The sequence below is a fragment of the Streptomyces sp. NPDC004111 genome, from assembly GCF_042874215.1.
Taxonomy (GTDB): domain Bacteria; phylum Actinomycetota; class Actinomycetes; order Streptomycetales; family Streptomycetaceae; genus Streptomyces.
In genome coordinates, this window is sequence record NZ_JBIAMU010000013.1 from 1 (window position 1) to 114,393 (window position 114,393).

Annotated in this window: 101 protein-coding genes and 1 pseudogene (1 of these 102 only partly in view); 63 read left to right on the forward strand and 39 right to left on the reverse strand. The window is 72.2% G+C overall.

The genetic code is table 11. The features are described 5' to 3' along the window. Positions 1–260: 260 nt before the first annotated feature. Both ACFYVL_RS24530 and ACFYVL_RS24535 read right to left on the reverse strand, forming a co-directional pair. Positions 261–803, reverse strand: coding sequence for a hypothetical protein (locus tag ACFYVL_RS24530; RefSeq protein WP_389248251.1), 543 nt, complete (start codon positions 801–803; stop codon positions 261–263). Between the two features lie 61 nt (positions 804–864). Further along, on the reverse strand, positions 865–2,661 hold the full coding sequence (locus ACFYVL_RS24535; RefSeq protein ID WP_389248253.1) for a S8 family peptidase: 1,797 nt from the start codon (positions 2,659–2,661) through the stop codon (positions 865–867). A gap of 379 nt (positions 2,662–3,040) precedes the next feature. Between ACFYVL_RS24535 and ACFYVL_RS24540 the strand changes: the two genes are divergently transcribed. Beyond that, positions 3,041–4,021, forward strand: coding sequence for an SMP-30/gluconolactonase/LRE family protein (locus ACFYVL_RS24540; protein WP_389248255.1), 981 nt, complete (start codon positions 3,041–3,043; stop codon positions 4,019–4,021). Between the two features lie 40 nt (positions 4,022–4,061). On the opposite strand, the gene ACFYVL_RS24545 is transcribed toward ACFYVL_RS24540, so the two are convergent. The 6 genes from ACFYVL_RS24545 to ACFYVL_RS24570 all read right to left on the reverse strand — a co-directional run bounded on the left by ACFYVL_RS24545 (position 4,062) and on the right by ACFYVL_RS24570 (position 11,095). Further along, entirely contained in the window at positions 4,062–5,093 is a 1,032-nt protein-coding gene (locus ACFYVL_RS24545; RefSeq protein ID WP_389248257.1) for a PAC2 family protein, read from the reverse strand. Between the two features lie 171 nt (positions 5,094–5,264). Beyond that, positions 5,265–5,936, reverse strand: a complete 672-nt coding sequence (locus tag ACFYVL_RS24550; protein ID WP_389248259.1) for a FadR/GntR family transcriptional regulator — start codon at positions 5,934–5,936, stop codon at positions 5,265–5,267. Positions 5,937–6,105: 169 nt separating this feature from the next. Further along, positions 6,106–7,716 carry an FAD-dependent oxidoreductase gene (locus ACFYVL_RS24555; protein WP_389248261.1) on the reverse strand — a complete coding sequence of 537 codons (1,611 nt, stop codon included), beginning with the start codon at positions 7,714–7,716 and terminating at the stop codon, positions 6,106–6,108. Between the two features lie 5 nt (positions 7,717–7,721). After that, entirely contained in the window at positions 7,722–9,248 is a 1,527-nt protein-coding gene (glpK, locus tag ACFYVL_RS24560; protein WP_389248263.1) for a glycerol kinase GlpK, read from the reverse strand. A gap of 49 nt (positions 9,249–9,297) precedes the next feature. Continuing rightward, positions 9,298–10,104 (reverse strand): MIP/aquaporin family protein, encoded by an 807-nt coding sequence (locus tag ACFYVL_RS24565; RefSeq protein WP_389248265.1) that lies wholly within the window; start codon positions 10,102–10,104, stop codon positions 9,298–9,300. A gap of 226 nt (positions 10,105–10,330) precedes the next feature. Continuing rightward, positions 10,331–11,095 (reverse strand): IclR family transcriptional regulator, encoded by a 765-nt coding sequence (locus tag ACFYVL_RS24570; RefSeq protein WP_389248267.1) that lies wholly within the window; start codon positions 11,093–11,095, stop codon positions 10,331–10,333. A gap of 364 nt (positions 11,096–11,459) precedes the next feature. On the opposite strand from ACFYVL_RS24570, the gene metH reads away from it, so the two are divergent. The 3 genes from metH to ACFYVL_RS24585 all read left to right on the forward strand — a co-directional run bounded on the left by metH (position 11,460) and on the right by ACFYVL_RS24585 (position 17,901). Further along, the gene (gene metH / locus ACFYVL_RS24575; protein WP_389248269.1) at positions 11,460–14,972 is read left to right on the forward strand and encodes a methionine synthase; all 3,513 of its coding nucleotides are present in this window, start codon (positions 11,460–11,462) and stop codon (positions 14,970–14,972) included. A 163-nt stretch (positions 14,973–15,135) separates the two neighbouring features. Then, a complete protein-coding gene (locus ACFYVL_RS24580) occupies positions 15,136–15,837 on the forward strand; it encodes an HAD family hydrolase (RefSeq protein WP_389248271.1) in 702 nt (233 codons plus the stop codon). A 462-nt stretch (positions 15,838–16,299) separates the two neighbouring features. Beyond that, positions 16,300–17,901 (forward strand): ABC transporter substrate-binding protein, encoded by a 1,602-nt coding sequence (locus ACFYVL_RS24585; protein WP_389248272.1) that lies wholly within the window; start codon positions 16,300–16,302, stop codon positions 17,899–17,901. Between the two features lie 108 nt (positions 17,902–18,009). Here the strand turns inward: ACFYVL_RS24585 and ACFYVL_RS24590 are convergent, their stop codons facing one another. Beyond that, positions 18,010–18,681 (reverse strand): response regulator, encoded by a 672-nt coding sequence (locus ACFYVL_RS24590; RefSeq protein WP_384358208.1) that lies wholly within the window; start codon positions 18,679–18,681, stop codon positions 18,010–18,012. Positions 18,682–18,754: 73 nt separating this feature from the next. Then, positions 18,755–19,609, reverse strand: a complete 855-nt coding sequence (locus ACFYVL_RS24595) for a RecB family exonuclease (RefSeq protein WP_389248274.1) — start codon at positions 19,607–19,609, stop codon at positions 18,755–18,757. A gap of 136 nt (positions 19,610–19,745) precedes the next feature. Between ACFYVL_RS24595 and ACFYVL_RS24600 the strand changes: the two genes are divergently transcribed. The 3 genes from ACFYVL_RS24600 (at position 19,746) to ACFYVL_RS24610 (ending at position 23,330) form a co-directional block, all read left to right on the forward strand. After that, entirely contained in the window at positions 19,746–21,425 is a 1,680-nt protein-coding gene (locus tag ACFYVL_RS24600; protein WP_389248276.1) for a site-2 protease family protein, read from the forward strand. Positions 21,426–21,516: 91 nt separating this feature from the next. Further along, on the forward strand, positions 21,517–22,422 hold the full coding sequence (locus tag ACFYVL_RS24605) for a tRNA (adenine-N1)-methyltransferase (RefSeq protein WP_389248278.1): 906 nt from the start codon (positions 21,517–21,519) through the stop codon (positions 22,420–22,422). Between the two features lie 338 nt (positions 22,423–22,760). Next, positions 22,761–23,330 (forward strand): hypothetical protein, encoded by a 570-nt coding sequence (locus ACFYVL_RS24610; protein ID WP_389248280.1) that lies wholly within the window; start codon positions 22,761–22,763, stop codon positions 23,328–23,330. 34 nt (positions 23,331–23,364) lie between these two features. Here ACFYVL_RS24610 and ACFYVL_RS24615 read toward each other — a convergent pair whose 3' ends face one another. Beyond that, positions 23,365–23,685 (reverse strand): ferredoxin, encoded by a 321-nt coding sequence (locus ACFYVL_RS24615; RefSeq protein WP_389248282.1) that lies wholly within the window; start codon positions 23,683–23,685, stop codon positions 23,365–23,367. Between the two features lie 243 nt (positions 23,686–23,928). Between ACFYVL_RS24615 and arc the strand changes: the two genes are divergently transcribed. The 6 genes from arc to prcA all read left to right on the forward strand — a co-directional run bounded on the left by arc (position 23,929) and on the right by prcA (position 30,056). Beyond that, positions 23,929–25,695: a proteasome ATPase gene (gene arc, locus ACFYVL_RS24620; protein WP_389248284.1), complete on the forward strand. Its 1,767-nt coding sequence runs from the start codon at positions 23,929–23,931 to the stop codon at positions 25,693–25,695. A gap of 265 nt (positions 25,696–25,960) precedes the next feature. Continuing rightward, entirely contained in the window at positions 25,961–27,472 is a 1,512-nt protein-coding gene (dop, locus tag ACFYVL_RS24625) for a depupylase/deamidase Dop (RefSeq protein ID WP_389248286.1), read from the forward strand. Between the two features lie 126 nt (positions 27,473–27,598). Continuing rightward, positions 27,599–27,817, forward strand: a complete 219-nt coding sequence (locus ACFYVL_RS24630; protein ID WP_384358192.1) for a ubiquitin-like protein Pup — start codon at positions 27,599–27,601, stop codon at positions 27,815–27,817. Positions 27,818–27,822: 5 nt separating this feature from the next. Next, positions 27,823–28,428: an endonuclease VII domain-containing protein gene (locus ACFYVL_RS24635; protein WP_389248288.1), complete on the forward strand. Its 606-nt coding sequence runs from the start codon at positions 27,823–27,825 to the stop codon at positions 28,426–28,428. Next, positions 28,380–29,225: a proteasome subunit beta gene (gene prcB, locus ACFYVL_RS24640; protein WP_389248290.1), complete on the forward strand. Its 846-nt coding sequence runs from the start codon at positions 28,380–28,382 to the stop codon at positions 29,223–29,225. The genes ACFYVL_RS24635 and prcB overlap by 49 nt, the downstream gene beginning before the upstream one ends. Positions 29,226–29,306: 81 nt before the next feature. Further along, positions 29,307–30,056 carry a proteasome subunit alpha gene (gene prcA, locus ACFYVL_RS24645; RefSeq protein ID WP_389248292.1) on the forward strand — a complete coding sequence of 250 codons (750 nt, stop codon included), beginning with the start codon at positions 29,307–29,309 and terminating at the stop codon, positions 30,054–30,056. Between the two features lie 60 nt (positions 30,057–30,116). On the opposite strand, the gene ACFYVL_RS24650 is transcribed toward prcA, so the two are convergent. Beyond that, positions 30,117–31,187: a LacI family DNA-binding transcriptional regulator gene (locus tag ACFYVL_RS24650; RefSeq protein WP_389248294.1), complete on the reverse strand. Its 1,071-nt coding sequence runs from the start codon at positions 31,185–31,187 to the stop codon at positions 30,117–30,119. A gap of 162 nt (positions 31,188–31,349) precedes the next feature. On the opposite strand from ACFYVL_RS24650, the gene ACFYVL_RS24655 reads away from it, so the two are divergent. From ACFYVL_RS24655 to ACFYVL_RS24705, 11 genes are all read left to right on the forward strand, one after another. Beyond that, complete coding sequence (locus ACFYVL_RS24655; RefSeq protein WP_389248296.1) at positions 31,350–32,618, forward strand: MFS transporter; 1,269 nt, start codon at positions 31,350–31,352, stop codon at positions 32,616–32,618. Positions 32,619–32,627: 9 nt separating this feature from the next. Then, positions 32,628–33,989, forward strand: coding sequence for a Pup--protein ligase (gene pafA, locus ACFYVL_RS24660; RefSeq protein WP_389248298.1), 1,362 nt, complete (start codon positions 32,628–32,630; stop codon positions 33,987–33,989). A 156-nt stretch (positions 33,990–34,145) separates the two neighbouring features. Beyond that, positions 34,146–35,162: an FKBP-type peptidyl-prolyl cis-trans isomerase gene (locus ACFYVL_RS24665; protein WP_389248300.1), complete on the forward strand. Its 1,017-nt coding sequence runs from the start codon at positions 34,146–34,148 to the stop codon at positions 35,160–35,162. 52 nt (positions 35,163–35,214) lie between these two features. Next, positions 35,215–35,589, forward strand: coding sequence for an FKBP-type peptidyl-prolyl cis-trans isomerase (locus ACFYVL_RS24670; RefSeq protein ID WP_389248302.1), 375 nt, complete (start codon positions 35,215–35,217; stop codon positions 35,587–35,589). A 151-nt stretch (positions 35,590–35,740) separates the two neighbouring features. Then, positions 35,741–36,700: a helix-turn-helix transcriptional regulator gene (locus ACFYVL_RS24675; protein WP_389248304.1), complete on the forward strand. Its 960-nt coding sequence runs from the start codon at positions 35,741–35,743 to the stop codon at positions 36,698–36,700. Between the two features lie 14 nt (positions 36,701–36,714). Beyond that, the gene (locus ACFYVL_RS24680) at positions 36,715–37,695 is read left to right on the forward strand and encodes a helix-turn-helix transcriptional regulator (RefSeq protein WP_389248306.1); all 981 of its coding nucleotides are present in this window, start codon (positions 36,715–36,717) and stop codon (positions 37,693–37,695) included. 103 nt (positions 37,696–37,798) lie between these two features. Then, a complete protein-coding gene (locus tag ACFYVL_RS24685) occupies positions 37,799–38,053 on the forward strand; it encodes a hypothetical protein (RefSeq protein WP_389248308.1) in 255 nt (84 codons plus the stop codon). A 47-nt stretch (positions 38,054–38,100) separates the two neighbouring features. Next, a complete protein-coding gene (locus tag ACFYVL_RS24690) occupies positions 38,101–38,298 on the forward strand; it encodes a hypothetical protein (RefSeq protein WP_389248310.1) in 198 nt (65 codons plus the stop codon). A 222-nt stretch (positions 38,299–38,520) separates the two neighbouring features. Next, positions 38,521–38,802 carry a Sec-independent protein translocase subunit TatA gene (gene tatA / locus ACFYVL_RS24695; protein WP_389248311.1) on the forward strand — a complete coding sequence of 94 codons (282 nt, stop codon included), beginning with the start codon at positions 38,521–38,523 and terminating at the stop codon, positions 38,800–38,802. A gap of 106 nt (positions 38,803–38,908) precedes the next feature. Continuing rightward, a complete protein-coding gene (gene tatC, locus ACFYVL_RS24700; RefSeq protein WP_389248723.1) occupies positions 38,909–39,802 on the forward strand; it encodes a twin-arginine translocase subunit TatC in 894 nt (297 codons plus the stop codon). Between the two features lie 235 nt (positions 39,803–40,037). Next, positions 40,038–42,857 carry a DEAD/DEAH box helicase gene (locus tag ACFYVL_RS24705; RefSeq protein ID WP_389248313.1) on the forward strand — a complete coding sequence of 940 codons (2,820 nt, stop codon included), beginning with the start codon at positions 40,038–40,040 and terminating at the stop codon, positions 42,855–42,857. Between the two features lie 251 nt (positions 42,858–43,108). Here the strand turns inward: ACFYVL_RS24705 and ACFYVL_RS24710 are convergent, their stop codons facing one another. The 3 genes from ACFYVL_RS24710 to ACFYVL_RS24720 form a co-directional block, all read right to left on the reverse strand. Further along, positions 43,109–43,921, reverse strand: a complete 813-nt coding sequence (locus tag ACFYVL_RS24710) for a pseudouridine synthase (protein WP_389248725.1) — start codon at positions 43,919–43,921, stop codon at positions 43,109–43,111. Positions 43,922–44,434: 513 nt separating this feature from the next. Continuing rightward, positions 44,435–45,100: a fasciclin domain-containing protein gene (locus ACFYVL_RS24715; RefSeq protein WP_389248315.1), complete on the reverse strand. Its 666-nt coding sequence runs from the start codon at positions 45,098–45,100 to the stop codon at positions 44,435–44,437. 75 nt (positions 45,101–45,175) lie between these two features. Beyond that, positions 45,176–47,044 carry a molybdopterin-dependent oxidoreductase gene (locus ACFYVL_RS24720; protein WP_389248317.1) on the reverse strand — a complete coding sequence of 623 codons (1,869 nt, stop codon included), beginning with the start codon at positions 47,042–47,044 and terminating at the stop codon, positions 45,176–45,178. A 131-nt stretch (positions 47,045–47,175) separates the two neighbouring features. On the opposite strand from ACFYVL_RS24720, the gene ACFYVL_RS24725 reads away from it, so the two are divergent. Genes ACFYVL_RS24725 through ACFYVL_RS24740 form a run of 4 tightly spaced genes read left to right on the forward strand, consistent with a single transcriptional unit; the run spans position 47,176 to position 51,483 of the window. Next, entirely contained in the window at positions 47,176–48,513 is a 1,338-nt protein-coding gene (locus tag ACFYVL_RS24725) for an NAD(P)/FAD-dependent oxidoreductase (protein ID WP_389248319.1), read from the forward strand. A 23-nt stretch (positions 48,514–48,536) separates the two neighbouring features. After that, on the forward strand, positions 48,537–49,331 hold the full coding sequence (locus ACFYVL_RS24730) for a DUF1365 domain-containing protein (protein ID WP_389248727.1): 795 nt from the start codon (positions 48,537–48,539) through the stop codon (positions 49,329–49,331). Further along, entirely contained in the window at positions 49,328–50,647 is a 1,320-nt protein-coding gene (locus tag ACFYVL_RS24735; RefSeq protein WP_389248321.1) for a class I SAM-dependent methyltransferase, read from the forward strand. Before ACFYVL_RS24730 ends, ACFYVL_RS24735 begins: the two co-directional genes overlap by 4 nt. After that, positions 50,644–51,483 (forward strand): DUF1295 domain-containing protein, encoded by an 840-nt coding sequence (locus ACFYVL_RS24740; protein WP_389248323.1) that lies wholly within the window; start codon positions 50,644–50,646, stop codon positions 51,481–51,483. The genes ACFYVL_RS24735 and ACFYVL_RS24740 overlap by 4 nt, the downstream gene beginning before the upstream one ends. Here the strand turns inward: ACFYVL_RS24740 and ACFYVL_RS24745 are convergent. Both ACFYVL_RS24745 and ACFYVL_RS24750 read right to left on the reverse strand, forming a co-directional pair. Beyond that, positions 51,466–52,626, reverse strand: coding sequence for a sensor histidine kinase (locus tag ACFYVL_RS24745; RefSeq protein WP_389248325.1), 1,161 nt, complete (start codon positions 52,624–52,626; stop codon positions 51,466–51,468). The genes ACFYVL_RS24740 and ACFYVL_RS24745 overlap by 18 nt on opposite strands. Then, a complete protein-coding gene (locus ACFYVL_RS24750) occupies positions 52,623–53,300 on the reverse strand; it encodes a response regulator transcription factor (protein WP_389248327.1) in 678 nt (225 codons plus the stop codon). Before ACFYVL_RS24750 ends, ACFYVL_RS24745 begins: the two co-directional genes overlap by 4 nt. 248 nt (positions 53,301–53,548) lie before the next feature. Between ACFYVL_RS24750 and ACFYVL_RS24755 the strand changes: the two genes are divergently transcribed. Next, positions 53,549–54,190: a M15 family metallopeptidase gene (locus tag ACFYVL_RS24755; protein ID WP_389248329.1), complete on the forward strand. Its 642-nt coding sequence runs from the start codon at positions 53,549–53,551 to the stop codon at positions 54,188–54,190. Continuing rightward, positions 54,187–55,479 carry an endonuclease/exonuclease/phosphatase family protein gene (locus ACFYVL_RS24760; RefSeq protein WP_389248331.1) on the forward strand — a complete coding sequence of 431 codons (1,293 nt, stop codon included), beginning with the start codon at positions 54,187–54,189 and terminating at the stop codon, positions 55,477–55,479. Before ACFYVL_RS24755 ends, ACFYVL_RS24760 begins: the two co-directional genes overlap by 4 nt. Before the next feature lie 54 nt (positions 55,480–55,533). Here ACFYVL_RS24760 and ACFYVL_RS24765 read toward each other — a convergent pair whose 3' ends face one another. The 5 genes from ACFYVL_RS24765 to ACFYVL_RS24785 form a co-directional block, all read right to left on the reverse strand. Beyond that, on the reverse strand, positions 55,534–56,934 hold the full coding sequence (locus ACFYVL_RS24765) for a cryptochrome/photolyase family protein (protein WP_389248333.1): 1,401 nt from the start codon (positions 56,932–56,934) through the stop codon (positions 55,534–55,536). Beyond that, a complete protein-coding gene (locus ACFYVL_RS24770; protein WP_389248335.1) occupies positions 56,931–57,689 on the reverse strand; it encodes an anti-sigma factor domain-containing protein in 759 nt (252 codons plus the stop codon). The genes ACFYVL_RS24765 and ACFYVL_RS24770 overlap by 4 nt, the downstream gene beginning before the upstream one ends. After that, positions 57,686–58,270, reverse strand: a complete 585-nt coding sequence (locus tag ACFYVL_RS24775) for a sigma-70 family RNA polymerase sigma factor (protein ID WP_389248337.1) — start codon at positions 58,268–58,270, stop codon at positions 57,686–57,688. Before ACFYVL_RS24775 ends, ACFYVL_RS24770 begins: the two co-directional genes overlap by 4 nt. Positions 58,271–58,347: 77 nt before the next feature. Next, positions 58,348–58,839: an ABA4-like family protein gene (locus ACFYVL_RS24780; RefSeq protein ID WP_389248339.1), complete on the reverse strand. Its 492-nt coding sequence runs from the start codon at positions 58,837–58,839 to the stop codon at positions 58,348–58,350. After that, entirely contained in the window at positions 58,836–59,798 is a 963-nt protein-coding gene (locus tag ACFYVL_RS24785) for a hypothetical protein (RefSeq protein ID WP_389248341.1), read from the reverse strand. The genes ACFYVL_RS24780 and ACFYVL_RS24785 overlap by 4 nt, the downstream gene beginning before the upstream one ends. A gap of 144 nt (positions 59,799–59,942) precedes the next feature. Here ACFYVL_RS24785 and ACFYVL_RS24790 point away from each other — a divergent pair, with 144 nt between their 5' ends. Next, the gene (locus tag ACFYVL_RS24790; protein ID WP_389248343.1) at positions 59,943–60,572 is read left to right on the forward strand and encodes a MerR family transcriptional regulator; all 630 of its coding nucleotides are present in this window, start codon (positions 59,943–59,945) and stop codon (positions 60,570–60,572) included. A 272-nt stretch (positions 60,573–60,844) separates the two neighbouring features. On the opposite strand, the gene ACFYVL_RS24795 is transcribed toward ACFYVL_RS24790, so the two are convergent. Together ACFYVL_RS24795 and ACFYVL_RS24800 are read right to left on the reverse strand one after the other, a co-directional pair. Continuing rightward, positions 60,845–61,690 carry a siderophore-interacting protein gene (locus ACFYVL_RS24795; RefSeq protein ID WP_389248345.1) on the reverse strand — a complete coding sequence of 282 codons (846 nt, stop codon included), beginning with the start codon at positions 61,688–61,690 and terminating at the stop codon, positions 60,845–60,847. A 53-nt stretch (positions 61,691–61,743) separates the two neighbouring features. Further along, positions 61,744–62,649 carry a 5'-3' exonuclease H3TH domain-containing protein gene (locus tag ACFYVL_RS24800; RefSeq protein ID WP_389248729.1) on the reverse strand — a complete coding sequence of 302 codons (906 nt, stop codon included), beginning with the start codon at positions 62,647–62,649 and terminating at the stop codon, positions 61,744–61,746. A 302-nt stretch (positions 62,650–62,951) separates the two neighbouring features. Between ACFYVL_RS24800 and ACFYVL_RS24805 the strand changes: the two genes are divergently transcribed. The 4 genes from ACFYVL_RS24805 to ACFYVL_RS24820 all read left to right on the forward strand — a co-directional run bounded on the left by ACFYVL_RS24805 (position 62,952) and on the right by ACFYVL_RS24820 (position 68,349). Then, positions 62,952–64,103: a glycine betaine/L-proline ABC transporter ATP-binding protein gene (locus ACFYVL_RS24805; RefSeq protein ID WP_389248731.1), complete on the forward strand. Its 1,152-nt coding sequence runs from the start codon at positions 62,952–62,954 to the stop codon at positions 64,101–64,103. Continuing rightward, the gene (locus ACFYVL_RS24810) at positions 64,096–66,723 is read left to right on the forward strand and encodes an ABC transporter permease/substrate binding protein (protein ID WP_389248347.1); all 2,628 of its coding nucleotides are present in this window, start codon (positions 64,096–64,098) and stop codon (positions 66,721–66,723) included. The genes ACFYVL_RS24805 and ACFYVL_RS24810 overlap by 8 nt, the downstream gene beginning before the upstream one ends. A 183-nt stretch (positions 66,724–66,906) precedes the next feature. After that, a complete protein-coding gene (locus ACFYVL_RS24815; RefSeq protein WP_389248349.1) occupies positions 66,907–67,629 on the forward strand; it encodes a hypothetical protein in 723 nt (240 codons plus the stop codon). A gap of 132 nt (positions 67,630–67,761) precedes the next feature. Beyond that, on the forward strand, positions 67,762–68,349 hold the full coding sequence (locus ACFYVL_RS24820) for a helix-turn-helix domain-containing protein (protein ID WP_389248351.1): 588 nt from the start codon (positions 67,762–67,764) through the stop codon (positions 68,347–68,349). Between the two features lie 64 nt (positions 68,350–68,413). Here the strand turns inward: ACFYVL_RS24820 and ACFYVL_RS24825 are convergent, their stop codons facing one another. Beyond that, entirely contained in the window at positions 68,414–69,556 is a 1,143-nt protein-coding gene (locus ACFYVL_RS24825) for a TDT family transporter (protein WP_389248353.1), read from the reverse strand. A 70-nt stretch (positions 69,557–69,626) separates the two neighbouring features. Here ACFYVL_RS24825 and ACFYVL_RS24830 point away from each other — a divergent pair, with 70 nt between their 5' ends. Further along, a complete protein-coding gene (locus tag ACFYVL_RS24830) occupies positions 69,627–70,574 on the forward strand; it encodes a LysR family transcriptional regulator (protein WP_389248355.1) in 948 nt (315 codons plus the stop codon). A gap of 149 nt (positions 70,575–70,723) precedes the next feature. Here the strand turns inward: ACFYVL_RS24830 and ACFYVL_RS24835 are convergent, their stop codons facing one another. The 4 genes from ACFYVL_RS24835 to ACFYVL_RS24850 form a co-directional block, all read right to left on the reverse strand. Further along, positions 70,724–72,277, reverse strand: coding sequence for a beta-N-acetylhexosaminidase (locus tag ACFYVL_RS24835; RefSeq protein WP_389248357.1), 1,554 nt, complete (start codon positions 72,275–72,277; stop codon positions 70,724–70,726). Between the two features lie 131 nt (positions 72,278–72,408). Beyond that, the gene (locus ACFYVL_RS24840) at positions 72,409–73,326 is read right to left on the reverse strand and encodes a carbohydrate ABC transporter permease (protein ID WP_389248359.1); all 918 of its coding nucleotides are present in this window, start codon (positions 73,324–73,326) and stop codon (positions 72,409–72,411) included. Then, positions 73,323–74,255, reverse strand: coding sequence for a carbohydrate ABC transporter permease (locus ACFYVL_RS24845; RefSeq protein WP_389248361.1), 933 nt, complete (start codon positions 74,253–74,255; stop codon positions 73,323–73,325). The genes ACFYVL_RS24840 and ACFYVL_RS24845 overlap by 4 nt, the downstream gene beginning before the upstream one ends. Then, on the reverse strand, positions 74,252–75,499 hold the full coding sequence (locus ACFYVL_RS24850; protein ID WP_389248733.1) for an extracellular solute-binding protein: 1,248 nt from the start codon (positions 75,497–75,499) through the stop codon (positions 74,252–74,254). Before ACFYVL_RS24850 ends, ACFYVL_RS24845 begins: the two co-directional genes overlap by 4 nt. A gap of 282 nt (positions 75,500–75,781) precedes the next feature. Here ACFYVL_RS24850 and ACFYVL_RS24855 point away from each other — a divergent pair, with 282 nt between their 5' ends. After that, a complete protein-coding gene (locus ACFYVL_RS24855; protein ID WP_389248735.1) occupies positions 75,782–76,633 on the forward strand; it encodes a GntR family transcriptional regulator in 852 nt (283 codons plus the stop codon). Positions 76,634–76,693: 60 nt separating this feature from the next. Next, complete coding sequence (locus ACFYVL_RS24860) at positions 76,694–77,170, forward strand: hypothetical protein (RefSeq protein ID WP_389248363.1); 477 nt, start codon at positions 76,694–76,696, stop codon at positions 77,168–77,170. 102 nt (positions 77,171–77,272) lie between these two features. Here the strand turns inward: ACFYVL_RS24860 and ACFYVL_RS24865 are convergent, their stop codons facing one another. Beyond that, complete coding sequence (locus ACFYVL_RS24865; RefSeq protein ID WP_389248365.1) at positions 77,273–78,736, reverse strand: SDR family oxidoreductase; 1,464 nt, start codon at positions 78,734–78,736, stop codon at positions 77,273–77,275. Positions 78,737–78,875: 139 nt separating this feature from the next. Here ACFYVL_RS24865 and ACFYVL_RS24870 point away from each other — a divergent pair, with 139 nt between their 5' ends. Beyond that, complete coding sequence (locus tag ACFYVL_RS24870) at positions 78,876–79,847, forward strand: phosphotransferase family protein (RefSeq protein WP_389248367.1); 972 nt, start codon at positions 78,876–78,878, stop codon at positions 79,845–79,847. Positions 79,848–79,980: 133 nt separating this feature from the next. Continuing rightward, the gene (locus ACFYVL_RS24875) at positions 79,981–80,637 is read left to right on the forward strand and encodes a hypothetical protein (protein ID WP_389248369.1); all 657 of its coding nucleotides are present in this window, start codon (positions 79,981–79,983) and stop codon (positions 80,635–80,637) included. Positions 80,638–80,686: 49 nt separating this feature from the next. Here the strand turns inward: ACFYVL_RS24875 and ACFYVL_RS24880 are convergent, their stop codons facing one another. The 3 genes from ACFYVL_RS24880 to ACFYVL_RS24890 all read right to left on the reverse strand — a co-directional run bounded on the left by ACFYVL_RS24880 (position 80,687) and on the right by ACFYVL_RS24890 (position 84,019). Further along, positions 80,687–81,415: a gamma-glutamyl-gamma-aminobutyrate hydrolase family protein gene (locus ACFYVL_RS24880; protein WP_389248371.1), complete on the reverse strand. Its 729-nt coding sequence runs from the start codon at positions 81,413–81,415 to the stop codon at positions 80,687–80,689. A 47-nt stretch (positions 81,416–81,462) separates the two neighbouring features. Beyond that, a complete protein-coding gene (gene eat / locus ACFYVL_RS24885; protein ID WP_389248372.1) occupies positions 81,463–82,926 on the reverse strand; it encodes an ethanolamine permease in 1,464 nt (487 codons plus the stop codon). 346 nt (positions 82,927–83,272) lie between these two features. Continuing rightward, entirely contained in the window at positions 83,273–84,019 is a 747-nt protein-coding gene (locus ACFYVL_RS24890; RefSeq protein WP_389248374.1) for a FadR/GntR family transcriptional regulator, read from the reverse strand. A gap of 74 nt (positions 84,020–84,093) precedes the next feature. On the opposite strand from ACFYVL_RS24890, the gene ACFYVL_RS24895 reads away from it, so the two are divergent. From ACFYVL_RS24895 to ACFYVL_RS24910, 4 genes are all read left to right on the forward strand, one after another. After that, complete coding sequence (locus ACFYVL_RS24895; RefSeq protein ID WP_389248376.1) at positions 84,094–85,458, forward strand: glutamine synthetase family protein; 1,365 nt, start codon at positions 84,094–84,096, stop codon at positions 85,456–85,458. 15 nt (positions 85,459–85,473) lie between these two features. After that, on the forward strand, positions 85,474–86,829 hold the full coding sequence (locus ACFYVL_RS24900; protein ID WP_389248378.1) for an aldehyde dehydrogenase family protein: 1,356 nt from the start codon (positions 85,474–85,476) through the stop codon (positions 86,827–86,829). Between the two features lie 8 nt (positions 86,830–86,837). Further along, complete coding sequence (locus tag ACFYVL_RS24905) at positions 86,838–87,626, forward strand: 3-oxoacyl-ACP reductase (protein ID WP_389248380.1); 789 nt, start codon at positions 86,838–86,840, stop codon at positions 87,624–87,626. A 66-nt stretch (positions 87,627–87,692) separates the two neighbouring features. Beyond that, positions 87,693–88,667 carry a DUF2510 domain-containing protein gene (locus ACFYVL_RS24910; protein WP_389248381.1) on the forward strand — a complete coding sequence of 325 codons (975 nt, stop codon included), beginning with the start codon at positions 87,693–87,695 and terminating at the stop codon, positions 88,665–88,667. Between the two features lie 78 nt (positions 88,668–88,745). Here the strand turns inward: ACFYVL_RS24910 and ACFYVL_RS24915 are convergent, their stop codons facing one another. Further along, positions 88,746–89,972, reverse strand: coding sequence for an amino acid deaminase/aldolase (locus tag ACFYVL_RS24915; protein ID WP_389248383.1), 1,227 nt, complete (start codon positions 89,970–89,972; stop codon positions 88,746–88,748). A 613-nt stretch (positions 89,973–90,585) separates the two neighbouring features. Here ACFYVL_RS24915 and ACFYVL_RS24920 point away from each other — a divergent pair. From ACFYVL_RS24920 to ACFYVL_RS24935, 4 genes are all read left to right on the forward strand, one after another. Further along, positions 90,586–91,659, forward strand: a complete 1,074-nt coding sequence (locus tag ACFYVL_RS24920; protein WP_389248385.1) for a hypothetical protein — start codon at positions 90,586–90,588, stop codon at positions 91,657–91,659. Continuing rightward, positions 91,656–92,948, forward strand: coding sequence for a type VII secretion-associated serine protease mycosin (gene mycP / locus ACFYVL_RS24925; RefSeq protein ID WP_389248387.1), 1,293 nt, complete (start codon positions 91,656–91,658; stop codon positions 92,946–92,948). The genes ACFYVL_RS24920 and mycP overlap by 4 nt, the downstream gene beginning before the upstream one ends. 223 nt (positions 92,949–93,171) lie before the next feature. Continuing rightward, a complete protein-coding gene (locus tag ACFYVL_RS24930) occupies positions 93,172–93,909 on the forward strand; it encodes an SseB family protein (protein WP_389248389.1) in 738 nt (245 codons plus the stop codon). Positions 93,910–94,000: 91 nt separating this feature from the next. Continuing rightward, positions 94,001–94,714, forward strand: coding sequence for an MIP family channel protein (locus ACFYVL_RS24935; RefSeq protein WP_389248391.1), 714 nt, complete (start codon positions 94,001–94,003; stop codon positions 94,712–94,714). Between the two features lie 179 nt (positions 94,715–94,893). Here ACFYVL_RS24935 and ACFYVL_RS24940 read toward each other — a convergent pair whose 3' ends face one another. Beyond that, positions 94,894–95,295, reverse strand: coding sequence for a DUF1844 domain-containing protein (locus ACFYVL_RS24940; protein ID WP_389248393.1), 402 nt, complete (start codon positions 95,293–95,295; stop codon positions 94,894–94,896). Positions 95,296–95,696: 401 nt separating this feature from the next. Here ACFYVL_RS24940 and infC point away from each other — a divergent pair, with 401 nt between their 5' ends. The 10 genes from infC to ACFYVL_RS24990 all read left to right on the forward strand — a co-directional run bounded on the left by infC (position 95,697) and on the right by ACFYVL_RS24990 (position 106,784). After that, on the forward strand, positions 95,697–96,353 hold the full coding sequence (infC, locus tag ACFYVL_RS24945; RefSeq protein WP_389248737.1) for a translation initiation factor IF-3: 657 nt from the start codon (positions 95,697–95,699) through the stop codon (positions 96,351–96,353). Positions 96,354–96,486: 133 nt separating this feature from the next. After that, entirely contained in the window at positions 96,487–96,681 is a 195-nt protein-coding gene (gene rpmI, locus ACFYVL_RS24950; RefSeq protein ID WP_040254989.1) for a 50S ribosomal protein L35, read from the forward strand. Positions 96,682–96,787: 106 nt separating this feature from the next. Beyond that, positions 96,788–97,174: a 50S ribosomal protein L20 gene (gene rplT / locus ACFYVL_RS24955; protein ID WP_189827453.1), complete on the forward strand. Its 387-nt coding sequence runs from the start codon at positions 96,788–96,790 to the stop codon at positions 97,172–97,174. 134 nt (positions 97,175–97,308) lie between these two features. Further along, complete coding sequence (locus ACFYVL_RS24960; protein ID WP_389248396.1) at positions 97,309–98,148, forward strand: TrmH family RNA methyltransferase; 840 nt, start codon at positions 97,309–97,311, stop codon at positions 98,146–98,148. Positions 98,149–98,232: 84 nt separating this feature from the next. Continuing rightward, complete coding sequence (locus ACFYVL_RS24965; protein WP_389248398.1) at positions 98,233–99,321, forward strand: ATP-binding protein; 1,089 nt, start codon at positions 98,233–98,235, stop codon at positions 99,319–99,321. A 172-nt stretch (positions 99,322–99,493) separates the two neighbouring features. Beyond that, positions 99,494–100,624 (forward strand): phenylalanine--tRNA ligase subunit alpha, encoded by a 1,131-nt coding sequence (gene pheS, locus ACFYVL_RS24970; protein ID WP_389248400.1) that lies wholly within the window; start codon positions 99,494–99,496, stop codon positions 100,622–100,624. Then, positions 100,624–103,152 (forward strand): phenylalanine--tRNA ligase subunit beta, encoded by a 2,529-nt coding sequence (gene pheT / locus ACFYVL_RS24975; protein ID WP_389248402.1) that lies wholly within the window; start codon positions 100,624–100,626, stop codon positions 103,150–103,152. Before pheS ends, pheT begins: the two co-directional genes overlap by 1 nt. A gap of 211 nt (positions 103,153–103,363) precedes the next feature. Continuing rightward, a complete protein-coding gene (locus ACFYVL_RS24980; RefSeq protein WP_389248404.1) occupies positions 103,364–104,467 on the forward strand; it encodes a PP2C family protein-serine/threonine phosphatase in 1,104 nt (367 codons plus the stop codon). A gap of 310 nt (positions 104,468–104,777) precedes the next feature. Beyond that, positions 104,778–106,133, forward strand: coding sequence for a transcriptional regulator (locus ACFYVL_RS24985; protein ID WP_389248406.1), 1,356 nt, complete (start codon positions 104,778–104,780; stop codon positions 106,131–106,133). A 120-nt stretch (positions 106,134–106,253) separates the two neighbouring features. Next, positions 106,254–106,784 carry an NUDIX hydrolase gene (locus tag ACFYVL_RS24990; RefSeq protein ID WP_389248408.1) on the forward strand — a complete coding sequence of 177 codons (531 nt, stop codon included), beginning with the start codon at positions 106,254–106,256 and terminating at the stop codon, positions 106,782–106,784. On the opposite strand, the gene ACFYVL_RS24995 is transcribed toward ACFYVL_RS24990, so the two are convergent. Together ACFYVL_RS24995 and ACFYVL_RS25000 are read right to left on the reverse strand one after the other, a co-directional pair. Then, a complete protein-coding gene (locus ACFYVL_RS24995; protein WP_389248410.1) occupies positions 106,781–107,038 on the reverse strand; it encodes a hypothetical protein in 258 nt (85 codons plus the stop codon). The genes ACFYVL_RS24990 and ACFYVL_RS24995 overlap by 4 nt on opposite strands. A 237-nt stretch (positions 107,039–107,275) precedes the next feature. Then, entirely contained in the window at positions 107,276–108,136 is an 861-nt protein-coding gene (locus ACFYVL_RS25000) for a 3-hydroxybutyryl-CoA dehydrogenase (RefSeq protein ID WP_389248412.1), read from the reverse strand. A 220-nt stretch (positions 108,137–108,356) separates the two neighbouring features. On the opposite strand from ACFYVL_RS25000, the gene ACFYVL_RS25005 reads away from it, so the two are divergent. Together ACFYVL_RS25005 and ACFYVL_RS25010 are read left to right on the forward strand one after the other, a co-directional pair. Then, positions 108,357–109,556, forward strand: coding sequence for a glycoside hydrolase family 10 protein (locus ACFYVL_RS25005; RefSeq protein ID WP_389248739.1), 1,200 nt, complete (start codon positions 108,357–108,359; stop codon positions 109,554–109,556). A 68-nt stretch (positions 109,557–109,624) separates the two neighbouring features. Beyond that, complete coding sequence (locus ACFYVL_RS25010) at positions 109,625–110,044, forward strand: barstar family protein (protein ID WP_389248414.1); 420 nt, start codon at positions 109,625–109,627, stop codon at positions 110,042–110,044. A 15-nt stretch (positions 110,045–110,059) separates the two neighbouring features. Here the strand turns inward: ACFYVL_RS25010 and ACFYVL_RS25015 are convergent, their stop codons facing one another. Next, positions 110,060–110,557 (reverse strand): GNAT family N-acetyltransferase, encoded by a 498-nt coding sequence (locus tag ACFYVL_RS25015; protein ID WP_389248416.1) that lies wholly within the window; start codon positions 110,555–110,557, stop codon positions 110,060–110,062. 70 nt (positions 110,558–110,627) lie between these two features. On the opposite strand from ACFYVL_RS25015, the pseudogene ACFYVL_RS25020 reads away from it, so the two are divergent. Both ACFYVL_RS25020 and ACFYVL_RS25025 read left to right on the forward strand, forming a co-directional pair. Continuing rightward, positions 110,628–110,797: pseudogene (locus ACFYVL_RS25020) on the forward strand (EamA family transporter); the annotation flags it as partial. A gap of 95 nt (positions 110,798–110,892) precedes the next feature. Next, a complete protein-coding gene (locus ACFYVL_RS25025) occupies positions 110,893–111,084 on the forward strand; it encodes a DUF1918 domain-containing protein (RefSeq protein ID WP_389248418.1) in 192 nt (63 codons plus the stop codon). A gap of 63 nt (positions 111,085–111,147) precedes the next feature. Here ACFYVL_RS25025 and ACFYVL_RS25030 read toward each other — a convergent pair whose 3' ends face one another. After that, on the reverse strand, positions 111,148–112,644 hold the full coding sequence (locus ACFYVL_RS25030) for a glycosyltransferase family 39 protein (RefSeq protein ID WP_389248741.1): 1,497 nt from the start codon (positions 112,642–112,644) through the stop codon (positions 111,148–111,150). Between the two features lie 263 nt (positions 112,645–112,907). Here ACFYVL_RS25030 and ACFYVL_RS25035 point away from each other — a divergent pair, with 263 nt between their 5' ends. Continuing rightward, positions 112,908–114,393 carry the 5' portion of a GNAT family N-acetyltransferase gene (locus ACFYVL_RS25035; protein ID WP_389248420.1) on the forward strand. It continues 698 nt past the right edge of the window, so only the first 1,486 of its 2,184 coding nucleotides appear in the window; its start codon is at positions 112,908–112,910; the stop codon falls past the right edge of the window.

The window sequence follows — 114,393 nt, forward strand, 5'->3', positions numbered from 1 at the left end:
CCGACCCGACCAGCCCTGCGCTCCCCACCGACCCATCAACCGCCCCGGCCCACCCGACCGGCCCGGCGCTCGCCACCGACCCATCGACCGACCCCCCCCCCCCCGCCCCCCCCCCCCCCCCCCCCCCCCCCCCCCCCGGGGGGGGGGGGGGGGGGGGGGGGCCCCCCCCCCCCCCCCCCCCCCCGCCGGTACTCGGTGCGGGAACCGTCACCGAGGTGCTGGGGAACACCTCCGTGCGGTCACTCCGCCACTGCCGCCGTCTACTTGGTGACGACGATCGCCCTCAGGATGGTCGGCGTCGCGTCGTCGTAGAAGCCGATGACGCGGTGCCCGAACCCGAACGCCCGCTGCACCTCGTCGTGCACGATCTGGCTCGGGTTGACCAGCTGCCGCCAGCCGTTGTCGACCAGCAGGTACAGGATCGGGGGCTGGCCGGGGAGCGGCTGGACGACGTCCCAGTACTGCGTGGCCGTGTTGCTGCGCAGGACCTGCGTCTCCACACCCTGCTGCCCGAACTGCTGCTGCTGGCCCTGGCCGAGCTGCTGGAGCAGCTGCTGGTAGGGCTGCTGCTGGCCGAGTTGCTGGAGCTGCTGCTGCATGTGCTGCGGAATCTGCTGCTGGCCGCTCTGCCCGTAGCCCTGCTGGCCCTGGCCCTGCATGCCGAACTGCGGCGGCGGCGGGGCGGTGGAGTCCGAGCCCTGGTGCGAGATGCCCTGCTGCCCGAAGCCTTGCTGCCCGAAGCCTTGCTGCTGGCCGAAGCTCTGGCCGTAACCCTGGCCCTGCATCTGCGGGGTGGTGCTCATGCTGTGCCACCTTCCGTTCGTTGCGTTGTTCGCTGTCGAGGTGCGGGAGGACTCCCGTACCTCAGGCGGTGACGACGAGACCGACGATCTCCTCGTCCGAGAACCACACACGTACGTCCGGCCGGCCCCCCGCGAAGGCGGCGTACACCGCCTGGCGGATGTCGGGGGCCGGGTCGTTCAGGTTGCGCCAAGCGCCCGCCACGAACAGCCGCAGCCGCGGCGGGAGTTCACGGGGGTACGGGATCAGCTCGTCCCAGTACCGTTCGGCCTGACCGGTGCTCACCGCCGACGGCAGCAGCCGGGTGACCGCGGACTTGATGTCGGGCCGGTTGCCGATGCGCTGCGAGGACGGCCGGCCCGGCGCGTCCTGCTGCGGGGAGCCGCTGGCGCGCAGCACCTCGCGAGCCCGCTGCGGACTCATCGGGCCGAGCCCCGCCGCCTTCAGGATGCCCTGGAGCGAGGCGAGCGCACCGACCACCACCGGCGCCGCCGACGACGTACCGGCGAAGGTGTCGGTGTACCAGGCGATCTCCTCGGCGCCGCCCTGGAGGTCGCCGGGGCGGTCCCAGGAGCCGCCGGTGGTGGTGGCCTCGCGGCCCCAGCCCTGGGCGTCGATACGTGCCCCGTAGTTGGAGAACGCGAGCCGCGAGCGGTCCGGACCGTGATCGCGGCCGTGCGTCCCGGGCGGGGGAGCGCCCGCTCCCACCAGGACTGCGCCGGAGGTCCCGTGCGACGGGTTGAAGGGGTTGCGCCACTGCTCGGGGAACTCGTCCGGCCTGCGCTCGTACAGCGCGTCGTCCAGGCTCTCCGCGCCGTTCCCGGCGGGCTCGACGACGACCACGCCCCGGGAGACCGCCCAGCGGATCGCCGCCAGGTCGTCCGGCCACCATTCGAGCGCGATGTAGCCGCGCTGGTCGTCGCGCTCCGCGAAGTCGAACCGCGGTCCGGGGCGGTGCAGTTCGATCAGCAGCAGGTCGCCGGGGGAGAGCCGGGCCGCCGCCGCCTGGACGGTCGCCGCCGTGCCGAGCCCGCGGAAGGACGCCGCGGCGGTGGTGGCCTGCGGGGCGATGCCGGTGATGCCGCGCTCGTTGCGGTCGCCGCCGATGATGCCGAGGACGGCGGTGCCGTGGTTGCGCCAGGACAGGTCCTGCACCGGGGTGCCGATGACGACACCGGCCAGCTTGTCCGCCAGGTCCTCGTGCCCCAGCTGCCAGGCGCCCTCGATGTCGATGACGGTCACGCCCTCGCCGGAACCGCCCGGCCTGGTCCACGCCCAGTACGCGTCGATGCCCTCCGGGGCGGGTGCCAGGTAGCCCTGCCGGCCGGTGAAGTCCGGGGTGGCGGGGGCGCCCTCCTTGAGCCGCTTGCCCTCCTCGCCGGGCTGGTGGCCGAACCGCGCGGACTGCCCCTGCGGGTATCCCGCCTGCGGGAAGGAGCCCTGCGGGTAGGGGGACTGCTGTGCCGGGTAGGTGGCCGGGACCGCACCGGGTTTCACGTACGCCGTCTCGATGCCGGGCAGTGCCGCCAGCCGGGCGGTCAGTTCGCGGGCCCGGTCCTCGCCGCCGCGCACCCGGTAGTAGAGCGCCAGCTCCTCGTCCTCGTGGGTCGCGCTCCCGTGCCGCTCCTCGTGCCCGAACAGCGGCTCCAGGGCGAGCTGTTCGTCACTGAGGAACATGTTCAGGGCCGACACGTCGGAGCCCGCCGCCGAGCGGACTCCCTCCGCGCCCGCCCGGAGTCGGGCCTCGCCGCTGGCCACGACGATCAGTTCGGGTTCGGCGCCCCGGTAGGTGAATCCCGCTCCGCCCGGTCCTGGGCCCGTGTTGCCCGGTCCCTCTCCGGGATGTACCTGCTCGGTCATCGCTTCCACCGCTCCCCTCGGGTGCCGTGCGCTGCGTGCCTGTCCGGTGTGCTGGGTCCGCCCGGTCCGCCGGGTCGCCGGTCGCCGCCGGCCGCTCGGCGGCGACCGGCTCCGTGCGGGACCTCGGGAGCCCACATTGCTCCGGCTCCGGCGATCCGTCCACCCGAAACACGCCAACTGCGTTTGAACAAAAGCGGAATGGGGAAGCCCGGCCATTCCGGCGTGAAACAGATGTCACGTACCATTCCGGCCATTTCCCGGAACTCCCCTGCGGCACGAGGGGGACCTGTGATGAGGTGTGCGCGTTCACAGGTTCGATATCGGACGCACAAGGCACCGAAAACGGATTCGGAAGACGCACTCGTCGGAAGGACGTTCCGTGAGCGATTCCCTGGCACGCCGAAGACTTCTCACCGCGGGCGCCGTACTGGGCGGCACCGCGCTCCTCTCCTCCCTGAGCACCCAGGCCGCCCGCGCCGACGCCCCGGCCGACGGGGGCCGGTGGCCCACCCGCTTCCCGCTCCCCGACGGCTTCCAGCCGGAGGGCATCGCCATCGGCGACCGCCCCTTCGCCTACTTCGGCTCGCTCGCCGACGGGACGGTGCACCGGGTGAGCCTGGCCACCGGCCGGGGCACGACCGTCGTACGGGGCCTGGGCGGTTCCACCGTCGGCCTCAAGACCGACCGTGCGGACCGGCTCTTCCTCGCGGGCGGCCAGTCGCGGCAGATCCGGGTCGCCGACCCCCGCACCGGACGCCACCTGGCCGTCTACGACCTCCCCGGCGCGGTGATGGTCAACGACGTGGTGCTGCGCCCCGGCGCCGCGTGGTTCACCGACTCCTACCGGCCCGTGCTGTACGCCGTGCCGCTCGGCCGGCACGGCCGACTGCCGGGCAGCGCGAGCGAACTCGTCGAACTCCCGCTGACGGGCGACTGGGCGCAGGGGAGCGACTTCACCGCCAACGGCATCGAGCGGACCCCGGACGGGCGGGCGCTGATCGTCGCGAACGTCTTCGCCGGGGGCGGCTCACTGATGCGGGTGGACCCGCGCACCGGCGTCGCCCGGCGCATCGACGTCGGACCGGCCCGGTTCCCGAACGCGGACGGACTGCTGCTGTGCGGACGGCTGCTGTACGTGGTCCAGCAGGTGCAGAACGCCATCGACGTGGTCCGGCTGAACGACAGCGGCACGCACGGCACGGCCGTCGCCCGCATCACCGACCCGCGCTTCCGCATCCCCACCACGGCGGCGTCCTGGCGCGACCGGCTCTACCTGCCCAACGCCCGCTTCGACGTCGAACCGACGCCCACCACGACGTACGACGCGGTGGCCGTCGCGCAGTACCGCCCGGCCCGCTGACCGGACGGCACCCGTGCCTCCGGGTGCGGGTGCCCCGGGGCTACTCGCCGCCCTCGGCCGCCGGCCCGCCGTCGTTGCCCTCGTCCCCCTCGGGGGCCGAGGAGCCCTCGTCCGTGCCCGCCGCCCGCGGCTTCTTCGGCGGGCGCGCCTGACGGCCGCCTGAGGTGTCGCGCAGGTAGGCCTCGCCCCCGTCCGTGGCATGGCTGGGACCGCCCTCGCCCGGACCGGCCGCGGGGTCCCGGCGGCGCAGATACCGCTCGAACTCCCTGGCGATGGCCTCGCCGGACGCCTCGGGCAGGTCCGCGGTGTCCCGCGCCTCCTCCAACGACTGGACGTACTCGGCCACTTCGCTGTCCTCGGCGGCCAGCTGGTCCACGCCCACCTGCCACGCCCGCGCGTCCTCCGGCAGCTCCCCGAGCGGAATGCGCAGCCCGAGCAGGTCCTCCAGCCGGTTCAGCAGGGCGAGCGTCGCCTTCGGGTTGGGCGGCTGCGACACGTAGTGGGGGACCGCCGCCCACAGGCTCACCGCCGGGACCCCCGCGTGCGTGCACGCCTCCTGGAGGATGCCGACGATGCCCGTGGGACCCTCGTACCGGGTCTCCTCCAGGTCCATCGTGCGCGCCAGGTCCGGGTCGGAGGTGACCCCGCTGACCGGGACCGGCCGGGTGTGCGGGGTGTCGCCGAGCAGCGCGCCCAGGATCACCACCATCTCCACACCCAGCTCGTGCGCGAAGCCCAGGATCTCGTTGCAGAACGAGCGCCACCGCATGGACGGCTCGATACCGCGCACCAGCACCAGGTCGCGCGGCTTCTCGCCGCCGGTGCGGATCACCGAGAGCCGGGTCGTCGGCCAGGTGACCTTGCGGACGCCGTTCTCCAGGAAGACGGTCGGCCGGTTGACCTGGAAGTCGTAGTAGTCCTCGGCGTCGAGCGCCGCGAACACCTCGCCCTTCCACTCCCGGTCCAGATGCGAGACCGCGGCCGAGGCGGCGTCACCGGCGTCGTTCCAGCCTTCGAACGCGGCCACCATGACCGGGTCGACCAGCTCGGGAACCCCGTCGAGCTCGATCACCCAGCGCCTCCTTCTTCCGACTTCATCGGGTGTTCCCCCCTGTCCAGGGACCCACCTTACGCATGCGGGAAGCGTGCCCTCAGGGCACTGAATCAATCGAAATCGGCCGGATCGGAGAGATCCGATCTTCGTCCGCCGGAATACCCCGGCCTCACCCGGCCGCGGACCCCGCTACAGCGTGGAGCGCAGCCACTGCTCCACGCTCGCGATGTGCACCGTCGCCCACGACCTGGCCGCCTCCGCGTCCCGGTCGCGCAGCGCCGCCAGGATCGCCCGGTGCTCGCGCAGGGTGCGGCCGACCGCGTCCTCCTGGGTCAGGCCCCGCCAGATCCGGGCCCGGGTGGTGGGCCCGGAGAGTCCGTCGAGGAGCGAGCAGAGCACCGAGTTCCCCGACCCCTGCACGATCGCGCGGTGGAACTCCAGATCGGCCTCGACCAGCTCCTCCATCGAGGGCTCCGCGCCCAGCGCCTCCAACTGGGCGTCCAGCGCGTCCAGTTCCTCCTCGGTCAGCCGCTCGCAGGCCATCGCCGTGGCGGCGGGCTCCAGGATTCTGCGGACCGTGAGGAACTCCAGCACCGTGTCGTCGCGGTGGAAGTCCACGACGAAGTTCATCGCCTCCAGCAGCAGCTGCGGGTCCAGACTGGTCACGTACGTGCCGTCGCCCTGCCGCACGTCCAGGATCCGGATCAGCGACAGCGCCCGCACCGCCTCGCGCAGCGAGTTGCGCGACAGGCCCAGCTCGGCCGCCAGTTCGCTCTCCTTGGGCAGCCGGTCGCCGGGACGCAGCGCACCCGAGACGATCATCGCCTTGATGCGTTCGATGGCTTCGTCGGTGACGGCCATGGACGACCTCCTGCTCCCCGCCCGGCACCGCCGCCAGACATCCGACCTATCCTCGCACGCCGAAGGGCGGACCCCGAACGGGGTCCGCCCTTCACTGTAAGCCTCTGACCTGCCCCGATCGACGCGGGGCGGGCCTGCCGGGCACCCGGGCCCGGCAGGGGGGGGGCGGTCAGTTCTCCCGCGCGAGCACCCGCTCGACCTTGGCCCGTACGTCGTCCGTGGCCAGGCCCCGGATCGTCAGGGTGGTGCGGCGGCGCAGCACGTCGTCCGCGGTCTCGGCCCACTCGTTGTCCCGGGCGTAGACGACCTGCGCCATGATCTCCGGGGCGTCCGGGTGGATGCGCTCGGCCAGCGCCGGGTCCTCGCTCGCCAGCCGGGCGATGTCGAAGGACAGCGACCCGTAGTGCGTGGCGAGGTGCCGGGCGGTCTCCGGCGACATCCGCGGGCCGGGGGTACCGCCGTCCACCAGCAGCCGGTGGGCCACCGCGTTCGGGTTCGAGATGCCGGGCAGCGGCAGCTTCTTGGGCAGGTGCGAGATCGGCTCCATGTCCTCGCCCAGCGGGTGGCCGGGGAGGGCGGCGAGCTTGTTCATCACCGTGCGGCCGATGTGGCGGAAAGTCGTCCACTTGCCGCCGGCCACCGACAGCATGCCGCCGCGGCCCTCGGTGACGACGGTCTCGCGCTTGGCCTTGGAGGTGTCGCCGGGACCGCCCGGCAGCACCCGCAGACCCGCGAAGGAGTACGTGATCAGGTCCCGCGACAGCTGCTGGTCGCGGATGGAGAACGCGGCCTCGTCGAGGATCTGGGTGATGTCCTTCTCGTTGACCGCCACGTCGCCCGGGTCGCCCTCGTACTCCTCGTCGGTGGTGCCCAGCAGGAGCTGGTCCTCCCACGGCAGCGCGAAGGTGATCCGGTACTTGTCGATCGGGGTGGCCAGCGCGGCCTTCCACGGGGCGGTCCGCTTCAGGACCAGGTGGGCGCCCTTCGAAAGACGTATGGAGGGAGCCGAGTTGGGGTCCTCCAGCTTGCGCAGGTGGTCCACCCAGGGGCCGGTGGCGTTCAGCACCAGGCGGGCGTCCACCCCGAACTCGGTGCCGTCCGTGCGGTCCTTCAGCTCCGCGCCGGTGACCCGGCCGTGCGTGAAGCGCAGCCCGGTGACCTCGGCGTGGTTGAGCACGGTGGCGCCCGCCTCGACGGCCGCGCGGACCGTCATCAGCGCCATCCGCGAGTCGTTCATCTGGTCGTCGCCGTAGACCGCGACGGCCTTCAGGTTGTCCGTGCGCAGCTCCGGCACGTCCCGCGCCGCACGCGACGGCGAGATGACGTGTCCCACTCCGTCGCCGAAGGCGGACAGCGCGGAGTAGGCGAAGACGCCCGCTCCGAGCTTGGCCGCACCGTGCGGACCGCCCTTGTAGACGGGGAGGTAGAAGGTCAGCGGGTTGGACAGGTGCGGGGCGACGTCCCGCGAGACCGCCCGCCGCTCGAAGTGGTTCTCCGCGACCAGCTTGACCGCACCGGTCTGGAGGTAGCGGAGCCCGCCGTGGAGCAGCTTCGAGGAGGCGGACGAGGTGGCGCCGGCGAAGTCACCGGCGTCCACCAGGGCCACCCGCAGTCCGGACTGCGCGGCGTGCCAGGCGGTGGAGATGCCCAGGATGCCGCCGCCGATCACCAGGAGGTCGTACGTCGCCTTGGAAAGCCGTTCCCGGGTCTCGGCGCGGCTCGCGGTCGAACCGTCGGCCGGGCGCGTCCCGGGGGCCGGGACGCTCTGCAGGGTGGTCATGTCGATTACTCCTCGTCCTCGATCCAGCCCATGGTCCGCTCGACGGCCTTGAGCCAGCTCTTGTACTCACGGTCCCGCGTGTCCGCGTCCATGCGGGGGGTCCACTCGGCGGCCCTGCGCCAGTTGGCGCGCAGCTCGTCCGTGCTGGACCAGAAGCCGACCGCGAGGCCGGCCGCGTAGGCAGCACCGAGACAGGTGGTCTCGGCGACCATCGGACGGACGACGGGGGCGTCCAGGAAGTCCGACAGCGTCTGCATCAGCAAGTTGTTGGAGGTCATGCCGCCGTCGACCTTGAGGGCCGCCAGCTCGACGCCGGAGTCCTTGGTCATGGCGTCGGTGATCTCACGGGTCTGCCAGGCCGTCGCCTCCAGCACGGCACGGGCGATGTGCGCCCGGGTCACGTACCGGGTGAGACCGGCGATCACACCGCGGGCGTCGGAGCGCCAGTACGGGGCGAAGAGACCGGAGAACGCGGGCACGATGTACGCGCCGCCGTTGTCCTCGACGCTGGAGGCCAGCGTCTCGATCTCGGCCGCCGTCTTGATCATGCCCATCTGGTCGCGCATCCACTGGACGAGCGAGCCGGTGACGGCGATCGACCCCTCCAGCGCGTACACCGGCTTCTGGTCGCCGATCTGGTAGCCGACGGTGGTCAGCAGGCCGTTGTAGGAGTTGACGGGCTCGTCACCGGTGTTCATGAGCATGAACGTGCCGGTGCCGTACGTCGACTTCGCCTCGCCCTCGGAGAAGCAGGTCTGGCCGAACAGGGCCGCCTGCTGGTCGCCGAGCGCGGACGCCACCGGCACTCCGGCCAGCACGCCCTCGGCGGCCGTGCCGTAGACCTCGGCGGAGGACCTGATCTCCGGGAGGACGGCGGCCGGGATGTCCATGGAGTGCAGGATCTTCTCGTCCCACGCCATGGTGTGCAGGTTCATCAGCATGGTGCGCGAGGCGTTGGTGACGTCGGTGACGTGCACGCCGCCGTTCGTACCGCCGGTCAGGTTCCAGATGACCCAGGAGTCCATGGTGCCGAAGAGGATCTCGCCCCGCTCGGCGCGCTCGCGCAGGCCCTCGACGTTGTCGAGCAGCCAGCGGATCTTGGGGCCGGCGAAGTAGCTGGCCAGCGGGAGGCCGGTCTCGCGGCGGAAGCGGTCCTGGCCGACGTTGCGGCCGAGCTCCTTGCACAGGGCGTCGGTGCGGGTGTCCTGCCAGACGATGGCGTTGTGGACGGGCTCACCGGTCGCCTTGTCCCACAGCATCGTGGTCTCGCGCTGGTTGGTGATGCCGATCGCCTTGACGTCGGCGGCGGAGATGCCCGCCTTGACGACCGCCCCGGCGACGACCTCCTGGACGTTCTCCCAGATCTCGGTCGCGTTGTGCTCGACCCAGCCCGGCTTCGGGAAGATCTGCTCGTGCTCCTTCTGGTCGACCGAGACGATCCGGCCGTCCTTGTCGAAGACGATGCAGCGGCTGGAGGTGGTGCCCTGGTCGATGGCCGCGATGAACGGGCCGGTGGTGTGTGCGTCGGTCACGGTGTGCTCCTCGAAGTCTTGTCTCGTACGGCTCTGTCGCGTGCGGGGCTCAGGCGAAGGCGAGCTGGTAGATGCCACCCGCCAGCGCGCCGCCGATCAGCGGTCCGACGACGGGGATCCAGGCGTAGCCCCAGTCGGAACCGCCCTTGTTGGGCAGCGGGAGCAGAGCATGCACGATGCGCGGGCCGAGGTCACGGACCGGGTTGATGGCGTAGCCGGTGGGGCCGCCGAGGGACAGACCGATGCCGACGACGACGAACGCGGTGATCATCGCGCCCATCACACCGGGACCCTTGGGGTCGGTGGGCAGCACGCCGCCGATGGTCGACTGGGTCAGGATGGCCAGGACCAGCACGGTGGTCGCGATGACCTCGGTGAGCACGTTCTGCGCGGCGTTGCGGATCTCGGGGCCGGTGGAGAAGATCCCGAGGACCGGACCGGCCTTCGGAGCGGTCTTCTGGTCGACCATGCCGTCCTCGGCCGGCTGCGCCGCGATGATCTCCGGGTCCGTGAGGTGGGCCCGGAACTGGCCCGCGTACGTCGCCCAGACCAGCAGCGCGCCGATCATGGCGCCGAGGATCTGACCGGCGAAGTAGACCGGGACGTCGCCCCAGGCGGTGCCGCCCTTTATCGCCAGACCGACGGTGACGGCCGGGTTCAGGTGGGCGCCGGAGAGCCCGCCGGAGATGTACGCGCCGGTCAGTACGGCGAAGCCCCACCCGAAGGTGATGGCGACCCAGCCGGCGTTGAACGCCTTCGAGCGCTTGAGCGTGACGGCCGCGCAGACGCCGCCGCCCAGCAGGATGAGCACGGCGGTACCGATGGTCTCGCCGGTGAAGATGTCGAGGCTGGACACCCGCGACTCCTTTGTCCTTCGTCCAGGTTCAGAACCCTCGATGAGGGCCCCAGCCGGTCCTGGCGTTGTCACACTCTAACCCGTATTGCCGGTAAGTGTTCGACAATGCCGACCGGTGAACGGCAGTTTTCACCCCTGTTACCAGTGAGTCAAGGGTTCTGTGATCTGCGTTGCACCCGGATCCTCCGCACGCCCGGGGCGGGCGCGGACCGGACCGGGGGCCGGTTCAGAAACGTCCGGCGCCCAGATCCCGCGACACCGACCGCGCGCAGTCCCGTACCGCCGCGACCAGTTCGGGCTTCAACTCGCCACCCGGGCAGACCCGTTCGACCGCACCCGTCACACCGACCGCGCCCACCGGCATCCGCCGGCGGTCGTGAATGGGGGCGGCGATCGACGCCACGCCCTCCCAGGTCTCCTCCACGTCGGCCGCCCAGCCGCGCGCCCTGGTGAGATCGAGCACCCCCTCGAACGCCGTCTCCGTGGTCACGGTGCGCGCAGTGAACTGCTCCCGGTCGCCCTCGACCGCCTCGGTGTGCGCCACCGGGTCGTACGCCGAGAGCACCTTGCCCAGCGCGGTGCTGTGCAGCGGCTGCATCGCCCCCACCTCCAGCACCTGCCGGCTGTCGTCCGGACGGAAGACGTGGTGCACGATCAGTACGCCCTGCTGGTGCAGCACCCCCAGATAGACGCTCTCGCCGCTGGAGCGCGCCAGGTCGTCGGTCCACACCAGGGCGCGGGCGCGGAGCTCGTGCACATCCAGATAGCTGTTGCCCAGCCGCAGCAGCTCGGCGCCCAGCTGGTAGCGGCCGGACGCGGGGTCCTGCTCCACGAAGCCCTCGTGCTGGAGGGTGCGCAGAATGCCGTGCGCGGTCCCCTTGGCCAGGCCGAGGGCCGCGGCCACCTCCGACAGGCCGAGCCGCCGCTCACCGCCCGCGAGCAGCCGCAGCATGGCTGCCGCCCGTTCCAGCGACTGGATGTTGCGAGCCATCGCCCGATCACCTCCACTGGTCCACTGGTTCGACGAAAATCCGGGTGCCACCACCCGGCTGACACCAGATGTTCGGCAATGCTGAACAGTATCGGCCGATGCCGACCCGTGTCACAGCGCACTCGGCCCCCACGGGCCGGATCGCGCCACCGCCCGCACACGGGGGCCACCTCCACCCGTACGGCGCGAACCACCCCGCCCGTACGGCGGGACCGCCCCCGCACGTACCGGACATCTGTGTGCCATCTGTCCGCCGTGCGATACACATGCACACTCCCGGGACCCGCCCCGCTACCCTGACCGGGTGCGCCTGCCGCCGGGCAGGCGCAAAGCCGACAGCCGTCGCAACCCTGGGAGCACATCCATGGCCTCGCTGCCGAACTCCACGCCCGACGCCCGCACCCGAGCCGAAGCCCTCCGCGAGGCACTCGCCACCCGCGTCGTGGTCGCCGACGGAGCGATGGGCACGATGCTCCAGGCCCAGGACCCCACCCTCGAAGACTTCCAGGACCTCGAAGGCTGCAACGAGATCCTCAACATCACGCGCCCGGACATCGTCCGCAACGTGCACAAGGAGTACTTCGCGGTCGGCGTGGACTGCGTGGAGACCAACACCTTCGGCGCCAACCACTCCGCCGCCAACGAGTACGAGATCGCCGACCGCATCGTCGAGCTCTCCGAGGCGGGCGCGCGGATCGCCCGCGAGGTCGCCGACGAGTTCGCCGCCACCGACGGCCGCCAGCGCTGGGTGCTCGGCTCCATCGGCCCCGGCACCAAGCTGCCCTCCCTCGGCCACACCACCTACGACGTCCTGCGCGACGGCTACCAGCAGAACGCCGAGGGCCTGCTGGCCGGCGGCGCCGACGCCCTGATCGTGGAGACCACGCAGGACCTCCTGCAGACCAAGTCCTCCCTCATCGGCGCCCGCCGCGCCATGGACGCCCTCGGCGTCAGCGTCCCGCTGATCTGCTCCCTGGCCTTCGAGACCACCGGCGTCATGCTGCTCGGCTCCGAGATCGGCGCGGCCCTCACCGCCCTGGAACCCCTCGGCATCGACCTCATCGGCCTCAACTGCTCCACCGGGCCGGACGAGATGAGCGAGCACCTGCGCTACCTCGCCCGCCACTCGCGCACCCCGCTGATGTGCATGCCCAACGCCGGTCTGCCCGTACTCACCAAGGACGGCGCCCACTTCCCGCTCGGCCCCGACGGACTGGCCGACTCGCAGGAGAACTTCGTCAACGACTACGGCCTCTCGCTGATCGGCGGCTGCTGCGGCACCACCCCCGGCCACCTGCGCGCCGTCGTCGAGCGCGCCCAGGGCCTGACCCCCGCCGTCCGCGACCCGCGCCCCGAGCCCGGCGCCGCCTCGCTCTACCAGACGATGCCCTTCCGGCAGGACACCTCGTACCTCGCCATCGGCGAGCGCACCAACGCCAACGGGTCGAAGAAGTTCCGCGAGGCGATGCTGGAGGCCCGCTGGGACGACTGCGTGGAGATGGCCCGCGACCAGATCCGCGAGGGCGCCCACATGCTCGACCTCTGCGTCGACTACGTGGGCCGCGACGGCGTCGCCGACATGAAGGAACTGGCCGGCCGCTTCGCCACCGCCTCCACCCTCCCCATCGTGCTGGACTCCACCGAACTCCCCGTCCTCAAGGCCGGGCTGGAGATGCTCGGCGGGCGCGCGGTCATCAACTCGGTCAACTACGAGGACGGCGACGGCCCCGAGTCCCGGTTCCAGCAGGTCACCAAACTGGCCGTCGAGCACGGCGCGGCACTCATCGCGCTCACCATCGACGAGGAGGGCCAGGCCCGCACCGTCGAGCACAAGGTCGCCATCGCCGAACGGCTCATCACCGACCTCACCACCAACTGGGGGGTGCGCGAGTCGGACATCCTCATCGACGTCCTCACCTTCACCATCTGCACCGGCCAGGAGGAGTCCCGCGGCGACGGCATCGCCACCATCGGCGCCATCCGCGAACTCAAGAAGCGCCACCCCGACGTACAGACCACGCTCGGCCTGTCCAACATCTCCTTCGGCCTCAACCCGGCCGCCCGCGTCGTCCTCAACTCCGTCTTCCTCGACGAGTGCGTCAAGGCCGGCCTGGACTCCGCCATCGTGCACGCCTCCAAGATCCTGCCCATCGCCCGGCTGGACGAGGAGCAGGTGAAGGCCGCGCTCGACCTCGTCTACGACCGCCGCTCCGAGGGCTACGACCCGCTCCAGAAGCTCATGGCGCTCTTCGAGGGCGTCAACATGAAGTCGATGAAGGCGGGCCGCGCCGAGGAACTGATGGCCCTCCCGCTCGACGAGCGCCTCCAGCGCCGCATCATCGACGGCGAGAAGAACGGCCTGGAGGCCGACCTCGACGAGGCGCTCCAGGACACCCCCGCGCTCGACATCGTCAACAACACCCTGCTCGAAGGCATGAAGGTGGTCGGCGAGCTGTTCGGCTCGGGCCAGATGCAGCTGCCGTTCGTGCTCCAGTCCGCCGAGGTCATGAAGACCGCGGTGGCCTACCTGGAGCCGCACATGGAGAAGTCGGACGCCGACGGCAAGGGCACCATCGTGCTCGCCACCGTCCGCGGCGACGTCCACGACATCGGCAAGAACCTCGTCGACATCATCCTTTCCAACAACGGCTACAACGTCGTCAACCTCGGCATCAAGCAGCCCGTCTCCGCGATCCTGGAGGCCGCCGAGGAGCACCGGGCCGACGTGATCGGCATGTCCGGTCTGCTGGTGAAGTCCACGGTGATCATGAAGGAGAACCTGGAGGAGCTGAACCAGCGCAAGATGGCCGCCGACTTCCCGGTGATCCTCGGCGGTGCCGCGCTGACCAGGGCGTACGTGGAGCAGGACCTGCACGAGATCTACGAGGGCGAGGTGCGCTACGCCCGCGACGCGTTCGAGGGCCTGCGCCTGATGGACGCCCTCATCGGAGTCAAGCGGGGCGTCCCCGGCGCCAAGCTGCCCGAGCTCAAGCAGCGCCGCGTGCCCAAGCGGGAGAACGTCGCCGTCCTGGAGGTGGAGGAGCCCGAGGGCTCGGTGCGCTCCGACACCGCCACCGACAACCCGGTGCCCACCCCGCCGTTCTGGGGCACCCGGGTCGTCAAGGGCATCCAGCTCAAGGAGTACGCCTCCTGGCTCGACGAGGGCGCCCTGTTCAAGGGGCAGTGGGGCCTGAAGGAAGCCCGCAAGGGCGGCCCCTCCTACGAGGAGCTGGTGGAGACCGAGGGCCGTCCGCACCTGCGCGGCTGGCTCGACAAGCTGCACACCGAGGGCCTGCTGGAGGCGGCCGTGGTGCACGGCTACTTCCCCTGCGTCTCCAAGGGCGACGACCTGATCCTGCTCAACGAGGACGGCTCCGAGCGCACCCGCTTCTCCTTCCCCCGCCAGCGCCGCGGCCGTCGCCTGTGCCTGGCGGACTTCTTCCGGCCCGAGGAGTCCGGCGAGGTCGACGTGGTCGGTCTCCAGGTCGTCACGGTCGGCTCGAAGATCGGCGAGGAGACCGCGAAGCTCTTCGAGGCCAACGCCTACCGCGACTACCTCGAACTGCACGGCCTCTCCGTCCAGCTCGCCGAGGCCCTGGCCGAGTACTGGCACGCCCGGGTCCGCTCCGAACTGGGCTTCGCCGGCGAGGACCCCGCCGACGTCGAGGACATGTTCGCCCTCAAATACCGCGGCGCCCGCTTCTCCCTCGGCTACGGCGCCTGCCCCAACCTGGAGGACCGCGCCAAGATCGCCGAACTCCTGGAGCCCGAGCGGATCGGCGTCCACCTCTCCGAGGAGTTCCAGCTCCACCCGGAGCAGTCCACCGACGCGATCGTCATCCACCACCCGGAGGCGAAGTACTTCAACGCGCGCTGACCCCGGCGCGCCGGACAGCGGCAGCGGGTTCACCTGCCCGCCGGAAATAAGAGAACGCGCGTTCACGGGGCCGGACGTACACTGGTCGGCCCAGTGCAGGCCGGTTGCCCTCCCCGCCGGGGAGGGCAACCGGCCTTCTCGTCCCCTCAGGAGGTGTGCCCGGATGACAAGCACGGTCCCCGCGCCCCGTACGTTTACCGCCGAAGGCTCCGCACTCCAGGCCGTCTTCCTCGACATGGACGGCACGCTCGTCGACACCGAGGGCTTCTGGTGGGAGGCCGAGCGGGAGGTGTTCGCCGATCTCGGTCACCGGCTCGACGAATCCTGGCGCGAAGTGGTCGTCGGCGGACCCATGACCCGCAGCGCCGGCTTCCTCATCGAGTCCACCGGGGCCGACATCACCGTCCCCGAGCTGACCGTCCTGCTCAACGACCGCTTCGAGGAGCGCATCGGCCGCGGCGTACCGCTGATGGCGGGCGCCCAGCGGCTACTGGCCGAGCTGCGGACGTACGACATTCCGATGGCCCTCGTCTCGGCCTCGCACCGGCGCATCATCGACCGCGTCCTCGACTCCTTCGGGCCCGACACCTTCCACTTCACCGTCGCGGGCGACGAGGTCGCACGCACCAAGCCGCACCCCGACCCCTATCTGCAGGCGGCACGCAGGTTCGGCGCCGACCCCGTCAGATGCGCGGTGATCGAGGACACGGCGACCGGAGTGGCCGCGGCGGAGGCGGCGGGCTGCCGGGTGGTGGCCGTACCGTCCGTGGCGCCGATCGCCCCCGCCGAGGGCAGGGTGGTCGTCGGATCGCTCGAAGAAGTCGATCTCGCATTTCTCCGGAACCTCATCACGGGAATGCACTGAGCCGAACACCCTCCGTGGTTTCACAGGAATGCACTGAAACGAACACCCTGCGTGGCTTTCCGAAAGGGAGGAAACGCAGGGCATCGGGCCGTGCGTAATGCGTGAGATCTATAGGGGGAATTTACTGCTCCGTAAATGTATTCAATGAGTGAGCTTGGTCACGAGTTGGCCCCGTCGCACCGGCCCCCAGGGGCAAGATCGCTGGTCGACGGGGCTTTTCCGGTGACCTTGTGTCCGGATTGATGAAGGCCTGTACGAAAGATTCCCCTCAACGGAGCGCCGGTCCTCGTGGAGGGTGCGGTCGGACACCCACACGAATTCCCACTAATCTCAACGCGAGAACTTCGCCGGACCCCTCTGCGGTTCGGTAACCGGCCCGATCTGCTCATCCCCAACTGGCGGATAACGGCGAAGTGTTCGCACAAGGCTGCACGCAGCGCCGGTTGAGGGAGAACGTCCAGGATGAACCGCAAGACATGGGTGCTGCCCGCAGCCGTCTGTCTGCTCGCACCGGTCCTCGCCGCATGCGGCGGAGAAGCCGACAGTGGGGACGGGGCCGGCAAGCCCATCGTCGTGGGCACCACGGACCAGTTCGTCGCCAACGAGGCGGTCCCCGCGCCCTTCGACCCGGCGGCCTCCTACGACGTCGGCGGCTGGAACGTCCTGCGACAGGGCCTGCAGACCCTGCTGCGCGTCCCGCGCGGCGGCGGCACCCCGGTGCCCGAGGCCGCCGAGGAGTGCGGCTTCACCGACACCGAGAACACCAGCTACCGCTGCAAGCTCCGCAGCGGCCTGAAGTTCTCCGACGGCAAGGCCCTCAACGCCACCGACGTGAAGTTCTCCATCGACCGCGTGCTGAAGATCAAGGACGAGAACGGCCCCGTCGGTCTCCTCTCCAACATCGACACCGTCGAGGCCAAGGGCGACAGCGAGGTGGTCTTCCACCTCAAGTCCCCGGACGCCACCTTCCCGTACAAGCTCGCCACGCCCCCCGCGTCCATCGTGGACGACGCGACCTACGCCCCGGACAAGGTGCGCGCCGGCTTCGAGCTGAGCGGCTCCGGCCCGTACACCGTGCACGTCGAGGCCAAGGGCAAGACCGTCACCAAGGCGGTGTTCACCAAGAACCCGCACTACAAGGGCGACATCAAGCTCCAGAACGACAAGGTCGAGCTCCGCTCCTTCGCCGACTCCGAAGCCATGGAGAAGGCCCTGCGCAGCGGCGAGATCGACATGGCCTCGCGCACCATGGCCCCCAAGCAGGTCATCAACCTCGCCACCAAGCGGGACCCGGAGGTCAAGCTCGTCGAGCTGCCCGGCCTGGAGATCCGCTACCTGGGCTTCGACACCTCCGACCCCGTCGTGAAGAACAAGGCCGTACGCCAGGCCATCGCCGCCGTCGTCGACCGCACCAAGCTCACCAACGAGGTCTACGGCTCCACCGCCGAACCGCTGTACTCGCTCGTCCCCACGACGATCACCGGCCACAAGAACTCGTTCTTCAACAAGTACCCGATGCCCAACCCGACGAAGGCCAAGAACCTCCTGCGCGGCGCCGGCATCACCAGCAAGCTCAAGCTGACGTTCAACTACACCACCGACCACTACGGCTCGGTCACCAAGCAGGAGTTCGAGGCGCTGCAGAAGCAGCTCAACGACTCGGGCCTGTTCGACATCACCCTCAAGGGCACGCCGTGGAGCGAGTTCTCCGGCAAGCAGAAGTCCGGCAAGTACGCCGTCTACGGCATGGGCTGGTTCCCCGACTTCACCGACGGTGACAACTACGTCTCGCCGTTCCTCGACAAGGACAACTTCCTCAACAGCCCGTACGCGAACGAGCAGATCCGCGGCACCCTCATCCCGCAGTCGCGGCGCGAGGCCCAGCGGGGCGCGGCCGTCCCGATCTTCGAGAAGATCCAGGACATCGTCGCCGACGACGTGCCCATGCTCCCGCTCTGGCAGGGCAAGCAGTACCTGGCCGCCCGCAACGACATCACCGGCACCGAATGGGCCGTCAACTTCGCAGCCGACCTCCAGCTGTGGGAGCTCGGCCGCGGCGTCTGATCCCACCGACGCCCGCACCACGTGAAAGAGGGCCCCGCCGGATCGTCCGGCGGGGCCCTCCCCGTGTGTCCCGGTGCGTACCCGCCTTCGCCGGTACGCACTTCCGTACTACTGGGCGCCGGGCCGCACCAGACCGCTCTCGTACGCGTAGACCGCGGCCTGCACCCGGTCGCGCAGCCCCAGCTTCGTCAGCACATGACCCACGTGCGTCTTCACCGTGGTCTCGCTCACGAACAGGTCCGCGGCGATCTCCGCGTTCGACAGACCGCGCGCCACCAGCTTCAGCACCTCCACCTCACGCTCGGTCAGTGTGTGCAGGGTGTCCGGCACCTCGTCCTCACCGGACGGCAGGTGATCCGCGTACTTGTCCAGCAGGCGGCGCGTGATGCTCGGGGCGAGCATCGCCTCGCCCGCCGCCACCACCCGGATCGCCTGCACCAGCTCGTGCGCGGGCGCGTCCTTCAGCAGGAAGCCGCTGGCCCCCGCACGAAGCGCCTCCACCACGTACTCATCCAGATCGAACGTGGTCAGCACCAGCACCTTCGCCGGACCGTCCCGCCCGGGACCCGTGATCTGCCGGGTCGCCTCGACACCGTCCATCCGCGGCATCCGGATGTCCATCAACACCACATCGGGCTGCAACGCCCGCACCTGATCGAGCGCCTGCAGACCGTCCCCGGCCTCACCGACGACCGCGAGGTCCTGCTCGGCCTCCAGGATCATCCGGAACCCGGTGCGCAGCAGCGGCTGGTCGTCCACCAGCAGGACGCGGATAGCCACGTGAACTCCTCTTCCCTAGACCCGCCCCATTCTGCCCTGCTCCCTCGCACCGGCCGCCCCCCACCCGCGACAGCTACTCCGCCGACTCCCGCGGCCGGATCTGCAGCGGATACACCGGGGGAGTGCCCCCGAACTCCGGACAGACCGCGCGGTGGTCGCACCACCCGCACAGCTTCGTCGGCCGGGGCCGCCACTCGCCCGTCTCGGTGGCCTCCCTGATCGCGTCCCACAGCGCGTGCAGCTTCCGCTCCATCCGCTCCAGGTCCGCCTCGTTCGGGTCGTAGGTCATCACGTCACCACTGCCCAGGTACACCAGCTGAAGCCTGCGCGGCACGATCCGCTTCCACCGCCAGATCACCAGCGCGTAGAACTTCATCTGGAACAGCGCACCCTCCGCGTACTCCGGACGCGGCGCCTTCCCCGTCTTGTAGTCGACGATCCGCACCTCGCCCGTCGGCGCCACGTCCACCCGGTCGATCACCCCGCGCAGCCGCAGCCCCGACTCCAGCTCCGTCTCCACGAACAGCTCCCGGTCGGCCGGCTCCAGCCGCGTCGGGTCCTCCAGCGAGAACCACTTCTCGACCAGGTCCTCCGCCTGCCCCAGCCACCGCGTCAACCGCTCGCCCCCGGCGTCCTCCGCGAACAGCTCCGACAGCTCCGGCTTCGACTCCAGCAGCCGGTCCCACTGCCCCGGCACCATCGCCCGCGCCCTCGGCACCGTCCGCTCCACCGCCGGATCGTCGAACAGCCGCTCCAGCACGGCATGCACCAGCGTCCCCCGGGTAGCCGCCTCACTCGGCTTCTCCGGCAGCTTGTCGATCACCCGGAACCGGTACAGCAGCGGACACTGCATGAAGTCGCTCGCCCTGGAGGGTGACAGCCCCGTGGGCCTCCCGGCCCCGTCCGCCGTACCGGTACTCGTATTCATGACTCAGACCCTACGGCCCACCACTGACAACGCCCCCCTACCATCGACGGCAGACCCTCCCGCACTGCATGATCAGGGCATTGCCCCGCACAACGGCATCAGGGCGACACCGGCGTGACGACATCGAAGGGACCCCGTGGACGAGAGCGACGAGCGCGGCGCCAACGGCAGCAAAGGCGACGGCGAACGCCCCCGGTCCGGCACGGAGCGCACGGGCGGTACGGAGACCACGCAGAACACGGGCACGACGCGGCACCCCCAACCCGCCGGGAACCCCGCACCCACCGGTGACGCCCGCCTAACGGACAGCACGGCACCCACGGAGGACCCGAAGCCGGTGGAGCAGCCCGCGCAGACGCCTGCCCCGAAGCAGCCGGACACCGCCCGGCCCCAGGAGAGCACCGGCCCGCAGGAGCCCGCACGGGCGGCGCAACCCGACAACCCGGCGCGGCCCCCCGAGCCCGTGCAGACCGCGGAGGCCCCCCGGGCGGCGCAGGTCCCCGAGCCGGACGAGACCGCGAAATCGGCCGAGAACCCCAAGGACGCCGAGACCCCGCGGCCCGCCGAGACCGAGACCCCGCGGCCCGCCAGGGCGGCCAGTGCCGCGAGTGCCGCGAGCGGGGAGGGTTCCGGCGGTGACCCGGCCCACGAGCAGCGTGCCGCCGGGGCCGGCGGGGGGCTGCTGATGGGGCGCCCCTTCGGCGTGCCCGTGTACGTCGCCCCCAGCTGGTTCCTCGTCGCCGCCCTCATCACCTGGGTCTTCGGCGGACAGCTCGACCTCGTCCTGCCCGAGCTCGGCGCCGCCCGCTACCTCGTCTCGCTCTTCTTCGCCGTCGCCTTCTACGCCTCCGTACTCGTCCACGAACTCGCCCACACGGTCGCCGCCCTCCGCTTCAAGCTCCCCGTCCGCCGCATCCAGCTCCAGTTCTTCGGCGGCGTCTCCGAGATCGAGAAGGAGACCGAGACCCCCGGCCGCGAGTTCGTCCTCGCGTTCGTCGGCCCGCTGCTCTCCCTCGCCCTCGGCGGCCTCTTCTACCTCGCCATGGACCTGGTCGAGGCGGGCACCGTCCCCGGCGTCCTGCTGGCCGGCCTGATGATCTCCAACCTCATCGTGGCCGCCTTCAACCTGCTCCCCGGTCTGCCCCTGGACGGCGGACGGATGCTCCGCGCGGTCATCTGGAAGATCACCGGCGACCCCATGACCGGCACCGTCGCCGCCGCCTGGGCCGGCCGCGCGCTCGCCGTCGCCGTCCTCATCGGACTGCCCCTGCTCACCCACACCGGCGCCCTCGGCAACGCCACCGAGGACATCACCGGCATGGACACCGTGCTGGACGCCCTCCTCGCCGCGATCCTCGCCGCCATCATCTGGACCGGCGCGGGAAACAGCCTCCGGATGGCCCGGCTGCGCCAGCACCTCCCCGACCTGCGCGCCCGCACCCTCACCCGGCGCGCGGTCCCCGTGGAGTCCGCCACCCCGCTCTCCGAGGCGCTGCGCCGCGCCAACGAGGCCGGCGCCCGCGCCCTCGTGGTCGTCGACGGCCTCGGCAACCCCACCGCCGTCGTCCGCGAGGCCGCCATCGTGAACGTCCCCGAGCACCGCCGCCCCTGGGTCGCGGTCAGCGGCCTCGCCGCGGACATCACCGACGGCATGCGCATCCCCGCCGAACTCGCCGGCGAAGCCCTCCTCGACCGGCTGCGCGCCGCCCCCGCCACCGAGTACCTGGTCGTGGAGGAGAGCGGCGAGATCTACGGCGTCCTGTCCACCGCCGACGTCGAGCGCGCCTTCGTCAAGGCGATGGCCCGCCCCCAGTAGCGGCCCCCGCCCGGCGGCGGGCCGCCCCGCACCGCTCCCGCCGCCCCGGGCCGCGGCGTACGAGCAGTCAAACAGCCGGTAGTCTGGTCACATGTCCGAACCGACCGGTGCCGCCCGCCGACGCGGGCCCTTCAAGGTCGGGGACCAGGTCCAGCTGACTGACCCCAAGGGCCGCCACTACACGTTCACGCTCGAAGCCGGGAAGCAGTTCCACACCCACAAGGGTGCCTTCTCGCACGACGAGCTGATCGGGGCGTCCGAGGGCAGTGTTGTCCGTACCACGGGGAACGTCGCCTACCTGGCGCTCCGCCCCCTGCTCCCCGACTACGTCCTGTCCATGCCCCGCGGCGCAGCCGTGGTCTACCCCAAGGACGCGGGGCAGATCCTGGCCTTCGCCGACATCTTCGCCGGCGCGCGCGTCGTCGAGGCGGGCGTGGGCTCCGGAGCGCTCAGCGCCTTCCTGCTGCGCGCCATCGGCGACCACGGGATGCTGCACTCCTACGAGCGCCGCGAGGACTTCGCCGAGATCGCCAAGGGCAACGTCGAGCGCTACTTCGGCGGTCCGCACCCCGCGTGGACCCTCACCGTCGGCGACCTCCAGGACAACCTGTCCGACACCGAGGTCGACCGCGTCGTACTCGACATGCTCGCCCCCTGGGAGACCCTGGAGGCCGTCTCCAAGGCACTGGTCCCCGGCGGCATCATGTGCGCGTACGTCGCCACCACCACGCAGCTCGCCAGGACCGTCGAGTCCATCCGCGAGATCGGCTGCTTCGCCGAGCCCCAGCCGTGGGAGTCGATGGTCCGCAACTGGCACGTCGAGGGCCTGGCCGTCCGCCCGGACCACCGCATGATCGGCCACACCGGCTTCCTGGTCACCGCCCGTCGCCTCGCCGACGGCGTGGAGCCCCCGATGCGCCGCCGCCGTCCCTCCAAGGGAGCCTACGGCGAGGACTACGAGGGCCCCAACAAGGAGCGCGGCGGCAGCCAGGGCTGAGCCCCGGCCGCACCGCCCCAACAGACCGGCGCCGCCGTCCAGTTCCCGGACCGACACGAGAACTGGACGGCGGCGCCTTCACACAGGCCCCGCCCGGCCGATGCCCCCGCCCGGCCGAGCCCTGGCCGTGCCACGTCCCGCCCGGCCGATGCCCCCGCCGGTCCCGCCCGCGTCCCGCCCGTCCGTGCTCCCGTACGAAGCCGCCGTGCACCCGTACGAAGTCTTTGCCCGGTGCCGCCCACCCCGGCGTTCCGCCCCGCCACCGACGTATGGCACGATGCTGGACACCCTCCCGTCGCCGGTGTCCCTCCCGGCACATCCCACAGGAGACACCCCGCGTGCAGACCCCCGCGCTCCCGGCCCCCGCACACACCCGGCCCCGCGCGCTGCACTGGCTGGTCACCGCGACCGCCACGGCAGCCGTCGTGGCGGGCGCCGCCCTCCTCCAGCCCGCCGCGGCCACCGCCTCCCAGACGCCCCCGGCCGCGCAGTCCGCCCCCGGCCCGGCACGGGCGCTGCCCGCCCCGGACGCGAAGGCCGCCGCGTACCCGCTGAAATGCCGCAGCGGCAAGACCGTCCTGCTGAGGCAGGCCGGCGGCGACCTCGACGGCGACCACAACCCGGAAACCGTGGCCGCGGTGCGCTGCGACTCCGGGATCGGCACCCCGCCGAGCGCCGTCTACGTCCTGACCGGAGCCAACCGCGTCGTCGCCACCCTCGTGGAGGCGAGCGAGGAGCAGAACGTCACGGAGCTGGCCGTCACCGACGGCAGCGTCACCGCCACCCTCCTCGGCTACTCCTCCGACGCGGTGGCCCGCTGCTGCCCGGACAAGACCCAGAAGGTCAAATGGCAGTGGCGGAACGGGAAGTTCACCCGCTCCGCCACCACCGAGGCCCGCAGCGTCTGACACCGCCCGCCCCGCACGCCTCACACCACCGGACCTACTCGGCGTCCGGCCCGTACACCTCGACCCTGTCCGAAACCCGACGTACGTGAATGCAGTCGCCGGGGCACTCCTTCGCGGAGTCCACCACGTCCTGCAACAGCGGCAGCGGCACCGGCGTGGTGGCCCCGGGGGCCTGCAGCAGCTCGTCGTCGCCGCTCTTCACGTACGCCAGCCCGTCGATGTCGAGCTCGAAGACCTCCGGCGCGTACTGCGCGCAGATCCCGTCGCCGGTGCAGAGGTCCTGGTCGATCCACACCTCAAGGGGATCGCCGCCCTGCGCGCCCTCTGCGGTGGGAGCCTTCTCCTGCACGGTCATATCTCCTGCCGTTCCCTGCGCGGTATGCACCAATTGAAGCCAGCCCTGACGGGTGTTGAACACTTCGACGATACAACCGCCCGCTTTCCGATGTTGCTGGGTGGGTATCCCCCCTCTGTGAGGGAGTACGCAAGGGTGAAGATCAGACACTCCTCGATCGTCTTTGTGATCTAGGGGTTTCAACCAACACCTACCCAGGTAGGGTCAGGAAGCGTCCAGCTCCCCTTGGAGGAGGTGAGGACCGTGGCAGCCCACGACGACGACATCAACCGCGGCATCCGGCCCGCGCGAGGGTCCGAGGACCCCGCCGGACAGGTTGCCTATCTAGAGCAGGAAATCGCCGTCCTGCGACGCAAGCTCGCCGACTCTCCGCGTCACACGAGGATTCTCGAAGAGCGGATCGTCGAGCTGCAGACCAACCTGGCAGGCGTGTCCGCACAGAACGAGCGGCTCGCCAACACGCTCCGCGAGGCCCGCGACCAGATCGTGGCCCTCAAGGAAGAAGTGGACCGGCTCGCACAGCCGCCGGCCGGCTTCGGCGTGTTCCTGGAGGCCAATGAGGACGGCACGGCCGACATCTTCACCGGAGGACGGAAACTCCGGGTCAATGTCAGCCCCAGCGTCGAGCTCGAAGAGCTCAGGCGCGGCCAGGAAGTCATGCTCAACGAAGCGCTCAACGTGGTCGAGGCCATGGAGTTCGAGCGCGCCGGGGACATCGTCACCCTCAAGGAGATCCTTGAGGACGGCGAGCGGGCCCTGGTGGTCGGGCACACCGACGAGGAACGGGTGGTCAGGCTCGCCGAGCCGCTGCTGGACATCACCATCCGCCCCGGCGACGCCCTGCTGCTGGAACCCAGGTCCGGTTACGTCTACGAAGTCATTCCGAAGAGCGAGGTCGAGGAGCTCGTCCTCGAAGAGGTGCCGGACGTCGACTACGACAAGATCGGCGGTCTGGGCGACCAGATCGAGCTGATCCGCGACGCGGTCGAACTGCCCTACCTCTACCCCGACCTCTTCAAGGAGCACGAACTGCGGCCACCGAAGGGCATCCTGCTCTACGGCCCGCCCGGCTGCGGCAAGACGCTCATCGCCAAGGCCGTCGCCAACTCCCTTGCCAAGAAGGTCGCCGAGGTCACCGGGCAGCCCCAGGGGAAGTCCTACTTCCTCAACATCAAGGGACCCGAGCTCCTCAACAAGTACGTCGGCGAGACCGAGCGCCACATCCGCCTGGTCTTCCAGCGTGCGCGGGAGAAGGCGAGCGAGGGCACCCCCGTCATCGTCTTCTTCGACGAAATGGAATCGCTCTTCCGCACCCGCGGATCCGGTGTCAGCTCGGACGTGGAGAACACCATCGTCCCGCAGCTGCTCGCCGAGATCGACGGCGTGGAGGGCCTGGAGAACGTCATCGTCATCGGCGCCTCCAACCGCGAGGACATGATCGACCCCGCGATCCTGCGCCCCGGCCGGCTCGACGTGAAGATCAAGATCGAGCGTCCGGACGCGGAGGCCGCGAAGGACATCTTCGCGAAGTACCTCACGTCCAGGCTGCCGCTGCACTCGGACGACCTCGCCGAGCACTCCGGCTCCAAGGACGTCGCCGCCCACGCCATGATCCAGTCGGTCGTGGAACAGATGTACGCGGAATCCGAGGAGAACCGCTTCCTGGAAGTCACGTACGCCAACGGCGACAAGGAAGTCCTGTACTTCAAGGACTTCAACTCCGGCGCGATGATCCAGAACATCGTCGACCGGGCGAAGAAGATGGCCATCAAGGCATTCCTCGACCACAACCAGAAGGGTCTGAGGGTCGCACACCTCCTCCAGGCCTGCGTGGACGAGTTCAAGGAGAACGAGGACCTGCCGAACACCACCAACCCGGACGACTGGGCCCGTATCTCCGGCAAGAAGGGCGAGCGGATCGTATTCATCCGCACGCTCGTCACCGGAAAGCAGGGCGCGGACACCGGACGCTCCATCGACACGGTGGCGAACACGGGTCAGTACCTGTAAAGCGCAGCCCGGCTGCGGATACCCCGCTGGGTATCCGCAGCCGGTCCGTTTCCGCAAGATCTTCCGGCCATTCCGGCGGGACTTCAGCACACAACAGAGCAATGACGGAATTGATCTCCCCACCAGCGCAAAGGCGTTCTAGGCTCTTCCGTACCGCCACCGCCGGGTCGCACAGTGCGGGGACGGGCACCGCACACGCACCCCAGAACCAGCGGTACTTGAGCGCCGCCCCAGGACGGGGGCGCCGCCGGGCAAGGAGGGCCGCATGACCGTACGGCGAGTAATGGGCATCGAGACGGAATACGGAATCTCCGTCCCCGGCCACCCCAACGCCAATGCCATGCTCACCTCGTCCCAGATCGTCAACGCCTACGCGGCGGCGATGCACCGGGCGCGACGCGCCCGCTGGGACTTCGAGGAAGAGAACCCGCTGCGGGACGCCCGAGGCTTCGACCTCGCCCGCGAAGCCGCCGACTCCAGCCAGCTCACCGACGAGGACATCGGCCTGGCCAACGTCATCCTCACCAACGGCGCACGGCTGTACGTCGACCACGCGCACCCCGAGTACAGCTCGCCCGAGATCACCAATCCCCGGGACGCCGTCCTGTGGGACAAGGCCGGCGAGCGCATCATGGCCGAGGCCGCCGAGCGCGCCGCCCAGCTCCCCGGCGCCCAGCCGATCCTGCTCTACAAGAACAACACCGACAACAAGGGCGCCTCCTACGGCACGCACGAGAACTACCTGATGAAGCGGGAGACCCCCTTCTCGGACATCGTGCGCCACCTCACCCCGTTCTTCGTCTCCCGCCAGGTCTTCGCCGGCGCGGGCCGCGTCGGCATCGGCCAGGACGGCCACGAACACGGCTTCCAGATCAGCCAGCGCGCCGACTACTTCGAGGTCGAGGTCGGCCTGGAGACCACCCTCAAGCGGCCCATCATCAACACCCGGGACGAACCGCACTCCGACGCGGAGAAGTACCGCCGGCTGCACGTGATCATCGGTGACGCCAACCTCTCCGAGATCTCGACCTACCTCAAGCTCGGCACCACCGCGCTCGTGCTCTCCATGATCGAGGACGGCTTCATCAACGTCGACCTCGCCGTGGACCAGCCGGTGCGCACCCTGCACCAGGTCTCCCACGACCCGGACCTCCAGCACCTGGTCACGCTGCGCAGCGGTCGGTCACTGACCGCGGTGCAGCTCCAGATGGAGTACTTCGAGCTCGCCAGGAAGTACGTCGAGGAGCGGTACGGGGCGGACGCCGACGACCAGACCAAGGACGTGCTCAGCCGCTGGGAGGACGTGCTCAACCGGCTGGAGAACGACCCGATGAGCCTGTCCGGGGAACTGGACTGGATCGCCAAGCGGGAGCTCCTGGAGGGCTACCGGCGGCGCGACGGGCTCGACTGGGACGCGGCCAGGCTCCACCTGGTCGACCTCCAGTACGCCGACGTGCGGCCCGACAAGGGGCTCTACAACCGCCTGGCGGCCCGCGGCAGGATGAAGCGGCTGCTGGACGAGAGCGCGGTGGAGCGGGCCGAGAACAAGCCCCCGGAGGACACCCGGGCGTACTTCCGCGGGCGCTGTCTGGAGCAGTACGCGGACGACGTCGCGGCGGCCTCCTGGGACTCCGTGATCTTCGACCTGCCGGGCCGGGACTCGCTCCAGCGGGTGCCGACCCTGGAGCCGCTGCGGGGCACCAGGAACCACGTCAAGGAGCTGCTGGACCGCTGCCGCACGGCGGACGAGCTGGTCCGGGTGCTCTCGGGCGGCTGAAAGGTGCGCCCGGTGGGAATCATCCCAGTGGTTCCTGCGGCTTCACTAAGTACGGGGCAAATGTCAGCCCTCACTTATAGGGTCTGATCAAGGACCAAGGACATCGAACCGAGCGGGGTGAGGTAGATGGCGACCAAGGACACCGGCGGCGGCCAGCAGAAGGCGACGCGTTCCACCGAGGAGACCGAGGAACAGACGCAGGACGCGCAGGCTTCTGAGGACCTCAAGGAGCGACAGGAAAAGCTGTCGGACGACGTGGACTCGGTGCTGGACGAAATTGACGACGTACTAGAGGAAAATGCCGAGGAGTTCGTGCGCTCATTCGTGCAAAAAGGCGGACAGTAGCCTAAATGTCCGAATCGGTGGAGGGGAAAGTCTGCTCCGGTTGTAAAAGGGAATTGCCTCTTGGCTCCTTTGCATTCGATCGGAATCGAGCAGACGGCCTTCAGGTGCGGTGCCGGGAGTGCGTGGCGGAGTACGGGGCCACGTACTACCGGCGCCGACAGGAGGCGCTGGGGAAAAGCGTCCGGGAAAAGGTCGAAGTGCCTTCCGGGCACAAGCTCTGCCGGTCCTGCGGGGAAATCAAGCCGCAAAGTGAATGGCACCGAAACTCAAGTGCGTCCGACGGTCTTTCCACGCGCTGCAAGGCGTGCCGCGCCGTTCAAGGCAGGGCGGGGCACCTGAAGCGCAAGTACGGCATCACCGAAGCCGAGCGGGACGACATGGTCGCCTCTCAGGCGGGCGTCTGCACGATCTGCCTGAAGGCTCCAGCGGTACATGTGGATCACTGCCACGAGACGGGTAGGGTCCGAGGCGTACTGTGCTTCAACTGCAATGCGGCCCTCGGGCTGTTGGGAGATGACCCCGACGCCTTGCGTCGGGCCATCGCATACCTGGAGGGAAACGCGTGGAAGCCAACACTCGTAGCACCGGGCGTCTACCAGCTGCCTTCCTGACGCCGGGCTCCTCGTCGTTCATGGACTTTCTCGGCGAGCACTCGCCCGAGCTGCTCCCCGGCAACCGGGTGCTGCCGCCCGTGCAGGGCGTCGTGGAGGCACCGCACGGGACGACCATCGTGGCCGCGTCGTTCCCCGGCGGCGTCGTGCTCGCCGGTGACCGGCGAGCGACCATGGGGAACATGATCGCGCAGCGCGACATCGAGAAGGTGTTCCCCGCCGACGAGTACTCGGCGGTGGGCATCGCGGGTACGGCCGGCCTGGCCGTGGAGATGGTGAAGCTCTTCCAGCTGGAGCTGGAGCACTTCGAGAAGGTGGAAGGCGCCCAGCTGTCGCTGGAGGGCAAGGCGAACCGGCTCTCGACCATGATCCGGTCCAATCTGGGCATGGCCATGCAGGGCCTGGCGGTCGTGCCGCTGTTCGCGGGGTACGACCTCGACCGCGAGAAGGGCCGGATCTTCTCGTACGACGTCACCGGCGGGCGCTCCGAGGAACTCGGGTACGCGGCGACCGGATCGGGCTCGGTGTTCGCCCGCGGCTCGATGAAGAAGCTGTACCGGACGGACCTGTCCGAGCAGGAGACCACGACGCTGGTCATCCAGGCGCTGTACGACGCCGCCGACGACGACTCGGCGACCGGCGGTCCCGATGTGGCGCGGCGGATCTATCCGATCGTCACCGTGATCACGGAGGACGGTTTCCGGCGGCTGACGGACGAGGAGTCCGCCGAGCTGGCCCGCGCGATTCTGGAGAAGCGGCTGGAGCAGCCCGACGGGCCGCGTGCCTCGCTCCTCTGAGCGGGCCGCCGAGCGACTTCTGTGACCGTCATGTCGGTCTCTTCGATGTTTTTGCCTCTGACAGAAAGGGACGGATAGCCGGTGTCGACGCCGTTCTATGTCTCACCCCAGCAGGCCATGGCCGACCGGGCGGAATACGCGCGGAAGGGCATCGCCCGTGGACGCAGCCTCGTGGTGCTGCAGTTTGCCGACGGCATTGTCTTCGTCGGCGAGAACCCGTCCCGCGCGCTGCACAAGTTCAGCGAAATCTACGACCGGATCGGCTTCGCCGCCGCCGGCAAGTACAACGAGTACGAGAATCTGCGGATCGGTGGCGTCAGGTACGCCGATATGCGCGGATACACCTATGACCGTGACGACGTGACGGCGCGCGGGCTGGCGAATGTGTACGCGCAGACGCTCGGCTCGATCTTCTCCAGCAACGCGGAGAAGCCGTACGAGGTCGAGCTGGTGGTCGCGGAGGTCGGTGCCGAGCGGGAGGGCGACCAGATCTACCGGCTGCCGCACGACGGGTCGATCGTGGACGAGCACGGGTCCGTCGCGGTCGGCGGCAACGCGGAGCAGATCAGCGGTTACCTGGACCAGCGGCACCGCGACGACATGAGTCTGGCGGAGGCGCTGAAGCTGGCCGTGCAGGCGCTGTCGCGGGACACCAACGGTACGGAGCGGGAGATTCCGGCGGAGCGGCTGGAAGTGGCCGTGCTGGACCGTACGAGGCCGCAGCAGCGGAAGTTCAAGCGGATCGTGGGGCGGCAGCTGACGCGGCTGCTGGAGGCCGACGGTGACGCCTCGGCGCCCACCGAGGTGCCTTCGGACACCGAGGAGGAGTAGCCCCGGTTCTCCGCCCGGGTGGCCCCGGACCGCGTGTGCGGTCCGGGGCCACCGGTGTGTTCAGGGTGCGGGGGCGGTGGAGCCGCGGACGACGAGTTCCACGGGCAGGTCGCCGGACTCCGGGGCGCGGCCGTCGAGGACGGCGAGGAGGGCGGCCATGCCGCGCCGGCCGACCTGTTCGGCGGGGAGGCGGACCGTGGTCAGTTCGGGTTCGACGGCGCTGGCGAGGGCGAGGTCGTCGAAGCCGGTCACGGAGACGTCCTCGGGCACGCCGAGGCCCAGTCGGCGCAGGGCCTTGCAGGCGCCCGCGGCGAGGATGTCGTCGTCGCAGATCAGCGCGGTGGGGCGGGTGGTGGCCCCGGCGAGGGCCTGTTCGGTGGCGGCGCGGGCGCTGTGCACGTCCAGCCGGGAGCGGACGGTGCGCAGGGTGGTTCCGGGGACGCTCCGCAGGGCGGTGGCCAGGGTGCGGGCGCGTACGTCGAAGGTCCAGGAGTCCACCGCGGAGGCGAGGTGGACGAAGCGGCGGTGGCCGAGGGCCAGGAGGTGGTCCGTGACCTGGTGGATGCCGTCGGCGATGTCGAGGTTGACGTGGGCCGCGGCGGCTTTCGGTGTGCCGTCGTCGTCGCTTCCGGTGTGCCCGCCGCTCTCGGTGGGGTCGCTGTCGAGCATGACGAGGGGGAGTCCGGCGGCGCGCAGGGCGCCGAGGGCGCCGGTGGCCATGGAGGAGGCGATGACGCCGTCGAGCGCGGTGCGTGCGGAGGCGAAGGGGTCGCGGGCGGGGCCGACGCCGTCGGGCGAGGGGTAGAGGACGACGCCGAAGCCGTGCTCGGCGGCGGTCTCGGCGGCTCCGGTGTAGACGCGGGCGAAGAACTCGTTGGTGAGGGCGGGGACCACGAGGAGCGCGGTGCGGGTGCGGCCCAGGCGCAGGGTGCGGGCCGCGAGGTTGGGGCGGTAGCCGAGGTCGCGGGCGGTGTCGCGGACGAGGCCGGCGGTGCGCTCGGAGACCCGGCCGCGCCACTTGTCGCCGAGCACCAGGGAGACGGTGGCCTGCGAGACGCCGGCCGCCCTGGCGACGTCCCGGCTGGTGGGCGCGGGGCGGGCCGGGGGAGAGGAGGGGGCGGGGGTGGTCACCGGGGGCTCCGTGGGTGGGCGGGTGCGGGGCGGCTCTCGGTCCGGCCGGCGGTGCGGGCGGGATGGACCTGTGGGCTGGGGTCATGGTACGTATGACGGCGGTAGTTATACGTAAAACCTCGGGTCGCGGGAGTGCCGCCGGGGGAGAAGGGCGGGACGAAGATGGCCGCGGGATACGCCGAACTGCTCGGGACGCGGCACGCCGCGCGCCTGTTGGCCGGGACCCTGGTGGGGCGGCTGCCCAACGCGACCGCACCGATCGCGATCATGCTCTTCACCCGCGCCGAGGGCGGCAGCTACACCCTGGGCGGGGCGCTCGCCGCGGTCTACGGGGTGGCCAACGCGGTCGGGCAGCCGCTGCTCGGGCGCGCGGTGGACCTGCACGGGCAGCCGAAGGTGCAGCTGCCCGCGGCGGTGCTCTCCGCGCTCGGCATGCTCGTGCTGTGCCTGACCGGGATCGACCCGCCGGTCCTCGCCTACGCGGCGGTGGCCGTCGCGGGTCTGTTCACGCCGCCGCTGGAGGGCGGGCTGCGGGCGCTGTGGCCGAGCGTGCTGGGGGACGGGGACAAGGTGCACCGGGCGTACGCGATGGACGCGGTGGCCCAGGAGATCATGTTCACGGTCGGCCCGCTGCTGGTGACGCTGCTCGTCTCGCTGTGGTCGCCGGCCGCGGCCCTGCTGGTCATCAACGCGATCGGGGTGCTGGGCGCGCTGTCGGTGGTGGCCTCGAAGCCGTCGCGGGCCTGGCGGTCGGCGCCGCGCGAGGCGCACTGGCTGGGGGCGCTGCGCTCGCCGGGGCTGCTGGCGCTGCTCGGGTCGTTCTTCTTCGTCGGCACGGCGCTCGGTTCGATCACCGTGGCGGGGGTGGCGTACGGCGACGACCACGGCAGGACCTGGGTGTACGGGGTGCTGATGGCGGCGCTCGGGCTGGGCGCGCTGGTGGGCGGTCTGGCGTACGGGGCGCGGCAGTGGGCGGGGGCTCCGGAGCCGCGGCTGCTGGTGATCGTGGCGCTGCTGGCGGCGGGCTATCTGCCGCTGATGCTGACGCCGGGGATCGTGGCGATGGCGGTCCTGTCGGGGGTCGCGGGCGTGTTCCTGGCGCCGGCCCTGGCGTGCGCGTTCATCGTGGTGGACCGGCACGCGCCGCGCGGAACGGTGACGGAGGCGTTCTCCTGGCTGGTGACGACGTTCGGTGTCGGCTCGGCGGTGGGTACGGGCGTGGCGGGGCCCGCGGTGGAACTGGGCGGCACCCCGGCGAGTTTCGCGGTGGCGGCGGTCGGCGGCGTACTGGCGCTGCTCGTTCTGCTGGCGACGCGCCGGGTGCTGACGGTTCCTCCGGTTGCCGAGGTCGGCGTAAACATTGCCGGGGCTTTTGAAAATGATCGAATCGGTGGCGTCGAACCCGGTTTCAGCTCAGGCCATCAGGCGTAATGTTCAGTCATGGACCGCCGCATTTTCGGGCTGGAGAACGAGTACGGCGTCACGTGCACGTTCAGGGGACAGCGCCGACTGTCTCCTGACGAAGTGGCGCGCTACCTCTTCCGCCGTGTTGTCTCATGGGGCCGCAGCAGCAACGTCTTCCTGCGGAACGGCGCCCGCCTGTACCTGGACGTGGGATCGCATCCGGAATACGCAACTCCCGAGTGCGACAACCTGACCGAGCTGGTCACCCACGACAAGGCGGGCGAGCGCATTCTCGAAGGCCTGCTCGTCGACGCCGAACGCCGCCTGCACGAGGAGGGAATCGCGGGCGACGTCTATCTGTTCAAGAACAACACCGATTCCGCCGGGAACTCCTACGGCTGTCACGAGAATTACCTGGTGGCGCGGCACGGAGAGTTCTCCCGTCTCGCGGACATCCTCATTCCGTTCCTGGTGACGCGTCAGCTGATCTGCGGGGCGGGCAAGGTGCTGCAGACGCCGCGCGGTGCGGTGTACTGCGTGAGCCAGCGTGCCGAGCACATCTGGGAGGGCGTCAGTTCCGCGACGACCCGCTCCCGGCCGATCATCAACACCCGTGACGAACCGCACGCGGACGCGGAGCGCTACCGCCGTCTGCACGTGATCGTCGGCGACTCGAACATGTCGGAAACGACGATGCTGCTGAAGGTCGGTGCCACCGATCTGGTGCTGCGCATGATCGAGGCGGGCACGGTGATGCGGGACCTGACACTGGAGAACCCGATCCGGGCGATCCGTGAGGTCAGCCACGACACCACCGGTCAGCGCAAGGTGCGGCTCGCCAGCGGCCGGGAGGCGTCGGCCCTGGAGGTGCAGCGCGAGTACTACGAGAAGGCGGTGGACTTCGTCGACCGCCGCGGCATCCGCACCGGCACCGTGGCGCAGGTGCTGGAGCTGTGGGGCCGCACCCTCGACGCGATCGAGGCGGAGGACCTGGACCGGATCGGCACCGAGATCGACTGGGTCATGAAGTACAAGCTGATCGAGCGGTACCGGGAAAAGCACAACATGACGATGTCGCACCCGCGGGTCGCGCAGATAGACCTCGCGTACCACGACATCCACCGGCGCCGCGGGCTGTACTACCTGCTGGAGCGCAAGGGGCAGGCCGCCCGGATCTGCAACGACCTGAAGATCTTCGAGGGCAAGTCGGTGCCGCCGCAGACGACCCGGGCGCGGCTGCGCGGCGACTTCATCCGGCGGGCGCAGGAGCAGCGCCGGGACTTCACCGTCGACTGGGTGCACCTGAAGCTGAACGACCAGGCGCAGCGCACGGTGCTGTGCAAGGACCCGTTCCGGTCGGTGGACGACCGGGTGGAGAAGCTGATCGCCGGGATGTAGCCGGCCGCCAGGAACGGCAGCCGGGAGCACCTGCCCGCCGGGGCCCCGCGGACATCCGTCCGCGGGGCCCTTCGCATGCCCTCCGACGTACCGGGGGTACGGGGCCGTAGAGTGGCGGCCACTGACCACCAGTCCCCCCAACCCCCGAGGACACTCGTGCGACGCCGACTTGCAGCCTTGTTGATCGTTCCGGCCCTGGCGCTCACCGCCTGCGGGGGCGGTGAGTCCAAGGAACCGACGGACGAGAAGAGTTCGTCCTCGTCTCCCGACAAGGCGGCGCAGCAGCCGGAGGCGCCCAAGCCGGTCAAGTCCGCGGACCCGATGCCCACCGTCAAGGGCGAGGTGATGAAGCAGCCCCAGCTGACCATCCCCAAGGGTGAGCCGAGCGGCAAGTTCGTCGTGAACACCGTCAAGGAGGGCGACGGCGCCGAGGTCAAGAAGGGCGACCTCGTGATGGCCGGCTACGAGGCACGGATCTGGAAGGGCAGCCAGTCGCTGGGCGGCTCCTACGGTGACAAGGCCGCGCCGCCGCAGATGATCGCGGCGGGTTCCCCGGCCGTCATCCCGGCGTTCTCGCAGGGTGTGCTGGGTCAGAAGGTCGGCAGCCGGGTGCTGGTCGTGGCGCCGCCTGCCGCGGCCTGGGGCCCGCAGGGCAAGCCGGAGATGAAGGTCGGCCCGAAGGACAACCTGGTCTTCGTCCTCGACATCCAGAAGGTGGTCCCCAAGAAGGCGGAGGGGAAGCAGAAGGAGACCGCCGCCGACATGCCGAAGATCCAGGCGGACAAGGAGGAGGCCGCCACGATCACGATTCCGAAGAACGACCCGCCGAAGAAGCTGGTCTCGGAGACGCTGATCGAGGGTGACGGCGCGGAGGTCAAGAAGGGTCAGACCGTGTACATGCAGTACAGCGGTGCGGCCTGGAAGCTGAACCAGGGCAAGCCGAAGGCGGAGCTCTTCGACACCAGCTGGAAGACCGGTGCGCCGTTCGTCACGCCGATCGGTGCGGGCGCGGTCATCCAGGGCTGGGACCAGGGTCTGATCGGCAAGAAGGTCGGCAGCCGGGTCATGCTGGTGATCCCGCCGGAGATGGCGTACGGCGACAAGGAGCAGGGGCCGACCCTGCCTGCCAAGTCCACGCTGGTCTTCGTCGTGGACATCCTCGCGGCAGTGTAAGACTGTCCGGGTTGTCCCGAGAGTCACACATGCACGAAGCAGGAGCACAGCAGTGAGCATCGAGAAGCCCGAGATCGACTTCCCCGAGGGCGACATCCCCACGGACCTGGAGATCCAGGACCTCTGGGAGGGCGACGGCGCCGAGGCCAAGGCCGGCGACTACGTCAAGGTCCACTACGTCGGCGTGGCCTTCTCCACCGGTGAGGAGTTCGACGCCTCCTGGAACCGCGGCACTCCGCTGGAGTTCCAGCTCGGCGCCGGTCAGGTCATCAAGGGCTGGGACCAGGGCGTCCAGGGCATGAAGGTCGGCGGTCGCCGCCGGCTGACGATCCCGGCGCGCCTGGGCTACGGCGACCGCGGCGCGGGCGGCGGTGTCATCGCTCCGGGCGAGGCGCTGATCTTCGTCTGCGACCTGATTTCCGTCTGAGTGCACGGACGGTCGCACGACGTGCGCTGAAGAGGGCCCCTGCCGGACCGGCAGGGGCCCTCGGCTTTTGCCGCGACACCCCGGGGCGGTACGGTCGACGGTCGTAGCGCCGGGACGGTTCGTGGCGCACTTGACTTCAGAGAGGGCGTCGATGGCGATTGCCAAGGCCGAGCGTTTGATGAACCTGGCGCTGTGCCTGCTGGGGACCCGGCGCCCGCTCAGCAAGCGCGAACTCAAGGAGTCGATCGAGGCCTACCTGGAGGCGGGCAACGAGGAGTCCTTCAACCGGATGTTCGAGCGCGACAAGGACGACCTGCGCGAACTCGGCCTGGTCATCGAGACGGTGGAGAACCTGGACGGTGACACCGGGTACCTGGCCCGCCGTGACAGCAACCGGCTGCCCGCCATCACCCTCGACGCGGAGGAGGCCGCCGCGCTCGGTCTGGCCGCGAAGGTCTGGCAGCAGGCCCGGCTCGCGGGAGCGGCCAGCGGCGCACTGCAGAAGCTGCGCGCCGCCGGAATGCCCGAAGCCGACGATCCGTACGACGGACCGCAGCACAGTGCTCTGGAGCCGCGGATTCCGGTGCACGAGGCGGCCTTCGAGCCGCTGATGCTGGCCTGCCGGGACCGCCGCCCCGTCGTCTTCGACTACCGCAAGGCCACCGCGGCCCGCCCCGAGACCCGGCAGGTCGAGCCGTGGACCCTGGAGTGCTGGCGCGGCCACTGGTACCTGGCGGGCTGGGACCGGGACCGGGAGGCCGAGCGGGTGTTCCGGCTCTCGCGGATCACCGGCAAGGTGCGCTCCCGCGCGGGCGCGTTCCGCGCGCAGGTGCCCGACGTGGTGACCGTGCGGGAGACCGTGGAGAGCTGGGCGGGGGAGACCGCGACCCGCAGCGCGCTGATCAAGCTGCGCGCGGGGGCGGGCTATCCGCTGCGCGCACGGGCCGGCGCGGTGCGTGAACTGGGCGACGGCTGGGACGAGCTGGCGATTCCGTACGGGCACGGGCTGGACGCCTGGCTGGTGGAGTTCGGCCCGGACGTGGTGGTGCTGGAGCCCGCGGACCTGCGGGCGGACGTCGTGGACCGGCTGCGCGCCGTGGCCAAGGGCTGAGGGGCGGGGCTGACATGGCGACCAACGCGATCGACCAGACACGGCGGATGCTGTCGCTGGTGACGTATCTGCGGGAACGGCCCGGGGCGCACATCGAGGACGTGGCGCGGGCCTTCGGGATCACCCAGGACGAGCTGATCTCGGACCTGGACGTGCTGCCGATGTGCGGGACCAGCTTCCGGGGCGGCGACCTGCTCGACATCGACACCGACGGCGAGCGGATCTGGTGGCACAACCCGGACGACGTGGCGGCGCCGCTGCGGCTGGCCGCCGACGAGGCGACCGCGCTGCTGGTGGCCGCGCGCGCGGTGGCCACCCTGCCGGGGCTGCGCGAGGGCGACCGGCAGGCACTGCTGCGGGCCACCGCGAAGCTGGAGGCGGCGGCCGGCGAGGTCGCCGGGGCCAGCTCCCGGCTCTCGGTGACCTTCGAGTCCGAGGGCGGCGTCTTCGCCGACGTCGACCGGGCGATCTCGGAGCGGCGGCGGCTGTGGCTGCGCTACTACTCGCCCGCCCGCGACGAGCTGACCGAGCGCGAGGTGGACCCGATCCGGCTGTTCGCCGTCGGGCACACCTACATGGAGGCGTGGTGCCGGCTCTCGGAGGACCGCCGCACCTTCCGGCTCGACCGGGTCGCCGAGATCAAACTGCTCGACGAGCCGTCCGCGGCTCCGGAGATCGAGCTGCGGGACCTCTCCGAGGGGCTGGTGCAGCCCGCGGCGGAGGACCCCGAGGTGGTCGTCGAGGTGGGGCCCGGCGGGCGGTGGGTCGCCGAGTACTACCCGCACGACAGCGCCGAGGAGCTGCCCGACGGCGGTCTGCGGGTGACGCTGCGCACCCCCGACCCGGCGTCGCTGCGGCGGCTCGCGCTGCGGCTGGGCCGGGACGGGCGGATCGTGTCCCCGGCCGGCCTCGCGGACAGCGCGCGGACGGCGGCCCGGGACGCGCTGGCGGCGTACGAGTCGGCGGACGCACGAGGTCCGGGCGGACTCGCCTGAGGAACGGACGCAGCCGCGGTACGGATCCGGACCGGCCGCACCGCAGAAACGGTCCGGTCCCGCCGCAGAACCAACAGAGCAACACAAGAGGAGAGCTGGAGACATGTCCGTGATGTCTGGTGTGGTCGCTCCGGTGGGAGCGGTCCTCTTCAAGGCAGGCTGCCCCGACTGCCGTGCCCGGTTCGAGCTGGACGCGCAGGAGCTGCGGCTGGCGATCGGCGGCAGCCGCCGTACCACCTTCTACTCCTTCACCTGCCCGGCCTGCGGGTCCTCCGTGCGCAAGCCGGCGGGCGAGCGGATCGTGGAGCTCCTGACCGGCGGCGGCGTCCGGACGCTGCGCCTCCACACCGCGCTCTGAGCTCGCCGCCGTCCCACGTCCGCCCTTTAAACGTCTAGGCTCTGCCCATGTTCTGGCCCATGCTCGCCATCGCCCTCGGATTCCTCGGACTCGCCGTGCTCGGAGTCCTCGCGATCAGGGTCTTCGCCGAGGTGCGGCGGCTCGGCCACCAGGTCGAACGCAGCTCGCGGCAGATCAACAGGGCGGCCCAGGAGCTGGAGCGTTCCGCCGAGAGCCTGGCGCGTACCGGCGAGGCATTGCGTTAGCCGGGCGGTGCCGGTACAGGTCTCCACCACTGCTCACCCGGGCGGTACGCTCGGTTAACGCGGCCCCAGAACGAGGCGACGGGTCGCTACCCGGGCGACGCACGGGCATTGCCCCGCGTTTACCCCCTCGGGTTACGATCGCTGGCAGCGCGGCGACCGGACAGATGTCCGGCCGGTCGAGTGCCAGACCCCCCTGTCGCCTCGGTGAAGAAGGTAAACAGCATGAATCTCGGTGCCCCCGAAATCATCCTCATCGTCCTGGTCGTCATCCTGCTCTTCGGTGCGAAGAAGCTGCCCGACATGGCCCGCTCGCTGGGCAAGTCGGCCCGCATCCTCAAGAGCGAGGCCAAGGCCATGAAGAAGGACGACGCTCCCGAGCAGGCCCCGGCGCAGGCGGACACCCAGCACCACCAGACCGCCGAAGCCCCCCGCACCATCAAGGCCGCGCCCGGCGACGTGACCAGCTCGCGCCCGGTGTCCGAGCCCACCGACACCCAGCGCTGACCCAGGTCCGCCGCAGGCACCGCAACCGGTGACCCCCTGCCGCACGAGATGAGGACGTGGGTTGCTCAAGTCTGCCCGCAAGACGGAGAAGGACCCCGAGGGCCGGATGCCCCTCGTGGAACACCTGCGTGAGCTCCGCAACCGGCTCGCCAAGGGTGTGCTCGCCATTGTGGTGGTCACCATCGTGGCTCTCTACTTCAGCCAGGACCTGCTCGGCTTCATCACCGAACCGGTGCCCAAGTGCGCCAAGGACGTGACGAGCGACGGCGGCAACTGCGCCATCGTCTCCTTCAACTCGCTGATGGCACCGATCAGCGTGACGATCCAGTTGAGCCTCACCGTCGGGCTCGTGGCATCCAGCCCGGTCTGGCTCTACCAGCTCTGGGCCTTCATCGCGCCGGGTCTGCACAAGAACGAGAAGAAGTACACGTACGCCTTCGTCGGCGCTGCCGTGCCGCTGTTCGCGGGCGGCGCCTACCTCGCGTACCTGATCCTGCCGGTCAGCGTGAAGGTGCTCATCAGCTTCACGCCCTCCGGCTCCGCGAACATCCTCTCGCTCGGCGACGTCCTCGACTTCACGCTGCGCATGGTGCTCGTCTTCGGCATCAGCTTCGAGCTGCCGCTGATCCTGATCATGCTGAACATGACCGGTGTCCTCTCCGGCAAGCGCATGGTCAAGTGGTGGCGCGGCGTCATCATGGGCGTCTTCGTGTTCGGCGCGGTGATCACGCCGACGACCGACCCCATCGGCATGCTGGCCCTGGCCGGGCCGATCGCCGTCCTGTACTTCATCGCGGTCGGCTTCTCGCTGCTGAACGACAAGCGGCGGGCGCGCAAGGACCCCGACGCGGAGCTGGACCCGGACGAGGCGTCCCACCTGGATCTGACGCCCGAGCCGCTGGAGCACGTGGTCGAGCCCGTCACCGCCGGCCGCACCCCGCTGCCCGAGCAGGCCGACGGCGGCCGCAAGCAGCTCAACGGGTACGACGACATCACCTGAGCCCGAGCCCGCCGGGGCGCCCGAGGCACCGACGTGCCCGGCCCCGGGACACGGCGCAGGCTGCCGCGGCGGGATACGCCGCCACCCCCGGTCCCACAGGGTCCCCCCGGAGCACTCCGGGGGGACCCTGCGCATGTCCGGCAGGCCGCGCCGCGCGTCGATCCGGGCGGGGCCTTCCAAGGGGCGATAAAGATCGGGCTGAGTGTCAGGGGTGGCGGGTAGGCTCGAAGACAAGATGACAGAGGACCTCTCACCAGCCGAGCGATACGCCGCCTCCCGGATCCGCGCCGCCGAGGAGGCCACCGCGCTCCACCCCTTCCGCGCCATGTACGACTTCGACCTGGACCCCTTCCAGATCGAGGCCTGCGAGGCGCTGGAGGCGGGCAAGGGCGTACTGGTCGCGGCACCCACCGGCTCGGGCAAGACGATCGTCGGCGAATTCGCCGTGCACCTCGCCCTCACCCAGGGCGGCAAGTGCTTCTACACCACGCCCATCAAGGCGCTGTCCAACCAGAAGTACCAGGACCTCGCCAAGCGCTACGGCGCCGACAAGGTCGGGCTGCTCACCGGGGACAACAGCGTCAACTCGGACGCGCCCGTGGTCGTGATGACCACCGAGGTGCTGCGCAACATGCTCTACGCGGGCTCGCAGTCCCTGCTCGGGCTCGCCTACGTGGTCATGGACGAGGTGCACTACCTCTCCGACCGCTTCCGGGGCGCCGTGTGGGAAGAAGTGATCATTCACCTTCCCGAGTCGGTGACCCTGGTGTCGCTGTCGGCGACCGTCTCCAACGCGGAGGAGTTCGGCGACTGGCTCGACACCGTGCGCGGGGACACCGAGGTGATCGTCTCCGAGCACCGGCCCGTGCCGCTGTGGCAGCACGTCCTGGCCGGCCGGAAGATGTACGACCTCTTCGAGGAGTCCGACGACGGCCGCGGCGGGCGCCGCGAGGTCAACCCCGACCTGCTGCGCATGGCCCGGATGGAGAACCAGCGGACGTACAACCCGCGGGACCGGCGGCGCGGCAAGATGGTCCGCGAGGCCGACCGGGAGCGCGAGCGCAGATCGCGGACCCGGATCTGGACGCCCAGCCGCGCCGAGGTGATCGAACGCCTCGACTCCGCGGGGCTGCTGCCCGCGATCACCTTCATCTTCAGCCGGGCCGGCTGCGAGGCCGCCGTGCAGCAGTGCCTGTACGCGGGGCTGCGGCTCAACGACGAGGACGCGCGCCAGCAGGTGCGCGAGCTGGTGGAGGAGCGGACCGCCTCCATCCCCGGCGAGGACCTGCACGTCCTCGGGTACTACGAGTGGCTCGAAGGACTGGAGCGGGGCATCGCCGCGCACCACGCCGGCATGCTGCCGACCTTCAAGGAGGTCGTCGAGGAACTGTTCGTACGGGGCCTGGTGAAGGCGGTCTTCGCGACGGAGACCCTCGCGCTCGGCATCAACATGCCCGCACGGTCGGTGGTGCTGGAGAAGCTCGTCAAGTGGAACGGCGAGCAGCACGCCGACATCACCCCCGGCGAGTACACCCAGCTCACCGGGCGGGCCGGGCGGCGCGGCATCGACGTCGAGGGACACGCGGCGGTGCTGTGGCAGCGCGGTATGGACCCGGGCGCGCTGGCGGGGCTCGCGGGGACGCGGACGTATCCGCTGCGCTCCAGCTTCAGGCCGTCGTACAACATGGCGGTCAACCTGGTCCAGCAGTTCGGGCGGCACCGCTCCAGGGAGCTGCTGGAGACGTCGTTCGCACAGTTCCAGGCGGACAAGTCGGTCGTCGGGATCTCCAAGCAGGTCCAGAAGAACGAGGAGGGCCTGGAGGGCTACAAGCAGGGCATGACCTGCCACCTCGGCGACTTCGAGGAGTACGCGGCGATGCGCCGCGACCTCAAGGACCGGGAGACCGAGCTGGCCAAGCAGGGCGCCAACCAGCGGCGCGCGGCGGCGGCCGACTCGCTGGAGAAGCTCAAGGTCGGCGACGTCATCCACGTCCCGACGGGGAAGTTCGCGGGGCTGGCGCTGGTGCTGGACCCGGGGGTCGCTGCAGGCCGGAGCAACGGACACCGCGGCTTCGAGCACCACGACGGTCCGCGCCCGCTGGTGCTGACCGCCGAGCGGCAGGTCAAGCGGCTGGCGCAGATCGACTTCCCGGTGCCGGTCGAGGCGCTGGAGCGGATGCGCATCCCGAAGTCCTTCAACCCGCGCTCGCCGCAGTCCCGGCGCGACCTGGCCTCCCAGCTGCGCTCCAAGGCGGGGCACATCGTGCCCGAGCGGAAGCGCAAGGGGCGGGCCGCGGCGGCCGACGACCGGGAGATCGCCCGGCTGCGCACCGAGCTGCGCGCGCACCCCTGCCACGGGTGCGACGAGCGCGAGGACCACGCCAGGTGGGCGGAGCGGTACTACCGGCTGCGGCGCGACACCCGGCAGCTGGAAAACCGCATCGAGGGGCGGACGAACACCATCGCCCGCACCTTCGACCGGATCTACGCGCTGCTCACCGAGCTGGACTATCTGCGCGGTGACGAGGCGACGGAGCACGGCAAGCGGCTGGCCAGGCTGTACGGCGAGCTGGACCTGCTGGCGTCGGAGTGCCTGCGCGACCGGGTGTGGGAAGGGCTGAGCCCGGCCGAACTGGCCGCGTGCGTCTCGGCGTTGGTGTACGAGGCGCGGCAGTCGGACGACGCGGTGGCGCCGAAGGTGCCGGGCGGGGCGGCGAAGACGGCGCTCGGCGAGATGGTCCGCATCTGGGGCCGGCTCGACGCGCTGGAGGAGGACCACAAGATCAACCAGGCGGAGGGGGTCGGCCAGCGCGAGCCCGATCTCGGCTTCGCCTGGGCGGTGTACATGTGGGCCTCGGGCAAGGGGCTCGACGAGGTGCTGCGGGAGGCGGAGATGCCTGCCGGGGACTTCGTGCGCTGGTGCAAGCAGGTGATCGACGTGCTGGGGCAGGTGGCCGCGGCGGCTCCCCGGGAGGGGAGCACGGTGGGGAAGAACGCGCGGAAGGCGGTGGACGCGGTGCTGCGGGGGGTGGTGGCCTACAGCTCGGTGGGCTGAGGGGGCCGTTCGGCGGGGGTGTGGTGAGGGAGTGGGCCCTCGTGGGACTTTGGTCCGGCGAGGGCCCTTTGGTGTGGGGGCGTGGGGTGGGGGTGCGGGTGCGGGCGCGGGGTGCGGGGGTGTCCGGGGGTGGGTTGTGCGGCTCCGCCGGGGGCCGCCCCCTTGCCCGCCCGTTCCGCCCCCTTGGGCGGCCCCGTCGCCCAAGGGGGCGGGGCGGGGCGGGCGGGCAAGGGGGCGGGGTGGGGCGGGGGTTAGGGGAGGGTGCGGTGGGTGGTGAAGTGGTGGGGGGTGTGGGTGAAGGGATCGGTGAAGCTGAGGGTGCGGGCGAGGAGTTGGAGGGGACGGGAGAAGTCGTCCGGGGGCGGGTCCGTCAGGTGCGGGAAGTAGGGGTCGCCGAGGATCGGGATGCCGAGGGCGTTCATGTGGACCCGGAGCTGGTGGGTGCGGCCCGTGTGCGGGGTGAGGCGGTAGCGGCCCACGTTGCCCTCGTGCGAGACGAGTTCGATGCGGCTCTCGCTGTTGGGTTCGCCGGGGATCTCGCGGGCGGCGACGATGCCGGGGGCCTTCTCGATGCGGCTGCGGACCGTGCGGGGGAGCGTCAGTGAGGGGTCGTACGGGGCCAGCGCCTCGTACTCCTTGTGCACCTGACGGTCGCGGAAGAGCGTCTGGTACGCGCCGCGGGACTCCGGGCGTACGACGAACAGGACCAGCCCCGCCGTCAGCCGGTCCAGCCGGTGCGCCGGGCTGAGCTCGGGCAGGTCCAGCTCGCGGCGCAGACGTGCGAGCGCCGTCTCGGTGACGTGCCTGCCGCGGGGGGTGGTGGCCAGGAAGTGCGGCTTGTCGGCGACGAGGATGTGCGCGTCGCGGTACAGCACGGGCAGCGGGAACGGAACAGGCGGCTCCGCAGGGAGGTCCCGGTGGAACCAGATTTCCAGGCCCGGGGTACAGGGCGCGTCGGGGGCGAGGGACGTGCCGTCGGCCACGACGAAGGCGCCCTCCCGGAACATCCGGTCGATGACGCCGGGCCCGGCGGCGGCCAGGCGGCCGAGGAGATACCCGCGCACGGTGGAGTCGGGGCACCCGGCGGGTCCGTACGCGGCGTCCGGCGCGGAGTCCGACGCGGAGTTCGCCCCGGCGTCCCGCCCGTGCGGCGTGTGCCCGTCGTCCGGTGCGGAGTTCCGTCTGCGGGGTCCGTGCGCGGCGTCCGGCCCCGTGTCTTGTCCGCGCGGTCCGTGCCCGTCGTGCGGTGCGGTGTTCCGTCTGCGGGGTCCGTGCGCGGCGTCCGGCCCCGTGTCTTGTCCGCGCGGTCCGTGCCCGTCGTGCGGTGCGGCGTCCGGCCCGCAGGGCCCGTGCTCGGCGTCCTGCCCGCGCGGTCCGTGCCCGTCGTTCCGGAGGGTGTTCGGAGCGGCGTGCGGGATCTTCAGGTGTACGGGGTCGATGCCCAGGCGCTGGGGCAGGGGAGCGGGTGTGGCGGGGCGGCGGCGGGGTCTGCGGGTCATGGTGCGTCAAGGGTACGGAGGGGCGGGCAGGGGTCGGCCCCGCCGGTTGTGGGGCGGCGGGGCCGGGTCGGGACGCGGTCAGCTCTTCGGCATGAGGACCGTGTCGACGATGTAGACGGTGGCGTTGGCCGTGGGGACGTTGCCGCAGACCACCTTCGACGAGCCGTTGACCTTGTACGACTCGCCGGAGCCCGCCGTCGTCAGCGTGGACTTCTGCAGGGTCGGGTAGGTGCCGCTCTCCAGCTGCTTCGGGGTCAGCTTCTGGCCCACCACGTGGTACGTGAGGACGTTGGTGAGCTTGGCCTTGTCGGCGAGCAGCGCGTCCAGGTCGGCCTTCGGGACCTTGGCGAAGGCCTCGTTGGTCGGGGCGAACACCGTGATGTTCTTCGCGTTGTTGAGCGTGTCGACCAGCCCCGCCTTCTTCACGGCGGTGACCAGCGTGGACAGGGCGGGGTTGTGCGACGCGGCGGTGGCCACGGGGTCCTTGGCCATGCCGTCGAAGCTGCCCGCGCCCTCCTTCGGGACTCCGGCACAGGCCGGGCCGAACGGGCCGCTCATCGGGTCCTCACCGCTCGGCGAAGAGCCCATGCTCGCCTGCTGGGTCGGCGTGGAGTCGGCCTTCGCGGCCGAATCCTTGTCCTTGCCCCCGTCCGAGCAAGCGGTCAGCGCCAGCGGGAGCAACGCCGCGGCGGAGACGGCAAGGGCGGCACGGCGGGCGACGGAGCGAGTGCGGGTGGTGCTCATGACGTTCTCCTAGATCGGGGGTGTACGTGGTGGATCGTTGCGGTGGTTTTCGGGGGCCGGGTCGCACCGGTGGTCTCAGGGCACGCTGACCACCACCGAATGAAGGCCGGTCGCGCCGTCCGGCACGGTGCCGACCCGGCGTTCGGTCTGGGGGACGCCCGTGCGGTCCGTCGCGCGGACTTCGAGCGTGTGGCTGCCGGGGGTGGCCCGCCACGGCCAGGACCACTGCCGCCAGGTGTCGCGGCTGGTCTCGGCGGCGAGCCGCGCCTCCTGCCACGGGCCGCCGTCGACCCGTACCTCGACGCGGGCGATGCCCCGGTGCTGCGCCCAGGCCACCCCGGCGACCGGTACCGTGCCGGCCCGGGGTGAGGCGAACGGGCGCGGGGTGTCGATCCGCGACTGCGTCTTGACCGGTGCCTCGCGGGCCCAGTTCCGGCGCACCCAGTACGCGTCGAAGTCGTCGAATGAGGTCAGTTCGAGGTCCCGCAGCCACTTGCACGCCGATACGTAGCCGTACAGGCCGGGGACCACCATGCGGACCGGGAAGCCGTGGTCGAAGGGGAGCGGTTCGCCGTTCATGCCGAGGGCGAGGAGGGCGTCGCGGCCGTCCATGACGGTCTCGACGGGGGAGCCGAGCGTCATGCCGTCGGTGGACGTCGCCACCAGCTGGTCGGCGGGCCCGCCGCGCGAGGGCGGCCGTACCCCGGCCTCGCGCAGCAGGTCGGCCAGCCGGACGCCGATCCAGCGGGCGTTGCCGACGTAGGGGCCGCCGATCTCGTTGGAGACGCAGGTGAGGGTGATGTCCCGCTCGACCAGGGGCCGCGCGAGCAGGTCGTCGTAGCTGAAGGTCAGGGGCTCGCGCACACCACGGCCGTGCAGGGTGAGCCGCCAGCGGGAGGCGTCGACACGGGGGACCACCAGTGCGGTGTCGACCCGGTAGAAGTCGCCGTTGGGCGTGGTCAGGGGGCCGAGGCCGGGCACCCGCAGTTCGGCGCCGGCAGGTACGGGGCGGGCGCGGTCGGCCGGGGCGGGCAGGGCGATGCGGGCCCGTGCCGCCGACGAGCCGGCCTGCCGCCCGGAGTTCAGGAACCGCCCGAGGAGGCCCGCACCGGCCGACAGGGTGACGGCCCCGGACGCGGCGAGGACGAAGGCCCGCCGGTCGAACCTGTGCACGGAGGCCCCTTCGGCAGGGCTCCCGGCGTCGTCGGCGGCGGCGGAGCTCTCCGTCTCCGGCGCCCGGCCAGCGGCGCCGGGCGCACCCCCGTCGGCCGCCCGGCCGCTCTCCTCCTCGGCAACCGGGTGGGCCGCCCGGGACCCCGCAGTGGTCTGCGGGGGCCCACCCGGGGAGGGAGACCGGGAGCCCTCCGACGTGCCCCCGGTCTCCCCCGTGCCGGCCGGAACGGACGGGGACACCGCAGACCCCGCGGGGAGATTCGCTCCGGCCTCGGGCGCCGCCGCTGTCCTCCCCGCCCCGGGGGACGGGCGCGCGCCCAGCTTCGAGGTGAGCAGGAGGAGCACCGCGGCCCCGGCCAGACCTCCCAGCAGGGAGGGCAGCGTGTCCGCGAGGCGTCCGTCCGGGCGCTCCAGGGCCGCCCAGGCGCCGAGCGCGCCGAAGGCGAGGACCAGGAGGGCGCCGGTGCGGCGGCGCCGGGTGGCCAGCAGGCCGGTCGCCACGGCGAACAGTGCCAGCAAGGCCAGGATCCCGAGCTGGAGGACCAGCTTGTCCGCGGTGCCGAAGGTGCGGACGGCGAAGTCCTTCACGAAGCCGGGCGTACGGTCCACGACCGCCCCGCCCACCGCCGCGACCGGCCCCGCCTCGGGGCGTACGGCCGCGGCTGCCAGCTCCGCCGCGCACAGGGCGGCGAAGCCCGCGATCAGCCCGCCGAGAGCCGCCGCCGCGGTGACCGCGGCGCCGTCTCCTCGCCTTCCGGATTTCTTGCTCACGCAATGCATTCGGTGCGGCGGGCGATTCCGGATTGGTCCGATCGGCCGGTTCAGCCTTTTGGCTCACCGACCAATCCGTTCGGCCCTCCGCTCCGAAGTACCACCGGGAGCCTTGGACAGATGGAGGAAGAATGTCAGGCGCAGGGGAGAACGGGCAGGTCACGGGGGAGCGACCGGCCACCGCGGTGATCGGGGGAGGGGTGGCCGGGTTGACCGCGGCCCATGTGCTCGCCCGGGTGCACCATGTGACGCTCTACGACGCGGAGCCCCGGCTCGGCGGGCACGCGCACACCCACGACGTGCCGTCCGCCGACGGCCGCATTCACCGGGTCGACTCCGGTTTCATCGTGCACAACCGGCGCACCTATCCGCATTTGCTGCGGCTCTTCGGGGAACTCGGGGTGGCGACCCAGGAGTCGGAGATGAGCATGTCCGTACGGTGCGAGGGCTGCGGCCTCGAATACGCGGGGGCGCGCGGCCCCGGAGGGCTGTTCGCCCAGCCGCGCAACGCCACCCGGCCCGCCTACCTCCGGATGCTCGCCGAGGTGCCGGTGTTCCACCGCAGGGCCCGGCGGCTGCTGGCGCAGGGGAGCGCGGGAGACGGAGCGGGGGAGAGCGGCGGAGGCCCCGGGGCGCGGGAGGCGCTCACCCTCGGCGAGTTCGTGCGGCACGGGCGCTTCTCCGCGTACTTCGTGGCGCACTTCCTGACCCCGCTCGTCTCCGCCGTCTGGTCCTGCGACCCGGCCACCGCGCTGCGCTACCCGGCCCGCTACCTGTTCCGCTTCCTCGCCCACCACGGTCTGCTCGGCATCGGCGGTTCGCCGACCTGGCGGACCGTGACGGGCGGGTCGAGGGAGTACGTCGACCGCGTCGCCAAGCAACTGCACGCCGTCCACACCGCCACCCCGGTGCGTTCGCTGCGGCGGCACGCCGACGGGGTCGAGGTGACGAGCGAGGACGGCAGCACCGCCCACTACGGCCGGGTGGTCGTCGCCGTCCACCCGGACCAGGCGCTGCGGCTGCTCGCCGACGCCACGGAGGCCGAACGGCGGGTGCTCGGCGCGTTCCGCTACTCCCGCAACCCCACCCTGCTGCACACCGACACCCGGGTCCTGCCGCGCAGCCCCCGCGCGCGGGCCGCCTGGAACTACCTGATGCCGTCCTGCGCCGCCGGCGCCGACAGCGTCCGGGTCAGCTACGACATGAACCGGCTCCAGCGGCTCGACGCCCCCGAGACGTACGTCGTCACCCTGAACCCCGGCGAACTCGTCGACCCCACCCGGGTGGTGGAGCGGATGGAGTACGAACACCCCGTCTACACGCCCGAGTCGGTGGCCGCACAGGCCCTGCTGCCCACGCTGAACTCGCCGACGACCGTCTTCGCGGGGGCGTACCACGGCTGGGGTTTCCACGAGGACGGCTGCCGCTCCGGGGTCGAGGCTGCTGCCGCTCTGGGGGTGCCCTGGTGAGCGGCACGCGGTACGGCGCGACGATGCGGCAGGCCCGTGGCGCGGAAGCGGCCCCGGCCGCGGATCCGCGGGGCCCGGAAGCCCGCGACGCCCCCGCGCTCTACCTCTGCACCGTCACCCACGCCCGCACCTCGCCCCGCCGCTACCGCCTCAGGCACCGCACCTACATGTGGTACGTCGACCTGGACCGGCTGCCCCGGCTGCCGCGCCCCTTGCGCCCGTTGGCCCGGTTCGACGCTCGTGACCACTTCGGCGGCACCGGGCCCGGCATCCGCGCCGGGCTGGAGAGGTTCCTGGCCGCGCGCGGCGTCGACCTCGACGGCGGCCGGGTCACGATGCTCGCGCACGCCCGGGTGCTGGGGTACGTGTTCAATCCGCTCAGCCTCTACTGGTGCCACGGGCCCGGCGGCGAACTGCGCTGTGTCGTCGCGGAGGTCCACAACACCTACGGCGAACGCCACTGCTACCTGTTGCGCCCCGATGAGCGGACCGGTCAACTGGCAGACGTGGCAAAGGAGTTCTACGTCTCACCGTTCCACTCCGTGGACGGCGACTACCGGATGAGGCTGCCCGAACCGGACGGGCGGCTGCGCCTGAGCATCCGCCTCGACCGCCCGGACGCCGGACCCTTCACCGCGGCCGTGCACGGCGAACGCAGGCCCGCCACCACGGCCGGGCTGCTGCGGACCGGAGTGCGCCACCCGCTGTCCACCCTGGCGGTCTCCGCCGCGATCCGTCTGCACGGCGTGCTGCTGTACCTGCGCCGAGTGCCCGTGCAGCACCGCCCCCGACACCAGCCCCAGGAGGGTCTCGAATGACCGTGTCCCTGCCCCCGGCCTCCCAGCCCCGGGCCACCCCGTCCACGGCCGCCCCGGCGCCCCGGCGGAGCGCGGGCACCCCGTGCGGCGCCGCCGTGGACCCGGCCCGCTGGCCCGACGTGGCCCGGCTGCCGAAGGCGTCCTGGGCACGCACCGCCGTCGCCCGGCTGATCGTGCGCCGAGCGCTGGCCCGGCTGCCGCTGACCGTGAAGTTCCGGGACGGCTCCACGCTCGGCACCGGCGGCCCCGTGATGCGGGTGTACGCGCCGGGCGCCTTCCACCGGCGCATCGGTGCGGGCGGCCTGATCGGCTTCGGCGAGTCCTACATGGCCGGCGAGTGGACGGCGGAGGACCTCGTCGGCGTACTGACGGTGCTCGCCGACCACGCGGCGACCCTCGTCCCGCAGAACCTGCAGCGGTTGCGCGGCGTCTGGGCGCCCAAGCAGCCCGCCGCCGCACGCAACACCCCCGAGGGCTCCCGCGACAACATCAGCCACCACTACGACCTGTCCAACGACCTCTTCGCGCTCTTCCTCGACGAGACCCTCAGCTACTCCTCCGCCGTCTTCCGCACCTTCCCCGCCACCGACGCACTGCTGCCCGCCGCCCAGCGCCGCAAGGTCGACCGGCTGCTCGACCTCGCCGGGGTCGGCGAGGGCAGCGAGGTGCTGGAGATCGGCACCGGCTGGGGCGAACTGGCGATCCGGGCCGCGGGGCGCGGGGCCAGGGTGACCAGCGTGACCCTGTCGACCGAGCAGCGGGAGCTGGCCCTGCGCCGGATCGCGGAGGCCGGGTTCGCCGACCGGGTCGAGGTCCTGCTGTGCGACTACCGGCAGGTGACCGGACGCTACGACGCGGTGGTCAGCGTGGAGATGATCGAGGCCGTCGGTGCCGAGTTCTGGCCCGCGTACTTCGCCACCCTGGAGCAGCGCCTGGCCCCCGGCGGCCGGGTCGCGCTGCAGGCCATCACCATGCCGCACGAGCGGCTGCTGGCCAGCAAGGACACGTACACCTGGATCCAGAAGTACGTCTTCCCCGGCGGGCTCATCCCGTCGCAGGAGGCGCTGGCGCAGACCGCGGCCGGGCACACCGGGCTGCGGGTGGCGGCCTCGGACGGCTTCGGCGCGCACTACGCGGAGACGCTGCGGCTGTGGCGGGAGCGCTTCGAGGCGCGTGCCGACGAGGTGGACGCGCTCGGCTTCGACGTGGTCTTCCGCCGGATGTGGTCGTTCTACCTGGCCTACTCCGAGGCGGGGTTCCGCTCCGGCTACCTCGATGTGCGGCAGGTGCTGCTGACGGAGGGCGGTGCCCGGTGAGCGGCTTCCCCTGGGGCGAGTGGGCCCTCAACCTCGGCTGGGCCGCGGGCGCGGCGCTCGCCGTCATGCTGGTCACCTTCGCCGTCGCGGTGCGGGTGGGCGTCCACCGGTTGGTCGACGTGGCCTGGGGCGCCGCCTTCGCCGCCGTCGCCGTCGTCTCCTACGCCCTCTCGGCCGGCTCCGGCGACGACGGGCGGCGGCTGCTGGTGGCCGTGCTCACCTGCGTGTGGGGGCTGCGGCTCGCCGTGCACATCGGGCTGCGCGGCCGGGGGCACGGGGAGGACCCGCGGTACGAGGCGATGCTCGCCAAGGCCCCCGGCGGGCGGCGCAACCTCTACGCGTTCCGGATGGTGTACCTGCTCCAGGGCGCACTGGTGTGGCTGGTGTCGCTGCCGGTGCAGACGGCGATGTACGCGCCCGTGGGGCTGGGGCCCCTCGCCTGGGCGGGCTGCGCGCTGTGGTGCGTGGGCCTGTTCTTCGAGGCGGTGGGGGACCGGCAGATGGCCCGGTTCAAGGCGGACCCGGCGAACAAGGGAAGGATCATGGACCGGGGTCTGTGGAGCCTGACCCGGCACCCCAACTACTTCGGCGACTTCTGCGTCTGGTGGGGCATCTTCCTCGCCGCCGCCGGGAGCTGGACGGTGGCCGGGGTGAGCGTGGTGGGTCCGCTGGTGATGAGCTATCTGCTGATCTTCGGCAGCGGCAAGCGGCTGCTGGAGCGGAGCATGGCGGACCGGCCCGGGTTCGCCGCGTACCGGGCACGCACCAGCGGGTTCTTCCCGCTGCCGCCGAAGCGGCGCGCGGAGGTGGCCGCCGGGTCAGGCGCCGGGCAGTGAGACCCGTACGGTGAGGCCGCCGCCCGCCACCGGTGTCAGCGTCAGCGTGCCGCCGTGCGCGTCGACGATGCCGGAGACGATCGCCAGTCCCAGGCCGTGGCCCCGCCGGGCGCCCCCGGCGGTGGCCGCCACCCGGCCGCGACCGCGCAGGAACGGTTCCGCGTAGGTGGCGACCGCGTCGGCCCGCAGCTCCTCCCCGGTGCTGGTCACCGTCAGCACGCCCGTCCCGCCCGGACCGCCGCCGGTGCTCAGGGCGACGGACCCACCGGTGGGGAGGTTGTGGCGCAGCCCGTTGTGGAGCAGGTTCAGGGCGAGCTGGCGCAGCAGCACCGCGTTGCCGGTCACCGGGGCCGGCCCGGTCTCGGCGGTGACGGCGATGCCCGCCTCGGCCGCCTCCTGACGCACCAGTTCCAGCGCCTCCTTCGCGGGCCCCGCCAGGTCCACCGGCCGCAACGGCAGCTCGGTCCGGTCGAGGGCGGACAGCTGGAGCAGCGCGTCGACGATCTCGATGCCGCGCTGGTTGGTCTCCCGCAGCCGGGACACCAGCCGCCCGTAGTCCTGCCCCGCGGGGTCGGCGACGGCGACGTCCAGCATGGTGCGGGTGACCGAGAGCGGGGTGCGCAGTTCGTGCGAGGCGTTGGCGGTGAACCGGCGCTGGGCCTCGAACGCCTCCTGGAGCCGCTCCAGCATGTGGTCGAAGGTGTCCGACAGGTCGGTGAACTCGTCGCGCCGCCCGGTCAGCCCGATCCGGTGCTCCAGCGAGCCGGAGGCGGCCCGGTCGGCGGCCCGGGTGATCTCGTGCAGCGGGCGCAGCACCCGGCCCGCGATGAACCAGCCGCCGGCCAGCCCGATCACGGTGACGGCGAGGAGTGTGAGGCCGGAGACCCGCACCACCTGGTCCATGATCTCCGCACGGCTCGGGGCGTTCGGCTTGTCGCGCGGATTGGACGGCATCAGCGGGTAGTTGGGGAACTTGTACATGGCCACGTAGATGACCCCGAGCGCACAGGCGGCCGTCACGACGGCGAACAGCGCGTAGCTGAGGGTCAGCCGCATCCGCGCGGTCAGCCGGCGGGCCCGCCAGGACAGCAGTGGGTCGAGGGGGCGGGCGGGGGTGGTCACGGCGGTGGGGGAGGCGTTCATGCGGTGGGGCCCGGTCCTTCGTCGAGTCGGTAGCCGACACCGGGCACCGTGTGGATCGTCCACGGTTCGCCGAGTCGTTTGCGCAGGGTGGAAATGGTGATGCGGACCGCGTTGGTGAACGGGTCGGCGTTCTCGTCCCAGGCCTTCTCCAGCAGCTGCTCCGCGCTGACGACGCCGCCCCGTGCGGTCATCAGCAGCTCCAGTACGGCGAACTGCTTGCGGGTGAGCGAGAGGTAGCGACCGCGCTGGAAGACCTCCCGGCGGAACGGGTCGAGCCGCAGGTCCCCGTACTCCAGGATCGGCGGGGTGGCGTCCTTGGGGCGGCGGGCCAGCGACCGCAGCCGCACCACCAGCTCCTTCAGGTCGAAGGGCTTGGTCAGATAGTCGTCGGCGCCGATCTCGAAACCGGTCACCTTCTCGTCCAGGTGGCTCGCTGCGGTCAGCATCAGCACCCGGCAGCCGATGCCGCGCGCCACGATGGCGCGGCACACGTCGTCACCGTGCGTGCCGGGGATGTCGCGGTCCAGGACCACCACGTCGTACGCGTGGACGGCGAGCCGCTCCAGCGCCGTGTCGCCGTCCCCGGCGATGTCGGCGGCGATTGCCTCCAGCCGCAGCCCGGCCTGCACCGCCTCCGCGAGGTAGAGCTCGTCCTCGACAATCAGCACCCGCATCGGCGGTTTTCTCCTCGTGCCGTACTTCGCGCCGCCCGGCGCGTTCCTCCGTGCGCCCGGCCCGCCCGGTTCTCCGTGCGTGCCGGGCCCAGCGGGCCCCTGGGGTCCGTTCCAGGTAACTACGCCCGGCTTATCGCGAACGTATCGAAAAATCGAAACGTCCGGACAACACCGCTCCCGTTGAACTGGAGGCATTCCAGAGCGGCCCCGCCCCGGGGCCGCGTCGCAGACGGCCGGGAGGAACCGGTATGCGTGAAACGAAACGGTCCGGCAGCTTGTGGGCGGCCGGCGGGCTGGCCCTGGCTGCCGCGGTCGGGGTGGGCTCGGCCGCGGTCCTCGCCCCGAGCTCCGACGGGGGGCTGGGGGCGCGCACCGAGATGGTGACCGACCGGCCCGGCGACGCCCGGACGCCCGGCGGCCCCGCAGGAGGCCGCAACGGCGACGGCGCGGCGGACCAGGGCAACGGAGCGATACCCGCCGGGCGCACCCTCACCCCCTTCGACACCGGGCACTCCGCCCTCAAGAACCTGGACCCCGCGCTGCTCAAGGCGGTCCAGCAGGCGGCGAAGGACGCGAAGAGCGCCGGTGTCGACCTGTTCGTCACGGCCGGCTGGCGCAGCAAGGAGTACCAGCAGCGGCTGCTCGACCAGGGCGTCGAGAAGTACGGAAGCCTGGAGCAGGCCCGGCAGTTCGTGCAGACGCCGGAGAAGTCCCGGCACACGCACGGCGCGGCGATCGACATCGGGCCGACCAACGCGGACGACTGGCTGATCCGCAAGGGCGCGGCCTACGGACTGTGCCAGGTGTACGCCAACGAGATGTGGCACTTCGAGCTGCGGACCGAACCCGGCGGGACCTGCCCGGAGCTGGAGAAGGACGCGAGCGGGTGACCCAGGTGCGCAACGACCCCTACCCGGACGTACTGATCGGCGGCGGATTCTCCGACCCGCAGAGCGAGGCGGCACCGGAGCAGCAGGCCGACGACGGGTACGGCCGGGAGGGCGGCGGGTACGGAGGGTACGGCCCGGAGGGCGGCGGGTACGACGACGCGTCCGGCGGACACCCGCACCCGTACGCCCCCGTCGGGCCCGACGACGCGGCCGGCGCGAACGGCCACGTGGCCGAGGACTCCGTCGGCGCTCCCGGAGCGGTCGACGCCGCGGCCCAGGCGCCCGGTGGGGCGCCGGTGGCCGCCCCGGCATCCCGGTGGCGCCGCCTGCTGCGGCCCGCCCCGGCACCCGGCAGCAGCCGCTGGCGGCGCGGGCGCGTCGCGGCGGGCGTCACCGGTGCGGTCGGCGTGCTGCCCCTGGTGCACTCCTGGGTGCCCAACACCCCGGGGAACCTGGGGAGTCTGCTGGAGACCCTGCTGCCCTGGTGCGGTCTCGCCGTCCCCCTCGGACTGCTGGCCGCGCTGCGCGTCCGGTCGGCTGCCGCCGCTCTCGCCGCCGCTCTCGCCGCCGTGGTGTGGCTCGCCGCCTTCTGGCCCGCGATGGCGGGCGGGTCGGCCGCCGGGGCGCCCGGTGCGGCGTCCGGCCTGACCGTCGTCACCCACAACATCGGCGCCGGCCACACCGACCCGGCCGCCGCGGCCCGCTCGCTCCTCGCCGCCCGGCCCGACCTGGTGGCGCTGGAGGAGATCACCGACGCCGCGTTCCCCGCGGTGGAGAAGGTGCTGACGCCCGCCCTCCGGCACCACGTGCGGATCGGGACCGTCGCGCTGTGGAGCCGCCACCCCTTCAACGACACCCGGCGGCTGGTGCTCGACCCCGGGTGGAGCCGGTCGCTGCGGGCCGAGGTGCGCGCCCCCGGCGGGCCGATCGCCGTGTACGTGGTGCACCTGCCGTCCGTACGGGTGGGGCTCTTCGGCTTCGGCACCGGGGCGCGCGACCGCGACGTGCGGGAACTCGACCGCGTGCTGGGCGAGGAGCGGCAGGACCGGGTGCTGCTCCTCGGCGACCTCAACGGCAGTACCGCCGACCGCACCCTGGCCCCGCTCGCCGAGCGGCTGCGGTCCGCCCAGGACACCGCGGGCGGCGGGTTCGGCATGAGCTGGCCGGCGGCGTTCCCGGTGGCCAGGGTCGACCACATCCTCGACCGGGGCCTGACCCCCACCGACGCCTGGACCCTGCCCGCCACCGGCAGCGACCATCTTCCGGTGGCGGCCAGATACCGGCGCTGAAGGCCCGCGGGCGGGCCGCCCCGCGGGCCCCGGGAGGCCCGGTGGCCCGGCGGGCTACTCCCGCGCCCGCTCGAAGCGGGCCCGTGCCTCCGCCAGGTCCACGATCGGGTCCGGATAGTCGAATCGGGCCCGCTCCAGACCCTCCAGGCGCCAGGGCTGGTGCACCGCCGAGCCCTCGAACTCCGCCAGCTCGGGCACCCAGCGCCGCACGTAGTCCCCGTGCGGGTCGAACCGCTTGGCCTGGGCGAGCGGGTTGAGGATCCGGTTGGGGCGGGTGTCGGTGCCGGTGCCCGCCGCCCACTGCCAGTTCAGCTGGTTGTTCGCGACGTCCCCGTCGACGAGCAGCGACAGGAAGTGGCGGGCGCCCACCCGCCAGTCCACGTACAGCGTCTTCGTCAGGAAGCTCGCCACCAGCAGCCGGCCCCGGTTGTGCATCCAGCCCTCGTGCGCCAGCTGCCGCATCGCCGCGTCGACCACCGGGAACCCGGTGAGCCCCGCCTTCCAGGCCTCGATCTCCTTGGCGTCCGAGCGCCAGCGGTCGTGCCGCTCGCGGTAGTTGGACCAGGAGGCGGCGGGCCGGGCGGCCAGCACCTGGTGGTGGAAGTCCCGCCACGCCAGCTGCCGCACGAACGCCTCCGCGCCCGCGCCGCCCTTCTGCTGCGCCCGCTGCACCGCCTCCACCGGGGACAGACAGCCGAAGTGGAAGTAGGGGGACAGCTTGGAGGTCGCGTCGCCGGGCAGGTCGTCGTGCCGGTCCTCGTACGCCTGGATGCCGGAAGAGGCGTCCGCCAGCCAGGAGTTGAACTTCTTTCGTGCCACCTGCTCGCCACCGGTGGCCAGTCCGGGCGAGAGGTCCCCGGCCTTCTCCCGCGACGGCAGCGGATCGCTCGCCACCCACTCCGGCACCCGCACCACCCTGGGCGCCGCCACCACCGGCCGCGTCCCGGCCGCCGCCCACCGGCGGTGGTAGGGGGTGAACACGGCGAAGTGGTCGCTGCCGGAGCCCGAGGGGGTCTCCGCGCCGGGCGGCAGCGCCGTGATCACCGCGTCGTGCACCGCCAGTTCGCAGTCGTAGGGGGCCAGCGCGGTGCGCAGCCGGCGCTCGCGCCGCAGCGCGTACCCGCTGACCCCGCCCGCCACGTGCACCGCCGAGGCGCCGGTGTCGGCCACCACCCGGGCGGTCTCCCGCACCACGTCACCCGTACGGACGACCAGCCGGCCGCCCCGGTCGCGCAGCTCCGCGTCCAGCGAGGCCAGGCAGTCGGCGAGGAAGGCCTGCCGGTTCGGTGCCGCGAAGCCCGCCGCCCGCACTCCGTCGTCGATCACGAACAGCGGCACCACCTCGTGGCCGCCGCGCAGGGCCGCACGCAGCACCGGCTGGTCGTGGACGCGCAGGTCGGAGGTGAAAAGGACGACCGTGGTGCGGGACTCGCCCGCGTTGTTCGACGTGCTCATGCGGGGAACTCCATCAGTGCGACGGGATCTGTCGTCGGGGCGGGGGAGCCTCCGGCGGGTTCGACGGTGATGCCCATGCCGGACGCGGTGCCGACCTGGCCGTCCATCAGGACCGAGTCGGCGCGGGCGGCCGGGTTCAGCAGACCGGCCGCGCGCATGGTGCCGCCGTCGTTGAACCACAGCTGGTAGACCTTGCCCGCCGGTGGCTGCGGCAGCCCGGACGCCACGAACGCCGCCCGGTTCAGCCGGCGCGAGAGGACCACCGTCGCGTTCGCCCCGTCGGCGACCTTCCCGGTGGTGACCTTGGCGTCCGGTGCCGCCAGCACCGCGGCCAGCTGCTCGGCCCGCTGCTGCGCGGCCGACGCCTGTTCGGCCGCCCGCTGGTCGGCGTCCCGGGCCACCTGGTGCTGCCAGACGGCGACCCCGCCGAAGCCGGCCGCCGCGACCAGGCAGGCGGCCAGCGCGAACCGGGTCGCACTCCGGCCGAAGCGGCCCCGCACCCGCCCCGCGCGCACGGTCGCAGGGGGGTCCTGGCGCTCGGTGGCGATCCGCCGCAGCACCTCCCCCTTCATCCGCTCCGGGGGCGTCTGGGCCATCGCCCGGCCCAGCCGGGCCGCGGTGGAGGCCAGTTCGCGCACCTCCTGGGCGCACGACGGGCAGTCCGTGAGGTGCCGTTCGAAGGAGATCCGCTCGTCCTCCGGCAGCGCGTGCAGGGCGTACGCGCCGGTCAGCGTGTGCAGTTCGGCGGTGCTCATGTGCCCACCCCCAGGCAGTCGCGCAGCCGGATCAGCCCGTCGCGCATCCGTGTCTTGACCGTCCCCAGAGGTACGGAGAGGAGCTCGGCGACCTCGCGGTAGGCGAGGCCCCGGTAGTACGCGAGGGTCACCGACTGGCGCTGCAGCTCGGTGAGGGTGCGCAGACAGCGGCGCACCTGCTCGCGTTCGAGCCGCGCCTCCACCTGCTCGCTGACCTCGTCGTACGCGGGAGTGCGGTCGAGCAGCGCGGCCCGCTGCTCCCGGTCCGACGCCGCCTGCGCGGAACGCACCCGGTCCACCGCCCGCCGGTGCGCCAGGGTCAGTACCCAGGTCATCCCGCTGCCGCGGGCCGGCTGGAACCTGGCGGCGGTGCGCCACACCTCCACCAGGACCTCCTGGGCGACCTCCTCGGACTGGGCCGGATCGCGCAGCACGCTGCGGATCAGGCCCAGCACCGGCCCGCTGACCAGGTCGTAGACCCGGCCGAAGGCATCCTGGTCACCCCTGGCCACTCGGCTGATGAGCTCTTGCAGATCGGGCCCCGAAGGGGCCGGTCCACTGAGCTGGACGGCTTCTTTCACGCGGGTCGAACCTTCTCTCTCACACTGCGGACACTGGCTCCCACAGGGCATTCGGAGCCGGTGCGCACCCGGATTGGTCAGCCTGCCGCACCTTTCGCGTGCAGGTCGGCAGGGCCCGCCGGGCGGGTGCTCCGGTACCCGTCTGCCCGCCGTCGCGCGGTCCGCACGGCCCGCAGCACCAGGAAGATCAGCAGACCGATCGGCGAGAGCAGGACCGTCAGCACCAGCAACGGGCCCATCAGGAGCGGGTGCAGGCCCAGCCGGCGTGCTTCGAGGAACATCCACTGGCCGAGCAGCAGGTCCCAGGCGATGACCTGCGCCCAGATCGCTCCTGCGCCATCCGGCATGACCATCAGCGCCTGGAACCCCGCGAGGCTCGGGCTGCGGACCGCCGCCCACAGCTCGGGGAGGACCGGGAGCGCCAGCGCCAGGTAGACGAGGAGGACGGGCAGCACGGTCAGCGGCGAGCGGACGATCCGGAGCGTCCAGTGCCAACGCGGCGCCAGGATCATCAGCAGCCAGAACGGTGCGGCGCAGTAGAACGCCAGGTCGAAGAGGGTGGACGTCATGCCACGAGCTCCTTGTCGCGGTCGTGCCGGGGCCGCTGCTCCACCGGGCCGGTGCGCAGGGCGAAGAGGATTCCGGCCGCCGTCGCCAGGACGAGGGCGCCGGCCGCGGCCAGGGTGAGGCCGTCCGGGGCGACCAGCGCCTGGCCGCGCAGCGCCTGCCAGGTGACGAGGCCGAGCAGGGCGGCGTACGAGGCGGAGAGGACCGCGGTGAGCCGCAGCCGTACGCGGGGGTCGGCGAGACGGGCCAGGCGCGGGGCCAGAGCGACCATCAGCAGGACCGCCAGCGGCAGCAGTTGCAGCGAGTGCATGCCGACGAAGTGCGGGATGCGCAGGTCGCCGCCGGTGCTGGCCCAGCCGGTCACCGCCATCGACGGGCCGCCGTCGGCGACCCCCACCCCGTGGGCGCCGGTGGTGTCGGTGATGCCCGCCTTCAGCTGCGCGGCGGTCGGCCGGGTCATCAGGAAGCCGAGCGCCGCCCCCGCCAGGGCCAGTACCGCCCCCGCCTTCACGGCCAGCGATGCGGCCCGGTCGAGGATCTTCGTACGCAGTACCAGGACGGCGATCACCAGACTGCCGAGCCACAGGATCAGCACCGTGACGCCCATCAGGGCGAACAACGAGGCGTCCAGCGGGGTTTCGGTGTTGAAGTGGCTGCGCTTGCCGCGGGCGGCCTGGCCCACGACGAGCACCATCTCCGTCAGGCTCGCCGCCGCGACCACGGTGCCGGCCCAGTGGCCGATCCTGGCCCGCCGCCCCGCGGGCAGCAGCGACACCATCCAGGCCAGCGAGAGCCCGTAGGCGACGAACGACACCGAGAACTTGAAGGGCTTGAACCAGACGGGGGCGTGGGCGACGGTCCGGCCGTCGACGATCAGCCCGATGCCGGTGGCCACGGTTAACAGCACCATCAGGGCCGAGAAGACGACGAGCGGCCGGTGCCAGGTACGCCAAGTGTGCATGGGGGTCCCCCGGTTGCTTGGATGATCGATATGGATAGCAGCACTCGCCACTATCGGATAGGGGAACTATCCATGAGAGGATGGGAGTTGGCAAGAGGCGATTCAGGAAGGGCGGAAGGTGAACGCACGGTGCGCATTGGGGAGTTGAGCCGCAGAACCGGCGTCGCGGTGCCGACGATCAAGTTCTACGTACGCGAAGGGCTGCTCCCGGCAGGGGAGTTGACCAGCCCGAACCAGGCGAGCTACGGCGACGCGCACGAGCGGCGGCTGCGGCTGATCCGCGCGATGCTCGGCGCGGGCGGACTGTCGCTGGCCCGGATCAGGGAGGTGCTGGCGGTGGTGGACGACACCGCGACGCCGGTGCACAAACTGCTCGGCGAGGTCGCGATGACGGTCGCCGCACCCCTGGTGCCGCCGACCGGCGAGGCGGCCGAACCCTCAAAGCGGTCGCGGCGGCGCGTGGCGGAACTCGCCGAGCGGCGCGGCTGGGAGGTCCCGCCCGGTCACCCGGACGGCGACGCGCTCGCCCTCACGCTGACCGAGGCGGAACGGCTCGGGCACGAGGACTTCGCGGGCACGCTGGACGCCTACGCGGACGCGGCGGAGCGGGTGGCGGAGGCCGACCTGGAGTACGTCGGGGGCCGCGCGGCGGTGGACGACGTACTGGAGAGCGTCGTCGTGGGCATGGTGCTGGGCGACGCGATGTTCGGCTCACTGCGCAGGATCGCGCAGGCGGAGGAGTCACGGAGTCGGTACGAGGTGCGGGCGGAGTAGCGGCCGGGGCGGGCGCGAGGGGGCGGGGCGGGGCCGGGCCGGCCGGAGTACGGCCCGTGCACGGCGGACCGGGGCCCGGAATGCCCTTCGCCCCGCCGGGGTTCGGTGCCCGGCGGGGCGAAGGGTGATGGGGGCGGGTCCGGGGAGGACCGCGGTGCCCGGCGGTGGGGCGGGCCGGGGCCCGCACTCCGGCCGGGACCGCGGGCCCGGCGGCGCAGTGGGCCGGGGCCCGGACTCCTGGTGGAACCGGGGGCCCGGGTGCCCTGCGGGGCTCAGGCCGCGGGGGACTCCTGTTCCCGCTCCACCTGCTCGTTCCACTCGCGCTTGACCGCGCGCCAGGCGTCGTCGTCCTGGCCCAGTCGCCAGTAGCCCGAGATCGACAGCCGCTCGCGCGGGACCTCGCGGTCGATGCGCAGGTGCCGGCGCAGGTCCTTCACGAAGCCCGCCTCGCCGTGCACGAAGGCGTGCACGTCCCCGGCCGGGAAGGCCAGCTCGCGCACGGCCTCCACCAGCAGCTCGCCGACCGGGCGCCCGCCGCGGTGCAGCCAGGTCACCGCGACCCCGTCCGGGGTGACGATCTTCTGCTCCTCGGAGGCGTCGGGGACCTCGACGAAGGCGTGCACCACCGCGCCCTCGGGCATCCGCTCCAGCGAGGCCGCGATGGCCGGCAGCGCGCTCTCGTCGCCCACCAGCAGGTGCCAGTCGGCGGCCGGGTCCGGTGCGTAACCGCCACCCGGACCCAGGAAACGGACCGTCTCGCCGGGCTGCACCCGGGCCGCCCACGGTCCCGCCAGGCCCTCGTCGCCGTGCACGACGAAGTCGATGGCCAGTTCGCGGGCCTCGCCGTCCCAGCTCCGTACCGTGTACGTCCGGTTGGCCGGCCACTGGTCGGCCGGGAACTCCTCGCGGATGCGGGCCATGTCGAAGGGCTCCGGGTAGGTCACCCCGGGCGCCGGGAAGAGCACCTTGACGTAGTGGTCGGTGAACTCGTCGGCGCCGAGGCTCGCGAGGGCCTCGCCGCCGAGGACGACGCGCACCATGTGCGGGGTGATCCGCTCGGTGCGCACCACCGTCGCCTCGTGGGCTCGCGGTGCCTTGCGGGCCGGTCGTTCTGCCACAGTGTTCTCCCCAGGTACGACTGCATGTGCTTAGGCTTACCTAAGTTAGCAGCTCACTTCTGGAGTACCGAGAGCAGGCGCTGCAAAGAACCTCCCAAGCCCCAGCGCTCGGCGAGCGCGTCCAGCGCGGCGGGATCGCGCGGCGCGGCGGGCAGTGCGGGGTCGAAGGAGGGCAGGGGCACGTCGCTCGCGACGCGCACCACCTTCGGCGCCACCGCGATGTACGGCCGGGCCTCGTCCAGCCGCTTGCGCTGGGCGGGGGTGATCCTGGAGGCGGGATCGTCGACCGCCGCCATGATTCCCGCGAGGTCGCCGTACGCGTCGAGCAGCTTGGCGGCGGTCTTCTCGCCGATGCCGGGGACGCCCGGCAGTCCGTCGCTCGGGTCGCCGCGGAGCAGGGCGAGGTCCACGTAACCGGGGCCGTCCACCCCGTACCGCTCGCGCAGCCAGGCCTCGTCGGTGACCTGGAGCGTGCCGACGCCCTTGAGCGGGTAGAGGATGCGGCGCTCGCGGGCGTCGTCGACCAGCTGGAAGAGGTCGCGGTCGCCGGTGACGACGTCCACCGGGCCGCTCGCGCGGCCGGTCAGGGTGCCGATCACGTCGTCCGCCTCGTACCCGTCGGCGCCGATGCGGGCGATGCCGATCGCGGCGAGGACCTCCTCGATCACCGGGACCTGGGGGGAGAGGGTGTCCGGGGTCTCCTCGGCGTCCGGGGCGCCCTCGATCTCCTCGGCGACGCGGTGCGCCTTGTAGGAGGGGATGAGGTCCACCCGCCACTGCGGGCGCCAGTCGTTGTCCCAGCAGGCCACCAGGTCGTCCGGGCGGTGGTCCTGGACCAGGCGTGCGACGAAGTCGAGCAGGCCGCGCACCGCGTTGACGGGGGTGCCGTCGGGGGCGCGGACCGAGTCCGGGACCCCGAAGTAGGCCCGGTAGTAGAGGGAGGCGGTGTCGAGGAGCATCAGGCGTCGGGTCACGCTCCCGATGATGCCGCACGGCACTGACACCGGCCCGTTACCCGGTGATCCGTGCGGGTAAAGAGGACAAAGTCGGCCCAAAGCTCAACTTCGAGGTGAACTGGATCACTTTCCGTTTGGCTCGTGCGGCCCCGGGCAGCAGCGCAGACGGAGCGGACCTCGTCCGAAGTTCAACTTCTTGATGTGAAGTGCATCTTCCGGGTGGGGGAAGCGGGCCGAATCCGTGCCGCTCCACGACCCGCGCACGGGGGTGGCGGGTCGTCCTTGGTTCGATACGTGAGGTGTATGTGTCCAGGCTCCAGGCCGAGAACCTGTACAAGGTGTTCGGCAGACGACCCGGCGAGGCGGTCAAGCGGCTCGAAGGCGGTGCCGACCGCGAGGAACTGCGCGCCGAAGGTACGACGGCCGCGGTGATCGACGCCTCGTTCACCGTCGAGCCCGGCCAGATATTCGTGGTCATGGGCCTCTCGGGCTCCGGCAAGTCCACGCTGCTGCGCATGCTCAACGGACTGCTCGACCCGACCTCCGGGCGCGTCCTGTTCGACGGGCAGGACGTGACCGCCCTGTCCGACAAGGACCTGCGCGAGGTCCGCGCCAAGAAGATCTCCATGGTCTTCCAGCACTTCGCGCTCTTCCCGCACCGCAGTGTGCTGGAGAACGCCGCGTACGGTCTCGAAGTGCAGGGAGTCGCGCGCGAGGAGCGCGAGAAGCGCGCCACCGAGGCACTGGAGATGGCCGGCCTCAAGGGCTGGGAGAAGTCCTGGCCCGACGAGCTGTCCGGCGGTATGCAGCAGCGCGTGGGCCTGGCCCGCGCCCTGGCCACCGACGCCGACCTGCTCCTCATGGACGAGTCGTTCTCGGCGCTCGACCCGCTGATCCGCCGCGACATGCAGGACCAGCTGCTCGAACTCCAGAAGACCCTGAAGAAGACCATCGTCTTCATCACCCACGACCTCAACGAGGCCATGCGCCTCGGCGACAACATCGCCGTGATGCGCGACGGCCGCATCGTCCAGCTGGGCACCGCCGAGGACATCCTCGTCACGCCCGCCAACGAGTACGTCGCCTCCTTCACCCAGGACGTCGACCGCTCCCGCGTGCTGACGGCCGGCGCCATCATGGCCGAGCCGCACACCGCCGTGGGCGCCCCGGACGACCAGGGCAAGGAACTGCGCACCCCGCAGGACGTGCTGGCCGCCGCCCCGGCGAAGGTCACCGCGGACACCCCGATCATCGAGCTGTTCACGCCGTGCTCGACGAGCGGTGTTCCGGTCGCCGTGACCGACGCGAAGGGCTCCCTGATCGGCGTCGTACCGCGCGCCCGGCTGCTCGCCGTGCTCGGCGAGCCGATGGAGCCCGCGGAGGCCGCCCCGGCCGCGGACGCGGTGGAGAAGGACGGAAAGACCGTGAGCACGAAGAAGGTGGCCGCCGATGCCTAGGCTCCACCTCGGCCAGTGGGTCGACTCCGCCGTCGACTGGCTGACCCAGAACCTGGGTTGGCTCTTCGACTTCATCTCCACCGTCGTCGGTGGCATGCAGGAGGGCATCTACGCCGTCCTCAGCGCGCCGAACGCGTTCCTGATGGCGGGCATCCTCGCGATCATCGCGTTCTGGCTGCGCGGCCTCACCGCCGGTGTGCTGTCCTTCGTCGGCTTCGCCCTGATCGACTCCATCGAGCTGTGGGACGACGCCATGTCGACCCTCTCGCTGGTCCTCGTCGCGACCATCATCACGATGATCATCGCGATCCCGCTGGGCATCTGGGCCGCGCGCTCGGACAAGGTCAGCGCCGTGACCAGGCCGGTCATGGACTTCATGCAGACCATGCCCGCCATGGTCTACCTGATCCCCGGCATCCTCTTCTTCGGCGTCGGCGCCGTCCCCGGCATCATCGCCACCATCATCTTCTCGCTGCCCCCGGGCGTGCGCATGACCGAGCTGGGCATCCGGCAGGTCGACGGCGAACTGGTCGAGGCGGCCGAGGCGTTCGGCACCAAGCCCGGCAACATCCTGCGGCGCATCCAGCTGCCGCTGGCCCTGCCGACGATCATGGCGGGCATCAACCAGAAGATCATGCTCTGCCTCTCGATGGTCGTCATCGCGGGCATGGTCGGCGCCGGCGGCCTCGGCGGCGCGGTCTACCGCGCCATCGGCAACGTCGACATCGGCCTCGGCTTCGAGGCGGGCATCTCCATCGTCATCCTGGCGATGTACCTGGACCGCATCACCAGCGCCTTCGGCACCGCCGTCTCCCCGCTGGGCCGGCGCGCCCTGGCCAAGGCCCGTGCCATGGCCGGCGGGTCGAAGTTCCTGACCTACCGCCCGCAGCCCGTCGTCGCCGTCGCCGGCATCGTCGTCCTCGCGCTCGTCGCGGGCAGCATGAGCGTGTTCGGCGGCAAGAAGGCCGACGAGGCGGGCGACCCGTCGCAGATCGGCAAGGGCAAGAAGATCTCCATGGGCTACATCCCGTGGGACGAGGGCATCGCCTCCACCTTCCTCTGGAAGGAGATCCTGGAGCAGCGCGGCTTTACGGTCGACGCCAAGCAGTACGAGGCGGGCGCCCTGTACACCGGTCAGTCCACGGGTCAGATCGACCTCAACACGGACGCCTGGCTGCCCACCACGCACGCCCAGTACTGGGCCAAGTACAAGGACAAGCTGGAGGACATGGGCGCCTGGTACGGCCCGACGTCCCTGGAGCTGACCGTCCCCGAGTACATGACGGACATCAACACGATGGACGACCTCAAGGGGAAGGCCGACAAGTTCGGCGGCAAGATCATCGGCATCGAGCCCAGCGCCGGTGAGATGGGTCTGCTCAAGGACAAGGTCCTCGGCGCCTACGGCCTCGACAAGGAGTACAAGCTCGTCGAGGGCTCCACGCCCGGCATGCTGGCCGAGCTGAAGCGCGCGTACGCCAAGAAGGAGCCGATCGTGGTTCCGCTCTGGTCGCCGCACTGGGCGTACAACGAGTACAAGCTGAAGAAGCTCAAGGACCCCAAGGGTGCCTGGGGCGAGGGCGACGGCGTCCACACGCTGGCCCGCAAGGGCTTCTCGGCGGACAACCCCGAGGTCGGCAAGTGGATCAAGGACTTCAAGCTGGACGAGAAGCAGCTCACCAGCCTTGAGGCGCAGATCGTGAAGTCCGGCAAGGGCAAGGAGCAGGACGCCGTCCGCACCTGGCTGGGGTCCAACCCCGGCCTGGTCGACAAGCTCGCCCCGGTCGCCAAGACCGCCAAGGCGGCCAACGGCAAGGACGAGCGAGACCGCGCGGTCGAGATGGGCTGGTTCCCTTGGGAAGAGGACATCGCCGCCACCTACCTGTGGAAGAACGTCCTGGAGCAGCGCGGCTACAAGATCAACCTCAAGCAGTTCGAGGTCGGTCCGATGTACGCGGCCCTGGCCGGCGGTGACGTCGACGTCCAGCTCGACGGCTGGCTCCCGTACACGCAGAAGAACTACTGGGACAAGTACAAGGACAAGCTGACCGACGTCGGCTCCTGGTACGGCCCCACCTCCATCGAGGTCGCCGTCCCGTCCTACGTCAAGGACGTCAAGTCCCTGGAGGACCTCAAGGGCAAGGGCGACAAGTTCAACGGCAGGATCATCGGCATCGAGGCGGGCACCGCCACGATGAAGAACCTCAAGGAGAACGTCCTGCCCGGCTACGGCCTGGACAAGGAGTACAAGGTCGTCGACAGCTCCACGCCGGGCATGCTGGCCGAGCTGAAGCGCGCGTACGCCAAGAAGGAGCCGGTCGCCGTCCTGCTGTGGACCCCGCACTGGGCGTACAACCAGTACGAGATGACCAAGCTGAAGGACTCCAAGAAGCTCTTCGGCGAGGGCGACCGCCTGCACATCATCGGCAACAAGGACTTCGGGTCCAACTACCCGCAGCTCACCGAGTGGTTCAAGAACTTCAAGCTGGACGAGAAGCAGCTCGCCAGCCTGGAGAACGAGATCCAGAAGCGCGGCACCGGCCACGAGCCGGAGGCCGTCGAGGCCTGGATGAAGGAGAACCCCGGCATCGCCGAGAAGATGGCCCCGGCCGCGGGCTGACCGCCCCGGGCGCGCCGGCCGGACCCCGGTCCCCGGGCGCGACGCCAACTCACCGGGTGGGCCCCGCCGTTCGCACTGTGCGAGCGGCGGGGCCCACTCGTGTGCCGGGCCGTGCACCGCCCCGCGGCTCGGGACTTTCGTCCCTTACGCCAGGATCCGCCGCCTTCTAGCCTGTGCGGAAGTATGAACCGCCACGAGACGATGCGCCCCGGAGCCCCCGCGGACTCCTGCCCGCCGTACCCTCCCGCCGCCCCGGGCCCGCATCTCCCCCCTGCCTCGCACGCCCCCGACGCCCCCGTGATCTGGCGCTCCGCGCTCGCCTGGGGGCTGGTGCCGCTGCTGAGCGCGGGCCTGCTGACCTTCGTACCGTTCGCCTGGTGGGCGGGTACCACCCGCCGCTGGAGCCACGCGCTCCAGGCCTTCGGCTGGGCCTGCGCGTCCGTCGCCCTGATCGTGCTGCTCCCCGAGGAGGAGAGCCCCTTCGACTGGGCGCTCGTGCTGTTCTGGGTGCTCGGACTGTGCGCGGTGGTCGTGGCCGGTGTCCGGCTGCCGTCCGCCGCCGACCGGGCCCACCGTGAGGCACTGCGCGCGGCCAGGCGGCGCGCCGCCCGGCGCACCGAGGCCAGGGAACTGCTGGCCAGGAGCCCGGAGCTGGCCCGGGACCTGCACATCGGCCGCCCCGACCTGCCGCGCGGCTACGACGACGGCGGACTGATCGACCTCAACACCGTCCCCGCCCGGGTACTGGTCGACCTGCTGGGCTGGACCCCCGCCCAGGCCGACCGGGCCGTCGACGTCCGCACCCGGCTCGGCCGCTTCGCGGACGCCCGCGAGGTCATCGCCTACACGGACGTCCCCCCGGCCGCCGTCGACGCGGCGGGCCCCCTGCTGGTCTTCTCCGCCTGAGCGCCGCACGACCCCCGGTACAGGGCTGACGGAGTTGTGCGACCCAGGTGTGACATGTGTACGAAACGATGGCACCAAGCTGCGTAGTCTGCTGTCCGACGGTGGAAAGAACGGTGGGGGAGGGGAGCTGTGATGTCGAAGGAAGAGAAGGACAAGAAGGACGACAAGGAGATCCTTCGGGTCGGCACGGCCGTCCGGAGGCGGCGCCGTGCCCTGGAGCTCACCCTTGCCGTGGTGGCCCGGCGCAGCGGCCTGTCCGTGCCCTTCCTCAGCCAGATAGAGAACGAGCGGGCGCGGCCCAGCATGCGTTCGCTCCAGCGGGTCGCCGAGGCACTGGAGACCACCGCCGTCCAGCTGCTCGCCGCCGCCGGCTCCGCCCTCTCCGTCGATCTCGTACGGGCAGCCGAGGACCCGGGGCTCGAACCCGGCTCCGGCGTACGGCCCCTGGTGCGCGGCCACCACCAGCTGCACGCCCTGGAGTTCACCGGCATGCAGGACGCCGGGCGGGAGTACCAGCACCGCAACGACGAGCTGATGTACGTCGCGGACGGCGCCGTCGAGGTGGAGGCGGAGGGCCGCGCCTACCGGCTCTCCCGGGGGGACACCCTGCACCTGTCCGGCGGGGTGCGGCACCGCTGGCGGGCCACCGAGCCGGGCACCCGGCTCGTGGTGGTCGCGGTGGGCGAGCACATCGACGCCGCGGACGACACCAGACGCTGACCCCGTCGTGCCCCGCCGCCCCGCCCTGGCGCGGGCGGGGCGGCGGGGCTTCGGGGCGGCCGGCTCAGTCGAGCGCCGGGCGCACCGGCGCCGCCAGCAGCGACCCGGTCAGCAGGCCCCGCAGCGTGTGGCAGGCGGCCGTCGCCCACGCGCCCACCAGCAGGACGAACAGCCCCGCGGCCAGCCACCCCAGCGCGTCCAGCCCGGTGTGCCGGGCCAGTCCCGCCGCGCCCGTCACGCACGTACCGACGGGGAAGGTGAAGCCCCACCAGGTCATCGCGAACGGCATGCCCGCCCGCGCCGCCCTGAGCACCAGCGCCGTCGCCAGCGCCAGCCACAGCAGGGCGAAGCCCATCACCGGGACCCCGTAGACGACGGCGAACGCCTCGAACGCGTGGGCGTACCGCGCGTCCGTCGCACCCGGCGCGACGTCCGCGAGCTGGTTCACCGCGGTGGTGGACTGGCCCAGCGGGCCGAGCACCAGGAACAGCGTCGGGGTCAGGGCCGACGGCAGCGGACCGTGCACCAGCAGCCGGGTCAGCACCAGGGGAAGCAGCATCAGGGTGGCCAGCAGGCTCAGGCCGAACATCGCGTAGCAGCCCAGCAGCATCGCGGTCCTGGCCTGCCCGGCGGGCAGGTGCGGTATCAGCTGCGGCCCCAGGGCCGCCGACACCATCGGCGCCACCACCGGCAGCAGCCAGACCGGCGACGCGGTGTGCACGCCCTCTATCCGGTGCCGCACGACCATCAGGTACGGGACCCCGGCCGCGACCAGCAGCGAGAGCAGGGTGCCCACGCTCCACAGCACCGTGCCGACCGCGAGGGCCGCGGTGGCGCCGATCACGTCCTGCCCCACCGCCACGGTGGCGCCGCCGACCGCCAGCACCGCCATCGCGAAACAGCCGTAGAACGGGGCCACCGCCGGGTCGCGCAGATGGGCCCGCGCCTGGTCGCGGTGGCCGCGCCAGTGGCCCGCCCGCGCCACCAGCAGCACCACGAGCGCGACGGCGGCCAGCGCCCAGGCCACGGTCAGGGCGGGGCGCAGCACGGGGGAGCGGAACGGCAGGGCGTTGCCCGCGGTGGCCAGGATCGCGGTGCCCATGATCGTCGCGTACCAGTTCGGGCCGAGCCTGCGCAGCGGGGAATCGGCGGCGGCGACGGCGGCCTCGGGGGCGTCGGGGAGGGAGTGCTGCGCGGTAGTGACCATGGAGCCAGCTTGCGCGCGGGGCAGGGCTCCCACCAGGGAGCACTGCCCTATGAGCACATAAGCTGGGGTTATGACTGCCGACGATCCCGCCGCCCGGACCCGCCCCGCCGAGCCGGGCCTGCTCGCCCACCGCGTGCCGGACCTCGCCGCGCTGGAACTGCTGCTCGCGGTGGCCCGCCTCGGCAGCCTGGGGCGGGCCGCGCGGGAGGTGGGGATCTCGCAGCCCGCGGCGAGCGGACGGATCCGCTCGACGGAGCGGCAGCTCGGGGTGACGCTGGTGGAGCGTTCGCCGCGCGGCTCGCGGCTGACCGAGGCGGGGGCACTGGTCACGGACTGGGCGCGGCGGATCGTGGAGGCCGCGGAGGCGTTCGACGCCGGGGTGCAGGCGCTGCGCGGCCGGCGGGACTCGCGGCTGCGGGTCGCGGCCAGCATGACGATCGCCGAGTACCTGCTGCCGGGCTGGCTGGTGGCGCTCCGGTCGGAGCGCCCCGGCACCGCCGTCTCGCTCCTCGCGGGCAACTCGGCGGCCGTCGCCGGGCAGGTGCGGGAGGGTTCGGCGGACCTGGGCTTCGTGGAGGGCCTCGCCGTCCCTCAGGGCCTGGACGAGGTCGTCGTCGGCCACGACAGGCTGGTGGTGGTGACCGCGCCGGCCCACCCGTGGGCCCGCCGCCGCAGCCCGCTGCGGGCCGCGGAGCTGGCCGCCACCCCGCTCATCCTGCGCGAGAAGGGCTCCGGCACCCGCCAGGTCCTGGACGCGGCACTGGCCGAACACGGCGGGCTCAGCGCGCCGCTGCTGGAGTTCTCCTCGACGACGGCGGTCAAGGCGGCTGCGGTGAGCGGCGCCGGCCCGAGCGTGCTGAGCGAACTGGCGGTACGCGAGGAACTGGCGGCGGGCCGGCTGGCCCGGGTGCCGGTGGAGGGGGTGCGGCTGCGCCGGGACCTGCGCGCGGTCTGGCGCACCGGCCCGCCCCCGGCCGGCCCGGCCCGCGACCTGCTGTCCCTGACCGGACGCGGCTAGCACGCGCCCCCGGGGCCGGGCCCCGGCGGGCCCGGCCCGAAGGACACGCCCCGGCGGGCCCGGCCCGAAGGACACGCCCCGGCGGGCCCGGTCCGAAGGACACGCCCCGGGCCCGTCGTCCCGCCGCCGGCCGGCCGTGCCCGTGCGTCCTATTCCGCCGCCGGACCGGCCGTGCCCGTGCGACTGCGGGCGTCCCGTACCCCCAGGGCCTCCAGCCTGTCCCCGTGCGGGACCAGGCGCCGTGCGAAGTCCGTGAACTCCCGCTGGCCGCGGGCCGCCCAGGCCACCTCCGCGAGGGCGCACAGGCGGGGGAACGCCAGGTGTTCGCAGTGGTCCGGGGTGGACCAGTACTCGCTCCAGAGCTGGCCCTGGGTGCCGATCACCCGCTCCTGCGCGGCCGGTTCCCACTCCTCGGGGGCGGGCTCGAAGTCGTACACGTCCCGCAGGGAGACAACGTTGCCAGGCTGGCCCGGCGGCTCGGACGCGGCGTCGGACTGCGCGTAGTCGAGGTAGGTGGCCCGGTGCGGAGCCATGATCACGTCCTGGCCGGAGCGCGCCGACACCAGGCCGTGGTCCGCGTCGATCCAGCTCACCGCGGTGTACTCGGGCCCCAGGTCCTTGCCGTCCGTCGTCCAGCCGACCGGCCTGCGCCCGTGCGCGAGGAGGAACTCGGCGATCCGGTCCATGAACCAGCCGTGCAGGGCCGCCGGTTCCGCGAGTCCCAGCTCGGCCGCCCGCTCCCGGGCGTACGGCGCCTCCTCCCACTCCCGGACCGGGCACTCGTCGCCGCCGACGTGGATGTAGCGGGACGGGAAGATGTCCATGACCTCGGCCAGGACCGCCCGGCAGAAGTCCAGGGTCTCGTCGTGCACGCCGAAGACGGTCTCGCACACCCCCCAGCGGGTCCAGACGTCGAGCTGCCGCTCGGGGTCGTTGCCCAGTTCCGGGTACGCGGCGAGCGCCGCCCGCGCGTGGCCCGGCATCTCGACCTCGGGGACGACGGTGACGCCCCGGTCTGCCGCGTACTCCACCAGGGAGACGAGTTCCTCGCGGGTGTAGGAGCCGCCGTGCGGCACCCCGTCGCCCAGTGTTTCGGCCCGTACGCCGCCCACCTCGGTCAGCCGCGGGTAGCCCGGCACCGGCAGCCGCCAGCCCTGGTCGTCCGTGAGGTGCAGATGCAGCACGTTCAGCTTGTGGAAGGCCAACAGGTCGACAAAGCGACGTACGTAGGAGATCGGCTGGAAGTGCCGGGCGACGTCCAGCATCGCCCCGCGCCAGCGGAAGCGCGGGGTGTCCGTGATCTGGGCGCAGGGCAGCGCCCAGCGCAGGCCCGGCACCGGCACACTCAGCAGGGCCTCGGGCGGCAGGAGCTGACGGAGCGTCTGGACGCCGCGCAGCAGGCCCTCGGGCCGGGCCGCGCGGAGCATCACGGCGTCGGTGCCCACCGTGAGGCCGTACCCCTCGTCGCCGAGCCCGCTGAGGGCCGGCTCCACCGCGAGCACGATGCGCCCGTCGGCGGCGGCGGGCAGGGACAGACCGGTGGCCGGGGCGAGGAGCTTGCGCAGCAGCGCGGCTGCCCGCTCCGCGCCCGGCCCGATGCGCAGGGCCGTCGTGGGGTCCAGGACGAACTCGCCCTGGATCCGGGCGGACTGGGTGGGCCGGGGCACGAGGTTCAGCCCGGGGGCGGTGCGTGGTGCAGGCATGGCAGAGGTTCCCTTGACGAATGGCAGAGACGTGGAACGGGTCCGGCGGCCCCTCGTGGGAAGGGCGTCCGGCGGACGGAGGCCGGCCGCGGGGCGATGGACGCGTCCGGTGGAGCGGGCCGGGGGGGGCGTCAGCCCTTGACCGCGCCGCCGGTCATACCGGCGGCGACCTTCCCCTGGAGCACCAGGAAGAGCACCAGGACCGGCAGGGCGAACAGCGTCGAGGCGGCCATGGTGGCGCCCCAGTCCGTTCCGAAGACGTTCGAGAAGGACGACAGCCACACCGGCAGCGACCGGTCGTCCTGGTTCTTGATGATCAGCATGTTGGCGTAGGCGAACTCGTTCCAGGCGGTGATCGTGCCGAAGAGCGAGGTCGACAGGAGGCCCGGCGCCAGCAGCGGGAAGGTGATCCGGCGGAACGCGCCCGCCCGGGTGCACCCGTCCACCTGTGCCGCCTCCTCCAGCTCCACCGGGATCCCGACCAGGAAGCTGCGCAGCGTGACGATGGTGAAGGGCAGATTGACCATGAAGTAGATCAGCGTCAGCATCGGCAGCCTGTCCAGCATGTCGGTGTCGCGCGCGATGATGTACATCGGGATCAGCAGCGAGCCCCACGGCGCCACCTGGGCCATGAAGACCAGCAGGTAGAAGCCGCGCCGCCCGCGCCAGCGCAGCCGGGCGACGGCGAAGGCCGCCCCCAGCGCCACCAGCAGGGCCAGCAGCACACTGCTGAAGGTCAGGAACAGGCTGTTGCGCCAGAACTGCCAGAAGCCGTCCGCCGCGACGGCCTTGCCGAAGTGCTCCAGGGTGAAGGAGGTCGGCAGGAACACCGGGGTGTCCGCCTGGATGTCCTCGGTCGGCTTGAACGCCGTGGAGATCATCCAGTAGACGGGGAAGACGGAGAGCACGAAGGTCAGCAGCGCCGCCAGGTTCAGCGGCAGCCGCCCCAGCACCCGTCCCGGACGCCGGGCCGTCCTCGGCCGGACCGCCGTGACGGCCGTGGCCGGCGGGCGGGCCGCCGTGGTCGCGGTGGTCGTGGTGGTGGTCACAGCTCCGCCTCCTCCTTGAACATCTGACGGGCGTACGCGACGAGCATGGCCACCAGGATCAGCACCGTGATCGTCGAGGCCGCGCCCGCGAGGTCGTACCGGTGCAGGGACTGGGCGACCTGGTACGCGTACACCGGCAGCGTGGTGGTGGAGCCGTCCGGGCCGCCCTTGCTGAGCGCCCAGATCTGGGCGAAGCAGGTGAAGGTCCAGATGATCTCCAGGCTGAGCACCAGACCGAAGACCGGCCGCAGGATCGGCAGGGTGATCGAGCGGAACATCCGCAGCCCGCTCGCCCCGTCCAGCCTGGCCGACTCGTACAGCTCGCCCGGCACGGTGATCAGCGCCGAGTGCAGGGTGATCGCCGCGAACGGCACCGACTGCCAGACGATCAGCACGACGAGGATCGCGAAGGTGGCCGGGCCGTTCGCGAACCAGGTGTAGTTCTGGTACGAGTCGAAACCCAGCTGGACGAGCAGCCAGTTGACCACGCCGAAGCGCGAGGCGAACAGCCACTGGAAGATCGTCGTGGTCGCGATGACCGGGCTCGCCCACGCCAGGACGAGGCCGCTCATCACCACGATCCGCATCACCTTGCCGAGCCGCTGGATCATCAGGGCGACCAGGGTGGCCAGGCCCATGATCAGTACGACGTTGAGGGTCGTCCACCACAGGGTGCGCCAGACGACCGTCCAGAAGCCCTCGTCGCCGAGGATCCTCGTGTAGTTCTCGAAGCCGACGAACTTCGCCTCGCCGCGGATGAGTTCGCCCATGCCGTAGCGCTGGAGCGAGATCACCACGTTGCGGACCAGCGGATAGACCAGCAGGTACAGCGCCCCGGCCACCGCGGGTGCGACCAGGAGGTACGGCCAGAAGGTGCGCGGCAGCGCCCGCGGCAGGGACAGGCCCGCGGCCCGGGGTGCCGTCTTCACGAGCCGAGCGTCCTGGTCATGCTCTCCGAGGCCTTCTTCGCCTCCGTGGCCGGGTCCTTGCCGGTGAGGACGGCGGTCATGTAGCCCTTGATCGGGTTGGTGGCCTCGACGGCCGCCCACTGCGGGGAGTTGGGGGTGGCCCGGCCGTTGGCCGCCGCCGCTGCCTGTGCCGCGGTGCCCTCGTCGCCCGCCGCCGCCTTGGCGAAGGACGTCTTGTTCGGTACGTAGCTCATGGTCTTCGCCATGTCCGTCTGCCACTTCTCCCCGGTGAGCGCCTTGACCACCTCGTACGCGGCGTCCTGGTGCGCGGAGGCCTCCGGGATGATCAGGTCCGAGCCGCCGGTGAAGGAGGCGCCGGGCTTGTCGGCGCTCTTGCCGGGGATCGGGAAGAAGCCGAACTTGCCCTTGAGCGCCGGGTTGGCCTCCTCGACGAGCTTCACGTTGCCGGGAACGGCCAGGTACTGCGAGACGTCGCCCTTGGAGGCCACGTCCACCTGGTTCGGCTTCGCCTCGTCGGAGTCCTTGGGGCCCTTGCCGAGCGCCTGGAGCTGCTTGTAGAACTCCATGCCCCGCAGCGCCTCGGGGGTGTCCAGCGCGCCCTTGTAGCTCTTGCCGTCCTTGACCGCGAGGTCGCCGCCCTCGTCCCAGACGAAGCCGGCCAGCGCGTACCAGGTCTGGCCGGGCAGGTAGATGCCCTGGTTGCCGCCCTTGTTGAGCTTGGCGGTGTCGGCGAGCCACTGCTCGCGGGTCCTGGGCACCTCCTTGATGCCGGCCTTGGCGAAGTGGTCCTTGTTGTAGATGACCACGCGGTTGGCCGCGTACCAGGGGATGCCGAACTGCTTGCCGTCGATGTTGCCCGGCTGGGCCAGGCCGGGCAGCCAGTCCTCGCCCTTGAGGTCGGCCTTCCTGTCGGTGAGGTCCTTGACGCCGCCGCTCGCCGCGTACTGGGCGACCTGGGTGTTGCCGACCTCGATCACGTCGGGTGCGTCGTTGCTGGCCAGCGCGGCGGTGATCTTCTCGCCGATGCCGTCCCACTCCTGGATCTGGACGTCCAGGGCGATGTTCTTGTGGGTGGCCGCGAAGTCCTTCCTGAACCGGGCCAGGTAGTCGTCGGTGACGCTGTCCTTCATCATCCACATCGTGACCTTCTGGGGGCCGTCCGCGGACTTCGGGTCGTCGGAGGAGCCGCACGCGGCGAGCGTGGCGGTCAGCCCGAGTACCGCACAGCCGGCGGCGAGACGCATTCTTGCGGGACGTGCGGACGCGGGGTTCGCAGAAGACACGGTGGACACCTCGGAGGGGATGTGACCAGTTGCTCAACTGGTCAACTGGTATAGACGTGTCCAGAAGGTGGCACGAGCTTTCGGATTGCGTCAATACCCTTGTGAGCACGGGTTGTTCGGTGGAAGGTGTGCGCATGTCCCCGCTACGATGGCTTTACCAGTTCCCGAAGAGTTGACCAGTAGGAGCCGCTCCGTATGGAGATCCGCAACGAGATCCGCGGCGAGGACGGTCTGCCCGGCGCCATGCTCAAGCGCGAATGGGTGCGCGAGCACCTGCTGGGTCTGATCGAGTCCCGCAGCGCCGGCGACCCGATCCCCTCCGAGCGCGTCCTGAGCAGCGAACTCGGCGTCTCCCGCCCCACGCTGCGGGCGGCCGTCGACGAGCTGGTGGCCACCGGGCAGCTGGTGCGCGAGCACGGGCGCGGCACCTTCGTCGCCCCCGCCAAGATCACCCAGGAGCTCGTACTGGACGACGTCGCCCGTTCCCCCAGGTTCCACGCGCCCATCGCCACCGGCGTCTGGACCAGCCGCGTACTGGAACTGACCACCCGGCAGGCCGGGGCCAGGATCGGCCGCAGACTGCGCGTCTCACCGGCCGCGGCCCTCGTCTACATCGCCCGGCTGCAACTGGTCGACGGCCTCCCGATGGCCATCGAGCACCTGCACTTCCCCGCCGAGCTGGTGCCCGACCTCACCCGCGAGGAACTGGAGGCGGGCGAGCTCTACGACCACCTGCGCGACCGCCACCGGGTGTACGTCCACGAGGCGACCCAGTCCATCGAGCCGACCGTCGTCAACGAGGCCGAGGCCGCCGTGCTGGACGTGCCCGTGCTCTCCCCGGCGCTGCTCATCGAGCGCCTGACCACCGACACCTCCGGCCGCCCCATGGAGTACGTGCACTCGCTCTACCGCGGCGACCGCTACCGGATCATGTCCCGGCTCTCCTTCGGCGCCGGACCGTCGGCGTCCGCCCCGTCGGCCGGGAGCGCGGCGGTGGACCCCGACGCCCACCATCCGGGCATCCCGCCGGGGGACTTCGCGCACGAGGACATCATCACCTCGTCGACCACGGGGGACGTCCAGGATCCGCAGTGAACGGGGACAGGTGTTCGGGCGGAGTTGTTTGTGGGGCTGCCGAGCGGTTACCCGAGGGCCATGAGCACACAGAATTCGAACTCCAAGTCCACCGCCGCCGACGCCAAGTCCGCCGCTGCCGAAAGGACTTCCGCGGCCAAGACCACCGCGTCCAAGGCCACCGCGTCCAAGGCCACCTCGGCGAAGGCCACCGCGTCCGACGCCAAGAAGACCGCGAGCGCCGCCGGTTCCGGGGCCAAGGACGCGGCCGGCCGGGCGAAGGAGGCCACCGGCCGGGCGACGGACGCCGCCCGGACCGCGACCACCGCCGGGCTCAAGGGCGTCGAGGCCGGCAAGCAGGCCCTGGAGTCCGCCTCCGGGAAGGTCGTCTCGACCGCCACCACCGCCTGGACGCTGATCAGCAACCGCAAGGCGATCGTCGCCGGAGCGGGTGCCGGCGTCGTCGCGCTGAGCGCGGTGTCCTTCGCGGCGGGCCGCAGGGCCGAACAGGCGAGCCACGGCCCGCTCACCAGGCTGCTGGCCGGCGGGAAGCTCTGAGAGCCTGGAACCCGGCCGCCCCCGCGGAGCCCCGACGGGCCGCCGCGACCGCGCGGGAACCACCCCGGGAACAGCGGGCGGCGCCGCTGTCCCGACGGTGCCTCAGGCGGTCGCGGCCGCGGCGATGTTGCGCACCATCCCGCCGAACACCACCCCGTGGAACGGCGCCACGCTCCACCAGTACGCGTGCCCGGCCAGCCCGTGCGGATGGAACACCGCCCGCTGCCGGTAGACCGTGCGCCCCCGCTCGTCGCGCTCCGAGCGCAGCTCCAGCCAGGCCAGGCCCGGCACCCGCATCTCCGCCCGCAGCCGCAGCAGCCGGCCCGGCTCGATCTCCTCGACCCGCCAGAAGTCGAGCGAGTCGCCCACCCGCAGCCGCGCCCGGTCCCGCCGCCCGCGCCGCAGCCCCACCCCGCCCACCAGCCGGTCCAGCCAGCCCCGCACCGCCCAGGCCAGCGGGAACGAGTACCAGCCGTTCTCCCCGCCGATGCCCTCGATCACCCGCCACAGCCGCTCCGGGGACGCCGCCACGACCGCCTCCCGCACATCCGTGTACAGGCTGCCGCCCGCCCAGTCCGGGTCGGTCGGCAGCGGGTCGCTCGGCGCACCGGGCACCGACGCCGACGACCAGCGGGTCGCCACATCGGCGTCCTGCACCCGGCGCAGCGCCAGCTCCACCGCCCGCTCGAAGCCGATCGGCGCCCCGGGCGGCCCCGGCACGTACTTCTCGATGTCGTGCTCCGCGCACACCACCTCGTGCCGCAGCGACTCCGCCAGCGGGCGCGCGATCGACGCGGGCACTGGGGTGACGACCCCCACCCAGTGGCTGGACAGCCCGGGGGTGAGCACCGGCAACGGCAGGATCAGCCGCCGCGGCAGCCCCGCCACCCGCGCGTAGCGCTGCATCATGTCGCGGTACGTGAGGATGTCGGGGCCGCCCACGTCGAAGCTCCGGTTGAGTCCCTCGGGCAGCTCCGCACAGCCCACCAGCAGCCGCAGCACGTCCCGTACCGCCACCGGCTGGATGCGGGTGCGCACCCAGCTCGGCGTCACCATCAGCGGCAGCCGCTCGGTCAGATAGCGCAGCATCTCGAAGGACGCCGACCCCGAACCGATGATCACCGCCGCGCGCAGCGCCGCCGTCGGCACCCCGGAGTCCTTCAGGATCCGCCCCACCTCGGCGCGCGAGCGCAGGTGCGGCGACAGCTCCCGCTCCGGGACCCCGGCCGGGGTGAGCCCGCCCAGGTAGACGATCCGGCCCACCCCGGCCAGCCGGGCCTGCTCGCCGAAGACCCGGGCCGCCTCGCGGTCGGTCCGCTCGAAGTCCTTGCCCGTGCCCAGGGCGTGCACCAGGTAGTACGCCACTTCGACGCCCGCCATGGCCCGGCCGGTGGACTCCGGGTCGGTGACGTCGCCCCGGACCGTCTCCACGTCGCCCGCCCAGGGGAAGTCACGCAGTTTGGCGGGGGTGCGCGCCAGGCACCGGACCTCGTGTCCGGCCGCCAGCAGTTCGGGCACCAGCCGCCCGCCGATGTAGCCGCTCGCCCCGGTCACCAGACACCGCACGTCGCCGCCTCCTCCTTCTCGGGTACCCCCGCCCCCTCCACTGTGTGCCCCTGCCCGGTATTCGGAGCGGTGACGCCGCCGGACGGGTGGTGCGGCGAAATACCTTGCGAAGGATGTGCCCGGCCCCCGACCATGAGTCATGGAGCCACTGTCTTCGCAGGTCACAGCCCCGCCCGCCACCGGAGTGCGCGTCGAGTGGCAGGCGCTGCCCGCGCGTCTCCACGCCCGTGTCGCCGACATCCTCGGCGCGCCCGTCGTCGAGGCGGCCACCCAGCCGGGCGGCTTCTCGCCGGGTGTCGCCGCCCGGGTCCGGTGCGCCAACGGGCGGCGGGCCTTCGTCAAGGCGGTCAGCGCCGCCGTCAACCCGCACTCCCCGGACCTGCACCGGGCCGAGGCCCGCAACACCGCCGCCCTGCCGCCGGGCGTGCCCGCGCCCCGGCTGCTCGGCAGCCACGACGACGGCGAATGGGTCGTGCTGGTCCTTCAGGACATCGAGGGCACCCAGCCCCGCGTCCCCTGGCGGCGCGACGAACTGGACCGGGTCCTGGACGCGCTCACCGCACTGGGCGCCGGCCTCACCCCCGCCCCCTACGACGCGCCGCGTACCGAGGACGTCGACGCCAGGACCTTCCGGGGCTGGGAGCGGCGGCTCGCCACCGGCACCCTCCAGGGGCTCGACCCGTGGGTGGCCCGCAACCTGCCCGCTCTCGTCGAACTGGCCTCGCGCTGGCCGGAGTCCGCGCACGGCGACACCCTGGCCCACGGCGACCTGCGGGCCGACAACATCCTGCTCACCGCCGACGGCGGGGCCGTCTTCGTCGACTGGCCGCACGCCGTGCGCGCGGCCCCCTGGTTCGACCTGCTCCTGATGCTGCCGTGCGTGGCCGTGCAGGGCGGACCCGACCCGGAGGAGCTGTTCACCGCCCATCCGCTGGGCCGGGACGCGGACCCCGCCGGGGTCACCTCGGTACTGGCCGCACTCGCCGGCTACTTCGTCCACCACTCCCTGAAGCCGCCCCCGCCGGGCCTGCCCACCGTCCGCGCCTTCCAGGCGGCGCAGGGAGCCGCGGCCGTCGCATGGCTGCGGCAGCGGCTGGGGGAGGGCGGGTGAGAAGCGGAAGGGGATCATGTGACCGTACGGTGCGTGGAAGGTGAGACACGGGCAGTGACCGCCCCCGCGGTCACCGGGCCCCCGCCCGGTCCCTAGGCTCGCGGCCACTGTCACCTGTCGAGGAGAGAAAAGCGTGTCCTACCGGAAGAAGCTCGTCCTGCGTGCCGCCGCCCCCGTCGCCGTCCTGGCGCTCGCCCTCACGGGCTGCAACGGCGGGGACGACCAGTCGGGAGGCAAGAGCGACGCGGGCGCGGCCAAGGAGACCGGCGGCAGCGACAAGGCCCCGGAGAAGGACGGGGCCGCGGAGCAGGGCGGCGCGGGCGCCTCGGGGAAGAAGGAGCTGGCCGCGGGCGAGTCGGTGACCAGCCCCTTCAAGGAGAAGGAGGCCGGACAGGTCACCTACGAGATCGCCGCCCAGAAGGCCGACGTCGGCACCGAGGCCGACGCGAAGAAGATGGTCAGCGACCCGGCGAAGGCCAAGGGCCTGGTACCGGTCGTCGCCCATGTGAAGTACACCCACAAGGGCGGCAAGCCCGTCGCGTCCTACCCGGACGTCGCCGACAACGTGGAGATCTACGCCGACGGCGCCCGCGGCGGCCTGCTGATCGGTGCCGCCGAGGACGCCAAGGGCTGCGAGGACGACGGCGACATCGAGAACTGGACCCAGGGGCAGAGCCACACCTTCTGCCAGACCTACATGGTCCCGGTGGGCGCCAAGCAGATCGAGGTGCGCTGGGCGGCGGACGAGGACTCCAAGGACCCGTACGTCTGGAGGTTCGCCGGCGCCTGACCGGCCGCGCGCCGGCCGCTTGTGTGCCTTCGGGCGGCCGGCGCCCGGCTCACCCGGCGACCGTCGCCGGTGCCCGGTCCCTCGCCCCGGGACCCACCGCGCAGGCGGCCACCAGTGCCTGGGCCAGCCGCAGGTCGGTGCCCATCTCCGGGTGCCACTGGACTCCCAGCACCCAGGCCGGGTCCGGGAGTTCCACCGCCTCCACGGTGCCGTCCGCCGCGTGCGCCGACACCACCAGGCCGTCCCCGATCCGGTCGACGGCCTGGTGGTGGTACGTCGGTACCTCGCACTCGCCGGGCAGCACCGCGGCGCAGCGGGTGCCGGGCACGGTCACGACCGGGTGCTGCCCGAAGGCGCCGACCGTGCCCCGGTGCCCGTCGAGGTGCTGGACGAGGGTGCCGCCGAGCGCCACGTTCAGCAGCTGCATGCCCCGGCACACGCCCAGCAGCGGGGTGCCCGATGCCAGCGCCGCCCGGATCAGGGCGAGTTCCCAGGCGTCCCGCTCCGGAGCCGGCGGCCCGCAGCGCGGATCGCGCGCGGCCCCGTAGGCCGTCGGATCGACGTCGGGACCGCCCGCGACCACCAGGCCGTCCAGGCGCGCCACGACCTCGGCCGCGTACGCCGGGTCGTCGGGCGGCAGCATGACGGCGCTGCCGCCCGACGCCTGGACCAGCCGCGGGTAGCCCGTCGGCAGGAGCGCGGCGGGCAGCTCCCACACCCCCCATTTCACGGACTCTTCGAGGTAGGTGCTGATGCCGACGAGGGGCTTGGGAGACACGGGCGGATCCTTCGGGGTGTGCGAGGAGCGGGGGAGGGGCCGGGTGGTCAGCCGCGTTCGAGTTCGGCCTCCGCGGCGGCCAGCGCCGCGAACTCCTCCTCGGGCGCGGAGGCGACCAGCCGGTGCCGGGAGTAGAACGCGAAGTAGGCGAGGGCGACGACGTACACGGCGAGCGCGGTGAACGCCGCGTCCTTGTCCACCAGGAACGTCGCCACCAGCGCGAACAGTGCCAGGACGAACGCGGTCGACGAGGTGAGGACCCCGCCGGGGGTACGGTACGGCCGGTGCAGCTCCGGCTCGCGGCGGCGCAGCACGATGTGCGAGAGCGCCATCAGGGCGTACGAGATGGTCGCGCCGAACACCGCGATGTTGAGCATCCGGGCGCCGTTCCCGGTCGACGCGGCGAGCGTGAAGCCGATCGCGCCGGGGATCAGCAGCCCGAGGTACGGGGCCTTGCGGCTGCTGGTGAGGGACAGGAACCGGGGCAGGTACCCGGCCCGCGACAGGGCGAAGAGCTGACGGGAGCCGGCGTAGATGAGCGAGAAGAACGAGGCGACCAGTCCCGCGAGACCCGCGTAGTTGACGAAGCGGCTCAGCCCGGTGGCCGGGCCGTCGCCCTGGAGCGCCACCACCAGCGGGTTGCCCGCGTCCATCACCGCCGCCGAACCGCGTGCGCCGGTCGCGGCGAAGAAGGTCAGCAGCGCGAGCAGCACCAGTACGCCCATCGCGATCGACAGCGCCCGCGGCATCGACCGCACCGGGTCCTTGGCCTCCTCCGCCGCCAGTGGCACCCCCTCCACGCCGAGGAAGAACCACATCCCGAACGGGAACGCCGACCAGATCCCGATCAGCCCGAACGGCAGCCACGAACTGGCCCCCAGCGCACCCTGGTCCACCGGTATGTCGTTCAGCCGGTCCGCGCTGAACTCGGTGAACGCGCCCACCGCGAAGATCAGCAGCGCGGCCACCGCGACGGCGGTCACGACCAGGCTGAAGCGCAGTGCCTCGCCGACGCCCCACAGATGGATGCCGATGAAGATCACGAAGCAGGCCAGATAGACCGGCCAGCCGGACTCCAGCCCGAAGAGGTTCAGCGACTCGACGTAGTCGCCGATGAAGATGGAGATGGCGGCCGGCGCCAGGATGTACTCGATCAGGATCGCGGTGCCGGTGAGGAAGCCGCCCCAGGTGCCCAGGGCGCGCCGCGCGAAGCCGTAGCCGCCGCCCGCGGTGGGCAGGATGGCGGACAGCTCGGCGAGGGCGAAGACCAGACAGGCGTACATGACGCCCATCAGCAGGGTCGCGATGGCGAGACCGCCGAAACCGCCCTTGGCCAGGCCCACGTTCCAGCCGGAGTAGTCGCCGGACACGACGTAGGCGACGCCGAGCCCGGTGAGCAGCAGCCAGCCGGCGCTGCCCCGGCGCAGGGCGCGCCGTTTGAGATAGTCGGCGCTCTCGGCGCCCCCGGCGGACGTGGGTTCCGCTGGACTTTCGGACTGTTCCGTGGCCATGGGCCGCTCCCGCCGTCGCCTGGCAATGGTGTGGGACCACACCTTTGCGGCCCCAAGCCCTCCGCGCAACCCCCGTGCCATTACAGCCGAGTTACACCCACCCCCACCTTCCGCCCCGCCCGACCCCCCTCGGGCGCCGCCGCCCCACCCCCCCCACCCCCCCGCCGCCCCCTTGGGCGACGGGGCCGCCCCCCGGGGGCGGAACGGGCGGGCAAGGGGGCGGCCCCCGGCGGAGCCGCACCCACCCCACCCCGGACGCCCCCGACGGAGCCGCACCCTCCCCCCCCCCGCCCCGCCAGCACTCCAGCCGACCTCCCCCCGCCCCCCCCGGAGGATGCCGCATCCCCTACACCAAGAACCCCCGCAACAACGCCGCCGTCCCCGCACAGTGCTCCCCCATCACCCCCCGCGCCCCCTCCGCGTCCCCCTCCAGCACCGCCTCCACCACCGCTGCGTGCTGCCGCTGCGAGTGCTCCAGGTTGCGGACCAACAGGGGGATGCAGTCCAGGAGTTCGTTCACCTCCGCCCGCACCGCCGCGTACTGCGCGGCCAGCCGCGGCGACCCCGCCAGCTCCGCGATCGTCAGATGCAGCAGCGTGTCCAGCCGCCGGTAGTCGGCCAGCGGCGCGTCCTGCGTCGCGGCCAGCGCCGCCCGCAGCCGGACCGCGTCCGCCCCCGCGAGCCCCCGGTCCGCGCAGAGCCCTGCCGCCCCGACCTCCAGCACCTCCCGGAACCGCAGCGCGTCCTCGACGTCCAACGAGCCGATCCTGCGCCGCAGTTCGGCCTCGCCCTGCTCCTCGCCCCGGCGGCACACGAACGTACCCCCGTACCGCCCGCGCCTGCTCTCGACCAGCCCCTGGTCCTGAAGCACCTTCAGCACCTCGCGCAGCGTGACCCGGCTGATCCGCAGCCGGTCCGCCAGCTCCCGCTCCGAGGGCAGCCGTTCACCCGCGGGCACCAGTCCCAGACGGAGCACCTGCAACACCTGCTCCAGAGCTTCCTCGAACCCGTTCCCCGCCCGCACGGGGCGGAGTATCGGCGTCAACCGGTCGCCCGCCGCCTCGCTCCGCGCACCTCGACCACCCTCCGACATGTCACCAAACCCTTCCCAACCAAAGGTCCATGGGCATACCTTATGGCTTCCGGCCGACCCAGGAGGACCTCCCCGTGGCAGACCGCACACCCCCGCTCCCGCTCCAGGAGCTGCGCTCCCTGGTGGCGAGCGGTGAGATCGACACCGTCGTCCTGGCCTTCCCCGACATGCAGGGCCGCCTCACCGGCAAACGGTTCGCCGCCCCCTTCTTCCTCGACGAGGTGCTGGAGAACGGCGCGGAGGGCTGCAACTACCTCCTCGCCGTGGACGTCGACCTCAACACCGTCGACGGCTACGCCATGTCCTCCTGGGACAGCGGCTACGGCGACTTCGGCATGCGCCCCGACCTCGCCACCCTGCGCCGCGTCCCCTGGAACGAGGGCACCGCGCTGCTGATGGCCGACCTGGTGTGGCACGACGGCAGCCCCGTGGTCGCCGCCCCCCGCCAGATCCTCCGACGCCAGCTGGAGCGCCTCGCGGAACTCGGCCTCACCGCCCACGTGGGCACCGAGCTGGAGTTCATCGTCTTCAAGGACACCTACGAACAGGCCTGGGACGCCAACTACCGGGGCCTGGAGCCGGTCAACCAGTACAACGTCGACTACTCCATCCTCGGCACCGGCCGCGTCGAGCCCCTGCTGCGCCGCATCCGCAACGAGATGGCCGCCGCCGGCCTGACCGTGGAGTCCGCCAAGGGCGAGTGCAACCCCGGCCAGCACGAGATCGCCTTCAAGTACGACGAGGCCCTCACCACCTGCGACCAGCACGCCATCTACAAGAACGGCGCCAAGGAGATCGCCGCCCAGGAAGGCGTCTCGCTCACCTTCATGGCGAAGTACAACGAGCGCGAGGGCAACTCCTGCCACATACACCTCAGCGTGCGCGACGCCTCCGGGCGCAGCGCCATGGCCGGCGACGACCCGCACGGCATGTCCGAGCTGATGCGGCACTTCCTCGCCGGACAGCTCGCCGCCCTGCGCGACTTCTCCCTCCTCTACGCGCCCAACATCAACTCCTACAAACGCTTCCAGCCCGGCTCCTTCGCCCCCACCGCCGTCGCCTGGGGCCCCGACAACCGCACCTGCTCGCTGCGCGTCGTCGGCCACGGCCCCTCGATGCGCTTCGAGAACCGGCTCCCCGGCGGCGACGTCAACCCCTACCTCGCCGTCGCGGGCCTGATCGCCGCCGGACTGCACGGCGTCGAGCAGAAGCTCGAACTGCCCGAGCCCTGCACCGGCAACGCCTACACCGCCGACTACGCACACGTCCCCACCACCCTGCGCGAGGCCGCGGAGCTGTGGGCCGCCAGCCCCATCGCCCGCGCCGCGTTCGGCGAGGACGTCGTGGCGCACTACCGCAACATGGCGCGGATCGAACTCGAAGCCTTCGACGCCGCGGTGACCGACTGGGAGCTCCGCCGCTCCTTCGAACGCATGTAAGGAAGAGCTACCGACGTGCTGAAGGTTCTCAACCCGGCGACCGAAGAGGTCGTCGCCACCGTCCCCGCCGCGACCGCCGCCGACGTCGACCGGGCCGTCGTGCGCGCCGTGGCCGCACAGCGCCGCTGGGCCGCCACCGCACCCGCCGACCGGGCCCGGCTGCTGCGCCGGTTCGCCGCGACCGTCGACGCGCACATCGAGGAACTCGCCCTGCTGGAGGTGCGGGAGGCCGGGCACACCCTCGGCAACGCCCGCTGGGAGGCGGGCAACGTCCGCGACCTCCTCGACTACGCCGCCGGGGGAGCGGAGCGCCTCAACGGCCGCCAGATCCCGGCGCCCGGCGGCCTCGACGTCACGATCCTCGAACCCCTCGGCGTCATCGGCGTGATCGCCCCGTGGAACTTCCCGATGCCGATCGCCGGCTGGGCCACCGCCCCCGCGCTCGCCGCGGGCAACGCGGTGATCCTCAAGCCGGCCGAGACCACCCCGCTCACCGCGCTGCGGCTGGCCGAACTCGCCCTGGAGGCGGGCCTGCCCGAGGACCTCTTCCAGGTGCTCCCCGGCGAGGGCCCCGTCGCGGGCGACGCCCTGGTCGAGCACCCCGACGTCGCGAAGATCGTCTTCACCGGCTCCACCGGCGTCGGCAAGCGGATCATGGCCAAGTGCGCCGAGAGGGTGAAGCGGGTCACCCTCGAACTCGGCGGCAAGAGCCCCAACATCGTCTTCGCCGACGCCGACCTCGAAGCCGCCGTCGCCGCCACCCCGATGTCCTTCCTCGACAACTCCGGCCAGGACTGCTGCGCTCGCACCCGCATCCTCGTCCAGCGCGACGTCCACGACCGCTTCCTGGCGCTCCTCGCCCCCGCGATCGAGTCGGTCGTCGTCGGCGACCCGTCCGACGAGAAGACCCAGATGGGCCCGCTGATCTCGCGGACCCAGCTGGAGCGGGTGCGCGGTTACGTCGACGAGGGCGCGCCCGGCATCCGCGGCACCGCCCCGGCGGGCCCCGGCTTCTGGTTCCCGCCGACCGTGCTCACCGGCCTCGCCCCCGACGCGCCCGCCGCCGTGGAGGAGATCTTCGGCCCGGTCGCCGTCGTCCTGCCCTTCGACGACGAGGCGGACGCGGTCCGGCTCGCCAACGCCACCGAGTACGGCCTCTCCGGCTCCATCTGGACCCGCGACGTGGGCCGCGCGCTGCGCGTCTCGCAGGCCGTCCGGGCCGGCAACCTCTCCGTCAACACCCACTCCAGCGTGCGCTACTGGACCCCCTTCGGCGGCTACCGCCAGTCGGGGCTCGGCCGGGAACTCGGCCCCGACGCCCTCACCGCTTTCACCGAGACCAAGAACGTCTTCATCAGCACGGAGGCATGAGAACCACCATGAGCAACGACACCGAGATCATCTGCCGCCGTCTGGTCGGCCGCACCGCCGTCATCACCGGCGCCGGCAGCGGCATCGGCCTCGCCGCCGCCCGCCGCCTGGCCTCCGAGGGCGCCCACGTCGTCTGCGGCGACATCGACGAGACGGCCGGCAAGGCCGCGGCCGAAGAGGTCGGCGGCACCTTCGTCAAGGTCGACGTCACCGACGCCGAGCAGGTCGAGGCGCTGTTCAAGGCCGCGTACGACACGTACGGCAGCGTCGACATCGCGTTCAACAACGCCGGCATCAGCCCGCCCGACGACGACTCCATCCTCACCACCGGCCTGGAGGCCTGGAAGCGCGTCCAGGACGTCAACCTCACCTCCGTCTACCTCTGCTGCAAGGCCGCCCTGCCCTACATGCAGCGCCAGGGCCGCGGCTCCATCATCAACACCGCGTCGTTCGTCGCGATCATGGGCGCGGCCACCTCCCAGATCTCGTACACCGCCTCCAAGGGCGGCGTCCTGGCCATGTCGCGGGAGCTGGGCGTGCAGTTCGCCCGCGAGGGCATCCGGGTCAACGCGCTGTGCCCCGGGCCGGTCAACACCCCGCTCCTCCAGGAGCTGTTCGCCTCCGACCCGGAGCGGGCCGCCCGGCGCCTCGTGCACATCCCGCTCGGCAGGTTCGCGGAGGCGACCGAGATCGCGGCGGCCGTCGCCTTCCTCGCCAGCGACGACTCCTCCTTCGTCAACGCGACGGACTTTCTGGTCGACGGGGGCATCTCGGGCGCGTACGTCACCCCGCTGTAGCCCCTCGCGCGGATCGTCGCGGACTGCCCCTAGGGCCCCCGTGACCCCTCCGCTTAAGGTGACGCAATGAGCATGACGACCCCGCCCGGCTGGTACCAGGACCCCAGCGCGCCCACCCAGGAGCGCTGGTGGGACGGCTCGGCCTGGAGCGCGCACACCCGCGCTCCGGGCGGGCAGCAGCCCGCGGCAGCGCAGTTCGGCCCGGCCCAGCCCCCGCAGCCGCAGGGCTACGGATATCCGCAGGGCGCGCAGCCCGGCTACGCCACCCCGCCGCCCCCGCCCGCACCGCCGGGCGCGGGCGGCGGGTCCGGCGGCGGCCCCGGCGGCGGCAAACTGATCGCGGTCGTCGCCGCCGGAGTGGTCCTGGTCGCCGCGATCGTCACCGGCGTGGTCTTCCTCGGCAAGGAGGACACGCCCCCCGCGCCCCCGCCGGTCCCCACCCTGGCCGACCCGCCGGGCGCCGGCCAGAGCACCCCGACGGCGCCCTCCGACCCCGCCCCGCCGGCCGCGTCCGGTGACGCCGACATCCTCGCCGACCAGCTGAACGGCATCACCCTGCCGATCCTGCCCGGCTGGGAGAAGCCGGAGTACGGCGCGGACCGCGACGCCGCCACCATGACCACCAAGGAGACCTACGACTGCCCCGCCGACGGCGGCTTCTGCCGGCACGGCACGGTCACCTCCCGCACCGCCCCCGGAAACCTGACGGCCGCCGAGGCGGCGGCCAAGGCCGACATCAAGATCGCCGCCGACGTCGCCTACCACAAGGACTCGCTGGACCGGCAGAAGTACGGCGGCATCAAGTCCCACCAGGAGATCAAGTCCGAGCAGGTGACGGTGGCCGGCAAGCAGGGCTACCTGGTCCGCTGGAAGGTCGTCACCGGCAAGGGCCCCGGCGGGTACGTGCAGTCCCTCGCCTTCCCCAGCAGCCTGGGCCCCGGCTCCATCGTCCTGGTGCGCTTCGCGTTCGACGCCGGACCGGGCGGCCCGCCGCTGGACGGCATGGACAAGATCACCCAGGGCATCCGCAACACGACCTGACCGGACGGCCCGGGTACGCGACGGGGCCTGCCCGCACCCCGAGGTGCGGGCAGGCCCCGTCGCATACCCGGAACGGCACTACAGGAAGGTGTGCCCCTCACCGCGGTATGTCGGGGCGGTACCGGTGACCCGGTCGCCCTCGATCAGCTGCAACCGGTCGAAGCGCTCGCACAGTTCGCCCGCCTTGGCGTGCCGGAACCACACCTTGTCGCCGATCAGCAGATCGTCCGCCGCCGAGCCCAGCAGCGGGGTCTGCACCTCGCCCGCCCCCTCCTGCGGGTCGTACCGCAGCCCCTCCGGCAGGTACGGCACGGGGGAGCGGTCCGGCCCGGCCACCCCGGACGCCGGGTAGCCGCCGCCGAGCACCGTGACGACCCCCACCCCGGGGCGGCGCACCACCGGCATGGCGAAGAGCGCCGCCGGACGGCCGCTGAAGGAGCGGTAGTGGTCGAACAGCCGGGGTACGTACAGCCCGGACCCGGCCGCCACCTCGGTCACCGCGTCCTCCGCGACGGTGCTCTCCACGCTGCCGGTGCCGCCCCCGTTCACGAACTCCAGGTCCGGCACCACCGCCCGGACCGCCCGCACCACGGCGGCCCGCCGCACCGCCAGCTCCCGGCGCGCGGCCCCCTGCATCACCCGCACCATCCGGGACCGCACCGGGCGGCCCGCGACCATGTCGCCGACGCCCGCGACATGACCCTCGTACGCCATCAGCCCGACCAGCCGGAACCCCGGCCGCCGGTCGATCGACCTGGCCAGCTCGGCCAGCTGGACCGGCTCGCGCAGCGGGGAGCGGCGGGCCCCCACCCGGATCCGGCCGCCCAGCAGGTGCAGCGAGGTGTCCAGCTCCAGACAGACCCGGATCTCCTCCTTGCCGCCGTCCCTGGCCCGGTCGATCAGCTCCAGGTGCGCCGGGTCGTCGACCATGACCGTCACGGCGGCGGCCAGCTTCGGATCGGCCGCCAGCTCCGCGTACGCGGCCCGGTCGGCGGACGGATAGGCCAGCAGCACGTCCTCGAACCCGGAGCGGGCCAGCCACAGCGACTCGGCCAGGGTGTACGACATCACCCCGGAGAAACCGTCCCGCTCCAGCACCCGCTCCAGCAGCGCCCGGCACCGCACCGACTTGCTCGCGACCCGCACCGGCTTGCCCTGCGCGCGGCGCACGAGATCGGCGGCGTTGTCGTCGAACGCCTCCAGATCGACGACGGCGACCGGTCCGTCGAGGTGCGCGGTCGCCCGGTCGTAGCGGGAACGGTCGGCGGCCCGGGGGGCGGCCCGATGAGTCGTACGAGGAGTCATGGGCGCAGCTTGCCAGAGTCGTTTACCGGCTGGTAGGTCTGCCGGGCTGTTGGCCGGGCCCGGCCCCGGAACGCTCCCGCCACGGCTTTTTCAGGGACTTCTCGGTTACTTGAGGGACGTTCCGGTCAGATCCGTCCCACGTCCCGCTCTGGTTCCCGCCCCGGCCGGGCCAGCCCGTAGAGTGACGGAAACCCGCTGGGAGCCCGGGTGACGAGACTGCCGCGGGGCAGACACCGGGAGCACGAGAAGAGACGGACCTGGGGGCCGGATGACGACCGAACCGCACCGCCCCGACGTCCCTCCCCGGCCGGCGTTCCCCCCGCACACGGACGAGGCGTCCCGGCCCGGCCGCTCCGTCGCACCACCGCGCCCGGCCGCACCACCGCCCGCCCGCAGCCCCCGCCCCGACCCGTTGGCCGAGCCCCCCACCGATGGGGGCGGCCCCAGCGGCAGCACGCGGAGCGCGGCCGGAACGGGGCACCGTACGGGCAGCGGTGCGGGCACCGGTCAGGGAACGGCCGCACGTGGCGGCAGCGGTGCGGGCGCAGGCGAGGGTGCCCCGCTCCGGCAGGGCGCCCGGCCGTCCCCCGACGGCGGGGGCAGCCGGCACGCCGTGTCCGCCGCACGGGGCCGCGGACGGACCACGGGGTTCGCCCCGCCCGCCTCCTCCTCGCCGGTCGCGCCGCCCGCCGCGTCCATAGCGGCGACGACGGCAGCCGTACCCTCCTCGGCGGAGCACGCGGAGCGCTCCACGCACCCCGCGTCCGGCCACTCCGCCCACGGCGCCCACTCCCACCGCAGGCCCGCCGGCGCCGTCGGCACGGCGCCCCGTACCGACGGCGCCCCGCCCCTCGCCTTCGCCCCGCCCCAGCACTGGGTCCGCGACGAGCAGGACATGCCCGCCGGGGCCGCCACCCTGCCGCGGCCCGCCGGCGCCCGCGGCCCGGCCCGGCTGGCGGCCGTCGCCGCCTGCGTGGTGCTCGGGGTCGGGCTCATCGGCGGCGCCGCTGCCGGGAGTTGGCTGGCGGGCGGCGACGAGCCCGCCGCGACCAGCGGATTCGCCGAGGCCCGGACGGCCTGGCACAGCATCCCCGTGGACACCCTCTTCCCCCGCGCGCTGAAGGGGGACGGAGCGGGCCCCGGCGGCGCCGACCGGGCCTGGACACGGGTCGCGGTCGCCCCGGACGGCGACTGCGCGAACGCCCTGGACCCCTTGCTGCTCAGGGCACTTGGCCCGGTCGGCTGCGAACGGCTGCTGCGCGCCACCTACACCGACGCCACCACCAGCAGCGTCACCACCGTCGGCATGGTCTTCACCAGGGCCGACGAGGCCGCCACGAACACCCTGCGCAACCGCTTCACCCGCGAAAAGCTCGCCGAGCGCGGCGATCTGATGCCGCGTACGTTCCCGGTGCCCGGCACCGTGGCCGCCGGATTCGGCGACGGGCAGCGGGCCAGCTGGACGGTCCGGGTGCTCCAGGACGTACCGGTGGTCGTGTACGCGGTGTCCGGCTTCGCCGACGGCCGCACCGTCACCGAACCCCAGCCCGCCGGGCCCGCGACGGTGGACGGAGCGACCACCGCACCGGCCCAGTCCGGCCTCGGCCACGAGGCGAAGGGCATCGCCGACCGCATCGAACGAGGCCTGCGCAAGAACGCCGGCACGGCTACGGAGCAGCCCGGATGAACCCCCGTCAGCACGAGGGCCGGACGCGGGCGATGCCCCCGCAACCGGCACCGGCCCCGCAACCGGCGTCCGGTCCGGTGACGACCGCGCCGCCGGGACCGGCCCGCCGCCGCCATCGGCGCGGCACTTTCCCCGTCGCCGTCTCCGCGTTCAGCGCGGTGCTGCTCGCCGTGCTGCCCATGTCCGCCGCGCACGCCGACACCATCCGCGACAAGCAGTGGGGCCTGGCCGCACTGCACACGCAGGAGGCCTGGCGCACCACCAAGGGGGCCGGGATCACGGTCGCCGTCCTCGACACCGGCGTCGACGACCAGCACCCCGACCTGGCGGGCAACGTCCTGCCCGGCAACGACCTCGTCGGCTTCGGCGCCAGGAGCGGCGACCGGTCCTGGGCCCGGCACGGCACCGCGATGGCCTCCATCATCGCGGGCCACGGACACGGCCCCGACCGCGGCGAGGGCGTTCTCGGCATCGCCCCCGAGGCGAAGATCCTGCCCGTGCGGGTCATCCTCGAAGGCGGCGACCCGGCCCGCGACAAAGCCCGTACCTCCCGGGGCAACGCCCTTGCCAAGGGCATCCGTTGGGCCGTCGACCAGGGGGCGGACGTCATCAACCTCTCGCTCGGCGACGACAGCGAGTCCGCGCACCCGGAGGCGGAGGAGGACGCGGCCGTCCAGTACGCGCTCGGCAAGGGCGCGGTGGTCGTCGCCTCCGCGGGCAACGGCGGCGAGAAGGGCGACCACATCTCCTACCCGGCCGCCTACCCCGGCGTCATCGCGGTGACCGCGGTCAACGAGGCCGGTACGCACGCCTCGTTCTCCACCCGGCGCTGGTACGCCACCGTGTCCGCGCCCGGGGTCGACATCGTGATCGCCGACCCCGACCGCAGCTACTACGAGGGCTGGGGCACGAGCGCGGCGTCGGCCTTCGTGTCCGGGGCGGCGGCCCTGGTCCGGGCCGCGCACCCGCAGCTCCCGCCGGCCCAGATCAAGCGGCTGCTGGCGAGGACGGCCAGGGACGCCCCGTCGGGCGGCCGGGACGACGCACGCGGGTACGGGATGGTGGATCCGGCGGCGGCCATCGCGGCGGGCGGCCGGGACACGGCGGTCCGCTCGTCGGCGGCGGGCTATCCGGGCCGGTACTTCGGCCCCGGCCCGGACCGGCCGGCCCCACCCTCCGCGGGACCGCAGGCGTGGGCCTGGGCGGCGGGCGGATCGGGGGCGGTGGTGCTGCTGGGAGCGGTGGTGCTGTGGCGCAGGGGGACCGCACGGGAACCCGCCACCGGGTAGGCGGCGCCCGGACCCTGCGGGGGATGCCCGCACCCGGAGCGGCGCCCGCGGCGGGCCTGAGCCCCTCCCCGCACCTTCCCCGAACCGACGGCCGCGGGGCCGGTGGGTCTTCTGCGCGAGCGCCGTTCGCCGCTCGCGCGGTCCCACCGACCCCGAGGGGCGGACGCCCGGCCACGTACCGGCCGCACATCAGCGACCCGACCCCAAGGGATACGCTCGACCCGTGCTCAAGAACATCCCTGACCCCGGCTTCTCCGAAGACGACGGCACCGCCGATCCCGCCCTCTCCCAGGCCCTCGCCGCCTGGGCCCGGGGTCCCCAGGACGCCGCCGCCGAGCAGCGCGTCCTCGACGCGCTCCCCGGTGCCCGCCTCCTCGTCCCCGTCGTCGCCGTGCTCGGCGAGGTGGAGACCGATCCGGAGACGGGGCTCAAGCGCGAGAAGACGAGCGACATGGCCGTCCCCACCCTCCGCGCGGGCGACCGCAAGGCGCTGCCCGCCTTCACCTCCATCGAGGCACTCGCCCTCTGGGACCCGGCCGCGCGCCCCGTCGCCGTACCGCTGCACCAGGCGCTCCAGGCAGCCGCCCACGAGCAGGCCGACACCGTCGTGATCGACCTCGCCGGGCCCGTCGCGTACCAGCTCACCGGGCCCGCCCTGCTCGCGCTCGCCGAGGGCCGCAGCAGTGCCCGGCCGATCGACGACCCTGCCGTGGTCGCGGCCGTCCGCGAACTGCTGGCCGCCGAGCCCGCCGTGCTCCGTGCCCACCTCGGTCCCGGCGAGGCCGACGGGGTGCTCGCCCTCGTCCTGGCCCCGGACGCGGTCCCCGCCGAAGCGGTGCGCCGCGTCGCGCAGGGCCTGGCCTCGCACGACGTACTGCGCGCCCGGCTGGTGCGCGGCCTGGACCTGGCGCTCCTGCCCGCGGGCGCCACCCCGCCCGGAGAGCCGCTGCTCGTGCGCTGACGTCCGGCACCGGCCGCTGCCGGCAGAACAGGCGGGAGCGCGCACCCCGGCAGACAATGCGAAGAGGTCAACGATCTTCGTGAGGTGTGTCATGGACAGACGGACACTGGTCTCCGAATTCCTCGGGACCCTCCTGCTGGTCTTCTTCGCGGTCGGCGCGGCCGTGCTCGCCGGGGGCTTCATCGGAACCCTGGGCATCGCCCTCGCCTTCGGCTTCGTGCTGCTGGCGCTGGCCTACGCGCTCGGTCCGATCTCCGGCTGCCACGTCAATCCGGCGGTCACGCTCGGCATGCTGATGGCCCGGCGGATCAACGCCCGGACGGCGGCGGGCTACTGGGTCGCGCAGCTGCTGGGCGGCATCGCGGGCGCCGCGCTGCTGTTCCTGCTCGCCAAACAGGTACCGGGCCTGCAGACCAGCGGGGCCTTCGGGTCGAACGGGTTCGGCGACCGCTCCGCCGTGCACCTCAACACCGGCGGCGCGTTCCTGGCCGAGGTGGTGCTGACCTTCCTGCTGGTCTTCGTCGTCCTCGCGGTCACCAGCAAGGTCGCGGTCGTCGGCTTCGACGGACTGCCCATCGGCCTGGCGCTCGCCGTCATCCACCTGGTCGGCATCCCGCTCACCGGCACCTCGGTGAACCCGGCCCGCAGCCTGGGCCCGGCCCTCTTCGCGGGCGGTGCCGCACTGTCCCAGCTGTGGCTGTTCCTCGTCGCGCCGCTGGTCGGCGGCGTACTGGCGGCCCTGGCGCACCGGCTGACCCACCCCGTCGACGCGCCCCGTCTGCACGCGGACGCGGCGGCGCTGTAGGAGCGATCCGGGCGCCGAGGAGCCGGACGCGGGGAGCCGGACGCGGGGAGCCGGACGCTGGCGATCCGGACGCTGGCGATCCGGACGCGGGGGAGCGGGGCAGGGGCGGCCGAGGGCAGACGGAAGGGCCCCCGCCGCGTCGCGGTGGAGGCCCTCGCCGGCGCAGGAGCGGGAGCCGCTCAGCCGAAGACCGGCCCGGTGAACTTCTCGCCCGGACCCTGACCCGGCTCGTCCGGTACGACCGACGCCTCGCGGAACGCCAGCTGGAGGGACTTCAGCCCGTCCCGCAGCGGCGCCGCGTGGAAGGAGCTGATCTCGGTCGCGCTGGCCGTGATCAGGCCGGCCAGGGCGTGGATCAGCTTCCGCGCCTCGTCCAGGTCCTTGTGCTTGTCGCCGTCCTCGGCCAGGCCCAGGTTGACGGCGGCGGCGCTCATCAGGTGCACGGCGACCGTGGTGATCACCTCGACGGCGGGAACGTCCGCGATGTCGCGGGTCATGTCGTCGAAGCCGGGACCCTGCTCCGTGTGGCCGGTCTCTTCGTTGCCGCCGGTGCCGGCGTTGCTGCTGGTCGCGTCGCTCATGGCGTCCACGATAGGTGCCGGAACGGGTGCCCTTTCCCCGGGGCCCGAAGGAGTGGTTTACCGGGGTTCGCACCAGTGTCGCTTGACGGGTATAGTTGTCTCACGACCGGTCGGACACTCCTGTGCCCGGCCCACAAGTGGAGGCTCCGATCTCCCACCTGACCGCCCCTGGGGCGGCGGGTCACCGGTCAGAAGACGGTCCCCATCGTTCCGTACGGACGATGGAACTGTCCGATGTGTGCGCCCCGCGGTTTCAGACGCGGCGGTGCTCCGGTATATCCAGGAGCCCTGCCTGTGTCCCGTCCGGGGCATTTTTTATGCGCCGAAGCGGTTGGTCCAACGTAATGAGACGTTACGCGGCTGTCTGCCAGACAGTCGTGTGGTGCTACTGAGGAGGATCCATCAGCGCCGAGCCCCGCATCAACGACCGGATTCGCGTTCCCGAGGTGCGACTTGTCGGACCCAGTGGTGAGCAGGTGGGCATCGTCCCGCTCGCGAAGGCCCTGGAACTGGCGCAGGAGTACGACCTCGACCTGGTCGAGGTCGCGGCGAACGCCCGTCCGCCCGTGTGCAAGCTCATGGACTACGGGAAGTTCAAGTACGAGTCGGCCATGAAGGCCCGTGAGGCGCGCAAGAACCAGGCGCACACGGTCATCAAGGAGATGAAGCTCCGCCCGAAGATCGACCCGCACGACTACGACACCAAGAAGGGTCACGTCGTCCGGTTCCTCAAGCAGGGTGACAAGGTCAAGATCACGATCATGTTCCGTGGTCGTGAGCAGTCCCGTCCCGAGCTTGGCTTCCGGCTGCTTCAGCGACTCGCCTCCGACGTGGAGGAACTGGGCTTCATCGAGTCCAACCCGAAGCAGGACGGCCGGAACATGATCATGGTTCTTGGCCCGCACAAGAAGAAGACCGAGGCAATGGCCGAGGCCCGCGAGGCCCAGGCCGCCCGCAAGGCGGAGCGTCAGGGCGCAGCCCCCGACGAGCAGCCCGCGGGTGAGGTTGCCGAGGCAGCAGTCGAGGCTCCGGCCGAGGCAGCACCTTCCGAGGCGTGATCCACGGGGCCGCCACCCAGGCGGCCCCCGGATTCCGAACGGAACCCCCACCCACCACAGACCTGACGCTCCCGTAAGTCCGGTGCCCGCACCGGGGACCGGGGGAGCGGCACTGACGAGGAGATACGGCGCGATGCCGAAGAACAAGACGCACAGCGGTTCCAAGAAGCGCTTCAAGATCACCGGCTCCGGCAAGGTGCTCCGCGAGCGCGCCGGCAAGCGCCACCTGCTCGAGCACAAGTCGTCCCGCGTGACGCGCCGCCTCACCGGCAACGCCGAGATGGCCCCGGGCGACGCCGCGAAGATCAAGAAGCTTCTCGGCAAGTGATCCCGCCGCCTTCGGTGAATCTTCCGGAGGCACTGGATCGAGACCGGGACCAATTCGTTTTCGGGTCGTGTGAACACCCCCACGGCCCCGCTACAAGGAGTCAAAAGTGGCACGCGTCAAGCGCGCAGTAAACGCCCACAAGAAGCGCCGGGCAATCCTCGAAGCCGCCAAGGGCTACCGCGGCCAGCGTTCGCGCCTGTACCGCAAGGCCAAGGAGCAGGTCACCCACTCCCTGGTCTACAACTACAACGACCGCAAGAAGCGCAAGGGCGACTTCCGTCAGCTGTGGATCCAGCGCATCAACGCCGCTGCCCGCGAGAACGGCATGACGTACAACCGCCTCATCCAGGGTCTGAAGGCCGCCAACATCGAGGTGGACCGCAAGATCCTCGCCGAGCTGGCCGTCAACGACAGCAACGCGTTCGCCGCGCTCGTCGAGGTTGCCCAGAAGGCGCTCCCGAGCGACGTCAACGCCCCGAAGGCCGCCGCCTGAGCTTCATAGCTCCCAGGCAGAGCAGCTTCTTGGCTTTGAAGCCGGACCCGCAGGCGCATTCCGCGCCTGCGGGTCCGGTGCGTTCCGCCGCCCCTTTCAGTTGAGTCACGTACGAAGAAGTGAGCCGCACGCCCATGGGCACTCCCGAGCTGATCTCCCCGCGTTCCCCCCGCGTCACCGCCGCCAAGAGGCTGGCGAAGCGCAGTTTCCGGGGCAAGGAGCGCCGGTTCATCGCCGAGGGGCCGCAGGCCGTGCGGGAGGCCGTGGACCACCGGGGGCCCGACGGCACCCCCACGCTCATCGAGCTGTTCGCCACGGTGGAGACCGCCGAGCGGTACGCCGACATCGTGGACGCCGCGCACACCGCCGGCGCCCGGGTGCACCTCGCCGGGGACGACGTCCTCGCGGACATCTCCCAGACCATCACCCCGCAGGGCATCGTCGGCGTCTGCCGCTTCCTGGACTCCCCCTTCGAGGAGATCCTCGCCGCGAAGCCCAAGCTGGTCGCCGTCCTCGCCCACGTCCGCGACCCCGGCAACGCCGGTACGGTGCTGCGCTGCGCGGACGCGGCGGGCGCCGACGCGGTCGTCCTCACGGACGCCTCCGTCGACCTCTACAACCCCAAGTCGGTACGCGCCTCGGTCGGTTCGCACTTCCACCTGCCGGTCGCCGTGGGCGTCCCCGTCGAACAGGCCGTCGCCCGGCTCCAGGAGGCCGGGGTGCGCATCCTGGCCGCCGACGGGGCGGGCGACCGCGACCTCGACGACGAGCTGGACGCGGGCACCATGGGCGGTCCCACCGCCTGGGTCTTCGGCAACGAGGCCTGGGGCCTGCCCGAGGAGACCCGGGCCCTCGCGGACGCCGTCGTACGCGTGCCGATCCACGGAAAGGCCGAGAGCCTCAACCTCGCTACGGCAGCCGCCGTGTGCCTCTACGCATCCGCGCGCGCACAGCGGGTACGCACCTCTGCCTGAGGGCACCCTGTTCGGAGTAGGGTGACGGGCTCGGGGGCCCTCCCGTGCACGGAGAGGTGGGATACGGCAGAGATGGTCGCGGAAGTGTCTGAACAGGCCGTACGGGCAAGGGAGTTCAAGGCGTCCGGGATCGCGGCGGACGACCTCCCGGACGGCCTCGTCGTCGCCGACGAGACGGGCCGGATCGTCTGTTTCAACGCCGCCGCCTCCCGCATCACGGCGGTGCCCGCGGACTTCGCGCTGGGGCGCGCCCTGGTCGACGTACTGCCGCTGGAGGACCTCAAGGGCCGCCGCTGGTGGACCCTCACCGACCCCTACGGCGGCCTCGCCATCCGCGGCGGGCAGCCCGAGCGCAACCTGCTGCTGCCGGGCGGACGCGAGGTGCTGGTCTCGGCGCGGTACGTCCGCGAGGAGCCGCGCGGACGGGTCTGCCGGGTGGTGGTCTCGCTGCGCGGCACCGAGGCCCGCAGGCGTTCCGAGCGCAGCCACGCCGAGCTGATCGCCACCGTCGCGCACGAGCTGCGCTCCCCGCTCACCTCCGTGAAGGGCTTCACCCGGACCCTGCTGCGCAAGTGGGAGCGCTTCACCGACGACCAGAAGCGGATGATGCTGGAGACCGTCGACGGCGACGCCGACCGGATCGCCCGGCTGATCGCCGAGCTGCTCGACATCTCCCGGATCGACTCCGGGCGCCTGGAGCTGCGCCGGCAGCCCGTCGACATCGCCGCCGCCGTGGGGCGCAACGTGCACGCCCACATCTCGGCCGGCCAGCGGGCCGACCGCTTCCTCGTGCAGCTCGCGCACCCGCTGCCCGACCTGTGGGCCGACCCCGACAAGATCGACCAGGTGCTGGGCAACCTGCTGGAAAATGCGGTGCGCCACGGCGAGGGAATGGTCACCATCGAGGTGGCACCCGCCACCGCCAAGGACGACGAGAAGGGAACGGCCGTCATCGTGAGCGACGAAGGACCCGGCATCCCCGAGGAGTCGCTCAGCCGTGTCTTCACCCGGTTCTGGCGGGGCAGCAAGCGCGGCGGCACCGGCCTGGGCCTCTACATCGTCAAGGGCATCGTCGAGGCGCACGGCGGCACCATCACGGTCGGCCGCGGGCCCGGCGGCGGCGCCGAATTCCGATTTATCCTGCCCGTGGGGGCCCCGGCCTATCTGGCTTGAGCGCCCCACGGGCTTCGTCGCGTCCCACGTCCCCGGCCCCGTCCGGCGGGCCCGGCACGGTCGCCCCGTGCGGCCCGGCCCACCGGACAGGCTTTAGACTCGACTTTTGGCACCTTTGCGTCCTCATGCGTCGAGCGGGGCCGCCCATCAGCCATCGGAAGTACGGGAAGAGATGTCCGCACCCAATAAGTCGTACGACCCTGTCGAGGTCGAGGCGCTGAAACCCGAAGAGATCGAGCGCATGCGCGACGAGGCGCTGGCCGCCTTCGAGGCCGCCGCCGACCTCGACGCGCTCACGCACGCCAAGACCGCGCACACCGGGCCCACCTCGCCGCTCTCGCTCGCCAACCGCGAGATCGGCGCGCTGCCGCCCCAGGCCAAGGCCGAGGCGGGCAAGCGCGTCGGCATGGCCCGCGGCGCCGTGAACAAGGCCCTGGCCGCCCGGCTCACGGTTCTGGAGGCCGAGCGCGACGAGCGCGTACTGGTCGAGGAGGCCGTCGACGTCACGCTGCCGTACGACCGCACCCCGGCCGGTGCCCGGCACCCGCTGACCACCTTCATGGAGCGCGTCGCCGACGTCTTCGTCGCGATGGGCTACGAGGTCGCCGAGGGTCCCGAGGTCGAGGCCGAGTGGTTCAACTTCGACGCCCTGAACTTCGTGCCGGACCACCCGGCGCGCCAGATGCAGGACACCTTCTTCGTCGAGGGCGAGGACGGCGCGAAGAACGACGGGTCCGGTGTCGTGCTGCGCACCCACACCTCCCCGGTGCAGGCCCGCGCGCTGCTCGAACGCCGTGAGCCGCCGGTCTACGTGGTCTGCCCCGGCCGCGTCTACCGCACCGACGAGCTGGACGCCACGCACACCCCGGTCTTCCACCAGATCGAGCTGCTGGCCGTCGACGAGGGCCTCACCATGGCCGACCTCAAGGGCACCCTCGACCACATGGTCCAGGCGCTCTTCGGCGAGGGCATGAAGACCCGGCTGCGCCCCAACTACTTCCCCTTCACCGAGCCGTCCGCCGAGATGGACATGGTCTGCTACGTGTGCCGCGGCGCGTCCGTCGGCAACCCAGACCGTCCCTGCCGCACCTGCGGCAGCGAGGGCTGGATCGAGCTGGGCGGCTGCGGCATGGTCAACCCGAAGGTCCTCACGGCCTGCGGCGTCGACCCGGAGAAGTACAGCGGGTTCGCCTTCGGCTTCGGCATCGAGCGGATGCTGATGTTCCGGCACAACGTGGAAGACATGCGAGACATGGTCGAGGGTGACGTGCGTTTCACTCGGCCCTTCGGGATGGAGATCTGATGCGGGTCCCGCTTTCCTGGCTGCGGGAGTACGTCGATCTCCCCGCCACCGAGACCGGCCGTGACGTACAGGCCAAGCTGGTGTCCGCGGGGCTGGAGGTCGAGACGGTCGAGCAGCCCGGCGCCGGCCTCAAGGGCCCGCTGGTCGTCGGCCAGGTGCTGACCATCGAGGAGCTGGAGGGCTTCAAGAAGCCGATCCGCTTCTGCACGGTGGACGTCGGCTCCGCCAACGGCACCGGCGAACCGCAGGAGATCGTCTGCGGCGCCCGCAACTTCGCCGTCGGCGACAAGGTCGTCGTGGTCCTCCCGGGCGCGGTGCTGCCCGGCGACTTCGCCATCGCCGCGCGCAAGACGTACGGCAGGACGTCCCACGGCATGATCTGCTCCGGCGACGAGCTGGGCATGGGCGACGACGGCAGCGGCGGCATCATCGTGCTCCCGCCGGAGTACGAGCCCGGCACCGACGCCATCGAGCTCCTGGAGCTCGTCGACGAGGTGCTGGACATCGCGGTCACCCCCGACCGCGGCTACGCCCTGTCGCTGCGCGGCATCGCCCGCGAGGCGGCCACAGCCTACGGGCTGCCGCTGCGCGACCCGGCGCTGCTCGACGTCCCGGCGCCGAACTCGTACGGCTACCCGGTGAAGATCAGCGACCCGCAGGGCTGCGACCGCTTCACCGCGCGCACCGTCACCGGGCTCGACCCCGAGGCCCGCTCGCCGATCTGGATGCAGCGCAGGCTGCAGAAGGCCGGCATGCGCCCGATCTCGCTCGCCGTCGACATCACCAACTACGTGATGCTGGAGCTCGGCCAGCCGCTGCACGCCTACGACCGCACCCGCGTCCAGGGCACCATCGGCGTCCGCCGCGCGGAGCAGGGCGAGCAGCTCACCACGCTCGACGGCACCAAGCGCACCCTCGACGCCGAGGACCTGGTCATCACCGACGACCGCGGGCCGATCGGCCTCGCCGGCGTCATGGGCGGCGCCCACACCGAGATCGCCGACGTCGAGACCGACGCGCAGACCGGCGAGAGCACCGGCACCACCGAGGTCGTCATCGAGGCGGCGCACTTCGACGCGCTGACCATCGCCCGCACCTCGCGCCGCCACCGGCTCGGCTCCGAGGCGTCCAAGCGCTACGAGCGCGGCGTCGACCCCGAGGCCGCGTCGGCTGCCGCCCAGCGCACCGTCGACCTGCTGGTGCTGCTCGCCGGCGGCACCGCGGACGCCGGGGTCACCGAGGTCATCGCGCCCTCCGCGCCCCGCTCCATCGCCATGCGGGCCGACCACCCCGACCGCGTCGCCGGCGTCGCCTACGGCCGCGAGACCGTGGTGCGCCGCCTCCAGGAGGTCGGCTGCGACGTCTACGGGCAGGACGACCTGACGGTCACCGTGCCGTCCTGGCGCCCCGACCTGGCGTTCCCCAACGACCTCGCGGAAGAGGTCATCCGGCTGGAGGGCTACGAGAACCTGCCCTCCACGCTGCCCACCCCGCCCTCGGGCCGCGGGCTCACCGACCGCCAGCGGCTGCACCGCCGGGTCGGCCGGGCGCTCGCCGGGGCCGGCTACGTCGAGGCGCTGAGCTACCCGTTCGTCGGGGAGGCCGCCTTCGACCAGCTCCAGCTGGCCGCCGACGACGACCGCCGCAACACCGTCAAGCTGGTCAACCCGCTCGCCGACACGGAGCCCGCGCTCCGTACGACGCTGCTGCCCGGCCTGCTCGGCGCGCTGCGCCGCAACGACGGCCGCGGCAGCCACGACCTGGCGCTGTTCGAGACCGGTCTGGTGTTCCTGCCGACCGGCCACGAGCACAGGGCCGTGCGCCTCCCGGTCGACCACCGCCCCACGGACGAGCAGATCGCGGAGCTCGACTCCTCGCTGCCCGCCCAGCCCCGGCACGCCGCCGTCGTCCTCGCGGGCGCCCGCGAGCAGGCCGGCTGGTGGGGCAAGGGCCGCCCGGCCGACTGGGCCGACGCCGTCGAGGCCGCCCGGACGCTGGCCCGCGAGGCCGGTGCCGAACTGCGCGTCGCGGGAGCGGTCAACGAGCCCTGGCACCCGGGCCGCTGCGCCGCGCTCTCGGTCGTCGTCGACGGCACGGAGCAGATCATCGGGTACGCCGGTGAGCTGCACCCGCGCGTCGTGAAGGCGATGCACCTGCCGGAGCGCACCTGCGCGATGGAGCTCGACCTGGACGCGCTGGAGAAGGCGGGCCGGGGCGTGCTGCGGGCGCCGCGGATCTCCACCTTCCCGGTCGCCACCCAGGACGTGGCCCTGGTCGTCGACGCGGACGTCACCGCGCACGCCGTCGAGGGCTGGCTGCGCCAGGGCGCGGGCGAACTGCTGGAGGACATCCGGCTGTTCGACGTGTTCGCCGGTGCGCAGCTCGGCGAGGGCAAGAAGTCGCTGGCCTACGCGCTGCGCTTCCGTGCCGCCGACCGCACGCTGACCGTCGAGGAGGCCACCGCGGCGCGCGACGCGGCGGTGGCGCTCGCCGCCGAGCACACCGGAGCGGTGCTGCGCGGGGCGTGAGGCCCGTACCGCCGCCCGCGGCGGCAACGGGGCGTTGAACAACCGCTGTTGAGCGTGTTGTCGAGGGGCACATCCGGGACACGGGTGTGCCCCTCACTCATTTGGGTGAGAAGTGCGGGCGATGTGCCATCCGGGCACGAACGCGGCACAGAATCATTCCGGCCGACCGGCCTCAGCAGCCGAACCCAGCACTCCGAGGGGGCCGTCCGGAATGATCCGACACAGGGCGGGAAAGCGCTTCCGCCGCCGCGCCCGGCCCGTCCGGTACGTGCGCGGCGTGGTGCTCCTCGGCCTCTGGCTCGCCCTCGTCACCTGCTGGGTGCTGCTCTGCCCGCTGTCGGACGCGGCGGGCGTCGGCCCGGATCTCGTCACCTGCCTCGGCTTCCTGCTGGCGGTCGCCGCCCTGCTGGCCGGGGTGCGCCGGGGACCGCTGCGGGAGCTGCGCCGGATCACCGAGGTCGCCCGCGCCGCCCAAGAGGTGCTGCTGCGCCCGCTGCCCGCCCGCCTCGACGGCCTCGCGCTCGCCGCGGGACGGCTCTCCGCCAGCAAGGGGGCGTCCGTCGGCGGCGACCTGTACGAGGTGATGGCCACCGTGCACGGGGTGCGGGTGGTGATCGGGGACGTGCGCGGGCACGGCCTGCCCGCCCTCGGAACGGTCGCCGCCCTGCTCGGCAGCTTCCGCGAGGCCGCCCACGACGAGCCCGAACTCGGCGGTGTGCTGCGGCGGTTGGAGCGCGCCCTGCAGCGGCACCTGCGGGAGCGTGCCCGGGACGAGCAGTCCGCGGCCGGCGCGGCGCGGCCGGAGGGCCCGTCCGCCGAGGAGTTCGTCACCGTACTGCTGCTGGAGATCCAGGAGGACGGCGAGGTGCTGGCCCTCAACTGCGGCCACCCGTGGCCGCACCGGCTGCGGCGGAAGGCCGAACAGGTCGCCGCCGGGGAGCCGCTGCCGCCGCTCGGGCCCTTCCCGCTCCCGGCGGAGCTGCCGGTGCGCGGCGGGGTGCGGCTGCTGCCCGGCGAACTGCTGGTGCTGCACACCGACGGGGCCGAGGACGCCAGGGACACCGGTGGGCGGTTCTTCCCGCTGCGGGACGCGCTGGCCAGGGCCGCCGCCGTGGGGCCGCTGTCGCCCGCGGCGGTCGTCGACCGGGTCCAGGGCGCCCTGCTGCGGCACACCGGAGGCCGGGTGTCCGACGATGTGGCCCTGGTGGTGCTGCGCAACGACCGGCTGCGGGTCCCCGTCCAGCCAGGGGAGTACGGCCCCGGGGAGCACGGCGCCGCCGCGCGTCGGCCGCGCCCCGAACCGTCCCGCCGGTAGCGGTCCGCCGGAACCGGTCCGCCGGCAGGAGGGCCTCCTCGGTCCGGGGCGCGGCAGTGCGGCTGCCGTCCGCCCTGCCCGGGGGGATGTCGGGCAGACAGAGCAGGGCGGACGGGGGTGGGATCGGGCCGCCGCACTTGTGGAGGGGGAGCCGACGGCCCGGCCGCCTCTTGCGAGGCAGTTCAGTCAACCGATTCACCGCCGGGGAAGGGAGTGGGTGCGCCCGCTGGATGCGGGCATTCGGTTCACCCCCCGTGTGAAGTCGCCGGTACTACGCTGTGCACGACCGAGTCAGCCGGAGGCGCTTGCCATGCAGCCCAATGCTCTCCTCGACGCTCTGCTGGACGAGGCCGGGATCTCCCAGGCCGGACTGGCCGCACACGTCAACCACGCGGGGAAGAAACGGGGGTTGGCGCTGCGCTACGACCACACGGCGGTACGCCGGTGGCTCAGGGGACAGCGTCCGCGCGGCCAGGTGCCCGACCTGATCTGCGACGTGCTCAGCGACCGGCTGCACCGGCAGGTGGCTCTCGACGACATCGGACTCGGCGGTTTCCAGGGCGAGTTGGTCTCCCCGCGCAGCAGCACCTCCGGCTCCACCCTGTCCGGCTTCGTGGAGCGGGCCACCGCGCTGTGGCGCTCCGACGAACAGCAGCGCCCGCACGTGCTCGGTGCCCCCGCCGTCACCGGGACGCCGGCCGTGATGCCGGTCTGGGAGTGGGAGAACCCGCCGGAGGACAGCGATGTCTCCCGGTCCGGGCAGACCCATGTGAACCTCGCGGACATCGAGACCCTCAAGGCCGCCCGCGCGCACTACGAGCAGATGTACCGCAAGGCCGGCGGCATCGCGACCCGCTCCCGCATCGTCGGCTTCCTCAACTCCGAGACCGCCCCGCTGCTGCGCGGCGGCTACAACGACGCGACGGGCCGCCAGCTCCACCGCGCCACCGGCGGGCTGGTGGCCATCGCGGGCATCTGCGCCTACGACTCGGACGCGCAGGGCCTGGCCCAGCGCTACTTCCACCAGGCCCTGCGGCTGGCCAAGGCGAGCTGCGACCGGGGGCTGGGCGCGTACGTCATCGCCCTGCTCGTGAACCAGTCGCTGTTCATGCGGGAGTACCGTCAGGCGGTCGCCTTCGCGGAGGCCGCGCTGCGTACGGCGGGGCGCGAGATCACCCCGGCACTGGCCGCCGACCTGTACGCCATGCAGGCCAAGTCGTACGCGCATCTCGGGGACGGCGGCAGTGCGCTCGCCTGCATCGGGCGGGCCGAGAAGGCCGCCGACCGCATCCGTCCCGGCCACGAGCCCGACGAGACCGGCTACGTACAACCGGGCCTGGTCAACGTGCAGGTGGCGGAGGCGCTGCTCAGTATGGGAGACCTGTCGACCGCGCGGGAGCACGCGGCGGCGGCGGTCGACACCCGCGCACACGACCGCGGCCGGGTGCACCGGCTCGCGATCCTCACCCACGTCGAGCTGCGACAGGGGGAGGCCGACCGGGCCGTTGCCACCGCGGTCGAGATGGCCGAGCAGGCGCGGGGCATGGAGTCCCAGCGGCTCAGAGACCGGCTGCGGGCCGTGCGCGAGCATCTGGCGGCCAGTGGCTGCGCCCAGGCCGACGAGGCGGCCGAGATGATCGACGGGGCGCTGCGCATTCCCTGGTAGAAGGCTCTGTGAGGGTTGCGCATTCCACTGCAAAGGTCCGACAGACGCTGGTTCCGCCAGCGTGCCCCTGCTGCGATGTTGCCATCTACGTGCATCCAATTGCCGGAAGGTGGCAGAAACGTGCAGTGGACGAACCTAAACGAACAAACTGTGTATGAGAACCCGTGGTTCCGGGTGAATCTCGCGGACGTCGAACTCCCCAACGGCCGTCATCTGGACCACTTCCTCATCCGCCTGCGCGCGGTCGCCGTCGCGACGGCCGTCAACGAGGCGAACGAGGTGCTGATGCTCTGGCGCCACCGCTTCATCACCGACAGCTGGGGCTGGGAACTGGCCGCCGGAGTGGTCGAGGACGGCGAGGACGTCGAGCAGGCGGCGGCCCGGGAGATGGAGGAGGAGACCGGGTGGCGGCCCGGCCCCCTGCACCACCTGCTCACGGTGGAGCCCTCCAACGGCCTCACCGACGCGCGGCACCACCTCTACTGGTCCGAGGGAGCCACCTACACCGGCTACCCGCAGGACGACTTCGAGTCCTCCCGCCGCGAGTGGATACCGCTCAAACTGGTCCCCGACATGATCGCCAGGGGAGAGGTGCCGGCCGCCAACATGGCGGCCGGGCTGCTGATGCTCCATCACCTGCGTCTGGGCTAGCGCCCGATGGCCTGCCAGACGGCGACGGCGAGCGCACCGAGTGCGGTGAGCGCCGCCACCGCGGGCAACGGCCAGCGGGAGTGCTCCAGCGCGCTGACGCGGGCGATCAGGTCGCTGAGGTCCTTGTCGTTCTGGTCGTCGCGCAGGGTGTGTACGGCGAGCCGTCCCTCGACGCGGGTCAGCCCCACGTCGAGGCGACGGCGCACATCGGCGATTTCCTCTACGACCACGGTCTGCTCGGGGTCGGTGGCCACGATGTCCGCTCCTTCACCGGGAAGTCGACTCTGCTGTTGTGACGGTGAGTCAACTCCCTTTGCCCATAGGGCGGGAGCGTGTGTACGGGGCATATGCGAGCACGTCCCGCACACCGCGCGCGCCCCCGCACACTCCGTGCGAATCAGGAGTGCGGGGGGCGCCGGAAAACGATGTGACGTTGTGTCAGTACGGGTCGGCACGGCCGTACCCGGGCAGGGCCGGGTGCGGCAGCGACGTCAGGCGTACGGGTAGAAGCCCGAGCCCGTCTTGCGGCCGAGCCGGCCCGCGTCCACCATCCGCTGGAGCAGGGGCGGGGCGGCGTACAGCGGCTCCTTGAACTCGGCGTACATCGAGTCCGCCACCGAGGCGACGGTGTCCAGACCGATCAGGTCCGCCAGCTTCAGCGGGCCCATCGGGTGGGCACAGCCCAGCTCCATGCCGTTGTCGATGTCCTCGCGGGACGCGATGCCCGACTCGAACATCCGGATCGCCGAGAGCAGGTACGGGATCAGCAGCGCGTTCACCACGAAGCCCGAGCGGTCCTGGGCGCGGATGGCGTGCTTGCCGAGGATCTTCTCCACCATGGCGTGCGCCCTGCTGATGGTGCCCTCGGAGGTGGTGAGGGCGGGGATCAGCTCGACCAGCTTCTGCACCGGCGCCGGGTTGAAGAAGTGGATGCCGATGACCGCGTCCGGCCGGGACGTGGCGACGGCCAGCTTCACCAGCGGGATGGAGGAGGTGTTGGAGGCCAGGATGGCGTCCGGGCGGGTCACGACCTGGTCCAGGACCTGGAAGATCTCCGTCTTGACCTGCTCGTTCTCGACGACGGCCTCGATCACCAGGTCGCGGTCGGCGAACTCGCCGAGGTCGGTGGTGAAGCTCAGGCGCTCCAGCGTCGCGTCGCGCTCCTCCTCGGAGATCTTGCCGCGCTCGGCAGCCTTCGAGAGGGAGTTGTAGAGGCGGGTACGGCCTATCTCCAGGGCCTCGCCCGTGGTCTCGGCGACCTTGACCTCAAGGCCGCTGCGGGCGCACACCTCCGCGATGCCGGCGCCCATCTGGCCGCAGCCCACCACTCCGACGCGTTCGATGTCGGTCACATCGTGCCTTTCGCTTTTCCGGTCGAGCTCGACGTCAAGCTCTCGGTCCTCACGCTCGCGGAGCCCGTCCGGTGTCGCCGTCGGCTCCGCCACGAACCCCCGACGTTACTCCGAGCTTGCGCGGTGATGGCGGGGAGGGGCGGGCATGCTGTCCGCGAACGCAGGGCCGAACGGACACGATGAGGGGCGTTTTGTGGGACATGTCGCACGAAGAAGGCTTCTGGCTGGAGCGGTCGGAGTGGTCTCCGCCCTGGCCCTGACCGGGAGCGCGGTGGCGCGTGAGGGCAGGGCCGGTGAGCGGGGTGCCGCGACCGGGCTGCGGGGCGTCTGGATCGCCACCGTGGCCAACCGGGACTGGCCGTCCCGCAAGGGGCTCGCTCCCCAGGAACAACGCGCTGAGCTGCTGGTTCACCTGGACAACGCGATCCGTGCGGGGCTGAACGCGGTGGTGCTCCAGGTGCGGCCGACCGCCGACGCGCTGTGGCCGTCCCCGTACGAGCCGTGGGCGGAGTGCCTCACCGGCGAGCAGGGCCGCGACCCCGGCTGGGACCCCCTCGGCACGGCCGTCACCGAGGCCCACCGGCGCGGCCTGGAACTGCACGCCTGGTTCAACCCCTACCGGGTGGCGAATCACACAGACCCCGGCAGGCTCGTCGCCACCCATCCGGCCCGGCTGCACCCCGAGTGGGTGGTCCCGTACGGCGGCAAGCTCTACTACCACCCCGGCCTGCCGGAGGTCCGCCGCTTCGTCCAGGACGCCATGCTGGACGCGGTCGCCCGCTACGACGTGGACGCCGTGCACTGGGACGACTACTTCTACCCCTATCCGGTGGCCGGGGAGACCTTCGACGACGCGGCGGCCTTCGAGCGGTACGGGGCCGGTTTCGCGGACGTCGGCGACTGGCGCCGGCACAACACGGAGGCGCTGGTACGGGAGACGGGCGAGCGGCTCCGCGAGGTGCGGCCCGGGGTGCGCCTGGGGGTCAGCCCCTTCGGGGTGTGGCGCAACGAGGCCAAGGACCCGGAGGGCTCCCGGACCAGGGCGGGCGTCGGCACCTACGACGACCTGTACGCGGACACCCGGCGCTGGGTCCGCGAGGGCCTGCTCGACTACATCTGTCCTCAGCTGTACTGGCACGTGGGCCTCGCCGAGGCGGACTACGCGGAACTGGTCCGCTGGTGGGCGGGGACGGTGCGCGGCACCGGAGTCGACCTGTACCTGGGCGAGGCCCTCTACAAGGCGGGCGACCCCGCCCAGCCCGCGGCCTGGCAGGACCCGGGCGAACTCTCCCGCCACCTCACGCTGGCGGCGGACTTCCCCGAGGTCCGCGGGCACGTCTTCTTCGCGGCGCGCGAGGTGGCCGAGGACCGGATCGGCGCGATGCGGCGGGTCTCCCGGGACCACTACGACGTGCCGTAGGGCACGACGACGTGCCGTGGGGCGGGCGGAGGCGGCGGGGGCGCGGGCCCGGGGAGCACAATGGCCGCATGAGTGATCAGCGGCGACAGGATCCCGAGCCCGGCAGGACCGTCCGGGAAGGCGCCTGGTCCGAGCTCGGCCAGGAGGGGCGCAGGCAGCGGCTCACGGAGGTCCAGGAGCGGTACTTCGCCCGCCACGAGGCCGCCCCGGACGCCCCGGCCGGCCGCACCTGCGTCCTCGACGGCCGCCACGTCACCGACCGCTCCGCCCTCTTCCTCGCCCTCGGCGAAGCGGTCAACGGCCCCGGCGGCTACTTCGGGGCCGACCTCGACGCCCTCAACGACTGCCTGCGCGGCGGCTTCGGTGCCACGGCCCCCTTCACGCTCGTCTGGCAGGACTCCGCCACCGCCCGCACCCACCTCATGGCGTACTTCGACTCCACCCTGGACGTCCTCGCCGAACACGGCGTCGACGTGCGCCTGGGCTGAGCCCGCCGCCTCCCGCTACTGCGCGCCGTACGACATCCACCGCTCCGGCGCCGCCAGCGGCTCGAAGCCCACCTTCGCGTACACCCCGTGCGCGTCCCCGGTGGCCAGCAGGATCCGGCGGACGCCGTACGGGGCGAGGTGGTCGCGGACGAGGGTGGCGAGGGCGACGCCCAGCCCGCCGCCCCGGGCGGCCGGGTCCACGTACACGTCGCAGAGCCAGGCGAAGGTCGCGCGGTCGGTGATCACCCGGGCGTAGGCCACCTGGGCGCCCGAGGAGATGTCGTACAGACCGAAGTTGAGCGACGCGTCGATCGCCGCGTCCTGCTTCTCGCGGCTGCGGCCAAGCGCCCAGTAGGCGTCGGTGGAGAGCCAGTGGTGGACGCGGGCGCGGTCCAGCCGGGCCGGGTCGGTGTCGGCCTCCACGCCCAGCTCGGCGAGCCGGGGCACGGCTGCGGGGGCGGCAGCCGAGGAGGCTGCGGGCGACACGGTCGCGGGATCGGTCCTGTCGGTCATGGGAGGACGCTGCCAGAACGCCCCGCGCACTGTCGAGCGGATTCCGCCCCGGGGCCGGGGTCGGGGTTGAGGGATGGCCGGCATCGGGGTGCCCCGGGCGAGCCGGCTCCGGCTCGCGCAGCCGCTGCCGACACTGGTGTGGTCGGTGGTGCTGCTGGGAGAAGTGATGCCGGTGGGGCCCCCGTGGCGGCGGTGACGGTACGGGTGTACATCGCGGTCACCCGGCGGTCGCGGAGCTGACGCGCGGCACCGGAGGCGGATAATTGCAGGCCCCAACTCCCTTGCTGCGTCCTAGACTTGACCTCCCAGAGCCGACCCCCGGGAGGTCAGGTCCGATGCGAGCGAACGTGGGAGACCAGCTGGTGACGCACGGCAGGATCGTGGGGCAGCAGGACCGGATCGCGGAGATCGTCGAGGTGCTGGGGCCGGAGGGGACGCCGCCGTACCGGGTGCGGTTCGCGGACGGCCGGGAGACGGTGATGTCGCCCGGCCCGGACACGGTGGTCCGCAGGCAGGGACACGCGTAGGGGGCGGCGTCCGGCCGGGCTGCCCCACTGCCTCCCGGAGCCGCCCCGCGGGCGGGGCACCGCTCAGTAGAAGTGGCGCAGCCGGGGCCACAGCCGGGACCAGGGCTCGGTGGTGCCGGAGCACAGCAGCACGGCGGCGCCCTGCTCCTCGTTGTCCAGGTGCTCGCCGTTGTCGACCCGGCCCACCTGCCGGCAGCCCCGGAAGTACCGGCCCGTACCGCCGCCGCTGCCCCTCTGCCGGAGCAGCAGTACGCGCCCGGTGGCGGAGTCCGGCGGCGGGCCCCAGTCGGCGAAGCTCATGTGCCCGGAGTAGGGGGCGGGCAGGCCGCGGGCAGGACCGTACCGTGCGAGGGCGCCCGCCTGCCCGTAGTTCTGCGCGAAGACCACCGACGAGGCCCGCTCGCCCGCCGGGACCAGCTGCCAGCCCGCCGCCACCGCGTCCGCCAGCTCGGGCCAGCCGACCTGTTCGCCCTGCTCCGGGTTGATCGCGGCGATCGGCCCCAGCGCGCCCGGCGGCAGCACCGGCAGGGCCACCGCCAGACTCACCGCCACCGTCAGCGCGACCGCCCCGGCGAACAGCCCGCGCCGTACCCGCCGCGCCCCGCGCCCCAGCCAGCCGAGCGCCGGAACGCACCCCGCCGCCAGCAGCACCAGCAGCAACGGCAGCGCGTAGTACGGCTTTCCGCCGGTGCCGATCACCTGGAGGCACAGCAGCGGGTACGCCCACGCCACCGCCCGCGCCCAGCCCACCTCCGGGCCCCGCCACAGCCGCAGCCACCCCGCCACACAGACCGGGACATACAGCGGGGACAGGAAGAGGAGCTGCTGCGGCACGAACAGGACACGGTTCTCGGTGCCGTCGTCGGCGACGATCCCGCCCGCCACGGTGAGCTGCGGCCAGCCGTTCTGCTCCTGCCACCAGAGGTTCGGCCAGGCGATGAGCACGGCGACGGCGACCCCGACCCCCAGCCACGGGCTGCGCAGCAGGGCGCGCGGCCCGGCCACGACGAGGCCGATGAGCAGGGCGGCCACCAGCATCGCCACCAGGTACTTGTTCTGCACCCCGACCCCGACGGCCGCCCCGACCGCCACCCACCAGCGCGGCTCGCGGGAGCGCAGCAGCCGCAGGAAGAGCCAGCTGATCGCCAGCCAGGCCACCAGGTCGTACGTCGCCGTGGACACCATGTGCCCCACGGCCAGTACGAACGTCGAGGTGGCCGCGCACACCGCGGCCAGCGTCTGGGCCCGCCGGTCGCCGCCCAGTTCGCGGGCGACGGCGGTGACCAGCAGGACGAGCAGTACGCAGGCGAGCGTGCCGGCCACCCGCAGTCCGGCCGGGCTGTCCCCGAAGACGGTGCTGGACGCCTTGGCGATCAGCGGGGTGAGCGGTGGCTGGTCGACGTAGCCCCAGTCCGGATGGTCGGCCGCGACCAGGAAGTACAGCTCGTCGCGGTGGTAGCCGTAGCGGCCGGACAGGGCGGTGAGCAGGGCGGCGACGGCGGCGCAGACCGAGGCGGCGGGAAGGGTGGCGAATGCGTGGAGCGGGCGTGACTCCCCCATGTCGTACACGGCTGGAGCCTACGGCCGTCCGAGCGCCCACCAGAAGACGTCGTACCGCAACGAAACGGTCAAGTGGGGTGGGAGCGTGCGAAGTGCGCGGGGCGGTCGCGCCCGCTGCGACGGCTCGCCCCTTGCCGCCCCACTGCCGCCCGCTCCTTGTGGGGCCCTGTCACCCGCTCCTTGTCGGGCCCGTCAATTGCGTGGAGGGCGTCCCGCGGGACGGCTACCGTGACCGGACACCGACGGACGGAGATCAACAACCCATGCCCCAGCTGCCCGACGCGTCGTGGCCCGCGGCCCAGGACCCCGCGGTCGCGCACCGCGCGGTCCCGCACCCCGAGGCCATCACCACCGACCGCCTCGACCTGCTGCCGCTGGCGCTCGAGTACGCGCCGGAGATGGCGAAGGTCCTCGCCGACCCCGCGCTGCACACCTTCACGGGCGGTGTGCCGCTGTGCGAGGACGCCCTGCGCGCCCGGTACGAGCGCCAGCTGCGCGGGGCTCCCGACCCGGGCACCGACTGGCTGAACTGGGTCGTGCGGCTGCGCGGCGAAGGGCGGCTGACGGGGACGGTGCAGGCCACGGTCACCGGCGAGGTGGCCGAGCTGGCCTGGGTGGTGGGCACCGACTGGCAGGGCCGGGGCATCGCCACCGAGGCCGCCGCGGGACTGGCCGGCCGACTGGCCGCCCGGCCCGGCATCCGGGAACTGCGCGCCCACATCCACCCCGGCCACCGGGCCTCCCAGGCGGTGGCCCGCGCCCTCGGACTGCGGCCGACGGACACCGTGCTGGACGGCGAGGTGCGGTGGACGCGGGAGGTGGCGCAGGGGGAGCGGGCCAAGGAGGGGGAACCGGGAAAGCCCCAGGAATCGCGGGCAGCCGGGACATCGGCGGGGCCGGGCGCGGCGGAGGAGCCGGAGGCGTCCCGTGCCGGGGCGCCCACCGTCGAGGTCCGCGACGGCACGGTGCGCGGTCTGCGGCCCGCCCCCGGCATCGCCGCCTACCTCGGCATCCCGTACGCCGCCCCGCCGTTCGGCCCGCACCGGTTCCGGGCCCCGCAGCCGCCCGCGCCCTGGGACGGCGTCCGCGACTGCACCGCCTTCGGGCCCATTTCCCCGCAGTCCGCCGAGCTGCCCGGCGCCCCCTCCTGGGTGCCCGGCGACGAGGACGTCCTCACCCTGAACGTCTGGGCCCCGGAGGGGAGCCCGGAGCAGGACCGGGGCGCTCTGCCGGTACTGGTGTGGCTGCACGGCGGTGCCTACACCTTCGGCTCGTCCGCCCAGCCCGACTTCGAAGGCACGGTGCCGGCACGGGCCGGACTCGTGGTGGTGACGGTCAACTACCGGCTCGGCTTCGAGGGGTTCGGGCACCTTCCCGGAGGCGGGACCGGCACCCCGTACCCGGAGAACCGCGGCCTCCTCGACCAGGCGGCGGCGCTGCGCTGGGTGCGGGCGAACATCGCGGCCTTCGGCGGCGACCCGCAGCGGGTGACCGTCGCCGGACAGTCGGCGGGCGCCACCTCCGCCGTCTGCCTGATGCTGATGGAGGAGGCCCGCGGGCTGTTCCGGCGGGCCGTCGCGCACAGTGCCGTCGGCCCCTGCATCTCGCCCGTCACCGCGGCCGGGAACACCGCCTGGGTCGCGGCGGCGGCCGGTGTGCCCGCCACCGTCGAGGGCCTTCTCTCCGCCTCCCCGCGAGCCCTGGTCGCCGCGTCCGACAAGGTCTCCGAAACCCTGCACGGCGACCCCG

Coding starts and splice junctions, on each gene's coding strand:
- ACFYVL_RS24530 (WP_389248251.1), bottom strand. CDS start 803: ATGAGCACCACCCCGCAGATGCAGGGCCAGGGTTACGGCCAGAGCTTC.
- ACFYVL_RS24535 (WP_389248253.1), bottom strand. CDS start 2,661: ATGACCGAGCAGGTACATCCCGGAGAGGGACCGGGCAACACGGGCCCA.
- ACFYVL_RS24550 (WP_389248259.1), bottom strand. CDS start 5,936: ATGGCCGTCACCGACGAAGCCATCGAACGCATCAAGGCGATGATCGTC.
- ACFYVL_RS24555 (WP_389248261.1), bottom strand. CDS start 7,716: ATGACCACCCTGCAGAGCGTCCCGGCCCCCGGGACGCGCCCGGCCGAC.
- ACFYVL_RS24570 (WP_389248267.1), bottom strand. CDS start 11,095: ATGGCTCGCAACATCCAGTCGCTGGAACGGGCGGCAGCCATGCTGCGG.
- metH (WP_389248269.1), top strand. CDS start 11,460: ATGGCCTCGCTGCCGAACTCCACGCCCGACGCCCGCACCCGAGCCGAA.
- ACFYVL_RS24580 (WP_389248271.1), top strand. CDS start 15,136: ATGACAAGCACGGTCCCCGCGCCCCGTACGTTTACCGCCGAAGGCTCC.
- ACFYVL_RS24585 (WP_389248272.1), top strand. CDS start 16,300: ATGAACCGCAAGACATGGGTGCTGCCCGCAGCCGTCTGTCTGCTCGCA.
- ACFYVL_RS24595 (WP_389248274.1), bottom strand. CDS start 19,609: ATGAATACGAGTACCGGTACGGCGGACGGGGCCGGGAGGCCCACGGGG.
- ACFYVL_RS24605 (WP_389248278.1), top strand. CDS start 21,517: ATGTCCGAACCGACCGGTGCCGCCCGCCGACGCGGGCCCTTCAAGGTC.
- ACFYVL_RS24615 (WP_389248282.1), bottom strand. CDS start 23,685: ATGACCGTGCAGGAGAAGGCTCCCACCGCAGAGGGCGCGCAGGGCGGC.
- dop (WP_389248286.1), top strand. CDS start 25,961: ATGACCGTACGGCGAGTAATGGGCATCGAGACGGAATACGGAATCTCC.
- ACFYVL_RS24630 (WP_384358192.1), top strand. CDS start 27,599: ATGGCGACCAAGGACACCGGCGGCGGCCAGCAGAAGGCGACGCGTTCC.
- ACFYVL_RS24635 (WP_389248288.1), top strand. CDS start 27,823: ATGTCCGAATCGGTGGAGGGGAAAGTCTGCTCCGGTTGTAAAAGGGAA.
- ACFYVL_RS24655 (WP_389248296.1), top strand. CDS start 31,350: ATGGCCGCGGGATACGCCGAACTGCTCGGGACGCGGCACGCCGCGCGC.
- pafA (WP_389248298.1), top strand. CDS start 32,628: ATGGACCGCCGCATTTTCGGGCTGGAGAACGAGTACGGCGTCACGTGC.
- ACFYVL_RS24675 (WP_389248304.1), top strand. CDS start 35,741: ATGGCGATTGCCAAGGCCGAGCGTTTGATGAACCTGGCGCTGTGCCTG.
- ACFYVL_RS24680 (WP_389248306.1), top strand. CDS start 36,715: ATGGCGACCAACGCGATCGACCAGACACGGCGGATGCTGTCGCTGGTG.
- ACFYVL_RS24685 (WP_389248308.1), top strand. CDS start 37,799: ATGTCCGTGATGTCTGGTGTGGTCGCTCCGGTGGGAGCGGTCCTCTTC.
- ACFYVL_RS24690 (WP_389248310.1), top strand. CDS start 38,101: ATGTTCTGGCCCATGCTCGCCATCGCCCTCGGATTCCTCGGACTCGCC.
- tatA (WP_389248311.1), top strand. CDS start 38,521: ATGAATCTCGGTGCCCCCGAAATCATCCTCATCGTCCTGGTCGTCATC.
- tatC (WP_389248723.1), top strand. CDS start 38,909: ATGCCCCTCGTGGAACACCTGCGTGAGCTCCGCAACCGGCTCGCCAAG.
- ACFYVL_RS24705 (WP_389248313.1), top strand. CDS start 40,038: ATGACAGAGGACCTCTCACCAGCCGAGCGATACGCCGCCTCCCGGATC.
- ACFYVL_RS24715 (WP_389248315.1), bottom strand. CDS start 45,100: ATGAGCACCACCCGCACTCGCTCCGTCGCCCGCCGTGCCGCCCTTGCC.
- ACFYVL_RS24725 (WP_389248319.1), top strand. CDS start 47,176: ATGTCAGGCGCAGGGGAGAACGGGCAGGTCACGGGGGAGCGACCGGCC.
- ACFYVL_RS24730 (WP_389248727.1), top strand. CDS start 48,537: ATGCGGCAGGCCCGTGGCGCGGAAGCGGCCCCGGCCGCGGATCCGCGG.
- ACFYVL_RS24735 (WP_389248321.1), top strand. CDS start 49,328: ATGACCGTGTCCCTGCCCCCGGCCTCCCAGCCCCGGGCCACCCCGTCC.
- ACFYVL_RS24745 (WP_389248325.1), bottom strand. CDS start 52,626: ATGAACGCCTCCCCCACCGCCGTGACCACCCCCGCCCGCCCCCTCGAC.
- ACFYVL_RS24750 (WP_389248327.1), bottom strand. CDS start 53,300: ATGCGGGTGCTGATTGTCGAGGACGAGCTCTACCTCGCGGAGGCGGTG.
- ACFYVL_RS24755 (WP_389248329.1), top strand. CDS start 53,549: ATGCGTGAAACGAAACGGTCCGGCAGCTTGTGGGCGGCCGGCGGGCTG.
- ACFYVL_RS24765 (WP_389248333.1), bottom strand. CDS start 56,934: ATGAGCACGTCGAACAACGCGGGCGAGTCCCGCACCACGGTCGTCCTT.
- ACFYVL_RS24770 (WP_389248335.1), bottom strand. CDS start 57,689: ATGAGCACCGCCGAACTGCACACGCTGACCGGCGCGTACGCCCTGCAC.
- ACFYVL_RS24780 (WP_389248339.1), bottom strand. CDS start 58,839: ATGACGTCCACCCTCTTCGACCTGGCGTTCTACTGCGCCGCACCGTTC.
- ACFYVL_RS24785 (WP_389248341.1), bottom strand. CDS start 59,798: ATGCACACTTGGCGTACCTGGCACCGGCCGCTCGTCGTCTTCTCGGCC.
- ACFYVL_RS24800 (WP_389248729.1), bottom strand. CDS start 62,649: ATGCTCCTCGACACCGCCTCCCTCTACTACCGGGCCTACTTCGGGGTC.
- ACFYVL_RS24810 (WP_389248347.1), top strand. CDS start 64,096: ATGCCTAGGCTCCACCTCGGCCAGTGGGTCGACTCCGCCGTCGACTGG.
- ACFYVL_RS24815 (WP_389248349.1), top strand. CDS start 66,907: ATGAACCGCCACGAGACGATGCGCCCCGGAGCCCCCGCGGACTCCTGC.
- ACFYVL_RS24820 (WP_389248351.1), top strand. CDS start 67,762: ATGTCGAAGGAAGAGAAGGACAAGAAGGACGACAAGGAGATCCTTCGG.
- ACFYVL_RS24825 (WP_389248353.1), bottom strand. CDS start 69,556: ATGGTCACTACCGCGCAGCACTCCCTCCCCGACGCCCCCGAGGCCGCC.
- ACFYVL_RS24830 (WP_389248355.1), top strand. CDS start 69,627: ATGACTGCCGACGATCCCGCCGCCCGGACCCGCCCCGCCGAGCCGGGC.
- ACFYVL_RS24835 (WP_389248357.1), bottom strand. CDS start 72,277: ATGCCTGCACCACGCACCGCCCCCGGGCTGAACCTCGTGCCCCGGCCC.
- ACFYVL_RS24850 (WP_389248733.1), bottom strand. CDS start 75,499: ATGCGTCTCGCCGCCGGCTGTGCGGTACTCGGGCTGACCGCCACGCTC.
- ACFYVL_RS24855 (WP_389248735.1), top strand. CDS start 75,782: ATGCTCAAGCGCGAATGGGTGCGCGAGCACCTGCTGGGTCTGATCGAG.
- ACFYVL_RS24860 (WP_389248363.1), top strand. CDS start 76,694: ATGAGCACACAGAATTCGAACTCCAAGTCCACCGCCGCCGACGCCAAG.
- ACFYVL_RS24870 (WP_389248367.1), top strand. CDS start 78,876: ATGGAGCCACTGTCTTCGCAGGTCACAGCCCCGCCCGCCACCGGAGTG.
- eat (WP_389248372.1), bottom strand. CDS start 82,926: ATGGCCACGGAACAGTCCGAAAGTCCAGCGGAACCCACGTCCGCCGGG.
- ACFYVL_RS24890 (WP_389248374.1), bottom strand. CDS start 84,019: ATGTCGGAGGGTGGTCGAGGTGCGCGGAGCGAGGCGGCGGGCGACCGG.
- ACFYVL_RS24905 (WP_389248380.1), top strand. CDS start 86,838: ATGAGCAACGACACCGAGATCATCTGCCGCCGTCTGGTCGGCCGCACC.
- ACFYVL_RS24910 (WP_389248381.1), top strand. CDS start 87,693: ATGAGCATGACGACCCCGCCCGGCTGGTACCAGGACCCCAGCGCGCCC.
- ACFYVL_RS24915 (WP_389248383.1), bottom strand. CDS start 89,972: ATGACTCCTCGTACGACTCATCGGGCCGCCCCCCGGGCCGCCGACCGT.
- mycP (WP_389248387.1), top strand. CDS start 91,656: ATGAACCCCCGTCAGCACGAGGGCCGGACGCGGGCGATGCCCCCGCAA.
- ACFYVL_RS24935 (WP_389248391.1), top strand. CDS start 94,001: ATGGACAGACGGACACTGGTCTCCGAATTCCTCGGGACCCTCCTGCTG.
- ACFYVL_RS24940 (WP_389248393.1), bottom strand. CDS start 95,295: ATGAGCGACGCGACCAGCAGCAACGCCGGCACCGGCGGCAACGAAGAG.
- rpmI (WP_040254989.1), top strand. CDS start 96,487: ATGCCGAAGAACAAGACGCACAGCGGTTCCAAGAAGCGCTTCAAGATC.
- ACFYVL_RS24960 (WP_389248396.1), top strand. CDS start 97,309: ATGGGCACTCCCGAGCTGATCTCCCCGCGTTCCCCCCGCGTCACCGCC.
- pheS (WP_389248400.1), top strand. CDS start 99,494: ATGTCCGCACCCAATAAGTCGTACGACCCTGTCGAGGTCGAGGCGCTG.
- pheT (WP_389248402.1), top strand. CDS start 100,624: ATGCGGGTCCCGCTTTCCTGGCTGCGGGAGTACGTCGATCTCCCCGCC.
- ACFYVL_RS24980 (WP_389248404.1), top strand. CDS start 103,364: ATGATCCGACACAGGGCGGGAAAGCGCTTCCGCCGCCGCGCCCGGCCC.
- ACFYVL_RS24985 (WP_389248406.1), top strand. CDS start 104,778: ATGCAGCCCAATGCTCTCCTCGACGCTCTGCTGGACGAGGCCGGGATC.
- ACFYVL_RS25010 (WP_389248414.1), top strand. CDS start 109,625: ATGAGTGATCAGCGGCGACAGGATCCCGAGCCCGGCAGGACCGTCCGG.
- ACFYVL_RS25015 (WP_389248416.1), bottom strand. CDS start 110,557: ATGACCGACAGGACCGATCCCGCGACCGTGTCGCCCGCAGCCTCCTCG.
- ACFYVL_RS25025 (WP_389248418.1), top strand. CDS start 110,893: ATGCGAGCGAACGTGGGAGACCAGCTGGTGACGCACGGCAGGATCGTG.
- ACFYVL_RS25030 (WP_389248741.1), bottom strand. CDS start 112,644: ATGGGGGAGTCACGCCCGCTCCACGCATTCGCCACCCTTCCCGCCGCC.